92 protein-coding genes, 1 tRNA gene, 1 pseudogene and 1 riboswitch (2 of these 95 running past the window's edge) are annotated in these 115,343 nt (G+C 62.8%); of the genes and pseudogenes, 53 read left to right on the forward strand and 41 right to left on the reverse strand.

Annotated features, from left to right (window positions below):
- Window positions 1–112: the 5' end (the start) of a DeoR/GlpR family DNA-binding transcription regulator gene (locus ACZ2GY_RS04455; RefSeq protein ID WP_471673116.1), read on the reverse strand. Its footprint begins 674 nt before the window's first position; only the first 112 of its 786 coding nucleotides appear in the window; the start codon lies at window positions 110–112; the stop codon falls past the left edge of the window.
- A gap of 117 nt (window positions 113–229) precedes the next feature.
- Between ACZ2GY_RS04455 and ACZ2GY_RS04460 the strand changes: the two genes are divergently transcribed.
- From ACZ2GY_RS04460 to ACZ2GY_RS04470, 3 genes are read left to right on the forward strand one after another with little or no spacing between them, the layout of a single operon-like run.
- Window positions 230–1,462 carry an AI-2E family transporter gene (locus tag ACZ2GY_RS04460; RefSeq protein ID WP_471673117.1) on the forward strand — a complete coding sequence of 411 codons (1,233 nt, stop codon included), beginning with the start codon at window positions 230–232 and terminating at the stop codon, window positions 1,460–1,462.
- A gap of 56 nt (window positions 1,463–1,518) precedes the next feature.
- Entirely contained in the window at window positions 1,519–2,715 is a 1,197-nt protein-coding gene (ilvA, locus tag ACZ2GY_RS04465) for a threonine ammonia-lyase (protein ID WP_277359527.1), read from the forward strand.
- A gap of 1 nt (window position 2,716) precedes the next feature.
- Complete coding sequence (locus tag ACZ2GY_RS04470) at window positions 2,717–3,304, forward strand: rhomboid family intramembrane serine protease (protein WP_471673118.1); 588 nt, start codon at window positions 2,717–2,719, stop codon at window positions 3,302–3,304.
- A gap of 9 nt (window positions 3,305–3,313) precedes the next feature.
- Here the strand turns inward: ACZ2GY_RS04470 and greA are convergent, their stop codons facing one another.
- Window positions 3,314–3,808 carry a transcription elongation factor GreA gene (gene greA, locus ACZ2GY_RS04475; RefSeq protein ID WP_056548871.1) on the reverse strand — a complete coding sequence of 165 codons (495 nt, stop codon included), beginning with the start codon at window positions 3,806–3,808 and terminating at the stop codon, window positions 3,314–3,316.
- A gap of 216 nt (window positions 3,809–4,024) precedes the next feature.
- Window positions 4,025–4,471, reverse strand: a complete 447-nt coding sequence (locus tag ACZ2GY_RS04480) for a DUF4307 domain-containing protein (protein ID WP_277359517.1) — start codon at window positions 4,469–4,471, stop codon at window positions 4,025–4,027.
- Window positions 4,472–4,599: 128 nt separating this feature from the next.
- Between ACZ2GY_RS04480 and mca the strand changes: the two genes are divergently transcribed.
- Together mca and ACZ2GY_RS04490 are read left to right on the forward strand one after the other, a co-directional pair.
- Complete coding sequence (mca, locus tag ACZ2GY_RS04485; RefSeq protein ID WP_471673548.1) at window positions 4,600–5,517, forward strand: mycothiol conjugate amidase Mca; 918 nt, start codon at window positions 4,600–4,602, stop codon at window positions 5,515–5,517.
- A gap of 61 nt (window positions 5,518–5,578) precedes the next feature.
- Window positions 5,579–5,953 (forward strand): hypothetical protein, encoded by a 375-nt coding sequence (locus ACZ2GY_RS04490; RefSeq protein WP_277358842.1) that lies wholly within the window; start codon window positions 5,579–5,581, stop codon window positions 5,951–5,953.
- Between the two features lie 46 nt (window positions 5,954–5,999).
- Here the strand turns inward: ACZ2GY_RS04490 and trhA are convergent, their stop codons facing one another.
- Entirely contained in the window at window positions 6,000–6,752 is a 753-nt protein-coding gene (gene trhA / locus ACZ2GY_RS04495; RefSeq protein WP_277358843.1) for a PAQR family membrane homeostasis protein TrhA, read from the reverse strand.
- A gap of 133 nt (window positions 6,753–6,885) precedes the next feature.
- Between trhA and ACZ2GY_RS04500 the strand changes: the two genes are divergently transcribed.
- Both ACZ2GY_RS04500 and ACZ2GY_RS04505 read left to right on the forward strand, forming a co-directional pair.
- Complete coding sequence (locus ACZ2GY_RS04500) at window positions 6,886–7,647, forward strand: isoprenyl transferase (RefSeq protein WP_327019700.1); 762 nt, start codon at window positions 6,886–6,888, stop codon at window positions 7,645–7,647.
- 257 nt (window positions 7,648–7,904) lie between these two features.
- A complete protein-coding gene (locus ACZ2GY_RS04505) occupies window positions 7,905–9,317 on the forward strand; it encodes a PhoH family protein (RefSeq protein WP_404800731.1) in 1,413 nt (470 codons plus the stop codon).
- 20 nt (window positions 9,318–9,337) lie between these two features.
- On the opposite strand, the gene ACZ2GY_RS04510 is transcribed toward ACZ2GY_RS04505, so the two are convergent.
- A complete protein-coding gene (locus ACZ2GY_RS04510) occupies window positions 9,338–9,991 on the reverse strand; it encodes a hypothetical protein (RefSeq protein WP_471673119.1) in 654 nt (217 codons plus the stop codon).
- A 149-nt stretch (window positions 9,992–10,140) separates the two neighbouring features.
- Between ACZ2GY_RS04510 and ACZ2GY_RS04515 the strand changes: the two genes are divergently transcribed.
- The 3 genes from ACZ2GY_RS04515 (at window position 10,141) to ACZ2GY_RS04525 (ending at window position 16,933) form a co-directional block, all read left to right on the forward strand.
- Window positions 10,141–10,644, forward strand: a complete 504-nt coding sequence (locus ACZ2GY_RS04515) for a prepilin peptidase (protein ID WP_277358845.1) — start codon at window positions 10,141–10,143, stop codon at window positions 10,642–10,644.
- Between the two features lie 5 nt (window positions 10,645–10,649).
- Window positions 10,650–11,120: an NUDIX hydrolase gene (locus ACZ2GY_RS04520; RefSeq protein ID WP_471673120.1), complete on the forward strand. Its 471-nt coding sequence runs from the start codon at window positions 10,650–10,652 to the stop codon at window positions 11,118–11,120.
- Window positions 11,121–11,458: 338 nt separating this feature from the next.
- Window positions 11,459–16,933, forward strand: coding sequence for a rhamnogalacturonan lyase family protein (locus tag ACZ2GY_RS04525; RefSeq protein ID WP_471673121.1), 5,475 nt, complete (start codon window positions 11,459–11,461; stop codon window positions 16,931–16,933).
- A 104-nt stretch (window positions 16,934–17,037) separates the two neighbouring features.
- Here ACZ2GY_RS04525 and ACZ2GY_RS04530 read toward each other — a convergent pair whose 3' ends face one another.
- The 3 genes from ACZ2GY_RS04530 to ACZ2GY_RS04540 are packed head-to-tail and all read right to left on the reverse strand — an operon-like array spanning window position 17,038 to window position 19,780.
- Complete coding sequence (locus ACZ2GY_RS04530) at window positions 17,038–18,465, reverse strand: class II fumarate hydratase (protein ID WP_346028458.1); 1,428 nt, start codon at window positions 18,463–18,465, stop codon at window positions 17,038–17,040.
- 36 nt (window positions 18,466–18,501) lie between these two features.
- Window positions 18,502–19,116 carry a carbonic anhydrase gene (locus ACZ2GY_RS04535; protein WP_056548856.1) on the reverse strand — a complete coding sequence of 205 codons (615 nt, stop codon included), beginning with the start codon at window positions 19,114–19,116 and terminating at the stop codon, window positions 18,502–18,504.
- A 58-nt stretch (window positions 19,117–19,174) separates the two neighbouring features.
- Entirely contained in the window at window positions 19,175–19,780 is a 606-nt protein-coding gene (locus tag ACZ2GY_RS04540; protein ID WP_471673122.1) for a DUF4245 domain-containing protein, read from the reverse strand.
- 85 nt (window positions 19,781–19,865) lie between these two features.
- Here ACZ2GY_RS04540 and glpX point away from each other — a divergent pair, with 85 nt between their 5' ends.
- The 3 genes from glpX to ACZ2GY_RS04555 all read left to right on the forward strand — a co-directional run bounded on the left by glpX (window position 19,866) and on the right by ACZ2GY_RS04555 (window position 23,375).
- The gene (glpX, locus tag ACZ2GY_RS04545; protein WP_056548853.1) at window positions 19,866–20,903 is read left to right on the forward strand and encodes a class II fructose-bisphosphatase; all 1,038 of its coding nucleotides are present in this window, start codon (window positions 19,866–19,868) and stop codon (window positions 20,901–20,903) included.
- Between the two features lie 262 nt (window positions 20,904–21,165).
- Complete coding sequence (locus ACZ2GY_RS04550) at window positions 21,166–22,122, forward strand: hypothetical protein (RefSeq protein WP_471673123.1); 957 nt, start codon at window positions 21,166–21,168, stop codon at window positions 22,120–22,122.
- 140 nt (window positions 22,123–22,262) lie between these two features.
- On the forward strand, window positions 22,263–23,375 hold the full coding sequence (locus ACZ2GY_RS04555) for a lipid II:glycine glycyltransferase FemX (protein WP_471673124.1): 1,113 nt from the start codon (window positions 22,263–22,265) through the stop codon (window positions 23,373–23,375).
- On the opposite strand, the gene manA is transcribed toward ACZ2GY_RS04555, so the two are convergent.
- The 4 genes from manA to ACZ2GY_RS04575 are packed head-to-tail and all read right to left on the reverse strand — an operon-like array spanning window position 23,320 to window position 27,973.
- A complete protein-coding gene (gene manA, locus ACZ2GY_RS04560; RefSeq protein WP_471673125.1) occupies window positions 23,320–24,678 on the reverse strand; it encodes a mannose-6-phosphate isomerase, class I in 1,359 nt (452 codons plus the stop codon). The two genes, ACZ2GY_RS04555 and manA, sit on opposite strands and share 56 nt — an antisense overlap.
- A gap of 15 nt (window positions 24,679–24,693) precedes the next feature.
- Window positions 24,694–26,304, reverse strand: coding sequence for an LCP family protein (locus ACZ2GY_RS04565; protein WP_471673126.1), 1,611 nt, complete (start codon window positions 26,302–26,304; stop codon window positions 24,694–24,696).
- A complete protein-coding gene (gene purE / locus ACZ2GY_RS04570) occupies window positions 26,301–26,813 on the reverse strand; it encodes a 5-(carboxyamino)imidazole ribonucleotide mutase (protein ID WP_277358865.1) in 513 nt (170 codons plus the stop codon). The genes ACZ2GY_RS04565 and purE overlap by 4 nt, the downstream gene beginning before the upstream one ends.
- A 35-nt stretch (window positions 26,814–26,848) precedes the next feature.
- Window positions 26,849–27,973 (reverse strand): 5-(carboxyamino)imidazole ribonucleotide synthase, encoded by a 1,125-nt coding sequence (locus tag ACZ2GY_RS04575; protein WP_471673549.1) that lies wholly within the window; start codon window positions 27,971–27,973, stop codon window positions 26,849–26,851.
- Window positions 27,974–28,296: 323 nt separating this feature from the next.
- On the opposite strand from ACZ2GY_RS04575, the pseudogene ACZ2GY_RS04580 reads away from it, so the two are divergent.
- A pseudogene (locus tag ACZ2GY_RS04580) lies at window positions 28,297–28,848 on the forward strand (GtrA family protein); the annotation flags it as partial.
- Between the two features lie 124 nt (window positions 28,849–28,972).
- On the opposite strand, the gene ACZ2GY_RS04585 reads toward ACZ2GY_RS04580, so the two are convergent.
- Window positions 28,973–29,731, reverse strand: a complete 759-nt coding sequence (locus ACZ2GY_RS04585; RefSeq protein ID WP_471673127.1) for a TIGR03089 family protein — start codon at window positions 29,729–29,731, stop codon at window positions 28,973–28,975.
- 266 nt (window positions 29,732–29,997) lie between these two features.
- Here ACZ2GY_RS04585 and ACZ2GY_RS04590 point away from each other — a divergent pair, with 266 nt between their 5' ends.
- Genes ACZ2GY_RS04590 through ACZ2GY_RS04600 form a run of 3 tightly spaced genes read left to right on the forward strand, consistent with a single transcriptional unit; the run spans window position 29,998 to window position 35,722 of the window.
- Window positions 29,998–30,546: a WhiB family transcriptional regulator gene (locus ACZ2GY_RS04590; protein ID WP_277358856.1), complete on the forward strand. Its 549-nt coding sequence runs from the start codon at window positions 29,998–30,000 to the stop codon at window positions 30,544–30,546.
- The gene (locus tag ACZ2GY_RS04595; RefSeq protein ID WP_471673550.1) at window positions 30,546–34,079 is read left to right on the forward strand and encodes a glycosyltransferase family 2 protein; all 3,534 of its coding nucleotides are present in this window, start codon (window positions 30,546–30,548) and stop codon (window positions 34,077–34,079) included. The genes ACZ2GY_RS04590 and ACZ2GY_RS04595 overlap by 1 nt, the downstream gene beginning before the upstream one ends.
- 2 nt (window positions 34,080–34,081) lie before the next feature.
- Window positions 34,082–35,722, forward strand: a complete 1,641-nt coding sequence (locus ACZ2GY_RS04600) for a DUF5719 family protein (protein ID WP_471673128.1) — start codon at window positions 34,082–34,084, stop codon at window positions 35,720–35,722.
- 37 nt (window positions 35,723–35,759) lie between these two features.
- Here the strand turns inward: ACZ2GY_RS04600 and ACZ2GY_RS04605 are convergent, their stop codons facing one another.
- Window positions 35,760–36,248: a metallopeptidase family protein gene (locus ACZ2GY_RS04605; RefSeq protein WP_346028451.1), complete on the reverse strand. Its 489-nt coding sequence runs from the start codon at window positions 36,246–36,248 to the stop codon at window positions 35,760–35,762.
- 67 nt (window positions 36,249–36,315) lie between these two features.
- Between ACZ2GY_RS04605 and ACZ2GY_RS04610 the strand changes: the two genes are divergently transcribed.
- The 4 genes from ACZ2GY_RS04610 (at window position 36,316) to ACZ2GY_RS04625 (ending at window position 40,052) form a co-directional block, all read left to right on the forward strand.
- Window positions 36,316–36,696, forward strand: coding sequence for a DUF3499 domain-containing protein (locus ACZ2GY_RS04610; protein WP_082566093.1), 381 nt, complete (start codon window positions 36,316–36,318; stop codon window positions 36,694–36,696).
- Window positions 36,697–36,906: 210 nt separating this feature from the next.
- Complete coding sequence (locus tag ACZ2GY_RS04615) at window positions 36,907–37,101, forward strand: hypothetical protein (protein ID WP_327019694.1); 195 nt, start codon at window positions 36,907–36,909, stop codon at window positions 37,099–37,101.
- Complete coding sequence (gene ahcY, locus ACZ2GY_RS04620) at window positions 37,098–38,576, forward strand: adenosylhomocysteinase (RefSeq protein WP_471673129.1); 1,479 nt, start codon at window positions 37,098–37,100, stop codon at window positions 38,574–38,576. Before ACZ2GY_RS04615 ends, ahcY begins: the two co-directional genes overlap by 4 nt.
- A gap of 192 nt (window positions 38,577–38,768) precedes the next feature.
- A complete protein-coding gene (locus tag ACZ2GY_RS04625) occupies window positions 38,769–40,052 on the forward strand; it encodes a L,D-transpeptidase (protein WP_471673130.1) in 1,284 nt (427 codons plus the stop codon).
- A 45-nt stretch (window positions 40,053–40,097) separates the two neighbouring features.
- On the opposite strand, the gene ACZ2GY_RS04630 is transcribed toward ACZ2GY_RS04625, so the two are convergent.
- On the reverse strand, window positions 40,098–40,901 hold the full coding sequence (locus tag ACZ2GY_RS04630; protein WP_056548834.1) for an RDD family protein: 804 nt from the start codon (window positions 40,899–40,901) through the stop codon (window positions 40,098–40,100).
- A 73-nt stretch (window positions 40,902–40,974) separates the two neighbouring features.
- Between ACZ2GY_RS04630 and ACZ2GY_RS04635 the strand changes: the two genes are divergently transcribed.
- Window positions 40,975–41,967, forward strand: coding sequence for a stage II sporulation protein M (locus ACZ2GY_RS04635; protein ID WP_471673131.1), 993 nt, complete (start codon window positions 40,975–40,977; stop codon window positions 41,965–41,967).
- Window positions 41,968–42,110: 143 nt separating this feature from the next.
- Here ACZ2GY_RS04635 and ACZ2GY_RS04640 read toward each other — a convergent pair whose 3' ends face one another.
- Entirely contained in the window at window positions 42,111–43,532 is a 1,422-nt protein-coding gene (locus ACZ2GY_RS04640) for an HNH endonuclease signature motif containing protein (RefSeq protein WP_471673132.1), read from the reverse strand.
- 462 nt (window positions 43,533–43,994) lie between these two features.
- Here ACZ2GY_RS04640 and ACZ2GY_RS04645 point away from each other — a divergent pair, with 462 nt between their 5' ends.
- Window positions 43,995–45,413, forward strand: a complete 1,419-nt coding sequence (locus ACZ2GY_RS04645; RefSeq protein WP_471673133.1) for a DUF1461 domain-containing protein — start codon at window positions 43,995–43,997, stop codon at window positions 45,411–45,413.
- Window positions 45,414–45,539: 126 nt separating this feature from the next.
- Here ACZ2GY_RS04645 and ACZ2GY_RS04650 read toward each other — a convergent pair whose 3' ends face one another.
- Window positions 45,540–47,363 (reverse strand): AMP-dependent synthetase/ligase, encoded by a 1,824-nt coding sequence (locus ACZ2GY_RS04650; protein WP_471673134.1) that lies wholly within the window; start codon window positions 47,361–47,363, stop codon window positions 45,540–45,542.
- A 75-nt stretch (window positions 47,364–47,438) separates the two neighbouring features.
- Window positions 47,439–49,064, reverse strand: a complete 1,626-nt coding sequence (locus ACZ2GY_RS04655) for a dolichyl-phosphate-mannose--protein mannosyltransferase (protein ID WP_471673135.1) — start codon at window positions 49,062–49,064, stop codon at window positions 47,439–47,441.
- A gap of 197 nt (window positions 49,065–49,261) precedes the next feature.
- Between ACZ2GY_RS04655 and rsmI the strand changes: the two genes are divergently transcribed.
- The gene (gene rsmI, locus ACZ2GY_RS04660) at window positions 49,262–50,056 is read left to right on the forward strand and encodes a 16S rRNA (cytidine(1402)-2'-O)-methyltransferase (protein WP_471673551.1); all 795 of its coding nucleotides are present in this window, start codon (window positions 49,262–49,264) and stop codon (window positions 50,054–50,056) included.
- 158 nt (window positions 50,057–50,214) lie between these two features.
- Complete coding sequence (locus ACZ2GY_RS04665; protein ID WP_471673136.1) at window positions 50,215–51,696, forward strand: NAD-dependent succinate-semialdehyde dehydrogenase; 1,482 nt, start codon at window positions 50,215–50,217, stop codon at window positions 51,694–51,696.
- 144 nt (window positions 51,697–51,840) lie between these two features.
- Here ACZ2GY_RS04665 and ACZ2GY_RS04670 read toward each other — a convergent pair whose 3' ends face one another.
- Genes ACZ2GY_RS04670 through ACZ2GY_RS04680 form a run of 3 tightly spaced genes read right to left on the reverse strand, consistent with a single transcriptional unit; the run spans window position 51,841 to window position 56,781 of the window.
- The gene (locus tag ACZ2GY_RS04670; protein WP_471673137.1) at window positions 51,841–54,228 is read right to left on the reverse strand and encodes a transglutaminase TgpA family protein; all 2,388 of its coding nucleotides are present in this window, start codon (window positions 54,226–54,228) and stop codon (window positions 51,841–51,843) included.
- The gene (locus ACZ2GY_RS04675; protein ID WP_471673138.1) at window positions 54,225–55,718 is read right to left on the reverse strand and encodes a DUF58 domain-containing protein; all 1,494 of its coding nucleotides are present in this window, start codon (window positions 55,716–55,718) and stop codon (window positions 54,225–54,227) included. The genes ACZ2GY_RS04670 and ACZ2GY_RS04675 overlap by 4 nt, the downstream gene beginning before the upstream one ends.
- A 4-nt stretch (window positions 55,719–55,722) precedes the next feature.
- Window positions 55,723–56,781, reverse strand: a complete 1,059-nt coding sequence (locus tag ACZ2GY_RS04680) for an AAA family ATPase (protein WP_277359063.1) — start codon at window positions 56,779–56,781, stop codon at window positions 55,723–55,725.
- A gap of 200 nt (window positions 56,782–56,981) precedes the next feature.
- On the opposite strand from ACZ2GY_RS04680, the gene ACZ2GY_RS04685 reads away from it, so the two are divergent.
- The 6 genes from ACZ2GY_RS04685 (at window position 56,982) to ACZ2GY_RS04710 (ending at window position 63,008) form a co-directional block, all read left to right on the forward strand.
- Entirely contained in the window at window positions 56,982–57,926 is a 945-nt protein-coding gene (locus ACZ2GY_RS04685) for a TatD family hydrolase (protein ID WP_471673139.1), read from the forward strand.
- Between the two features lie 155 nt (window positions 57,927–58,081).
- The gene (locus ACZ2GY_RS04690) at window positions 58,082–59,689 is read left to right on the forward strand and encodes a peptide chain release factor 3 (protein WP_471673140.1); all 1,608 of its coding nucleotides are present in this window, start codon (window positions 58,082–58,084) and stop codon (window positions 59,687–59,689) included.
- 317 nt (window positions 59,690–60,006) lie between these two features.
- On the forward strand, window positions 60,007–61,251 hold the full coding sequence (locus ACZ2GY_RS04695; RefSeq protein WP_471673141.1) for a transglycosylase family protein: 1,245 nt from the start codon (window positions 60,007–60,009) through the stop codon (window positions 61,249–61,251).
- Window positions 61,252–61,360: 109 nt separating this feature from the next.
- Window positions 61,361–62,239 carry a 16S rRNA (adenine(1518)-N(6)/adenine(1519)-N(6))-dimethyltransferase RsmA gene (rsmA, locus tag ACZ2GY_RS04700; RefSeq protein ID WP_082566090.1) on the forward strand — a complete coding sequence of 293 codons (879 nt, stop codon included), beginning with the start codon at window positions 61,361–61,363 and terminating at the stop codon, window positions 62,237–62,239.
- An 81-nt stretch (window positions 62,240–62,320) separates the two neighbouring features.
- The gene (locus ACZ2GY_RS04705) at window positions 62,321–62,542 is read left to right on the forward strand and encodes a hypothetical protein (protein ID WP_056548815.1); all 222 of its coding nucleotides are present in this window, start codon (window positions 62,321–62,323) and stop codon (window positions 62,540–62,542) included.
- A gap of 25 nt (window positions 62,543–62,567) precedes the next feature.
- Window positions 62,568–63,008: a DUF2975 domain-containing protein gene (locus ACZ2GY_RS04710; protein ID WP_471673142.1), complete on the forward strand. Its 441-nt coding sequence runs from the start codon at window positions 62,568–62,570 to the stop codon at window positions 63,006–63,008.
- 49 nt (window positions 63,009–63,057) lie between these two features.
- Here the strand turns inward: ACZ2GY_RS04710 and ACZ2GY_RS04715 are convergent, their stop codons facing one another.
- Entirely contained in the window at window positions 63,058–63,951 is an 894-nt protein-coding gene (locus ACZ2GY_RS04715) for an SRPBCC family protein (RefSeq protein ID WP_056548812.1), read from the reverse strand.
- Window positions 63,952–64,362: 411 nt separating this feature from the next.
- On the opposite strand from ACZ2GY_RS04715, the gene ACZ2GY_RS04720 reads away from it, so the two are divergent.
- The 5 genes from ACZ2GY_RS04720 to ACZ2GY_RS04740 all read left to right on the forward strand — a co-directional run bounded on the left by ACZ2GY_RS04720 (window position 64,363) and on the right by ACZ2GY_RS04740 (window position 71,305).
- The gene (locus ACZ2GY_RS04720) at window positions 64,363–64,830 is read left to right on the forward strand and encodes a hypothetical protein (protein ID WP_471673143.1); all 468 of its coding nucleotides are present in this window, start codon (window positions 64,363–64,365) and stop codon (window positions 64,828–64,830) included.
- A gap of 164 nt (window positions 64,831–64,994) precedes the next feature.
- Window positions 64,995–65,735 (forward strand): GAF and ANTAR domain-containing protein, encoded by a 741-nt coding sequence (locus ACZ2GY_RS04725; protein WP_471673144.1) that lies wholly within the window; start codon window positions 64,995–64,997, stop codon window positions 65,733–65,735.
- A 166-nt stretch (window positions 65,736–65,901) separates the two neighbouring features.
- Window positions 65,902–66,612 carry a hypothetical protein gene (locus tag ACZ2GY_RS04730; protein ID WP_471673145.1) on the forward strand — a complete coding sequence of 237 codons (711 nt, stop codon included), beginning with the start codon at window positions 65,902–65,904 and terminating at the stop codon, window positions 66,610–66,612.
- A gap of 267 nt (window positions 66,613–66,879) precedes the next feature.
- Window positions 66,880–69,756, forward strand: a complete 2,877-nt coding sequence (locus ACZ2GY_RS04735) for a putative bifunctional diguanylate cyclase/phosphodiesterase (protein ID WP_471673146.1) — start codon at window positions 66,880–66,882, stop codon at window positions 69,754–69,756.
- 574 nt (window positions 69,757–70,330) lie between these two features.
- Window positions 70,331–71,305: a 4-(cytidine 5'-diphospho)-2-C-methyl-D-erythritol kinase gene (locus ACZ2GY_RS04740; protein WP_056548804.1), complete on the forward strand. Its 975-nt coding sequence runs from the start codon at window positions 70,331–70,333 to the stop codon at window positions 71,303–71,305.
- Between the two features lie 60 nt (window positions 71,306–71,365).
- Here the strand turns inward: ACZ2GY_RS04740 and ACZ2GY_RS04745 are convergent, their stop codons facing one another.
- Entirely contained in the window at window positions 71,366–71,605 is a 240-nt protein-coding gene (locus tag ACZ2GY_RS04745) for a hypothetical protein (RefSeq protein ID WP_056548801.1), read from the reverse strand.
- 410 nt (window positions 71,606–72,015) lie between these two features.
- On the opposite strand from ACZ2GY_RS04745, the gene ACZ2GY_RS04750 reads away from it, so the two are divergent.
- Both ACZ2GY_RS04750 and ACZ2GY_RS04755 read left to right on the forward strand, forming a co-directional pair.
- On the forward strand, window positions 72,016–73,845 hold the full coding sequence (locus ACZ2GY_RS04750; protein ID WP_471673147.1) for an ABC-F family ATP-binding cassette domain-containing protein: 1,830 nt from the start codon (window positions 72,016–72,018) through the stop codon (window positions 73,843–73,845).
- A 45-nt stretch (window positions 73,846–73,890) separates the two neighbouring features.
- Complete coding sequence (locus ACZ2GY_RS04755; protein ID WP_471673148.1) at window positions 73,891–75,027, forward strand: VanZ family protein; 1,137 nt, start codon at window positions 73,891–73,893, stop codon at window positions 75,025–75,027.
- Between the two features lie 60 nt (window positions 75,028–75,087).
- On the opposite strand, the gene ACZ2GY_RS04760 is transcribed toward ACZ2GY_RS04755, so the two are convergent.
- From ACZ2GY_RS04760 to rfbB, 3 genes are all read right to left on the reverse strand, one after another.
- Window positions 75,088–75,255 carry a hypothetical protein gene (locus ACZ2GY_RS04760; protein WP_471673149.1) on the reverse strand — a complete coding sequence of 56 codons (168 nt, stop codon included), beginning with the start codon at window positions 75,253–75,255 and terminating at the stop codon, window positions 75,088–75,090.
- A 295-nt stretch (window positions 75,256–75,550) separates the two neighbouring features.
- Window positions 75,551–76,966 carry a sugar nucleotide-binding protein gene (locus ACZ2GY_RS04765; RefSeq protein WP_471673150.1) on the reverse strand — a complete coding sequence of 472 codons (1,416 nt, stop codon included), beginning with the start codon at window positions 76,964–76,966 and terminating at the stop codon, window positions 75,551–75,553.
- A gap of 9 nt (window positions 76,967–76,975) precedes the next feature.
- Window positions 76,976–77,974 carry a dTDP-glucose 4,6-dehydratase gene (gene rfbB / locus ACZ2GY_RS04770; RefSeq protein ID WP_471673151.1) on the reverse strand — a complete coding sequence of 333 codons (999 nt, stop codon included), beginning with the start codon at window positions 77,972–77,974 and terminating at the stop codon, window positions 76,976–76,978.
- A 68-nt stretch (window positions 77,975–78,042) separates the two neighbouring features.
- Between rfbB and rfbA the strand changes: the two genes are divergently transcribed.
- The 4 genes from rfbA to ACZ2GY_RS04790 all read left to right on the forward strand — a co-directional run bounded on the left by rfbA (window position 78,043) and on the right by ACZ2GY_RS04790 (window position 81,576).
- Complete coding sequence (gene rfbA / locus ACZ2GY_RS04775) at window positions 78,043–78,906, forward strand: glucose-1-phosphate thymidylyltransferase RfbA (RefSeq protein WP_471673152.1); 864 nt, start codon at window positions 78,043–78,045, stop codon at window positions 78,904–78,906.
- Between the two features lie 85 nt (window positions 78,907–78,991).
- Window positions 78,992–79,063: transfer RNA gene (locus ACZ2GY_RS04780), tRNA-Gln, on the forward strand.
- A gap of 126 nt (window positions 79,064–79,189) precedes the next feature.
- A complete protein-coding gene (glmU, locus tag ACZ2GY_RS04785) occupies window positions 79,190–80,599 on the forward strand; it encodes a bifunctional UDP-N-acetylglucosamine diphosphorylase/glucosamine-1-phosphate N-acetyltransferase GlmU (protein WP_471673552.1) in 1,410 nt (469 codons plus the stop codon).
- A complete protein-coding gene (locus tag ACZ2GY_RS04790) occupies window positions 80,596–81,576 on the forward strand; it encodes a ribose-phosphate diphosphokinase (protein WP_471673153.1) in 981 nt (326 codons plus the stop codon). The genes glmU and ACZ2GY_RS04790 overlap by 4 nt, the downstream gene beginning before the upstream one ends.
- 332 nt (window positions 81,577–81,908) lie before the next feature.
- Here the strand turns inward: ACZ2GY_RS04790 and ACZ2GY_RS04795 are convergent, their stop codons facing one another.
- The 5 genes from ACZ2GY_RS04795 to ACZ2GY_RS04815 all read right to left on the reverse strand — a co-directional run bounded on the left by ACZ2GY_RS04795 (window position 81,909) and on the right by ACZ2GY_RS04815 (window position 88,209).
- Entirely contained in the window at window positions 81,909–82,037 is a 129-nt protein-coding gene (locus tag ACZ2GY_RS04795; protein ID WP_471673154.1) for a hypothetical protein, read from the reverse strand.
- Window positions 82,038–82,039: 2 nt separating this feature from the next.
- Window positions 82,040–83,383, reverse strand: coding sequence for a UDP-N-acetylglucosamine 1-carboxyvinyltransferase (murA, locus tag ACZ2GY_RS04800; RefSeq protein ID WP_056548381.1), 1,344 nt, complete (start codon window positions 83,381–83,383; stop codon window positions 82,040–82,042).
- A 640-nt stretch (window positions 83,384–84,023) separates the two neighbouring features.
- Entirely contained in the window at window positions 84,024–84,638 is a 615-nt protein-coding gene (locus ACZ2GY_RS04805; RefSeq protein ID WP_471673155.1) for an LPXTG cell wall anchor domain-containing protein, read from the reverse strand.
- Window positions 84,639–84,882: 244 nt separating this feature from the next.
- A complete protein-coding gene (locus tag ACZ2GY_RS04810; RefSeq protein ID WP_471673156.1) occupies window positions 84,883–86,364 on the reverse strand; it encodes a DUF4012 domain-containing protein in 1,482 nt (493 codons plus the stop codon).
- A gap of 549 nt (window positions 86,365–86,913) precedes the next feature.
- On the reverse strand, window positions 86,914–88,209 hold the full coding sequence (locus ACZ2GY_RS04815) for an O-antigen ligase family protein (protein WP_471673157.1): 1,296 nt from the start codon (window positions 88,207–88,209) through the stop codon (window positions 86,914–86,916).
- Window positions 88,210–88,507: 298 nt separating this feature from the next.
- Here ACZ2GY_RS04815 and ACZ2GY_RS04820 point away from each other — a divergent pair, with 298 nt between their 5' ends.
- A complete protein-coding gene (locus ACZ2GY_RS04820) occupies window positions 88,508–89,071 on the forward strand; it encodes a WecB/TagA/CpsF family glycosyltransferase (protein WP_471673158.1) in 564 nt (187 codons plus the stop codon).
- On the opposite strand, the gene ACZ2GY_RS04825 is transcribed toward ACZ2GY_RS04820, so the two are convergent.
- A complete protein-coding gene (locus ACZ2GY_RS04825) occupies window positions 89,033–90,112 on the reverse strand; it encodes a glycosyltransferase family protein (protein ID WP_471673159.1) in 1,080 nt (359 codons plus the stop codon). The two genes, ACZ2GY_RS04820 and ACZ2GY_RS04825, sit on opposite strands and share 39 nt — an antisense overlap.
- On the reverse strand, window positions 90,109–91,065 hold the full coding sequence (locus ACZ2GY_RS04830; RefSeq protein WP_471673160.1) for a glycosyltransferase family 2 protein: 957 nt from the start codon (window positions 91,063–91,065) through the stop codon (window positions 90,109–90,111). Before ACZ2GY_RS04830 ends, ACZ2GY_RS04825 begins: the two co-directional genes overlap by 4 nt.
- Window positions 91,066–91,500: 435 nt before the next feature.
- Here ACZ2GY_RS04830 and ACZ2GY_RS04835 point away from each other — a divergent pair, with 435 nt between their 5' ends.
- Together ACZ2GY_RS04835 and ACZ2GY_RS04840 are read left to right on the forward strand one after the other, a co-directional pair.
- The gene (locus tag ACZ2GY_RS04835) at window positions 91,501–92,175 is read left to right on the forward strand and encodes a glycosyltransferase (RefSeq protein WP_471673161.1); all 675 of its coding nucleotides are present in this window, start codon (window positions 91,501–91,503) and stop codon (window positions 92,173–92,175) included.
- Window positions 92,176–92,220: 45 nt separating this feature from the next.
- Entirely contained in the window at window positions 92,221–93,420 is a 1,200-nt protein-coding gene (locus ACZ2GY_RS04840) for an MATE family efflux transporter (RefSeq protein WP_471673162.1), read from the forward strand.
- Window positions 93,421–94,120: 700 nt separating this feature from the next.
- On the opposite strand, the gene ACZ2GY_RS04845 is transcribed toward ACZ2GY_RS04840, so the two are convergent.
- The 4 genes from ACZ2GY_RS04845 to ACZ2GY_RS04860 form a co-directional block, all read right to left on the reverse strand.
- The gene (locus ACZ2GY_RS04845; protein ID WP_471673163.1) at window positions 94,121–95,605 is read right to left on the reverse strand and encodes a sugar transferase; all 1,485 of its coding nucleotides are present in this window, start codon (window positions 95,603–95,605) and stop codon (window positions 94,121–94,123) included.
- Window positions 95,606–97,072, reverse strand: a complete 1,467-nt coding sequence (locus ACZ2GY_RS04850; RefSeq protein ID WP_471673164.1) for a tyrosine-protein kinase domain-containing protein — start codon at window positions 97,070–97,072, stop codon at window positions 95,606–95,608.
- A 216-nt stretch (window positions 97,073–97,288) separates the two neighbouring features.
- Complete coding sequence (locus tag ACZ2GY_RS04855) at window positions 97,289–97,723, reverse strand: VanZ family protein (protein ID WP_471673165.1); 435 nt, start codon at window positions 97,721–97,723, stop codon at window positions 97,289–97,291.
- A gap of 14 nt (window positions 97,724–97,737) precedes the next feature.
- Entirely contained in the window at window positions 97,738–98,313 is a 576-nt protein-coding gene (locus ACZ2GY_RS04860; protein ID WP_471673166.1) for an arsenate reductase/protein-tyrosine-phosphatase family protein, read from the reverse strand.
- Between the two features lie 297 nt (window positions 98,314–98,610).
- Between ACZ2GY_RS04860 and ACZ2GY_RS04865 the strand changes: the two genes are divergently transcribed.
- The 5 genes from ACZ2GY_RS04865 (at window position 98,611) to ACZ2GY_RS04885 (ending at window position 108,545) form a co-directional block, all read left to right on the forward strand.
- The gene (locus ACZ2GY_RS04865; RefSeq protein ID WP_056548757.1) at window positions 98,611–99,255 is read left to right on the forward strand and encodes a 50S ribosomal protein L25/general stress protein Ctc; all 645 of its coding nucleotides are present in this window, start codon (window positions 98,611–98,613) and stop codon (window positions 99,253–99,255) included.
- A gap of 10 nt (window positions 99,256–99,265) precedes the next feature.
- On the forward strand, window positions 99,266–99,853 hold the full coding sequence (pth, locus tag ACZ2GY_RS04870; RefSeq protein ID WP_471673167.1) for an aminoacyl-tRNA hydrolase: 588 nt from the start codon (window positions 99,266–99,268) through the stop codon (window positions 99,851–99,853).
- Between the two features lie 297 nt (window positions 99,854–100,150).
- A complete protein-coding gene (locus ACZ2GY_RS04875; protein ID WP_471673168.1) occupies window positions 100,151–102,820 on the forward strand; it encodes a helix-turn-helix transcriptional regulator in 2,670 nt (889 codons plus the stop codon).
- A 7-nt stretch (window positions 102,821–102,827) separates the two neighbouring features.
- Window positions 102,828–105,527, forward strand: a complete 2,700-nt coding sequence (locus ACZ2GY_RS04880) for a LuxR C-terminal-related transcriptional regulator (protein WP_471673169.1) — start codon at window positions 102,828–102,830, stop codon at window positions 105,525–105,527.
- A 369-nt stretch (window positions 105,528–105,896) separates the two neighbouring features.
- The gene (locus ACZ2GY_RS04885; protein WP_471673170.1) at window positions 105,897–108,545 is read left to right on the forward strand and encodes a LuxR C-terminal-related transcriptional regulator; all 2,649 of its coding nucleotides are present in this window, start codon (window positions 105,897–105,899) and stop codon (window positions 108,543–108,545) included.
- Here the strand turns inward: ACZ2GY_RS04885 and ACZ2GY_RS04890 are convergent.
- The 4 genes from ACZ2GY_RS04890 to ACZ2GY_RS04905 form a co-directional block, all read right to left on the reverse strand.
- Entirely contained in the window at window positions 108,542–108,922 is a 381-nt protein-coding gene (locus tag ACZ2GY_RS04890; protein ID WP_056548748.1) for an Hpt domain-containing protein, read from the reverse strand. The genes ACZ2GY_RS04885 and ACZ2GY_RS04890 overlap by 4 nt on opposite strands.
- A 112-nt stretch (window positions 108,923–109,034) precedes the next feature.
- Window positions 109,035–109,223, reverse strand: coding sequence for a hypothetical protein (locus ACZ2GY_RS04895; RefSeq protein ID WP_056548746.1), 189 nt, complete (start codon window positions 109,221–109,223; stop codon window positions 109,035–109,037).
- Window positions 109,224–109,225: 2 nt separating this feature from the next.
- Entirely contained in the window at window positions 109,226–110,362 is a 1,137-nt protein-coding gene (locus ACZ2GY_RS04900) for a glycosyltransferase family 2 protein (RefSeq protein ID WP_471673171.1), read from the reverse strand.
- A 173-nt stretch (window positions 110,363–110,535) separates the two neighbouring features.
- Complete coding sequence (locus ACZ2GY_RS04905) at window positions 110,536–112,245, reverse strand: FG-GAP-like repeat-containing protein (RefSeq protein ID WP_082566082.1); 1,710 nt, start codon at window positions 112,243–112,245, stop codon at window positions 110,536–110,538.
- 18 nt (window positions 112,246–112,263) lie between these two features.
- Window positions 112,264–112,338: riboswitch (cyclic di-GMP riboswitch) on the reverse strand.
- A 250-nt stretch (window positions 112,339–112,588) separates the two neighbouring features.
- On the opposite strand from ACZ2GY_RS04905, the gene ACZ2GY_RS04910 reads away from it, so the two are divergent.
- From ACZ2GY_RS04910 to sufU, 3 genes are all read left to right on the forward strand, one after another.
- Window positions 112,589–113,491 (forward strand): F510_1955 family glycosylhydrolase, encoded by a 903-nt coding sequence (locus ACZ2GY_RS04910; protein ID WP_471673172.1) that lies wholly within the window; start codon window positions 112,589–112,591, stop codon window positions 113,489–113,491.
- A 64-nt stretch (window positions 113,492–113,555) separates the two neighbouring features.
- Window positions 113,556–114,872, forward strand: a complete 1,317-nt coding sequence (locus tag ACZ2GY_RS04915) for an aminotransferase class V-fold PLP-dependent enzyme (RefSeq protein WP_471673173.1) — start codon at window positions 113,556–113,558, stop codon at window positions 114,870–114,872.
- On the forward strand, window positions 114,869–115,343 hold the 5' portion of the coding sequence (gene sufU / locus ACZ2GY_RS04920; protein ID WP_346028787.1) for a Fe-S cluster assembly sulfur transfer protein SufU. It continues 32 nt past the right edge of the window; only the first 475 of its 507 coding nucleotides appear in the window; the start codon lies at window positions 114,869–114,871; its stop codon lies off the right edge, out of view. Before ACZ2GY_RS04915 ends, sufU begins: the two co-directional genes overlap by 4 nt.

Below are 115,343 nucleotides of genomic sequence, written 5' to 3' on the forward strand. Positions count from 1 at the left end.
GCCGGATGGTCATTTCCGAGACCCCCAAGGCCTCGGCCAGCTCGCCGACGCGGACCGTCCGCCGCACGCCGAGCTTCGCAAGAATGGCAGCATGCCGGTCGGCAGCGAGCATCAGCGGACTCCGTAGGTTGGCGGAAGAAAAGACACTTAACAAAATACAACGGTTTCGAACAAATTCAAACAGTTGGCCGAAAATGGTTCTGTCAGACGGTTGTGAAAAGATTGAGGCATGACGCGTCCTTCGCGGCGGAAAACGCAGCAGTCCTTCTCGAACGGCCTTGTTGCGCCCTCGGGCCGGTCTGCCGGCGAGGATGTCCCCTATGCGTTGAGGATCGGGGCGGCCTGGGCGTGGCGCGTCGGCCTGATTCTTGTGGTGTCTGCTGCGGTGCTGTGGCTGATGAGCCAGATTTCACTGCTGGTCATTCCCCTGATGATTGCGGGCCTCCTTTCGAGTCTCCTGCTGCCGGCGGTGACCTTCCTGCGCGCACGCAAAGTGCCGGGGGGAATCGCCGTTTCCGTCATCGTTCTCGGATTCCTGCTCGCCGTGGCCGCCACCCTTTCCCTGGTCGGGCAGCAGCTCGCCGTGGGGTTCGCTTCACTCTGGGACGAGGCGCTGGCGGGGATCGAGCAGGTGCAGGAGTGGCTCTCCGACGGTCCACTGGACCTCACCTCGTCACAGATTGACGGCTTCATCGAGGAAGTCGCCAATGCTGTGGACAACAACAGCGGGGTGATTGTCAGCGGAGCGCTTTCCTTCGGATCCGGTGCCGGCTACTTCCTGGCCGGACTGCTGCTCACGGTGTTTGCGCTGATCTTCTTCCTGCACGACGGCGACACCATCTGGCGCTTCATCGCCGGCCTCGCACCGCGGCGCGCCCGGGCGGCGATCGCGGGTGCCGGCCGCCAGGGCTGGACCTCGATGGCCAACTACGTCCGGGTGCAGATTCTCGTTGCTTTCATTGACGCTGTCGGAATCGGTCTGGGAGCCGCCATCATTGGCGTGCCGCTCGTTCTTCCGTTGACGGTTTTGGTCTTCCTGGGTTCGTTCATACCCATTCTCGGCGCGCTCTTCACCGGCATGGTGGCTGTCCTGCTGGCCCTGGTGGCCAATGGATGGGTCAACGCACTGGTGATGCTCGCCATCGTGCTGCTGGTGCAGCAGGTGGAAGGGCATATCCTGCAGCCGTTCGTCATGGGCCGCGCCGTCTCGCTGCACCCCCTCGCAGTGGTGCTGGCGGTTGCGGGCGGTTCCCTCGTTGCCGGCGTTGCCGGCGCCTTGTTTTCCGTACCGCTGTTGGCGATCCTCAACACGGTTGTTCGTTATATAGCGGGCCGCACCTGGGAGACGGATCCTGCCCTCGGTGCGCCCGCGGGACACCCCGGCCCGGGCTCTGTCCCTGCACCCTACTCATCCGGTGAACCACTTGGGCCGGAACCCTCCACGAAAGAAGCGTCAACGTGACCACGGATCTCGCCCAGCTGGCAGTGACCCTCGAGGACGTCCTCGAAGCTCAGAAAATGCTCGACGGCGTCATTGCGTACACGCCGATCGAAGACTCCCGCGCACTTGGCAGGCTGACCGGTGCCAGGGTTTCGCTCAAATGCGAGAACCTGCAGCGCGCAGGTTCCTTCAAGGTGCGCGGCGCCTACACGCGGATGGCCAGGCTTTCCGCGGAGGAGCGGGCACGCGGCGTGGTCGCAGCCTCGGCCGGCAACCATGCCCAGGGCGTGGCTGTGGCAGCCGCCCGGCTTGGCATCAAGGCACGCATTTACATGCCTCTCGGTGTGGCGCTGCCGAAGCTCGCGGCAACCCGCGGGCATGGTGCGGAGGTGGTGCTCCACGGGCACAACGTGGATGAAGCACTGACCGAGGCAAAACGGTACGCGGATGAGCACGGTGCTGTCTTTGTCCACCCGTTCGACAACGTGGACGTGGTGGCCGGGCAGGGGACAATCGGCCTCGAAATCCTCGAGCAGGTTCCGGACGTTGACACCATCCTCATGGGGGTTGGCGGCGGCGGGCTGCTGGCAGGTGTCTCAGTTGCCGTCAAGGCCCGTGCCAGGGAGCTGGGCCGGGAGATCCGCGTGATCGGCGTGCAGGCGGAGAACGCAGCCGCCTATCCGCCGTCGCTCGCAGCGGACGCCCTCGTGCCGCTGCAGAAGGTTTCCACGATTGCGGATGGCATTGCCGTGGGCCGGCCGGGGCAGCTTCCGTTCTCGATCATCCGCGAACTCGTCGACGACGTTGTCACGGTGAGCGAGGATTCCCTTGCCCGCGCGCTGATCTTCCTGCTGGAGCGCTCCAAGATGGTGGTGGAGCCGGCCGGCGCGGTGGGCGTCGCGGCACTGTTGGATGGAAAACTGACGGAAAACGGGGCCAACCCGGGGAACACCGTCGTCGTGCTTTCCGGCGGCAACATTGACCCCATGCTGATGCTCAAGGTCATCCAGCGCGGCCTCGCTGCTGCAGGCAGGTATCTGGTGGTGCGGATGCTGCTCGATGACCGGCCCGGTTCGCTGGCCACCATTTCCCGCATCATTGCGGAGTCTGACGCCAACGTGACCGGTGTGGATCACACGCGGGTGGGTGGCTCGATCAGCATGGGGGACGTGGCGATCACCATCAACATGGAGACGAAGGGCGAGGAACACTGCGAGCAGGTGCTGAACAACCTGCGCGCAGAGGGCTTCCAACCCGTCGTCATCCAGGGCTGACATGCTGGCGAAGCGGGCGCGGGGTGCGTTAACGACTGTCGTCGGCTTCGCTGCCCTGCTGTGGATTGTGCATCTGGTCAACACGGCCACCGGTTTCTTCCTGATCCGGCTGCTGGGCATTGTGCCGCGGGAAGTGGAGGGGCTGGACGGCGTGCTGTTCGCGCCGCTGCTGCACGCGGATGCCGGACACCTGTTCAGCAATACGCTGCCGCTGCTGGTCCTGGGGTTTCTGGCGTTCCTGGAGGGCGCCCGGCGTTTCGCCGTGGCAGTCGGGGCAAGCTGGCTGGCCTCCGGGCTGGGCGTGTGGATCTTCGGCGGCGGAGTGACCATCGGTGCGTCCGGGCTGGTCTTCGGCCTGTTTGCCTACCTGCTGGTCCGCGGCTTCTACAACCGGGACTGGAAGCAGATCCTGCTCGCTGGGCTGCTCTTCCTGATGTACGGCTCGCTGCTCTGGGGCGTGCTGCCGCAGTTCGGCTCGAACCTCTCCTGGCAGGCCCACCTCTTCGGGGCTCTCGGCGGAGTCCTGGCTGCGCTGATACTGAAGCGGCGGCCGGCCCCGTCAGGGACCGACCGCCTCAGCGCTAGTTGAGAAGTACAGCTAGCCCGCGTAGGGCTTAGCCGACAGGACCTCGACGGTGATTTCCTTGCCGTTGGGCGCGGTGTACTTCACGGTGTCTCCGGCCTTGTGACCCTGGATCGCTGCGCCCAGCGGGGACCTCTCGCTGTAGACGTTGAGATCCGTGTCCCCGGCTACTTCCCGGCTGCCCAGGAGGAAGGTCTCCTTGTCTCCGGCGATGTTCGCCTCGACCAGCATGCCCGGCTCAACAATGCCGTCATCTGCCGGGGACTCGCCCACGTGTGCGTTGTTCAGCAGTTCGGTCAGCTGCCGGATGCGGGCCTCGGCCTTGCCCTGCTCTTCCTTGGCTGCGTGGTAGCCGCCGTTCTCCTTGAGGTCACCCTCAGAGCGGGCCTGCTCAATGCGGGAAACGATCTCGGTGCGGCCTGGGCCGGACAGGTGGTCCAGCTCAGCCTTAAGGCGGTCGTAGGACTCCTTGGTGAGCCAGGCGACGGATGCGCTGTTGGTGGACACGATATCTCCTTAGGTACGTCGAAGCCCTCAAGCGGGATTCGGCTGCGGCCTTTGCCGTGATGCGCGCATCTACAAGCAAAGACCCCGCCTGCGTGATGGCCTCTTCTCCTGAAGTACTTCAGTAGGAACCAACCGCGGGGCGGGGCGGAACGTATCAGTCCATTATAGACAGCAAGCTTCAAATACCCAATAACCGGGCGGATTCTGGATCAGTGACAATCAGGATTCCTCAAGGAGCCAGCAGGCGTTGACGCCGCCGCTGACCCCCTGAGACTCGGTGCGGACCGTGGTGCTGTGGGACGAGGTGCCACCGTCAACGGATTGGGAGTTGGTGGGCGGGATGGTCACCACGGTCCAGCCCACGATGGCGTAGGACTGGTTCAGTACCTGCACAGCGCACTGCGCCGTGGCGCCCGGATCCTTGGTGACCTCATAGTCCACGCGGGCCACGGCGGGGCCTTCAATGCTGAAGCCTACGTCCTTTGATGAAACCTCCGGCGTACCGGCGAAGATACTGAAAACACCCGTGGCAACCACCGCTGAAGCCAGGGCGAACCAGATCAGCCAGCGCTTGTGCCGGCGAGCAAGCCCGGTGGCGGGCCGCTGCGGCTTGGGGGCGCCGTAGCGATTGGCTACTCTTGGTACTGGCGCGTGGTCGGTGCTCATCGGTTCCAAGTTTACCAACCGGTGCGTAGGTGAATTTCCGTCATTTTCCAGCCGGCGCCCTGACCGGGGCCGCTTGCCTAGTCACACCAGGAAAGATTCAGGAGCATTCAGTGCCCAGCCCGGAGCAAATTCCAGCTACTCCTTCAGGAAATCCAGAGAACGACGGCGGCTACCGCCTTCTCGCGGTGCATGCGCACCCCGATGACGAGTCGAGCAAGGGCGCGGCCACCATGGCCAGCTACGTCGCAGCCGGAGTGTCCGTGATGGTGGCCACCTGCACCGGCGGCGAGCGCGGCGACATCCTGAATGCGCAGATGGCCGACGTGCCGCATGCGGCCCGCGACCTCGCGGGCCTGCGGCGCCTGGAGATGGCTGAGGCAGCAGCGGCGCTCGGAGTGGAACACCGCTGGCTAGGATTCGTTGACTCGGGACTGCCGGAGGGGGACCCGCTTCCGCCGCTGCCGCCCGGTTGCTTCGCGCTGCAGCCTCTCGAGCGGGCAGCCGCGCCGCTGGTGAAGCTGGTCCGGGAGTATCGGCCGCACGTGATCCTGAGTTATGACGAGAACGGCGGGTACCCGCACCCGGACCACATCATGGCGCACCGGGTAGCGGTTGAGGCGTACGAGGCCGCGGGGGACCCGTCCCGCTATGCCGGTCTTGGCGAGCCGTGGAATCCGCTGAAGCTCTACTATGACCGCGCGTTCAATCCGGAGCGGTTCCGTGCCCTGCACTTCGCGCTGGAGGAGGCCGGCCTGCAGTCGCCCTACGCAGAACGGATCGCGGCCTGGCTGGAGGCGGACGCCGAAGGCCACCAGCCCGCGCGGCCAACGCATCCCACCACGACGCAGATCGACTGCGGCGATTTCTTCGAACACCGGGAACGCGCACTGCTCGCTCACCGCACGCAGGTGGACCCGGCGGGCTTCTTCTTTGCGGTCTCCTCTGAGCTGCAGCGCAAGGTCTGGCCGTGGGAGGACTACTCGCTGATCTCCTCCCGTGTGCCGCAGGAATTGCCTGAAACGGACTTCTTCGCGGGCATAGAATAATTTTGTGGCCGTCTGCCTGTGGCATCGATGCCATGTCTCCTCGTGAAAGTGGTGCTCTGGAGTGTTCTCCCTGCTGAATCTGGCCGCAACCGTGACCCCGGCGCCCGGTGATGAACCCTCACTGCGCCCCGGTCTTGATCCGGCCGATGTAACCCCCGGATTGCTCGGGTTCCTGGCAACTCTCTTCCTGGTGATCGCAGTGATCTTCCTGATCCGTGACATGACCCGCAGGATCCGCCGTGTGCGCTACCGGGAGATGGCACTCCTTGAGGAAGAGGAAGCCCGGCAGGCGGAAGAGATTCGGCAGAGTCGGCCGCTCGAGCATCGCGGGGAAGCGCGCCGGGCGGAGGCCGCGGACGAGCCGTCCCGGACACCGCCCACAGGTCCTGCTGAACGCGGTACTCCCGGCGGCAAGTATGGGCCGGACGCGCCCTAAACCTTGGCTGGCCTGCTCCGCTTCGACGCTTCGCTGAGCGGCCCGCTCAGCGAAGCGGGTTGAGCACCGCGATCAGGATGGCGATGAAGTGGGCGGCGAACGCTGCGACGGTGAACGCGTGGAACAGTTCGTGGAAGCCGAACCAGTGCGGACTGGGGTTGGGCCGCTTGAGCCCATAGATCACCGCACCGGCAATGTAGAACACTCCGCCGACCAGGATGAGCACGGTGGCCGGCACGCTCGCGGCGAGGAAGTCCGGCAGGAACAGCAGTGCCGCAAGGCCGAGGGCGATGTAGATGGGCACGTAGAGCCAGCGCGGCGCATTGACCCACAGCACGCGGAACAGCACGCCCGCAATGGCTCCGCACCAGATCAGCCAGAGCAGGAAGGTGGCTTTGTCCTGCGGCAGCAGCGCCCAGGAAAGCGGCGTATAGCTGCCAGCGATGACCAGCATGATGTTGGTGTGGTCCAGACGTTTGAGCACCGCCTTGGTGCGGGGCTGCCAGTTGCCGCGGTGGTAGACGGCGCTCACGCCGAAGAGCAGGACACCGGTGAACGCGTAGATCGCGGAGGTGACTTTTCCTGCCGGAGTGGGTGCCAGGACAACAAGCACGATCCCGGCGGCGATAGCCAGGGGAGTGGCTCCGAGGTGGATCCATCCCCGCCACTTCGGCTTGATGTTCAGCGCGTCTGCAGCGCGTTCGACGGCGTATTCCACGGGGCCGTCAACGGGTGCCGATTCGTCCGGTTGCCGGCGAGGATTGGGTGCACCGGCTGGAGGAGAAACGCGTCGGCTCATGACCCGAATTCTATCTGACCGGCTCATAAGTTACTAACGGGTAACAACCGCCGCACCCCACACAGCGGGGCTCGTGCCGGTACGGTAGGAACTGAATCTCACTAGCTGATCGGAAGGACGGGTGGGCGCTGCCGTGATGTTTCCCTCGTTTGCCTACAACTTCTACGAGCGCAAACTCCAGCGGTCACTGGCAGCCGACCGCATCCCCCACCACATCGGCGTCATGGTGGACGGCAACCGCCGCTGGGCTAAGCTCGCCGGCGCACCGACGCAGCACGGCCATCAGGCCGGCGCGGACAAGATCCTCGAGTTCCTCGGCTGGTGCCGGGAGCTCGGCGTCGAAATGGTCACGCTCTACATGCTGTCCACGGACAACATGAGCCGCTCGGCGGAGGAAATCGAGCAGCTTCTGGACATCATCGGGAACACCCTCGACCGCCTGGGTGAAACGCGGGCAGTTCGCGTCCAGCCGGTCGGCGCTCTCGATCTCCTTCCGGAACACCTCGCGGTCAAGGTCACTGAGCTCGCCGAACGCACCGCGTGCATTGAAGGGCTGCACGTCAATGTCGCAGTCGGTTACGGCGGGCGCCGTGAGATTGTCGACGCCGTCAAGGAACTGCTGATGCACGCGGACTCCGAGGGCGCATCGCTGGCCGATGTCGCCGGGAACCTGTCGGTCGGACAGATTTCCGAGTACCTGTATACGCGCGGCCAGCCGGACCCGGACCTCGTGATCCGCACCTCGGGCGAGCTGCGGCTTTCCGGCTTCCTCATGTGGCAGAGCGCGTACAGCGAGTTCTACTTCTGCGAGGCGCTCTGGCCGGACTTCCGGCGGGTCGATTTCCTTCGCGCGCTGCGCGATTACGGACGCCGGCAGCGCCGATTCGGCGGGTAGCATTCCTTCCGCATTTCGTCACCCAAAATTCACGCGACACGCACGCATTGCCGGTGCCGCCGTCGTCGTTCGCGGGCGTAATGTCTGTTGCAACAGCAGGCACCCGCCGGCTGTTCGGGGAGGCCACCTATGCAGGCACCGTGCTCACCAGCACCGGTTCTGAAAAGGGGAGGCCGTGCGCGGCCTTCTGGCCGGCCCGCCTCACCCAAGCCCTAGATTATTCTCGGGCGTTCCTCGCCCGGGGAAGTGGAGTTGAAGTGGCCACATCTCGCACAACCCAGCGATCCGCAACCGATACGCCCAGCAACACCAAGGCCCGCCCGGCCGCGCAGGACGAACAAGTCCTCGCAGCGGCGGGCCTTTCTGCTGTCGAGAGTCTCGGCAGCCGCAGCTACGTCCTGGATACCTCGGTACTGCTGTCGGATCCGCGGGCCATCACACGCTTCGCGGAACATGAGGTGATCCTGCCGATCGTGGTGATCACCGAACTCGAAGGCAAACGCCACGATCCCGAGCTGGGCTTCTTCGCACGCAAGGCCCTGCGGCTCCTGGATGAGCTGAGGGTGCAGCACAACGGGCTGAATCAAGCTATTCCGCTGGGAACCGAGGGCGGAACGCTCCGGGTGGAACTCAATCACGTGTCCACCGAGGTGCTGCCGGTCGGCTTCCGCAGCGGCGACAATGACTCCCGGATCCTTGCCGTGGCCAAGAACCTTTCGGACGAGGGCCGCAACGTCACGGTGGTGTCCAAGGACCTGCCGATGCGCGTGAAGGCTTCCGCGATGGGGCTGCAGGCGGATGAGTACCGCAATGAGCTCGTCAAGGATTCCGGCTGGACGGGAGTTGCGGAGCTGGACACCCTGGACGACGACGTCGACACCCTCTATGCGCATGAGCCCGTCTTCCTGCCGGACGCCGCGGAACTGCCCGCAAACACCGGGGTCATCCTCCACTCCGGGAAGGGTTCAGCCCTTGGCCGGGTGGGCGCCGACAAGCAGGTGCGGCTGGTCCGGGGGGACCGCGACGTCTTCGGGCTGCATGGCCGGTCCGCCGAACAGCGGCTCGCCATTGACCTGCTGATGGATCCCGAGGTGGGCATCGTGTCCCTCGGTGGGCGTGCAGGCACCGGAAAGTCAGCACTGGCGCTGTGTGCCGGTCTCGAAGCTGTCCTTGAGCGGCAGGAGCACCGCAAGGTGGTGGTGTTCCGGCCGCTGTACGCCGTGGGCGGCCAGGAGCTGGGCTACCTGCCGGGCGGCGAGAGCGAGAAAATGAACCCCTGGGCGCAGGCGGTCTTCGACACCCTCGGGGCGCTGGTCTCGCAGGAGGTGGTGGAGGAAGTCATGGACCGCGGCATGCTGGAGGTCCTGCCGCTCACCCATATCCGCGGCCGGTCCCTCCATGATTCCTTTGTGATCGTGGACGAGGCGCAGTCGCTCGAGAAGAACGTGCTCCTCACGGTGATGAGCCGGATCGGGCAGAACTCCAAGATTGTCCTCACTCACGACGTAGCGCAGCGGGACAATCTGCGGGTGGGCCGGCATGACGGCATTGCCGCCGTCGTCGAGACGCTCAAGGGGCATCCGTTGTTCGGTCACATCACGCTGACGCGTTCCGAGCGCTCGCCGATCGCCGCACTGGTGACGGACCTGCTGGAGGGTGCCGAAATCTAGGGCTTGCGTTCCGTGGCGGGTCAGCCGACCTGCCACGGAATGTGGTCGCGTACGTCGGTGAGCGTGGGTGGGGCGTCGGTGAACAAATCATCAACCATGTACTCATCCACTCCACTGATGGCCAGCCGGTGGCCGCAGCCTGCGAGTTCGCCGTCGAGCGCTGTTGTTGAGACGCAGATTGCTGTGGCGACGTCCACCAGCACCCGGGTTCGGCCTGTTCCAATGAGCGGGCGGCCCGGCGTGAATGGCTGGTAGGAGATGTTCGGGGTGGCGGTGGCGGCGAGAACACGGCGGCCCTCGTGGACGTCTTCGCTGATGTCCTCGAGTTCAACGCGGTTCGCGAACGGCGTCTCATACGGCACCGGAGCATCCCCCGCGAGTTCCACGGGGTCAAGCATGGCGGACCAACGCGGGTCACCGAACGCCGGTTCCCCGTAGGCGGCTTTGGGGCGGCGGTGGACGTACCCGGTTTCGTTGTAGACCGGGCTGACGAGGTTCGGGGCGACGAGCCAGGAACTCTTGCTCGCACTGACGTAGAACGAGTCTCGGGAATGCTCGTTGCCGGTGCTGCTGTGGAGGAGGGCTCCCTCAGCTGTCTCAACCCTCAGTGCCTGCGGCCGGCGCACCCAGGCGCGCAGCGGATCCGACTCCCCGTCGGTGCTGATCCAGGACACGGAGAACCGTACCGTTTCCCAGCGCCACGGCGAGGAACGGCAGAGGGATCGGAAGAGGCTCGCCGGGTTCAAACCGCTTGAGGCGGACATATCCACAGTGTAAGCCAGGCGTTTCAGTTCCCGGCGCCGGATTCGGTTACGGTAGGCAGATGCTGGCGCTGATGGGGGAGTACTGGGACACCGCGCCCGTTGCGTTCTGGCTGTGCGCCCTTGCGCTGGCGCTGCTCGCGGTGATCGGGATCTGGCTCAGCGTCATCGATATCCGAACCCACCGGCTGCCTAACCGGATCATCTTTCCCTCCTATCCGGCGGCCGGTGTACTGCTCATAGCTGCGGCGCTCGCGGCACAGGACTGGGGCCGGCTGGTGTCCCTTGCCGGCGGGGCGGCTGTGCTGTGGGTGTTCTACTTCATCCTGCGCCTGATCTACCCGGCCGGTATGGGCTTCGGTGATGTGAAGCTTGCCGGGGTGCTGGGCCTGTATCTCGGCTTTGTGGGTTGGTCCTTCCTGCTGTGGGGCACTTTCGCGGCCTTCCTCCTCGGCGGACTGTGGGGTGTTCTCCTCATCATCAGCCGGAGAGGTAACGCCAAGACGGCCATCCCGTTCGGGCCGTTCATGATCGTCGGGGCAGGACTGGTCCTCGCACTAGGCTGAGGAATATGCCTACCCCCGAGTTCGTCCAGGACCTGCGTTCCAAGATCGGCCATGATCCGCTGTGGCTTCCCGGAGCAGCGGCGGTGGTGTATGACGACGACGGCCGCGTCCTGCTCGGACGTCGAGCCGACACCGGCCAGTGGACCCTCATCACCGGGATGATTGAGCCGGGCGAAGAGCCCGCCCCGGCCATTGTCCGTGAGGTGCAGGAGGAGACCGGCGTGTCAGTCGAGGTTGAGCACCTGGTGAGTGTCGACGTCGTCGGGCCGGTGATTTTCCCGAATTCCGACGTCTGCAGGTTCCTGAGCCTGGTGTTCCGGTGCCGGTACCTTTCCGGTGAGGCGCGCGTGAATGACGACGAGTCCATGGACGTGCGGTGGTTCTCACTCGATGACCTTCCGGAGCTGAACCCGTTGCACCGCAAGCACGCCGAGAATGCACGCTACTCGACGGGTGTTCCCGACTTCGTGCGCTGACGCGGCGGGTTGCCTGCCGCCCGTGGGCCGGAAGAGACGAAGCGCGCTACTGAACTTGCGATAGCGCTTCGGCCATCCGATAGCGGTTGAACGGTATCGGGTGGCGGGAGGGCTATCGGGTGGCAGGAAAGGTATCGCCACTGTCGAAGCGTCACATTGGGGAAACGCTTTCCTGAATTTTGCCTGACTGCTTGAATGTGACCGCTCTCACGGCTAGGCTGATTTTCGTTGGTCTCCGTGAATCGTTTCATTGCCCGTGCCTTTGTAGTGCGCCGGGCACCTCTCGGGTGGCCCGAGAACCACCGATATTTCACTGTCGAACTAAAAGGTGTGATGCCATGACCCTCGAAAATTCGCGTCCGCATTCAGCGCGCGCCCTGATAGCAGGGGCCGCGATCGTCGGCCTCTGTACGGCGACGACGCCGGCGCTGGCGGCCGAGGAGCCGCTGACCCGTTCCTTCGACTTCGGTACCAGCGAAAGCCCGGTGGCGGACGGCTGGACCGGTATTGACGAGACCAACCAGTACTCGGCGGAAGCCGGCTATGGGATCGTGCCGGTCAACGGAGTCAGCCCCATCTCACGGCTTCGGACCCCAGCTGTCCCGGACCCGGTCGCGAATGACTTTGTGCTCGCAACCGCCTGGGGCTTCGTCGCCGATGTCCCGAACGGCTCCTACAGTGTTCGGGTCATCTCAGGCGATCAGCTCGTCAACGGCGGCACCACCAATACAACTGTCGCGCTCGAGGGCACGGCAGCCGGAACCATCCAGGCGCGCCGCTCCGTAGCTGAGCAAACGTGGCAGACCACCGTTGAAGATGGTCAGCTCACCATGGATTTCACCGGCGAAGGAGCCGGCGCCTACGTCAACGGCGTCGTCATCACGGAGGTTGAAGCAACACCGGAGCCTGAGCCGGAACCCGAACCCGAAGAGCCGGTCTCCACCCTGGCCGCGCCGCAGTCCGTGCGAATGTCCCATGTAACCTCCGAGGCCGTGACCCTGCGCTGGAATGAAGTCAGCGGAGCCACGGCCTACGTTGTCTCCCGGGCTGACGCAGTGGACGGTCCCTACACGAAGGTTGCGGAAACCGGTGAGCGGACTGTCTACCTGACCGACCCCGTCGACACGACGAAGGTCCGCTACTACAAGGTGCAGGCGCGCGGCGCTGACGGTCTCTCGCCGTCGTCGGCCGCGGCTGCCTCCAGTCTGAGCACTGACGCGCCCGCGCTTCCTGAGAATGGCGTGCTGTCGCTCGATCTGGGTAACGGAGAAACCGCGCCGGGCGCCGTCCGGATCGATGAAAAGACGGCCTACACCGCAGAGAACCGCGCAGGCTTCGTAGACGTGTCCCAGGTTTCCGCCACCGACCGCGGTACGGAGGACGCCACGCGCTCCGACTTCGTCACCGTCGGCGACACCGAACTTGTGGTTGACCTGCCGAACGGCAACTACACGGCCAACCTGATTGCCGGTGACGCCGAGGGCGCAACGGATATCGCGATCACGGCCGAGCAGATGGCCAAGGTGCAGCCGACCGCGAAGGCGGCCGGCGAGTACCTCGAAATGGCCTTCGACATCGCAGTGGTGGATGGCCAGCTGAACCTCGAGTTCGCAGGGACCGCAGCGAACCTGAATTCGCTGGTGTTGACCCAGCAGACTCCACTGGAGGCCGGCCCGCAGCCGACCGCCTGGATCACCGGCGACTCCACCGTCCAGACCTACACCTCCGGTTACGCGCCACAGGCCGGTTGGGGCCAGATGATCGACCGCTTCCTCTCGGATGAGGTGACGGTCGAGAACAAGGCCATCGGCGGGCGCAGCTCCAAGAACTTCATCAGCCAGGGCCGCCTCGACGAGGTGCTGCTCAACATCAAGCCGGGCGACTACCTCTTCGTCCAGTTTGGCCATAACGACAACAGCTACGGCGTGGATGACCGCTGGGCCGCTCCGGGCGACTACTACGAGTACCTGCGTACTTTCGTGGACGGAGCCACCCAGCGCGGTGCAACGCCGGTCATCGTGACGCCGGTCTCCCGCCGTTCCTACAACACCGAGACGGGCGAGGCCAACGTGTCCTTCCCCGAGTACGTGGACGCAGCAACGCGTATCGCGGCGGACACCGGAACCCCGCTGGTTGACCTCTCCGCCTCGAGCCGGGCCTACTTGACCGAGATCGGTCCGGAAGCGGCGAAGTCGGTGTTCCTGCACGTTCCGGCCGGTGTCTACCCGGGCCGGCCGAACGGGACCACTGATGACACGCACTTCCAGGAGTACGGGGCCATCCAGATGGCCCGGCTGGTTGCGTCCGACGTCGCCAAGCTGGACATCCCGCTCGCCGCCGAGGTGGAAGCGGCGGAGCCGCCCGCCGAAGTTCCTGCAGCCCCGGCGGGGCTGGTTGCCGGCAGCATCTCGAACGCCGGTGCACAGCTCACCTGGGATGCGGTCGAGGGCGCTGACATCTACAAGGTCTTTGCGAAAAAGGCCGACGCCGGAGATGATGCGTACGCTCTGGTCACCACCTCCACAGTCCCGCTTGCCAACGTAACGGGCCTTGAGGAAGGGGTGTCTTACGACCTCCGTGTTGCCGCAGTGAACGGGAGAGGTGACTCGCCGCCGTCGGACGCTGTCCGCATCACCACCAAGGCACCGCTGTACAAGTTCGATCTGCAGCTCGCCGGCAATCCCGTCATGGATGGCTATACCGCGCTGGACAATACGAGCCTCTACACACCGGAAATCGGCTACGGCTTCCTGTCTACTGAGGGTCTCAGCGGTCGCGATCGCGGTACCGGGTTCGATCCCGTACCCACCGCGCTCCAGCGGGACTTCCTGCTGCCGGATGCCGCCAAGCACGAGCTCGTCATCGATGTTCCCAACGGCTCCTACGCGCTCAAGGCGTACTACGGTGACCCGCTTGGTAGCGGACGGTTGGCAATTCAGTCGGAGGGCAAGGACTACGGTTCCTCCAACGCCGGTCGCGGCACCATTGCGGACAGGATTCTGCAGCCCGTACTGGTGACGGACGGCCAGATCAACATCAAGGCCGGAGGCTGGTTCAACGGTCTGGAAATCACGCCGCTGCTGCTGGCGCCAAATGACTTGGCGGCCGACGACGTTCAGATCGATGGCAGCGACGTTGCCGTCTCGCTCAGCTGGACAGGGAACGACGACGCCGCAGGCTACCGTGTGTACCGCCAGTCCGCTGGAGCTACTGAAGCGGAAGCGCTCGGCGATCTCGATGGAACGTCCTTCGTGGACACCACCGCTGATATCGGCCTCGAGTACACCTACACCGTTGTTGCGCTGGATGCTGCGGGAGCAGAGTCGGTTCCGTCCAACGCGCTCGAGCTCACTACGGTGGACCCGGACGTAGCAAAGGCGCCGGTTCCCACCGGACTGGCGCTCGGTGACGTGAACAAGAACGACGTCACGCTCAACTGGGAGCCCTCTGAAGGCGCTCTCTTCTACCAGGTGTTCCGTGCCGATCCGCTGGCAGACGGTTCTGTTGGTGAGCTTGAACTTGTCGGTCGGGCTGACAAGCCCACCTACACGGACACCGACGTTCTGACCACTGTTGAGTACGTCTATGCAGTGGCAGCCGTCAATGCCGGCGGCGTGTCGGAAAAGTCCGAGACCGTCACCTCCCCGGCTAAGACCACGCTGGTACGGCAGGCAGAGCGCCTTGACCGTTCGCCGGTAGCCGTTGCTTCCGAAGAGGGGGTCTACGTTGGGTGGCGCATGCTCGGCCTGGATCCCGAGGAAATCGGATTCCACGTCTACCGCGACGGTGAGCGGATCACCACCGAACCGGTCGTCTCCAGCACCAACCTGCTCGACGCCGAGGGTGCTGCTGATGCGACCTACCGCATCAGCACCGTGGTGAACGGCACCGAGCGCTGGGCCACGGAGGACTTCACGGTGTGGGATTCCCAGACCCTGGACATTCCGCTGGACAAGCCGGCCGATGCCTACACCAAGGACGGCCAGCCCTACAGCTACCGTGCCAACGACGCATCGATCGGTGACCTGGACGGTGACGGCCAGTACGAGATCGTGCTCAAGTGGGATCCGACCAACTCCCAGGACAACTCGAAGGGCGGCTACACGGGCAACGTCTATGTGGATGCCTATGAGCTGGACGGCACACGCCTCTGGCGCATCGACCTCGGCAAGAACATCCGTGCCGGCGCCCACTACACGCAGTTCCAGGTCTTTGACCTCGACGGCGACGGCACAGCCGAAGTCACGCTGAAGACTGCTGACGGAACGGTCGACGGCACGGGTGCAGTCATTGGCGATGCCCGTGCCGACTACCGTAACTCCGGCGGGTATGTGCTGGATGGTCCCGAATTCCTGACGGTGTTCTCCGGGGCAACGGGTGCGGCCATCGACACTGCGGACTACATCCCTGCACGTGGAGATGTAGGTGCGTGGGGCGACGGCTACGGTAACCGCGTTGACCGTTTCCTGGCCGGAGTGGCCTACCTGGACGGCGAAAAGCCAAGCCTGGTCTTCAGCCGCGGCTACTACACGCGCACGGTGATAGCAGCCTATGACTTCGATGGCGCCACGCTGACACCACGCTGGACCTTCGACTCGAACGAGTCGGGCGACGAGTACAGGGGTCAGGGCAACCACCAATTCTCGGTGGCGGACGTCGACAATGACCAGAAGGACGAGATCATCTTCGGGTCCATGACCATCGACGACGACGGCACGGCGCTCTACAACACCGGCCTCGGCCACGGCGATTCACTCCACGTTTCGGACTTCGATCCGGCGCGGGAGGGACTTGAGGTCTTCGCGGCACACGAGGACATGGGTGCGTCCGGCAACAATGGTGCTACCTTCCGAGACGCCGCGACCGGTGAGGTGATCTGGTCCATCCCGGCAACCCGGGACACCGGACGAGCTGCCATGGCGGACATCGACCCGCGGCACCCAGGTGCTGAAGGTTGGGCTGTCGGCGGCGACGCTGCCTGGAACTCACCGGTGGGTCAGCTGCGCGCAAGCGACGGCGAACTGATCGCCGAGCAGATTCCGGCAGCGAACTTCCTCACCTGGTGGGACGGAGACCTCCTGCGGGAAATCACCGACCACGACTGGATCGAGGAAACCCGGACCGGCGTGCCCACCATCTCGAAGTGGAACGTCGAAACCAGTTCCGAGGACGTGCTCTACCGTGCTGAGGGAACGTTGACGAACAACGACACCAAGGGCACGCCGGCTCTCCAGGCGGACCTGTTCGGTGACTGGCGCGAGGAGATCGTCACCCGTACCGACGATTCGACCGCCCTGCGCATCGCCACCACCGTGAACGTCACGGACCACCGGCTGCGCACCCTGCAGTCCGATCCGGTCTACCGCCTTGGGGTTGCCTGGCAGAACACCGCCTACAACCAGCCTCCGCACACCTCGTACTTCCTGGGCGAGGGTATGGAGCAGCCGAAGGCGCCGAGCATCGAGTACACCGGTGAGGAGCCGGCTCCCGGTGAATTCGTCAAGCCGTCCTTCACGCCGGACGCTCCGGTGAAGGACTCGCTGACCGACGAAAACCAGCTGGACCTGGGCCTGGCGAAGCAAAAGTTCCCCCGTGGAGCTTCAGAGGTTGTGCTTTCAAACCTGGCTGCGGAGGGATGGGTGCACGTCTACCTCGGTGAGGTTTCGCTTGGCTGGCACCTGGTCAACGACGGCGCAGTCACCGTGACGACGCCGGAAAACACCCGGCCGGGAGACAACCGTCTGGTGGTGCACACCTCAGGGGATGAGCTGCTGGGTTGGGATCGCCTCAAGGTGGTGGGCCCGCCCCGCTAACCCCTCACGGGTGTTTGGGAACCTGAAAAGCGAGGGTCCCTTATGGATTTGCATCCATAAGGGACCCTCGCTTTTTTATGCTGGGTACTTTGGGGCGCGCGTGCTTACTGCGGCGGGCGCGTCATGGACAGCACGTCGAGCGCTTCGTCCAGCTGTGCTTCCGTCAGTTCACCGCGATCCACATACCCGAGCGCGACGACGGCCTCCCGGACCGTGAGTCCCTCGGCCACGGCCTTCTTGGCAATTTTCGCCGCGTTCTCATAGCCGATGTACTTGTTCAGCGGCGTGACGATCGACGGCGATGCTTCCGCGAGGAAACGTGCACGTTCTTCATTGGCGGTGAGCCCGTCGATCATCTTGTCCGCCATCACCCGGCTGGTGTTGGCGAGCAGGCGGATGGACTCGAGCAGGTTGGCGGCCATCACGGGAATGCCGACGTTGAGCTCAAACGCACCGTTGGTCGAGGACAGCGCAATGGTGGTGTCATTGCCGATGACCTGGGCTGCGACCATGATGGCTGCCTCGCAGATCACCGGGTTGACCTTGCCCGGCATGATGGAGGAGCCCGGCTGCAGGTCGGGGATGGCAATTTCGCCGAGCCCGGTGTTCGGTCCCGAGCCCATCCAGCGCAAATCATTGTTGATCTTCATGAACGAGTACGCGATGTTCCGCAGCTGACCGGACGCCTCCACGAGCCCGTCCCGGTTGGCCTGCGCCTCGAAGTGGTTGCGCGCTTCGGTGAGCGGCAAGCCGGTGTCCTGGGCGAGCAGTTCGATCACACGGGCAGAGAAACCGGCCGGGGTATTGATGCCGGTTCCGACGGCGGTGCCTCCCAGGGGCACCTCGGCAACCCGGGGGAGCGAAGCGTTGATGCGTTCGACGCCGTAGCGGACCTGCGCGGCGTAGCCTCCGAATTCCTGTCCGAGCGTGACCGGCGTGGCGTCCATAAGGTGGGTGCGGCCCGACTTCACGACGCCCTTGAACTCCTCCGCCTTCCGCTCAAGCGACTCCGCCAGGTACTCAAGCGCCGGGATCAGGTCATTGATCAGCGCCGAGGTTGCAGCGACGTGGACGGAGGTCGGGAAGACGTCGTTGGAGGACTGTGACGCGTTCACGTGGTCATTGGGGTGCACCACCTTGTCGCTTCCGCTGTCCTTCAACGCGCGGGTTGCGAGTTCGGCCAGTACCTCGTTGGTATTCATGTTCGACGAGGTGCCGGATCCGGTCTGGAACACATCGATGGGGAAGTCGCCGTCGTACTTTCCTGATGCAACCTGGTCCGCTGCGGCTTCGATGGCGCGTGCGAGCTCGTCATCGAGCACACCCAGCTCGGCATTGGCAGTTGCTGCTGCCTTCTTGATCCGTGCCAGGGCTTCGATGTGCGTCCGCTCCAGCGTCTTGCCGGAGATCGGGAAGTTCTCTACGGCACGCTGCGTCTGCGCGCGGTAGAGGGCGTTGGCAGGAACCCGAACCTCGCCCATGGTGTCGTGTTCAATGCGGTAATCGACGTTGTCCTGGGAATCAATTGTCATGCGCCAATTCTCGCCTGTGGCGCTGAGCCCCACAAATCAGAGGGCGCCCAGTTCCGACACGAGGTCGGCCTTGCCTTCATCCAGATGGTAGGTAACACCGACGACGGCGGTAGACCCCTTTTCGACGGCGCTCGCGATGACGCGCGACGAGTCAACCAGGCGCTGTGCGGTTTGCCGGATATGTTCTTCCACGGCGTCGTTGATCTCGTGATCTCCGTTGCGCCGTGAGGTGAGCACCGAGGGAGTGATGCGTTCAACGAGGTCGCGGAGGAAGCCTACGGGCATGGTGCCGGAGTCAATGGCGTTGGCCGTTGCGGTGACAGCGCCGCAGGAGTCATGTCCAAGGACAACAATCAGCGGCACATTGAGGACGCCCACACCGTATTCAAGCGAGCCGAGGACGGCGTCGTCGATCACCTGTCCTGCCGTCCGGACCACAAAAATGTCACCGAGTCCGACGTCGAAAATGATCTCGGCAGCCAGGCGGGAATCCGAGCAGCCGAAGATGACGGCAAAGGGATCCTGGGTGTTCACCAGCGACGTGCGGCGGGAGGCGTCCTGGTTGGGGTGGGAGGACGAGGAGGAAATGAACCGCGCATTCCCATCACGCAGTTTCTGCCAGGCTTCAGCGGGAGTCAGTTGCTTGGTCACGGCTCTCACTCTACTGCTATCGCACTTCGGCACCCGGTTGGTGACTTCACGTTGAGGGCTAGCTCAGGTCCTCAAGCACTGCGCTGCCGAGAACATCGAACTGCGCCAGGTCCGCGGTCCCGTTCAGGATGAGCGTGAAGCCGTCCTGTTCGGTAGTGAGGAACACATCGCCGGAGGTGCTGTCCAGCAGCTCCCAGGTGACGCCGTCGATCACGCGTTGTCCCGAAGGCTGCGCGTCCTCAAGGCGCTGGGAGAACCAGGTGGGGTTGGAGTTGTTCGTCTGTGTGACCTGGATGAACTCGCGGTCGGGGGTGAGGTAGCCCACTTCCCAGAAAGCGACGCCGTCGGATGCGGATCCCGTCCAACGTGCGTAGTTGGAGGTCCAACCGTCCGGGAGAACAGCGGCGGCCGGCTCGTAACCGGCGGCGTCTTCCGCCTGGGAGGCTACGGTAGCGACGTCGATGTCCCGCGTGTAGGTCTCGGCCGTGTGCGTTGGGTTGAGCAGGACCACGAAGAGCACCAGTGCAAGGGTGACGGCGGTGGCGATGAACATGCCGATGGATGACGCGTTGGCGCGCTTTGCCTGCTTGGCCGTGAGTACCGGGGTTGCCGGTGCCTCCTGCTGGTTTTCCTGGGTATTGCTCACTCCTCCATTGTCCCTCACGCTGCATCCGTCACGAAAATGGCCGCAGCGCAGAGCCGCACTATGATTGCCGAAGAGGAACCGCTAATTCAACGATGAGGTAAACGTGTCCGACACCGCAAAGAACGCGCAGTATTCCACCCTTTCCCCGGCTCTTGCCGTGGGGGATGACGAGCCGGACCGCAACCTCGCCCTTGAGCTGGTGCGCGTCACCGAGGCCGCAGCCATTGCCGGCGGACACTGGGTCGGTTTCGGCGACAAGAACAAGGCTGACGGCGCTGCCGTTGACGCCATGCGCTCGCTCCTCTCGACCGTCCACTTCAACGGCGTTGTGGTTATTGGTGAGGGCGAAAAGGACGAAGCGCCGATGCTCTACAACGGTGAGCGGGTCGGTGACGGAAGTGGTCCGGAGTGCGATGTCGCGGTGGACCCGATCGACGGCACCCGCTTGACGGCGCTGGGCATCAACAATGCGCTCGCCGTTCTGGCAGTGGCTGAGCGCGGCACCATGTTTGATCCCTCGGCCGTCTTCTACATGGAGAAGCTGGTCACCGGTCCCGAAGCTGCGGACATGGTTGACCTTCGCCTGCCCGTGAAACAGAACCTGCACCTGATTGCCAAGGCCAAGGGCAAAAAGGTCAACCAGATCAACGTCATGATCCTCGACCGCGACCGTCACCGTCCGCTGGTCCAGGAGATCCGCGACGCCGGTGCCCGCACCCGGTTCCTGATGGACGGCGACGTCGCTGGAGCCATCGCGGCTGCCCGTGAAGGCACTGACATCGACGCGCTCATGGGCATTGGCGGCACGCCGGAGGGCATCGTTGCTGCGTGTGCCATCAAGTCCCTTGGCGGTGTGATCCAGGGCCGGTTGTGGCCCACCAGCGATGAAGAGAAGCAGAAAGCGCTCGACGCCGGCCACGACCTTGAGCGCGTTCTCTCCACCAATGACCTGGTCACCAGCGACAACTGCTACTTTGCAGCGACCGGCATCACCGACGGCGACCTGGTGCGGGGCGTCCGCTACTCCGGCGGCAAGGTGCTTACCCAGTCGATCGTGATGCGCTCGAAGTCGGGCACCATCCGTGTGGTTGACGGTGAGCACCAGGCTCACAAGTGGGAGAGCTACGCCCGCCTGAGCTAGCACTTGCGGCGTGCCGGGTGGCGCTTTTCCTCCCGGGTTGCCGCGCAGTCGTCGCGCCACGCTCGCGATAGCGATTCGGCCAAGCGATAGCGGTTAACCTGTACCGCCTGGCCGGTCTGCTATCCGACGGCACAAACGCTATCGAGGAGTACGATGGCGTTGGCCTATGATCGCCGCGTGGCCTGTCCGCTGGCTGCCGGTTATCCACATGTGCCGCCTTTGCCGTGGCGCAGCTCATGCCCCACCCGGCAGGGTAAGGGGTGTGAACCTTCCAGCAATCCAGAGTGCGGCAGACCGTTCCCTTGACGAGGACTGGCCGCGCCGGCTGGCCAGGGGTGCGCGGCGCGGAACCCTGGTCCGCATCCGCCAGGGCTGCTACGTCGATGCCGTCCAGTGGAAGGCCCTGGACGCCAACCAGCAATACCGGTTGACCCTTCAGGCGGTGCTTCGGACGTCAACCAACGCGCCCCTCTTCGCCGAGGAATCGGCCGCGTTCCTGTGGGGCTTGCCGCTACCTGAAACGCCGACCATGGTGGACACCCTTGTGCCGCAGGGCTCCGGCAGGCGGACCGGCAACGGTGTTCGCCGCATCGTCAGGCCTGCGGTCGGTCCTTGCGTTCAGATTGGCGGTTTCACTGTGACGGGAAAGATCCAGACAGCGGTCGAGCTGGCCTTGCGTTATGACCTTCCCTGGGCCGTCGCAGTGATGGACAGGGCGTTGAATGCGGTGCGGCTTCCGGCCGAGCGCCGTGCCAACCCCGTCGGCAAACCCGAAATCGCAACCTATATAGAATCCTTGCCCACTGCTCGTGCCCGGCGAAAAGCTACGCGGGTGCTCGATTTCGCCAACGGACTCGCCATGCTGCCCGGTGAGTCCCTGAGCAGGGTTCACATGGCGGCTCGCGGTTTCGAGGCGCCTGAACTGCAATACGAGGTTCACGATTCCGATGTCCATGCCGCAACTGTGGACTTCTACTGGAAGGCCTCCGGTATCGTCGGCGAGTTCGACGGCCTTACCAAGTACCTCAAACCCGAGTACCTCCAGGGCCGAACCGCATCTCAGGTGGTCATCGACGAGAAGATCCGGGAAGACCGCATTCGCAGCACAGGTCGGCACGTAGTGCGCTGGCTTTGGGAGGCTGCGGTCTCCCCAGCTGCGTTGGAGAGGTGCCTCCGGGCGGCCGGCGTGCCGCAGAACGCGACGCCGCTGGTCTTCTGATAGCAGATTTGCCATACGAGAGGGGTTAACCGCTATCCGATGGCCTAAGCGCTATCCCGAGACGAGAAAGCTATCGCGAGTCGGCCCCCCAGCGCCCGCTGGCGCTCGGCGCAGGTCCCTCGGCCAGTAGGCTTAGCACCATGAACCTCGTCATTGCTCCGTGTTGGAACGCGCCCGAATGGGACGCAGCGGTCAACCGCCTGAATGGTCACCCGCAGCAGCTGTGGGGGTGGGGGCAGACGAAGGCCGACCACGGTTGGCGGACCGATCGGCTTCTGCTGAACAGGGACGGCGAGACCATTGCGTGCGCCCAGATCCTGATCCGACGGCTGCCCCTGCCGTTCCGCGCGCTCGTCTACATTCCGCGTGGTCCGGTGTGCAGGGCAGGGGACGCACAGGAAGTCCTCGAGGCGCTCGGCAATTACGCGCGGGACGCCTATGCCGGGACCGTGCTCAGCATTGAGCCGGACTGGGACGCGGACTCGGATTTCGCGGGAGCAGTTCGCGCTGCCGGCTTCCGTGCCACCGAGAACACCATCCTTATCCCGCGTACGCTCATCCTCGACTTGTTGCTCAGCGAGGATGAACTGCTGGCCGAGATGTCGAAGAAGCACCGCCAGTACATCCGCAAGTCCGCGCGGGAAGGCCTCGAATTCCGTGAGGTAACGCCGGGGGAGATCGCCGACTGCCTCAAGGTCTACAGGGAAACGGCGGAGCGTGCCGGTTTCGGCATCCACGAGGACCGCTACTACCTCGACATCCACAAGAACCTCGGGTCGGCGTCACCCGTATATGCAGCCTTCCAAGGCACCACCATGGTTGCGTTCCTCTGGCTGTCGGCCAGCAAACACACGGCCTTCGAGCTGTACGGCGGCATGACGGAGGAGGGCGAGCGGCTGCGCGCGAACTACGCCCTCAAATGGCTTGCCATCCGGGAGATGAAGGCGCGCGGGGTTGAACGCTACGACTTCAATGGCCTCCTGAATGACGGCGTGTCGAAGTTCAAGATGGGCTGGGCCAAGCACGAGAACCTGCTCATGGGCACCTGGGACAAGCCGCTGTCGCCGCTTTACCCGGTCTACGCGACGGCGATGCCGCTGGCGCGCAAGGGGCTCTCCGCATCACGCGGCGCGGTGGGCGCACTGAGGATCAAGGCCCTGCCGGCACTGAAGACGAAAGTCCTGCCGGCCCTCAGGGCTAAGGCTGAGTCTCTTCGCGGCCGCCGCGGACAGGCCCCAACCCGCCAGGATTAGAATCTCCGGCGGCACCCACGGTGACGGCGAAGGCGACGGCGGTGCTGTCGCCGTCGTCGTCTGTGGTGTCTGTGTTGTCCGACGCGAGGCGTGCCATCACCGGCGACTCGTTGGCAGGGATGAAGGCGCTCTGCCCGCGGTGCAGGATGAGGTCGCCCTTGGGGGAGTCGAGCACAACCGTTCCGGACACCACCAGCACCACCGTGGGTCCGTTCTGAGCGATCGGGATGTCGGCTGATGCGGCGTCATCCCCGAAGGAAACGGGAAGTTCAAGGCGCTGTAGCTGGAACTCGTCAAACGGTGGGCAGTACAGCTCCTGTCCCAGCGGGGTGGATTCCGGGTCAAGCAGTGGCAGCGCGAGCGGCGCAAACTCGACGGTCTTCAGCAGCTCGCCGGTATCAACGTGTTTGGTGGTCAATCCGCCGCGCAGGACGTTGTCCGAGGACGCCATCACTTCAATACCGAGGCCTTCCAGGTAGGCGTGCACGTTTCCCGCCGGTAGGTAGAGCGCCTGTCCGGGCTGCAGGGTAACCCTGTTGAGGAGGAGTGCAACCAACACGCCCGGATCGCTCTCGTGGTGTCCGTTGAGCTGCAGGACGGTTGCGGCCGCTGCAGCCACAAACGGGTCCGCGGAGTCGGGAAGTCCCTTGTCCAACGCCTCGACCACCCGCTCAACGGCCGTCCGTGTCTCCGCACCGCCGGTCAGCAGCCGGGTGAAGGCTTCGCGCAGAGCTGCCGCCTCATCCGGAATGCCGAGGTCGGCGACGACGGCGCTCAGGATGGCAGGCGCCGAGCCCTGCTGCTTCTCGAGCAGGTCCACGAGACCCGTGAAGATCCGTGCCGCTTCGGTCGGCGCACGGAATCCGCACAGCGCATCGAAGTCGGTGAGCGCGAAGATCAGCTCGGGCTTGGAGAACGCGTCGCGGTAGTTCCGGTGCGGAGCGTCCTGCGGGACCGATGCGGCGTTCTCCCGGTCGAACCCCTCCTGCGCCTGCTCCGGACTGGGGTGGACCTGCAGCGAGAGCGGCGCCGCCGCAGCGAGCACCTTCATCAGGAACGGCAGCCGGTCACCGAACGCCTCACGCGTCGGAGCGCCGAGGGTGCGGTCAGGGTCGGAATCGATCAGGGCGTCCAGCGAGGTACCAGTGTCCCCATGTCCCAGCACTGTGGAGGGCGAGTCAGGGTGGGCGCCGATCCACAGCTCGGCCTCAGGGCCGCCGGATGGTGTGCGACCGAGCAGTTCCGCAATGGCCGTGGTGGATCCCCAGGTGTAGGGACGCAACGGGTTGTCCAGCTGGTACATCGGGATATCCGTTCCTTAGGCGGGGGTGCATTCCCCGTTATCGGCCAAGAGAGATTCGAGCGTGGTCCAATCCTGATTCACCGCGAGCTGATGAAGGTAGTCGACGGTGATCTCGCCGGTGACGTTCTGAGCCGGCAGCTGCCCCGGCAGAGTCGTGGACGCATGCACCGGCAGAGCCTCAACCAGCCCCGCCCGGTCCACCGTGAGTTCCCCCAGCGCTGCGGCGGAAGCCTCTCCGGAAGCAGCCTCCAGCGTCTCCTGCACCCGCTCATGAACCAGCGGGATGTCCGGGTAGGTCGAGAACAGGTCGCCCGCGTCACCGAAGTCCGGCGCGCCGATGGTGAGGCGCCCGACGTCGTGATTCTTCGCCTTGATCGCCAGGTCTACGAAGCTGCCCAGCTGGTCACGAGGGAGGTCGGTCTCGACGATTTGCGTACCGGCGGCGGCGATGTCCTGGAAACGGGTCACCACGGTTGCGGGATCAAGCTGGGCGATCATCGCCGCCTGGACACACTGCTGGCGCTGGATTCGTGCGTAGTCGGTGGCGTACTCACGGGAGCGGGCATACCACAATGCTTCATAACCGTTGAGGGTCTGGATGCCTGGCTCGATCCAGGCCGACGGCGGGTAGTACCGCTTGGGGCTGGTGCCCGGGATCTCTTCGGATGTGATGGGAACCCAGCCGCCCGCGTTGATCGTGATACCGCCCATCGCGTCGATGAGCTGCTCAAACCCGGCCATATCGACGAGGATGTAGGCCTGGACCTCGATGCCGAGAATTCCGCTTGCCGCGTCCATCATGGCTTCGGCGCCGGGGTCCTGAGACTCCGGATACAGGTCGGCGTAGTTCTGGGCAACCACCGGGTAGAGGCTGTTGATGATGCACTCGTTACCGCAGTTGTAGCCGTCCGGCCAGACTTCCCAGAGCGGAGAGTCCTCGGAGAACGGCGCGTTCTGGAAATCGCGGGGAATGCTGAAGGTGACGGTGGCTCCGGTGTCAGCATCGACGCTGACCACGGAAATGCTGTCCGGACGGCGTCCCAGCCTGTCCTCACCGGCATCGCCGCCCATGAGGAGGAAGTTGTAGCGCCCGTCCACCGGGTCAAAGGCGGGGCCGGCCTGGAAGATGTTGCCGAACGTGTTCCGGCCGACGTTGAGCAGGTACGCGCCGTAGCCCAGCCCGCCGCTGGTCACGATCATCAGCACGGCGAGCGTTGCCGCAACGGCCGGGCGCATCCCTCGGTCCAGCAGCGGCGGGCGGATGATCCGCAGGGTGTTGATGAAGAGCAGTGCCCAGCCGACTGCCAGCGCCACGAGCACCGCAATGAGAAGCAGCGAGAACACCTCGTTGGCGAGCAGGCTCACCACCAGCTGGCGGTTAACCAGCGCAAGAACGACGGCGGTAATCACCAGGAGCCACACGGTGAAAGTGACGCGGAGCGCCCGTCGGCCGAGCCTGCGGTCTCCGGCAACCACCTGGGCGGCGCCCGGGATCAGCAGCGTGAGCGCCAGGAGCAGGAACGCGCGCCTGGTGCGGATGCCGGACGGAGCCGATTCCGGGTAGCGCACAGGATCGGTAAGCATGGTCCGTTCGGAAGGCCGGCCGGTGTGAACCGCCCGGCTCATGCGCCGCCTTCGCTGTCGGCAGTGCGCATACCAGCGTGTTTGCGCAGTTTCGCGCCCTTGTCGAGGGCGGTCTGCCGCAGTTCCTGTGCGAACCTCGTGAGGTTGCCGGAGAGCTCCTGAGCATGCTGCCCCTCACCGGAGGCCAGGATACGGACGGCGAGGAGCCCTGCGTTGCGCGCGCCGCCGACGGAGACGGTAGCCACCGGAATGCCTGCAGGCATCTGGACGATGGAGAGAAGGGAATCCATTCCATCGAGGTGTTTGAGGGGCACCGGAACGCCGATGACGGGCAGCGAGGTGAGCGATGCCAGCATTCCGGGCAGGTGGGCGGCGCCGCCGGCACCGGCGATGATGACCCGCAGTCCGCGGCCTGCGGCCTCACGCCCGTACGCGACCATGTCTTCGGGCATGCGGTGTGCGGAAACGACGTCAGCCTCATACGGGATGCCGAATTCCTCTAGCGCCAGAGCGGCAGCCTCCATGACCGGCCAGTCCGAGTCGGAGCCCATAACCAGGCCCACGAGGGCGCCGGCGGGGGAGTTGTTCACGATGTTTCCTTCCGGGGATCGCGGCCGTCCCGCAGGATTGCCGCGGCACGCTCGGCGCGCTCCCTGACCTGTGCCATTGTGTCACCGGGTAGGGCAATGGCGTTGACATGGCCGATCTTCCGGCCCGGCCGTACGCTCTTGCCGTAGGTGTGGATCTTGGCGGCGGGCTCTGCCTGCAACGCCATCGGATAGGCACTATACAGCTCTGCGTTGTCTCCGCCGAGGATGTTCTTCATCACCACAACGCCCGAGGCAAGGGATGTGTCCCCGAGGGGGAGGTCGAGAACGGCGCGCAGATGCTGTTCAAACTGGCCGGTCACCGCTCCGTCCATGGTCCAATGACCCGAGTTGTGGGGCCGCATGGCGAGCTCATTGATGAGGAATCCGGCGCTGCTGCCGGGAACTTCGAACATCTCCACGGCCATGACACCGGTGACACCGAGCTCGTCGGCGATGCGGAGGGCAGCTTCCGCGGCGGCGCGGGCCAGCCCTGCCGGCAGGTCCTGTGCGGGAGCAATGACTTCATCGCAGACGCCGTTGACCTGGATTGAATGGACCACCGGCCATGCGCGGGCCTCGCCACGGGGTGAGCGGGCAACCAGGGCTGACAGCTCACGAGTGAAGGGCACCTTTTCTTCGGCGAGCAGTTCGGAACCGGTGAACCAGTCGGCTGCCTGTGCGGCGTCGTCGTACGAATTGATGATCCGGACGCCCTTGCCGTCGTAGCCGCCACGCGGCGTCTTCAACACCACAGGCCAGCCCGTTTCGTCACCGAACTTCCGCAGTTCCTCTACTGAAGAGACGGCCTTCCAGCGCGGATTGGGCAGCCCCAGCCGGTCCACTGCTGCCCGCATGACCAGCTTGTCCTGGGCATGGCGCAGCGCGTCGGGGTGCGGCTGGACATTGATTCCGGAATCCACCAGGGCGCGGAGGTGCCGTTCCGGCACATGTTCGTGGTCGAAGGTGAGAACGTCCACGCCCTCGGCGAAGGCGGTCAGATCCTCCAGGTCGGTGTAGTTCCCCACTGCTGAATGTGCCACGGCGGCCACCGCTGAAACGTCGGGTCCCTCCGCCAGCACTCGAAGTTCAAAGCCAAGTTCGACGGCGGGAGGAGCCATCATGCGCGCCAGTTGGCCGCCGCCCACGACGCCGATTACGGGAAAAGTCACCCCTTCAGGGTACCTATTGCCGGAGGGGTCCTTGGATGTGACCTGTTCGCAACCCCCGCTTCCTAGGAAAGTCCCAATCTTGAACGGTAAAATGGACGCTCAGTTGTTGTGCTGATCATCAGATGCTGATTTTCAGTTTGTCCGCCAGGCAGGCGTAGGGTTCTCCGGAACGTCGTACGCGGACAGCTTCGGTGCTGCGCCCGCGGCGCCTCAGCTGAATGACTTCGCTTCGGCGCGGTCCTGCTACGGCGAAATGTCCTAGAGACCGGAGGGTCATGATCACCACAGTTGTTGACCGGACCCGGGCCCTCGCCTCCCTCTTCTGGCGTGAGCTGGCCAAGTTCGGTGCCGTGGGCGGTGTGGCGTTTGTCATAGACAAGGGACTGTTCTGGATCCTGATCCACGGTCCGATGGAGGACAGCGAGGTCAAGGCCCAGGTGGTGTCCGCCGCTATTGCCACGGTGTTCGCCTGGATTGCCAACCGATACTGGACCTTCCGCCACCGCCGCCAGGCCAACGTCCTGCGCGAACTGATGATGTTCCTGCTGATCAATGCGATCGGCCTGGGCATCGCGGCCGGCTTTGTGTGGCTCGCCAAGTACCCGCTCGACATCTCCGACCGCACGGGGCTGTTCGTTGCCGGAATTGTGGGTACCGTGCTGGCAACGGCCGTTCGTTTTGTTGCCTACCGCTTCTGGGTCTTCAACGAGGAACTCGATGCGGAGCCTGCGTTCGCTCATGACCATGAACTGATCCACCCCCGCTCCCGTGCAACTGCCGGTGCAGGTGCCGGCGCCGGATCATCCGTGCCGGTGGCCACCGGTCCGGTTCCGGCTGACGCTGCCGCATCAGCCCACCCGTCGCCCCAGCCGATGGTGCACCCTCCGGCGCACCAGTCACCCCAGTCGGTGGCATACCCTCCGGCGAACCAGTCAGTGGTGCATCCGTCAGCTAAACAGCCAACCGAGCAGTAACGCGTTCACCCTCCATCAGGCGGTCGGTCACCTCGACCTCCGGGTGCACCAGCACCACGGTTCCACCGGCCGCCCAGATACGGACGGCAGCCGGCAGGACGGTCAGCAGGGGCAGGGAGGCCGGGACCAGCCAGATGCCTTCTGCGGGCTGGTCCGCTCCGTCCAGCAGGTCGTTGAACGTGAAACTCTTTCCGCCGGCCCGGATCAGTTCGGCGCTGCTGTCAGCGGGATCCTCGAGATGCACATCGCCGAACGCGCGGACGGTCGCTGCGTAGTCCACGGCACCGCTGGGAAGCGTTCCGGGCCAGCGCATGTCCAGTGCGCCCGGCGCCACCAGCACGAGCAACTCATCCTCACGTCCCCCTCCCCGCCCAACGGGCGCTTCCGGCGCGGCATCCATGGTGAGCCGAACATCTACCGGAGCACCGTCGCCGGGCGCTGTCCCTTCGTTGCGCACCGTCTCGTCGCGGAGCACTGTCACCGCACCGACCTGCCAGCTTGCCAGCGCCCACACAAGGCTCTTCCAGTGCGGCGGCATTCCAACCGCGACGACGGTGCCCGCCACCGCGTCGAGCTCCTCCACCAGCATGTTGGATGTCTTCGCAACCCAGTTTTCGAGCACCCTGCCGGAGAGTTCCACCCGTTCGGAGCCGGGCCCGTACCAAATGAGCCGGGGTGCTCCGGACGCGGACCGGAGGGACTCACATAATTCTGCAACGGACTTCAGTGGTGCCACTGGGTGCCTGCCTTTCATTGGGTAAGCGTGCTGACCTGCGGGTTCAGTTGCACAATTGTGAGGTGCACTTCGCGTGGCGTGCCCGCCATTTGGGAAATTCACTCTATAAGATTCCCTTCGCCGCTTGACTCGATGCTACTTACACGCGTGTAATTAGGTCATCGGATTTGCTTCGGCAGACGGGATTTCGGGGTTTCTCAGCGGCTTGCTGGAGGCACATCTCCCACACTAGTTTCTGTCCGAAGCTGCTACACCGGGAGGCTGGTATGGGGCAAGCAGAGCACATTCAGGACCGCACGTCCATCGCGGCCCAGGCGTCTGCGCGCTACGGATCGCGCGGCGTTCCGCAGGACTGGTACGTCGATCCGGCAGATCCGGACGCTGCTGAGCGGTACAGGCAACAGACTTCGTCGCTTGAAAATGAGGCAACCGCCTTCCTGGCGGCCCATGAGGCATTGACCGAGGGTGCCGGCGTCGAGAATTTCCTCGATGCCGAGCCCGCAGCGGCACCACGCCGTCAGGCTGTCCCGGAGCGGGTTGACCAGGCGGTATGGATTGGCCTTCCGGGCATCGGCTCCGACTTCGATGATGAAGGCGAGCTGGGCTGGCAGGCTGACGCACTGTGCGCTCAAACGGACCCGGAGGCGTTCTTCCCTGAAAAGGGCGGCTCCACGCGGGATGCCAAGAAGGTCTGCGGCTCCTGCAACGTCAAGTCCCAGTGCCTGGAGTATGCGCTGGAAAATGATGAGCGGTTTGGTATCTGGGGCGGACTGTCCGAGCGTGAGCGCCGCCGTTTACGAAAGCGAGCGGTCTGATTCATCCGCAACAAAGGGTCACAGCTGTTGTCGTAGCCCACAACGGCGCCGAGTACCTTCCGGACACACTCAAGGCACTCGGTCAGCAGACCCGACCCCCGGACTTTCACGTAGGAGTCGACGCCGGTTCATCTGATGAATCGGCGTCTCTTCTGCAACTGCAGCTTCCGGTGGGTTCGCCCGTAGTAGGCGCCTCCGGGCGCGGCGGCTTCGGTGCTGCCGTCCGTACAGGGCTTGCCGAGATTCCTTCCAGCCGCCGATCGGAACCTGACAGTTCCGATCCCGCCAGCGGGGTTCACGACTGGATCTGGCTTCTGCATGATGATTCCGCTCCCGAACCGACGGCGCTTGAGCAGCTCCTTCGAGCAGTCGAGCTGGCGCCGTCCGTGACCGTTGCCGGTGCCAAGCAGGTTGAGTGGGAGCATCGGCGCAAGCTGGTGGATGTTGGGCTGTCCATAAGCCGGTGGGCTGAGCGGCTCACCCTGATCGACGTCGACGAACTGGACCAGGGCCAGTATGACGTCCGCAGTGACATGTTTGCCGTCAACTCGGCAGGCATGCTGATCCGCCGTGATGTGTGGGACAAGCTGGGTGGTTTTGACCCAGCCCTTCCCGGTACCGGAGACGACGTCGACTTCTGCTGGCGCAACCGCCTGGCCGGTCACCGTGTAGTGGTGGCTCCGGGTGCGGTTTTGCGCCATGCCGGCTCACGGGACAACCACGCGGCAACGCTCGGTGCTGCGCGGCGTGCCGAAGTGTATCTGCGCCTCAAGCACGCAACGCTGTGGAAGGTGCCCTTCCTGGCGGTCGGTGCCGTGTTGGGCGGCTTCGCCCGCCTGATTCTCGGTTTGCTGGCAAAGGACCCGGGGTACGGCGTCGGCCAGCTCAGCGCCAGCATCGCTGCCGTGCTGAAGCCCTTCGATTTGTACCGGTCCCGTCGATCAGCCGCCCGGACCAGGCGGCTGCCGCGGTCAGTGGTGCGTGCGTTGCGGACCGATCGCAGGGAGGTGTGGTCACACCGGAAGTCAGTGGTGGAGGCCTTTTCAGCACGCGGACTCGAAGACGAGTCCTACGCCCAGAGCACTGCTGTGGACGTACCCTCGGGCGATGCGAACGACGACTTCGCAGCACTGGAAGGTCCCTCCCGGATCTGGGCGGGTTGGGGTGCCATTGCCGCGGCGATAGTGCTGCTCGGTGTTTCACTGGTCGCGCTGCACCGTTTCATCGGTGCCTCAGCGCTGGCGGGCGGTTCCCTCCTGCCGCTGTCAACAGATCTTGCCGAGATCTGGGCCAATGGATCGCGCTGGTGGATTGATCTCGGTGCAGGATTCGCCGGGCACGGAGATCCATTCAGCTATGTGTTGTGGCTGCTATCGGTACTGGGATTCGGCAACGGCAACGTGGCCGTCGTCGTGCTGATGCTGTGTGCTGCGCCGTTGGCTGGATTGAGTGCCTGGTTTGGATCGGGTGCTTTTGTGCGCAGCCGTTCGCTTCGGCTGTGGGCTGCGTTCTTCTGGGGATCGCTGCCGGTCCTTCAGGTTGCAACCGGTAGCGGAAGGCTCGGCGCACTCCTGGTGCACCTCGTGTTGCCGCTGGTTGCGCTGGCGCTCATCCGCGCAGTGGGGCAGGCTCCCGGTAGGCCCGGATCACAGACCAACGACGCCGTTGACTCCTCCAGGCGCCAGCGTTCACTACAGTTGATGCTCAAGCCGGGCATCAACGGTGTTCCAAGCTGGACGGCGGCTGCTGCGGCGGGCCTGATGCTTGCCGTGGTGACTGCGTCTGCTCCGTCGCTGCTGCTGTTTTTTGTGCTGGCTGTTGTGCTGATCACCCTGGTTGCGCGACGCCGTGCCAAGACACTCTGGTGGGCGCTGCTGCCGCCGCTGGCCCTGTTCATTCCGTTTGCGGCGTCCACACTCGACCGTCCCTGGGCGGTCTTTGGGGACCCCGGCCTTCCGATGCCGTTCAACGCTGCGCCCCTGTGGCAGCAACTGTTGGGCTATCCGGTAGCTTTTCCCTCATTCGGCGGGCTTGCTGCGTTTCCGGACCTGTTCGAGGGACCGTGGCCGCTTGTTGTTTCGCTGATCGTTGGGCTGCCGGTGCTGCTGCTTGCCGCAACGGCGCTTTTCCTGCCCGGCAAGGCAAAGGCCGCTGCGCGCGTGCTGTGGCTGCTGGCGTTGCTGGCACTGCTCGGCAGCGTAGCGAGTTCTCTGGTGGTGACCGGCGTCGGCTCATCATCCCTGATCACACCGTTCACCGGACCGTGGGTCTCGATTGTCTCGCTGGCGCTTCTGGCAGCTGCGCTGCTGGGCGGCGAATGGCTGCAGCAGCGTCTGCGTGCCGGTAGGTCCGGGCGTTCCGGCAGGCCGGTTCGAGGTGCCCGGGCCTGGTTGACCGCCGCTGCCCTGGTGCTGGCGCTGGGCCCGGCAACGAGCCTGACCGTCTGGCTGATTCCGCAGCTGCGTACCCCGGATCCTGCGGTGGAAGCGACCAGTTTCGGAACCGAGCAGGCAGTGGTGCCGAGTGCAGCCCGTACACTTCCGGCGACCGCCGCTGACCGCGGTACCAGCGGGCAGCACAGCACCACGCTGGTGATGAATGTCGACGGCGACAGTAATGTCAGTGCCGCGCTCATGCGGGGCGGCGGCACCACGCTCGATGCTCTCTCCCAGATCTACTCTGCCCGTCAGCTTCACGGTTCACTGCTGAACGCCAAACTGCGTGAGGATGACGACGCCGCAGCCGACGTGCGGCGTACCGTGGCCACCCTGGTGGCCGGCACCGGTGTGGACCCGCGCGAGGAACTGGAGCGGCTTGGGGTGGGTTTTGTTGTGCTGCAGCAGTCGGGTTCAGCGGCTGAAGTCCTCGCTAGCCAGATCGATTCTGTTCCCGGACTTGTGTCGGTGGGCAACACGGAGGCCGGTTGGTTGTGGCGGGTAGAGATGTCCGCTTCCGGTAATTCGGCAGCCGAGGCACAGGTGGGCAGACTTCGCATTGTCGATGAAGCGGGCTCCACCCTGAGCGTGCTCGACTCCGGCGCCACTACCGCTTCGGGCACAATTCCGGCAGGCCCTGAGGGCAGAATGCTGGTCCTGAATGAGCGGTCCGAGCCCGGCTGGGAAGCGACCCTCAACGGTGAACGGCTGGAACCGGCGTCTACCGGGTGGAATCAGGCGTTTGCACTGCCTGCTGCCGGAGGCGATCTTGAGGTGCACTACGTCACGGCATGGGAACCGTGGGCCGGCATTGCGCAGGCAATTGTGTTCAGCTTGACTGTTCTGCTGGCCGTTCCGATTCCTGCGCGCCCCCGCTTTGTCCACGTGCCGCAGGGCCGTAACCGTACGGCAGCGGTTCCGGTGTCGTCGAGCGGGCGGCGGGCGGCGGAACCTGATGTGCCCGTGACTTCTGCGGCTGTGCCTGTGACTGCTGACTCGTCCGGCGCGACTGGCGCGTCCGGCGCGGCTGACTTGTCCGACCCGATTGACCCGCCTGAACGCGAATCTGCCCTGAGCAGCGGAAGGGCCGGCAGCTGACAATGAGCGCAACCAAGAAGGTTAGCGAGACGGCGGTGCCTGCCAAACGAAACGGCACCTGGGTGCGCGGTGCAGCGGGGGTTGCTGCCGGCGTCGTACTGGTTTCTGCAACAGGCGTGCTGGCCGGGGCGAGCATTGTGCAGAACATTGAGGGCGCGGCAGTAACGTTCCCGGTGCCGACGGCGGCGGTGCCGGCGGGGGAGTATTCGGCCGTATGTCCGGAACCGTTGCGGCTGCTCGAGGGCACTGTGGACGGCGGCGATCCGGAGTTCAGTCCGGTGTCTGAGACCGCCCGAAACCGCGTCAGCGCCATGACTTTGAGCGATTTAGGCGGCACTGTTCCGGGCTCGTCGATCACTCCGTTGGGCGGTGGCGATCCGCTGGCGGTTCTTGCCGAGCAGGTGCCCGAGTCCGAGCAGGAGGACCCGCAGGTCAGCAATGAGGACGGCCTGACCAACCGAGTAGCGGGTGTTGTCTCCGGGCAGGCAGTCGAGGGTGCGGCCGTGTTGCGTGCCCAGGCTCTGGGGGAGCAGCGTGCTACTGCCGGTGCCGGGTTTACCTATACCGCGACGGATGGTGATCTTTCGGGCCTGGCAGTAGCGCACTGTCAGGTTCCGTCGAACGATTTCTGGCTGGTCGGAGCGGTGACCACGGTGGGTGCAACGGCGGTGCTGAACCTGCACAATCCGTCGCAGTCGCCTGCAACCGTCAACCTGGACCTGTATGGGTCCGAGGGGGTGGTTGACGCTCCGGGCAGCCGGGGGATCCTCATTGCTCCCGGTGAGTCGGAGTCGATAGTGGTTGCCGGCCTTGCAGCCAATGAGGAGAACGTTGCCATTCGCGTGCGCAGTGAAGGCGGGCGGGTCAGCGGATTTATCCAGCAGAGCATGTTGCGCGGACTAACTCCCGGCGGGGTGGAACTGATCCAGGCCTCGGCGCCGAGCGCTTCATCGCAGGTTGTTCCGGGCATCCAGATTCAGGCGCCGGATGTGATGGACCCGATCATCGCGCAGGAGGGCTATGCCGGTGCCGGTCCGTCGCTGCAGGTTGCGGTGCCGGGTGGAACGGATGCTGTGTTGGATGTCCGTGTGTTCGGACCAAACGGTGAGGTGGAGTTGCCCGGCGGTGGCGTTGTTACGGCGGCGGCTGGTTCGGTCACCTCGATCCCGCTCGAGTCGCTGCCCGAGGGGAACTATTCGGCTGTCATCAGTTCCGACGTACTGATTACCGCATCGGCCAGGGTTGTCCGCGGTACTGAACCGGAAGAGCCGGTCGACCTGGCACAGGTCCCGTCTGCTGTGCGCCTCGGAAGCCAGCACGTGTCGACGTTACCTACCGGAGCGGACGCAGCCTATGTCTTCAGTGCGCCCACCGGCCGGGCGGAGGTTCGCCTTCTGCCGGTCACTGCGGAGGGCGCCCTGGGCGAAGAGCAAGTGTTCGACGTCGCAGGCGGCACCACCCTGACGGTGCCTGCTGCTGATCTCGGCAAGGAGACGGTTGCTGTGCTGATCGGCGTCTCCGGTGACCCTGCCTATGGTGCGCAGGTGACAACGCTCGACGGCGATACTCCCGGAATTTCCGTAGCTCCCATTCCTGCGGGCAGTGCAGGCCAGCAGAGCGTTTCGGTGAATATCGGGTTCTAGCCGGATTCTTTCGCCGCTGGGTTGTGCAGCTCGCCTTTCAGGCCCGGGAGCGGCCGTAGGCGGGGTCTACCGCTTCGGGTGCCATGCCCAACAGTTCGGCCATCTGCTCGACCACCACGTCATGCACCAGTTCGTTGGCGGGGACGTAGCCCTTCGCGGTCATTTCGATGGGGTGGCGGAACACCGTAATGGTGGCAGGCTGCCTGTCAGCGGCGGGAGTGGAGGTGCCCAGTAGCCCGCGGACGGTTTCAGGGGCCATCTGCTCCAGGCCGTCAGGGATTTCGAGGACGAGGATCTGGACGTCCTGGATCCTGTCGCCCCACAACCGTTCCAGACGCTGTGCGGATTCCAGGACCCAGTCCTCGAACCGTTCGGAGCGGGTGCGGGACCCGGGCAGGTGTGACGGGATGAGCTCACCGCGCAGGCCTCTGCCGTGGCGATCACGCCGCCGGCGGGCGTACCGGGACTGTTCGCCGACAGGCCCTTCCGGTACTGCCGGACGAATGGAAAAGGAGCTATCCCGCATGCTGAAACTCTAGTCCGAACCCGTTCCTGCTGCATCACTGGCACGGGACACGGTAGGCTGATCAGTCGTGGGATCGATCCGGCAATGTTCGCGTTCAGCGTGCCAGCGTGCTGCTGTGGCAACGCTTACCTACGTGTATGCCGATTCCACTGCTGTGCTAGGTCCGCTAGCCACCTACGCGGAGCCGCACTCCTATGATTTGTGCGCACCCCATGCCGAGAACCTCACGGTTCCGCGTGGGTGGGAAGTACTTCGGCTTGCACTCCCATCCGGACCGCCGGAACCCAGCCCGGATGACCTGTTGGCTTTGGTGAATGCTGTTCGTGAAGCTGCGGTTGACCGCAGTGTTCCTGAACCGGCTGCTCCCGGATCGAAGTCTCCGCTGACGCCGCCGCCCGGCGAGCCAGGTGCACGTCGCGGCCATCTGAGAGTTTTACGCGACCGCTGAGCACTGAGCACTGAGCACTGGGCACGGGGCACTGTCAGTTGTGAGCACTATCCACACGGATTCCCGGTGCTGATGCACTGCGCGATACCCTTGTAGTACCGCACCACGTGTCACAGCTGTTGCTGCCCCGCACGCCATCCGGAATCTTCGAAAGGCTGCATCCCGTTGCCCAATATCTCTTCTGATCTGTTGGCTATCCTTCGGTGCCCCGTGACCGGATCCGCACTGGTGCAGGAGGGGGAGGCGCTGCGCTCGTCAGCTCCGGATGCAGCAGGCAACTATGTGGAATACCCCATCGACGAATCCATCCCCGTGCTGCTTCGTCCCGAACTCAGGGCAGCGGAGAACGTTTCCGCACCTACTCCGACGCCCGCTTCTCCAGCAGAGGAATCCCCATCACTATGACGTTTGACTTCAAGGTAGCCGACCTCTCCCTAGCAGAAGCCGGTCGTCACCAGATCCGGCTTGCAGAGCACGAGATGCCCGGGCTGATGGCACTGCGGCGTGAGTTCGGCGAGAGCCAGCCGCTCAAGGGGGCCCGCATTGCCGGTTCCCTGCACATGACAGTCCAGACGGCGGTCTTGATCGAGACGCTGACGGCTCTCGGTGCGGAAGTCCGGTGGGCGTCCTGCAACATCTTCTCAACGCAGGATGAAGCGGCAGCGGCCATCGTCGTCGGGCGTGGAACGGTTGAAGAGCCGGCCGGTGTGCCGGTCTTCGCCTGGAAGAACGAGTCTCTGGAGGAGTACTGGTGGGCAACCACGCAGATCCTGCAGTGGCCTGACGCCGAGCCCAACATGATTCTCGACGACGGCGGCGACGCCACGATGCTCGTGCACAAGGGTGTGGAGTTTGAGGCAGCCGGAGCGGTACCCGCTGCGCCGGCCGAAGATGACGTCGATTACTCGCACGAGTACGTCGTCTTCCTCGATGTTCTGCGTTCCTCCCTGGCCGAGGATCCCCAGCGCTGGACGCGCATTGGCGCATCCATCCAGGGTGTCACCGAGGAAACTACCACCGGTGTTCACCGCCTGTACCAGCTGGCCGAGCAGGGCAAGCTCCTGTTTCCGGCGATCAACGTCAATGATTCCGTGACAAAGTCGAAGTTCGACAACAAGTACGGTATTCGCCACTCGCTGCCGGACGGCCTGAACCGTGCCACCGATGTCCTCATTGGTGGGAAGGTCGCCGTCGTCTGTGGTTATGGCGATGTCGGCAAGGGTGCGGCTGAGGCACTTCGCGGCCAGGGTGCGCGTGTGATCGTGACCGAAATCGATCCGATCTGTGCACTGCAGGCAGTGATGGACGGCTACCAGGTGGCCAAGCTTGAATCGGTGCTTTCGGTGGGTGACATCTTCATCACCACCACAGGCAACAAGGACGTCATCATGGCGCACCACATGCAGGCCATGAGGCATCAGGCAATCGTGGGAAACATCGGTCACTTCGACAATGAGATCGACATTGCGGGCCTGGCTCGCGTGCCGGGCGTCGCCAAGGTGGAAATCAAGCCTCAGGTTCACGAGTGGGTATTCGATCAGGGGACTGACAAGCAGCGCAGCATCATCATGCTGTCGGAGGGGCGCCTGCTCAACCTGGGCAACGCTACCGGTCACCCGTCGTTTGTCATGAGCAACTCGTTTGCGAATCAGACCATCGCGCAGATCGAGCTTTTCAGCAAGCACGGTCAGGTGCGGGAAGACGGATCGCCGGAGTACGACAAGCAGGTGTACGTGCTGCCCAAAATTCTTGATGAGAAGGTTGCCAGGCTGCACCTTGACGCCTTGGGTGTTGAGCTGACTGAGCTGTCCAAGGGTCAGGCCGAGTACCTCGATGTTGATGTGGCCGGGCCGTACAAATCGGATCACTACCGCTACTGAGCGCAGTCTTACTGACGTTGCGGCGTCTTGCTGACGCTACGGCGAGCAACAGGTTACGGACGTTGCCGGCAACCAGGCACAGTGGCGTACGGCCGGGAATCGTAACCGGACCGAAGTGTGTCCAGCCGGAGCTGCCGGGTACTCGCGCGTAAAATGGCAACTGGACAGCAACTAGCAGGCAGGGTATAGAGCATGTCGAATCTCTCCGACGGGAACCAGTCGCGGCGGCGCGGCTGGAAAATCGGTGCGCTGATTGTCGGTGGGCTGCTGGTTGTCGGTGGCGGTGCTGTGGGTGCCATTACTGCGCCGAGTTGGGCTAACTTCGGCAATGAGCAGGCGGCAGCGCCGTCGTCCGCTCCGTCTTCCGCCGCTTCCTCTTCCGGGGAACCGGAAGCTGAGCAAACGGCGGTTGCTGAGGAATTCACGTTCGGTGTGACGCCGACGGACGGTGCGGTAGCGGTGAACCCGGTCACGCTTCCGGAGATCCGGGTGGAGGAGGCGACCATTCAGGATGTGTCGCTTGAACCTGTGGACGGCGGCGAGCCGGTTGCAGGAACGGTGTCGGAGGATGGCTCCTCCTGGAAGGCCGACGGGCCGCTCTCGTTTGCCACGGAGTATGCGTTCGAGTTCGTTCTTGTCGATACGGCCGGCGGAGAGCACCGGCAGGAGCAGACGTTCACCACCGTTCAGCCGGAGAATGAGGCCAATGCATGGATGTATCCGGCTCCAGGGTCCACTGTTGGGACCGGCCAGACGATCGAGATCACGTTCAGCGAGCCGGTGATCAACAAGGATGCGGTCGAAAAGGCCATCACGATCACCAGCACGTCCGGCCAGGAGGGGGCGTTCTATTGGCTGAACGATTCAGAGGTGCGCTACCGGGCTCAGGAGTACTGGGATCCGAACAGCACCATCACCGTTGATGTGCAGTTGTTCGGTGTTGATTTCGGCAACGGGATGATCGGCAACTTCAACGACACGTGGTCTTTCTCCACCCACAATGACCGCCTGGCTGTGGTGGACAATGCCACCAAGCAGATGCAGGTCTTCATCGACGGCAAGCTGGAGAAAACCTTCCCCGTGACGCTCGGCACTGAGGAATGGCCATCCTTCTTCGGGTTCTACACCGTGATGGAACAGTACGAGCGGACCAAGTTCACTGCGGAGTCCATTGGTTTGAAGCCGGGGGATCCTGCCTACTACGAGCCGACCGAAGTGAACTACGCAAGCCGCATCTCAAACGGTGGCGCGTTTGTTCATGAGGCGCTTCCGGCCGCTCTACCGATTCTGGGTGAGCTGAACGTTTCGCACGGTTGTGTGGGCATGAGTCCAGAAGGTGCCAAGTACTTCTATGACATGTTCGGCCCGGGCGACATGCTTGAGATCCGCAATACGGACACCGGTCCCGTGCAGGTCTGGGACGGCTTTGGCGACTGGAACCTGACCTGGGCAGAGTGGACCTCGCAGCAGGCGTGATTGTCTGCTTGATCTGCCGTGTTCCTTGCCCTTGAGCTTTCCGGCTCAGGAACTGAACGGCAGCTTGTGAAGCTGTTCGGCGGTGCGTGAGGTTCGTTCGCGCTGTTTCATGAGCCGGGCGTAGTCGCGGTCGCGCCGTTCGGATACGACTGCGTTCAGGAAGTCTTCCGGTGGTGTTCCTGCAGGTGGTGTCGGGAACACGAAAGCTGATGCTTCTGTGGCCAGTTCAATTGCGAGGGCAGCGCGTGCAGGCGGGGTGAGCCGGTTTGCCTGACCGATGAACTGCGAAATCCGGCGGGTTAGCGCGTCAGGTAACTGGGCGACGTCGGCAGTTGCAATCCACTCCTGTAACTGCGGCGGCAACACGGCGCGTGTGCGGGACTTGACCACGACGCGCTCGTGCATTGAATAGGTGCCCGCAAGCAGATCGCCCAGCCGTTTGGAGCGTTCGTTGAACACTGCAACGAGGAAAGCGAGCGAGCCGACCAGAAGGTAGATTTCCAGTACGGCAAGCATTCCGCGGATGAAGGCATGCCGGAAGCGGATGGAACCGCCGTCGTCGCGCACGATGCGCAGTCCCATCACCAGGCGGCCGAGTGACTTTCCTCTGGTCACCGTTTCGATTGTCACCGGAATGATCACCAGGACAAGAACCACGAGCACCAGAACGAGTGCCTGGGTCAGTGCAGGGTCGAACGAACCGCCAACGGTGTTTCCGACGGCGACGATGACCCCGATGATCACCAGAATTTGTGCGAGCACGTCGATCATCAGGCTTACGGCACGGGCGCCGAAGGATGCCGGGCGCAGTTCAAGAACGACTGCTTCGCCTGTGATGACCGAGCTCATTGGATGTCCTCCCCTTGGATGAAATCAGCTTAGCTGCCGTTGGCGTGTGGGCTTCGGCGGCTAAGCTGATCGGGTGGATCTGGACGCATTCGAGGAAGTTAACCGCGGTGACTGGAACCGGCTGGATTCGCTCACGCGGCAGCGCCGGTTGCGTGGCCGTGAAGCCGATGAGTTGCTCAGCCTGTATCAGCGCACCTCCACCCACCTGTCGATGATCCGTTCCGTTGCGCCTGAGAGTGCGCTGTCCAACGAACTGTCGATGCGCTTGTCACGGGCCCGGACCAAGTTTACCGGTGCACGCTCGAACGTACTCGAAGATATTGCGAGGTTCTTTGTGATCTCGCTGCCGGCTGCTTTCTACCGGATCCGCTGGCTCACTGTGGTGGTGGGTGTGGTTTTTGTGGGTGTTGCCTGGCTGTTCGGTGCCTGGGTTGTGAATACGCCCGGAGTCATTGCGGCTCTTGGCAGTGACGAGGAGATTCGGCGGTATGTCGAAGAGGACTTCGTCAACTACTACTCGGAGAACCCTGCTGCGTCCTTTGCGGGCCTGGTGTGGACCAACAATGCATGGATTGCGGTTCAGGCGGTCGCTTTTGGGATTACCGGTATCTGGGGGCCATTCATCCTCTATCAGAATGCCCAGGGCGTTGGGATGGCCGGGGGAATGATGGCCTCCTACGACAAACTCGATGTGTTCTTCATCTACATCCTGCCGCACGGTTTCATGGAGCTGACGGCAATCTTCATTGCGACGGCGGCAGGGTTGCGGATCTTTTGGGCGTGGGTTTCGCCTGGAGCACGAACGCGGTCGCAAGCGCTTGCCGAGGAGGGGCGGTCACTCATTACGGTTGCGCTGGGGTTGGTGCTGGTGCTGTTCGTGTCCGGGCTCGTAGAAGGGTTTGTGACGCCGAGTCCGCTTCCGGTGTGGCTGCGGATCGGAATCGGTTTTCTGGTGTTCGCGCTCTATTGGGTCTACACGCTGGTTCTTGGCAGGCGTGCAGTTAGGGCTGGGTACACCGGCGATCTTGCGGATGAGGACCGTGGGGCTTCGGTGCTGACTGCCTGAACGTGAGCGAGGCTGGGTGCGGTGCCGCGCCGACCGTGCCGTGCGTGCCGCGCCGACCGCGCCGTGCGTGCCGCCCCGACCGCGCCGTGCGTGCCGCCCCGACCGCGCCGCGCCGTGCCGGTTCCCCGCACCCCCGGCGGGTGCTAAAAGGGTGGCGGTCTGGTGGTGTAGGTTTTGCCCGCTGGTGAGATGGCGATGATGGTCCCCGGTTCGGGCTGCGTGTAGTCCCAATGCTCGTGTGTCTTGAACATGTGGTGTTTGGCGCACAGGCAGGAAAGGTTGTCGTGGTCCGTGAGCCCGCCCTTTTGCCAAGGGACGGTGTGATCGATCTCCGTGGCCTTTGCTATCCGGTTGCAGCCGGGATGTCTGCAGGTCTTGTCCCGGGCTCGGACCCAGTCCTGGAGGTGTTTCGGTGGCCGATAGGAGGCCCGGCCGATGGACAGCGCCGCCCCGGTTTCGGAGTGCGTCAGGATCCGGGTGAATGAGGGTGCGTGTCCTGCGAGACGTGCTGCCGTCTCTGCATCGATCGGGCCGTAGCCTTCCAGGACGGCGTAGCCGGGCTGGCTTCGCCTTGTACCGGAACCGGTGTTGCTATCACCGTCTGGCAGACCGTAACCGGTCGAGGTGCCATGTTCGTCTGCGTTCCCGCCGTCCAGCGGGTTCCAGCCACCATCCGCTACGCCGTCTTTCTCAGCATTCCCGGCTCCTGCGTCAGCCATGAAGCCTAGCGATCCGCCATCTGCTCCTCGTCCACCACCGCCCCCTGGCGTTTGGTCCAGAAGGGTGAGGGCTGGCACGGTGATGTGGACGGTTGCCCCGATGCCACGGAACCCGGTGCCCGTGCTGATGTCTCCGGAACAGGTGTGGGTGAGCAGATCAGTAAAGACGTCGGCACGGAGTTGGGTGAGCGTGCGCCACTCGTCCGGTGCCTGGAGTCCGCGGGCTCCGGCGTCGAGCCGGTTGTAAATTCCACACGCCTGTTCCGCCGGCAGGTAGGCGCTCAGCCATGCCATCCCGTCGGTACCCGGCTCGACGATCACCCGCCGTTCGGCAGCGGAACGGGCTTTGCGGATCGGTGCAGCTTCGGGGTGCAGGATCTCCCGCAGTCCACGGGCTCGCCGAGTCAGCTTCGCGACCGTGGACTGCTCAGCCACCTCGACAAGGTCCTGCTCAAACCGGACCGCCGAATCAGCGGACACACCGACGCATTCCTCCACGATCGTGGTCGCATGCCGCCATGACATCCTGCCCGCTTCCATGCTGGTCAGCGTGCGCTCATGGTGGTTGACCAGCAAGCGGCTCTGCGCCACGAGATTCTTGGCAGACCCGGACGGCATTCGCAGCAGTGCGCCGACTTCTTCGGCTGCGAGCGACAACACAAACTCGTCCTGATCGGCTTGCGCCTGAGCGCTGGCCTGGTCCTCGTTTGCCGGCTGCACTTCGCGTTCGTACAGCTCACGGATGCGGTCCACTAGCCGGGCCTTTTGCGCATCGGCCCAGCACTGCAGCTGGTTCAACCGTTCCAGCGTGTCCACTGCGTCGGTCAGCGATTCCAACGCCCTCATAGGGGACAGCTCAACAACACCCCATGGACCCGATGGTGCGGGTTCGTCTGTTCCTTCCCATATCTGGCCTTCGAACGCCCCGCTGAACGGAACGTCGGTCCAATCCTGAGGTTCAGTCCAGGAAGGCTCCTTCTGGGAGGAGCCTGTGCGGCTGGAATCGGGGTCCGATAGTCCTGACCAGGAGGCGCCGTCGCCAGCGGAGCCTACACGGGAGGCACCGGCAGTGCTGGCAGCATTACTACCAGCACCTGGCGTGAACTCCTCGGAAAACCTCATGAGCCCACTCCATCACCCCCCACTGACAAAACCGGATCGTCCGAGCAGCCCTCAATTATGCCCACAGCGAACGCCCATGGAATGCGGACAGGAATGCCGAGGGAGGCCCTGCGGCGTGGCCGACATCAGCGCTGTCAGTCCACGCGGGTACTGTCTTAAGTAGGAATTCCATGCAAGGAGATAGTCGTGGCTGACAGAGCTGAGAACGAGAATCAGAGCGGAACTGCAGGGAGCGAGCGCCGCGCAGCACTGCGCTCGGACCAGCCCGGCGGTGGTTCAACCCGCGTTCGCGAGAGCGGCTTCCCCATGCGGAAGGCCAGTACCCTCCCCGACGTTTCGGCTTACACGCGGGCTTCCCAGAGCGGGACCGAAAACAAGAACGGGACCGAGGCCGAGGCCGAGGCCAAGGTCGAAGCCGAGACCGAAGACAAGAACGAGACCGACACTTCCGTTACTCCGGCCCCGGTTGGAACCCACGTTTCAACAACGTCGCCTGGAAGCGGTGATTCTCATGGAGTTGCTGAACCCGAAATCACATCGACCGGACAAGAAAATCCCATCACCATCGGGTCCGGCTACGGGGGAGGGGTCTACTCGCCACCGGACCACCCCACAGCCGATCCGTCATCGCCCGCGACACAACAAATCGCCGCAATCCCGGTGGGAAGAACCTCAGGCGGGTCCACCGGTGCAGCAACTGCCGAGGACGCAACCCGCGACGACGCAACCAGAGACGCAACCCGCGACGACACAACCAGAGACGCAACCCGCGACGACACAACCAGAGACGCAACCAACGACGACGCCGCCCCTGACACTTCATCGCTCGCCATTCGCCCTCCCGAAGAGGAGGTCAACCGGCGGGCAAATCAGCGTGATGAGGCCGCTGCCGCCAAACCGTTGCTGCCACGCATCCTGCAGGTGGCAGTTGCAGTGTTCTTCCCGATCATCCTTCTTGCCGCAGCGGTTCGTGCTGTCACCACCCCGCTGTTCCTCTGGGTCGAATACCACCGCCCGGGTTTCCCTGCCGACAGCTACGGATTCAGCACGGAAGATCGGATGACCTATGGCTCGTACGCCATGGACTACATCCTCAACTGGGCTCCCGCCCGCTACCTCGGCGACCTCGTCAACACCGACGGCGACCAACTATTCCTCGACAGCGAAGTCGGCCACATGGCTGACGTGAAGGGCGTCCTGTCGACCGGCTTTGTCGTCGCGACCGTCCTCGCCATCCTCACGATCATTGCGTGCATCTATCTGGCACGCCGTTACCCCGGCGGCATCCGTCGCGGCCTGTTCGCAGGGGCCGTCGCAACGCTCGTTCTCGCAATAGCCCTCGCCGTTGCCGGGATTCTGGCCTGGGAAACCTTCTTCACACAGGTTCACGCACTCCTGTTCGCCGACGGCACCTGGACCTTCCGCCTCGACGACACCCTCATCCGACTTTTCCCAGCCCAGTTCTGGATCGACGCCGCGGCAACCGTTGGCGCCATCGTACTGATCGGTGCTGTACTGACCCTCGTCCTCACCTGGCCCACCAAAGCCCGCCGGGAAAAGTCCGCCGACGCCTACGCAGCACGGCGGGCCAACAACGGCATCTAAAGCACGACGACGACGGCAAGACCCGACGACGGCAGCAGGACGACGGCAGCAGGACGACGGCAGGACGCGGCGGGGCCCGCACAACGCGAGTGCGCCGGCAAGACTCAATCAGCCGGTAAGGCTGAATCAGGAGTAGAGCTTCTCCACAGCCTCTCGGTAGTCGGTCAACACTGCCGCTTTCTTCAGTTTCAGGGTGGGCGTGAGGTAGCCGGAATCGACGGTGAATTCGGTATCGAGAATGTCGAACTTCCGGATCTGTTCGGCACGTGACACCAGTTCGTTTGCAGCATCGACAGCCGTCTGCAGTTCCGCTCGCAAGGCAGCAGACGACAAAACCCCACCCGACGACCCTGCCGACGACGCCCCGCTAGCATCGGCCCCGTTCGCCTTCACCCAGTTATCCAAAGCATCGCCATCGAGCGTCACCAGAGCAGCCACAAACGGCCGGTTGTCGCCCACAACCAGTGCGTGCGCCACCAGCGGGTGTTCCCGGAGTTTCTCCTCCAGCGGCGCCGGCGCAACGTTCTTCCCGCCGGCCGTCACCAGAAGGTCCTTCTTTCGGCCGGTGATCCGCAGGAAACCGTCCTCGTCCAGTGATCCAAGGTCACCGGTACGGAAGAACCCGTCCTCAGTGAATGACTCTTCATTGGCGACATCATTGTTGTGATACCCCTTGAACACCCCGACGCCGTTGACTTGTATCTCGCCCTCGTCATCGACACGGATGGTGGTCCCGGGCATCGGAATGCCCACAGAACCGACCCGCGTCAACGACACCGTGTTCGCTGTACAGGGAGCCGTGCTCTCGGTCAGACCGTAGCCCTCCAACACGTTGATCCCGGCACCACGGAAGAAGTGCGTGAGATGCTCGCTGAGCGGCGAAGCGCCCGACACCGTATGCACCACCTCACCACCGAAAACTCCCCGCAGCTTTGGGTACAGCACCCGGTCAAACAGGGCATGACGGGCCCGCAACAGCAGCGACGGACCGCTTCCACCCCGCGCCGCAGCATCCAGAGCCTTCGAGTATGCAACCGCAGTGGCATCCGCTGCCCGGAAAATCCTGCCCTTCCCGGCCGCCTCAGCCTTCTGCGAAGCGGTGCTGTAGATCTTCTCGAAGATGCGCGGCACCACCAGCAGGAACGTGGGCTTGTACGCAGCGAGATCGTCAAGCAGTTCGGCGGCATTGGACGTGTGGCCAAGCTTCACGCCGGCACCAAGACAGACCAGCTGAACCGCACGCGCCAGCACATGGGCCAACGGCAGGAACATCAGGGTCCGTGCATTCTCCTGCTTGAGCAGCTCCGGCAGGAACTCGATGGTGTTCACAGCAAACAGTGCAAAGTTGCCGTGCGTGATCTCGCACCCCTTGGGATGCCCGGTAGTACCCGACGTGTACACCAGCGACGCCACATCCTCGAGCACCCGGCTGCTCCGCGCAGACTCGAGCACATCGTCGCTGACGGACTCGCCGTCAGACGCCAACGATGCAAAGGAGGCAGCGCCGTCGTCGTAATTCATCAGCACGAGCTGCGCTTCCGGCGCAGCCTGGCGCACCACCGCCGCTTTCTCCTCGTTCTCAACGAGCACGACGACGGCAGCAGAGTCCTTCAGAATGAAGCTCACCTGGTGCGCCGAGGATGTCTCGTAAATGGGCACCGTGACGGCTCCGGTGAACCAGATGGCAAGGTCAGCGAGGGTCCACTCGTAGCGGGTCTTCGACATGACCGCCACCGAATCACCCGGCTGAACGCCTCGTGCAAGAAGTCCCTTTGCAAGCGCACGCACCTGTTCCAGGAAGGAATCGGCACTGACGTCCTTCCAGATGCCATCCGTCTTCACCGCATACAGCGGGGCCTTCGGAGCGCGTTTGTGCTGGGTGAGGAGGAGGTCGGTGACGTTGGACTGGGCCGGCAGATCGGCCATGAGTTCGGTGGAGGATTCCCGCATAGCGTGCAACTCGCTTTCCCTCGGTGGTGACTGGCGAACGGAGAACTGACGCTTGGACTGACAATCTATGCCGCGTCAGATCCAGCTCGGCATCCACATCCGCAGACGCCACTGGTTGTAGGGGATGGTTTCAGCCGTCCAGATGGGCAGGAAGAACGCGGATACCAGCACTGCGAGCACAACGAATCCCCCCACGAGCAGAATACCGTTCCGGCGCCGCCACGGCGGATCGCTGGCACGGCCCAGAATCAGCCCCAGCACACAGACCAGTGCCAGGACGAGGAACGGCTCAAACACGATCGCATAGAAGAAAAACATGGTGCGGTCCGGAAACAGGAACCACGGTAGATACCCGGCAGCGAAACCGGCGAGGATGGCACCTGCCCGCCAATCCCGCCGGCCAACCCAAAGTAAGAGCACCACCAGCAGCGACAGCGCAGCGCCCCACCAGATCAGCGGGTTGCCCACCACACTGACGGCCTGCGAACAGTCGGACGCACCACACGTCAGCCCGTCCGACTGGTAGTGAAAGGACGTCGGCCGCCCCATCACCAGCCACGACCACGCCGTTGCCTCATACGGATGCTCAGAACTGAGCCCCTCATGGAACGTGTACGCGCTGCGGTGGTACTCGGCCAGCGAGCGCAGGGGAGCGGGGACCCAGTCCCACAGCGGGTCGGGATTGTCCGCCGCCCACTGCCGGTCATACGCATCAGAGGAGAGGAACCAGCCGGTCCACGTTGCCAGATAGGTCAGCAGCGCCACCGGCACAATTGAGACAAACGCCTGCAGACCATCACGGACGACGGCGCCACGCACCCAACGCCGAACCCCCACCGTGCGCCTGGCGGCCATATCCCACAGCACGGTCATCAGGCCGAACACCGCAATGTACGGCAGCGCCGACCACTTGGTACCCAGCGCCAACCCCAACGCGACTCCAGCGGCAATCCGCCACGGACGCAATCCCAGCCACGGCCCGTACAGCAACTGCTTCCGCGTGGGTTGGCCACGCTCACGCGCCAGAGAGGCCATCAGCACCGCCAACCGGCGCCGCGCCCAGTTCCGGTCAAGCACCAGCAGCGCAAACGCAACCAGTACCCAGAACATGAGGAAAACATCCAGCAGCGATGTCCGTGAATGGACCAGATGATGCCCGTCGACCGCCAACAGCAACCCGGCAATACCGCCCAACACCACCGACCCGAATAGCCGCTGCGCCACCAGAGCCAGGACGAGGATGGACAGCGTACCGACCACCGCCGCCGTAAACCGCCAGCCAAATGGATTGGACGGCCCGAACAGCAACATCCCGAACGCGATCATCCACTTGCCGACCGGCGGATGCACCACATAATCCGCCGTCTCCAGGATAACCCCGGGATTGCCGGCGTTGAAGGACTCATCCGCCTCCTCCGGCCACTCGCGCTCATACCCGGACTGCAGGTAGGAGTAGGCGTCTTTGACGTAGTAGGTTTCGTCGAAGACCAGAGTGCCGGGCTCACCCAGCCGGACAAACCGCAGCACACCACCGATCAGCGCCACCACCACTGGAATCAGCCAGCCCCACACGCCGAACGGAAGCTGCTCACCCAGCAGACGGCGCCGCAGCACCGGCTCGGAAAACGCCGTACGCGCCGAAACGACCCACTGCCGCCCAGACCCCTCGGGAAGGGCTGCGGCAGTGGTGGTTTGGCTCACCCAATCATCGTACCGAGCAGCCCTGACAGTTCCGGGACAGCTAGGCTGAACCAGTGACAGAACCTACGGACAAGACGGAACATTCCGACGACGACGCCCCGCTCCTTCCGGAAAACCTCACCTCCCCAGATGCGGGCTCCCGGACGCTCATCCCTGGAAACGGCAGCATTGTCCTGGCTGCCACACCGATCGGAAACATGGGCGACGCTACGTTCCGGCTGGTGTCGCTCCTTGAATCCGCCGATGTCATCGCCGCCGAAGACACCCGGCGCCTGCAGCGGCTCATCCGTTCCCTCGAGGTAAGCCCACGCGGCAGGACCCTGAGCTACCACGAGCACAACGAAGCCTCACGCACCCCCGAACTGCTGGACCTCGTTGACTCCGGTGCAACCCTCCTGCTCGTGACTGACGCCGGTATGCCCTCCGTCTCCGACCCCGGTTTCCGCCTCGTCGAAGCCGCCGCCGAACGGAACATCACGGTCACCGTTGCCCCCGGACCCTCCGCCGTCCTCACGGCACTCGCGCTCTCCGGCCTCCCCACCGACCGCTTCTGCTTCGAGGGGTTCCTGCCCCGCAAGACCGGCGAACGCGCCGCCCGCCTGGCCGACCTGCGCACCGAACGCCGCACCATGGTGTTCTTTGAAGCGCCCCACCGGCTCGAAGCGATGATCCGCGCACTGCACTCCGAATTCGGGCCGGACCGGCAGGCCTGCGTTACACGCGAACTCACCAAACGCTATGAAGAAGTGATCCGCGGACCGCTGCAACACCTGCTCGAGTGGGTGGAAGGCAACGAGATCCGGGGGGAGATCGCCGTCGTCGTCGGCGGTGCACCGGAAGATGCGCCGACCGAACCGGAAGACCACGTCCATGCCGTCAACGAGCTGATGAGCCAGGGGCTTCGGCTCAAGGATGCCGTTGCCGCCGTTGCCGAAGACCGGCGGGTCAGCAAGCGGGAGCTGTATGCCGCGGTGGTGGCCGCGAGGACGTAACCTTCAACGGGAGGCGAGCTGCTGTGCAGTACAACAGCAGATCCGGGACTACGTGGTGCAGGTTTGTATGGACAGGGCCCAAAACGCAGGGCTAGCGTGAAGGCCAAGATGCAAGAACGGCTCCTGCACACACCATCGTCGATCGTAAAGGCTTCCGGATGACTATCACCGCCCAGCGCGAACAAGAACTTCTGTCCTCGGTCCCCACCGGCCTGCTGATCGGCGGCCAGTGGCGTGACGCCTCGAACGGCAAGACGTTCGACGTCGAGGACCCGGCCACCGGCAAGACGCTCCTCACCATTGCGGACGCGAGTCCCGAAGACGGCAAGGCGGCACTGGATGCCGCCGTCGAGGCACAGGACAGCTGGGCCAGAACGGCGCCGCGCGAGCGAGGCGAGATCCTGCGCCGCGCCTTCGAACTCGTCACCGAACGCGCCGACGACTTCGCACTCCTCATGACCCTGGAAATGGGCAAACCCCTCGCCGAAGCCCGCGGTGAAGTAACCTACGGCGCCGAGTTCCTCCGCTGGTTCTCCGAGGAAGCCGTCCGCATGTCCGGCCGCTACTCCACAGCACCGGACGGCAAGTCCCGCATCCTCGTCAACAAGAAGCCCGTAGGCCCATGCCTGTTGATCACCCCGTGGAATTTCCCGCTGGCCATGGCAACGCGCAAGATCGCACCCGCAGTCGCCGCCGGCTGCACCATGGTGCTGAAGCCCGCCAACCTGACCCCGCTGACGTCGTCGTTGTTTGCCAAGGTCCTCGAAGAGGCCGGCCTGCCCGCCGGTGTGCTTAACATCGTCCACACCTCTGACGCCGGCGGCGTTACCGGACCCCTCATCAAGGACAGCCGCCTGCGCAAGCTCTCCTTCACCGGTTCGACGCCGGTTGGCCGTCGATTGCTGGCCGACGCCTCCGAGAACGTCCTGCGCACCTCGATGGAGCTCGGCGGAAACGCACCGTTCCTGGTCTTTGAGGATGCTGACCTGGACAAGGCAGTCGAGGGTGCCATGGCCGCCAAGCTGCGCAACATGGGCGAGGCCTGCACGGCAGCCAACCGGTTCATTGTGCACGAGTCCGTCGCCGCCGACTTCGCCGACAGGCTCGCCGCCCGCATGAAGGACGTCACCCCGGGCCGCGGAACCGAGGCCAGTTCGAAGCTTGGCCCGCTGATCGACGGCAAGAGCCGCGACAACGTGCATTCCCTGGTGCAGGAAGCGGTCGACGACGGCGCGCAGGTCCTCTCCGGCGGCTCACCCATGGATGGTCCCGGCTACTTCTACCCGGCGACGGTGCTCACGGATGTACAGTCCGGCTCCCGGATCCTGCAGGAGGAGATCTTCGGTCCCGTTGCGCCGATCGTCACCTTCTCCACCGAAGACGACGCCGTTCGGCTGGCCAACAATACCGAGTACGGACTCGTGGCGTACGTTTTCACCCGCGACCTGAACCGTGGGCTTCGGATGGGCGAGCGGTTGGACACCGGCATGCTCGGCCTCAACGCGGGCGTCATCTCCAACGCAGCGGCTCCGTTCGGCGGCGTGAAGCAGTCGGGCTTGGGACGTGAAGGCGGCTACGAGGGCATCGAAGAATACCTCTACACGCAGTACGTGGGCATCGCGGACCCGACCGCGAGCTGAACCCCGCGGGCTAAGCCGCTACGGTTTCCGGTTCACGCCCGGGCCGGATTCCCCACCTTCTGGCCTGTGAAGCCGCAGAACGACGGCGTGTCACCCCCGACACGCCGTCGGTGCGTTCAGAAGGTGGGCAGGACGGCCCGCGACTCAGCGCGAAGCGGCAGCGGCAGCAGCAGCAATAACCACTTCGCTCCGCTGCGCCCCGAACGGCTGCGACAGCGAGCGGGGCCAGAACCGGGCCCGCAGCCGTGCCGCAGGAGTCGCAGATTGATGAAGCGCGTCGGTGACGGCCTGGACGTCATCCCAACTGTTCGCCGTCCGTGGCTGCGCACCTGAGGCGGCGAATTCCGCATACTCTTCTTCCTCATAGGCGCGCCGCAGCCGGGCCAGCGCCGCAGCCGGAGCTTCATCGAATCCGGCCCGCAACCGTTGCTCGAACGTCCGCGGTGTGTCGGTGGGCATGGTAGGGAATCCGTAGTCGGCGGCCAGCTCCACGGTTTCCGCCCACGCCACTGTTGCTGACCCCACTCCTTCAGTATTGGCAGTGACAGAACGACGACGGCGCCGGGTCCGCATCCGCCGCAAGGCCATCGGCGTCAACGCCAGCAGTACGAGCACTCCACCGAGGATCACCCCGAGCGCGGAACTGCGCTCGGCACTCTCCCGCACCGCCTGCGGCGACTCCTCCTCCACAGCCGGTGGGGAGGGCGTCGCGGTGGACGGCGTCCCCGGCAGTGCATTCGGATTCAGATTGCCTTCGTTCGGTACGGGACCGGTAGGCACCACGGTTGAGAACGCGTACTCGGGCACCGAACCGCGTGACGGAGTGGGCTCAAACCGCACCCAGCCGACACCTTCGAAGTACAGCTCCGGCCAGGCATGCGCATCCTTGGAGTTGACCGAAAACTCGACGAACCGTTCGTCGTTGGGTCCACGCGAAACGTCACCGGTCGGCGTTCCGGGCGAGTAGCCCACGGCCACCCGGCTCGGGATCCCTGCCTGCCGGGCCATCACTGCCATGGTTCCGGCATAGTGCACGCAGTACCCGGATTTCGATTCGAGGAAACGCGCCATTACGTCCAGGCTGTTGCCGTCATACCCGCCGTCCACGGGCGCATCCACCGAGTACACAAAGGACGGTCCGCGCAGGAACTGCTGGATGGCGATCGCCTGGTCATACGGGTTGCTGATTCCATCCACTACCGCTGCCGTGGTCTCGCCGATGATGCCGGGCACTGAATCGGGAAGCGCGAGGAACTGCTCGGGTACAGACTGGGGATCAGCCGGCGGGATGGCCTGGAGCCGCTCGCGAGTCAGCACCGGCTCGGCACTGCGGATCAGGTATTCCTGCTGCGCCGTTGAGCCGCCGTCAATTGCAAGGATGCTGAGGTTCGCCGGATCATAGGCCCACCGCCCATTGAGGCCCTCGACGGACACCGGGGCATACGGCGCCAACAGCCACGGGCTGGTGAAGCTGTCCGTACTGACCCGCGTGAGCGTGGTCGCCGCAAAAGGCTGGTTCTCGGAGAACAGTTCGTCCACACCGGCCACCCGCTGGCCCAGACGCTGATCAGGCTCCCACCGCTGACCGCTGAAATCCTCCAGCGTGACCGACCTCAGATACAGCGGGTCATCCGACGTAGTGGAGTACTCGATCCGCCCGAACCCATTGGGATTGCGCAGGTCATTGCCGAGCGTGACAATCGGATTCAGCCCCGTCGCCGCACCCCACAGGTTCACCCGCGCGCCCTGTGGAAACGCCCCCGAGTTGAAGCCGGGAATGGCCAGCGGAAGCACGACGGCGATGCCCAGTGCCAGCGCCCCGATTGTCACTCCCCGGGTCAGGTGGGCGCCGGACAACTCGCCCGACGACGCCGATTCCCACCGCGATTCACGCCAGTGCGCACAGCCCAGGAGCAGCAGGAACCCTGCCACCGCAGCAATGAACGCCGGCACGCCAACGCTGTTGATACGTACGACGGCGGGAACCACCAGCACTGCCAGCAGCGCCAGTCCGGCGGTGGCCGGCATACGCAACGATGTGGCGAGGGTGTCCACGAGGACGGCAATGAGCCCCATGCCGGCACAGACCACCAGGAAGAGCCCGGCTGTTGGCAACACCGGCGCGACCTGGGACACCACGGTGTTCTCGGCGTGCCCCAGCAGGATGGTCAACCGGCCAACGAACCCGTCACCCGGAAAAAAGCCAAAGGTGCTCTGTGACGGGAAGAACTGCCAGATCAACGAACCCGCCAGGGCAAGGATGCCCACCAGGGGAGCGACATAGGAGGGAAGACGCGAAACACGGGTCAGCGCCATGAAGAACAGCACCGTTCCCACCGTCACCAGGACGGGCGTGAACCAGGTCCAGCCGAAGATCACCCCGGACAGGCTCATGGACGTCAGCATCACAGCCCCGAACGACGCCGCCGTGACCAGCAGGTGCCAATGGCTCCGGCGGGTAGCGGCCGGCCGGTTGGGAAGAACACGTTGTGCCTGTCCGTCGGCTGGAGGCCGGAAGAGAGTGGCGGTCATGAGGAAGCTCCTGAGCGGAGAGTAGTTTTCGCTGTGGAGGAGGTCACGGTGGCGGGCGGTGTGTCCAGATGCGCCCAGGCGGTAGCGACGGACGCGTTCGGCGTCACAGCCACCACGTGCCAGCCGGCACTGCGGAGGATGTCCATGACCGAGTGGAGGTCCCGTGGGCGCTCGCTGACCAGGATGGCGAGGGACTGCGAGCCGTACTCGGCTGCCTGGCCCAGATCACGTGCCTCATCCTCGGTAATTGCACCGAGCAGGGCAATCAGCGGCCCCCGGTTCTTCAGCCCCGCAAGCTTGTCCAGCATCGGATCGCCAAACGGCACAGCGACGGACCGCGCAGCAACTGACCGCGCAGCAACCGACCGCGCAGAAACAGACCGGGCCGAAACAGATCTCGCAGAAACCGACCGGTCAGCAACCGACCGCCGCTTCTGCGACGACGTGGACCGCTTCGCAGGATCCGGCAACAGCTCCAGCGCGGCCAACCCCTGCGCGATTCCATGCAGCCCGGCCGGCCCGGAGAACTCCTCATCTCCGGGCCACGGCGCTGACACCGATCGCTGCAGAGCCGGCGCACCCGTCTCGTCGACAAACCGCAGCGCGTAGCTGCGCTCGAGCAGGTGCGCTGAAATGGAGACAGCAGCAACCACCGCCCACTCGAACGTGGGTGAGGACAGCATGCTGGAATCGGTGTCCGGATCCCCACCGAACGCGGACAGGAAACCCGACCCGTAACTGGCCTGCCGCTGATCGAGGATCAGGGTGGCCTCGGGCGTAGTGACCGATTCCTCCTGCCGCACCATGAGCTCGTTGTGCCGGGCCGTCGCCGCCCAGTGCACCCGGCGCATGGGATCGCCGTGGCGGTATTCGCGGGTCATGACGTCGTCGTCGCTGGGGTTGGCGTTCCGGCGGGTCACGGCATTGCCGTCCGTCCCACGGACACCGGTCAGCGGAGAATGGGGCAGATCGAGCGGGCTCGGCGTGACCACCAGCCGGTCGGTTCCACCGAGGGTGTGGCGGGAGATGCCCAGACCAAAGGGGTCGGTGAAGCCGGCGGTGACAGGGCCGACGTCGTACACTCCACGCGCTGCCGAGCGCAGCCGGTACTCATACAGGCTCACACCGCTGGGAGTGGGGTGGCGGGCGGGGAAGTGGAATTCGGGGGCGTCGCCGAAGCGCTGCGGCAGTTGTTCGCGCATGACCACCGAACCGCCCAACGGTCCGTCGGAGGCAACTGACAGCGTCACCGTGGTGGTGAATCCCGTTTCCATGCTCTGCGGTGCAAAGGTCCGGTGCACGGTGAACCGCGGCTTGACGAGGTGAAGCACCAGCACGGACGCCAGCGGCAGGAGAACCAGGAGGATGCCTAAGTACAGCAGGTCCCGCCGGCCGAGGAACTGGGCAAAGAGGAGCGACAGCACACCGGCCGCAGCCAGGCCCCAACCGCGGGCCGTCAGGACCCGGGGCAGCCGCTCGACCAGGGACATGGTCCTAGCCGTTTCGGGAGGAGGCGCTCGCAGCGTCACGTGCCACCGGCACGCGGGCGAGGATGCCGGCAATGATTGACGACGGCGTCTCACCGGAGCTGAGTGCCTTACGGTCCAGGATGAGCCGGTGTGCCAGAACGGCTTCGGCGACGGCAGCGACGTCGTCGGGCAGAACGAAGTCCCGGCCCTCCAGTGCTGCACCGGCCTTCGCCGCCCGCAGCAGCTGCAGCAGGCCGCGCGGACTGGCGCCGAGGCGGAGCTGGGCGTGCTGGCGGGTGGCATGGCCAATCCCGACCGTGTATTCCTTCACCGCGGGGGAGACGTACACCTGCCGGACCTGGCGGATCATCGCCGCAACATCCTCAACACCGGCAACCGGCTGGATGGAACGCAACGGCGAGACGGACTGGTGGGTCTCCAGCATGTCCATCTCAGAGCTCATGTCCGGGTAGCCCATGGAGATGCGGGCCATGAAGCGATCGCGCTGGGCTTCGGGCAGGGGATAGGTGCCCTCCATTTCGATCGGGTTCTGCGTGGCGATGACCATGAACGGCTCGGCCAGCCGGTGGGTGGAGCCATCCACCGTGACCTGGTGTTCCTCCATGCATTCGAGTAGGGAGGACTGCGTCTTGGCGGACGCCCGGTTGATCTCATCCCCGATCACGATGTTCGCGAACACCGGCCCACGCCGGAACTCGAACCGGTGGGAATCCTGGTTGTAGATGGATACGCCGGTCACGTCGGAGGGCAGCAGGTCCGGAGTGAACTGGATGCGGTTGACGCTGCAGTCGATGGTCCGTGCCAGAGTCTTGGCCAGCATGGTCTTGCCGACGCCCGGCACGTCCTCCAACAGCAGATGTCCCTCGGCGAGCAGCACCGTCAAAGCCAACCGGGCGGCGTCGGGCTTGCCGTCAATCACGGTGTTGATGGACTGCAGGATGCGCGTGCTGGTGTCATGGAACGTCTCGCCCGTCATCGGCGGGCGGGCGGCCTCCGCACTTGTTCCTGTGGAAGCGCTGGGCGCCGTGCCGTTCGGAGTGGCGTACTGGTTGTGGGCGTCCATCGATACCTTCCGTCAGACGCTGCCGGGAACGTAGGCACCACCTCGGTGTGGAGATACGTCAGTGAAACACGCGCGGGGCAACGGTTGCTAACTAGCTCAAGACTACTAGGACAACTGGGGTTCGTGGCGGAAAGTTCCTTTGATCAGGAGGGAGCACCGGAGCTCCGCTGGGTTTTGCAAGGAAAGTCTAGGGTTGGACCATGTGCACCAGTTCGATCCCCGTTCAGTACCGCCCTGTTGAGACGCCCGTTGAGACCTCAGCGGAAGATTCTTCCAGCAGGTCACGTGCTCCCGAGGCCGGCGGCCGCAGCCGGAAACTCGACTATCCGCCGGCACCGGAGCCGCTTCCGTTCCCGGTGATGGACAACCACACGCACCTTGATTTCCGTGACGGGCAGGTTGCCGTCAGCGCGACGGACGCCATGGACGCGGCGGAGGCCGTCGGCGTCGGTTTCGCGGTGCAGGTGGGCACGGATGTGGAGTCCTCCCGCTTCACCGTCGACGCCGTTAACCGTGATTCCCGCCTGCTGGGCGCCGTGGCGATCCACCCCAATGAAGCACCCGTCCTTGCAGAGGCGGGCACGCTTGAGGATGCGCTCGCCGAGATCGAACACCTCGCGGAGCACCCCCGCATCCGGGCGATCGGCGAGACCGGACTGGACTACTTCCGCACCGGTGAGGACGGCCGCGAACGGCAGGAGTACTCCTTCCGGCGGCACCTGGACATTGCCCGCCGGCTTGACCTCGCCCTGCAGATCCATGACCGGGACGCGCACGACGACGTCGTGAAGGTCCTGCGCTCGGAGGAACCTCCCGCGCGGGTCGTCTTCCACTGCTTCTCCGGTGACGCCGACCTGGCGCGGATCTGCAATGACAACGGCTGGTTCATGTCCTTTTCCGGCACGGTTACCTTCAAGAACTCCCGCGGTTTGAGGGACGCGCTGGACGTGGCGGATCCCTCGCTGATCCTGACCGAAACCGATGCACCGTTCCTCACCCCGCATCCGTTCCGTGGCCAGCCGAACGCGAGCTACGCCGTTGCCTACACGGTGCGGTTCATGGCCGACCATCTGGGTACCGACCTCGAGGAGCTGTGCCGGACCATCAACGCCAACAGCCGCCGTGCGTACGGTGAGTGGGAGTGAGATCCCAAACCGATCGATGATGTCGATGCCCGCTGAACGCGAGATGATGGTTGAGAACCTTCTTCGCACGGGCACGTCTATTGCACGGCCGAAGAAGCACTAAGTCGAGTTATTTCGGGGTCTGTTGGAGTCCTCAGAGGTAGAAAGAGGAACCCATGACAAGCACATCCACCATCTCGGAGGCGATACGCCCTGCCACCATCGCTGAGCAGGCGCGCAGGCGGCGCACCTTCGCTGTCATCTCCCACCCGGATGCGGGTAAATCCACGCTCACCGAGGCGCTGGCTCTGTACGCGAGCGCCATCCAGGACGCTGGGGTCACCCACGGCAAGTCCAGCCGTCATGGCACGGTCTCGGACTGGATGGGCATGGAGCGCGAGCGCGGCATCTCCATCAGCTCGGCGGCACTTCAGCTCGAGTATCGCGATACCGTGCTGAACCTGGTGGACACTCCCGGTCACGCGGATTTCTCCGAGGATACGTACCGCGTCCTCGCCGCGGTCGATTGCGCCGTGATGCTGATCGACGCCGCCAAGGGCTTCGAGCCGCAGACCGTGAAGCTGCTCGAGGTCTGCAAGCAGCGTGGGCTTCCCATTGTGACTGTGGTTAACAAGTGGGACCGGCCCGGCCTGGACGCGCTGGGGCTGATTGACCAGATCGGCGAGCGCACCGACATGGTTCCGGTCCCGTTGACCTGGCCCGCAGGCATTGCTGGCGAATTTGAGGGACTGCTCGACGTGCGCACCGCCAGCTCGATCGCGCTGGAAGCAGTCGAGGGAGGCGCACAGCCGGCACGGGAAACGACCATCGATCCCGCCGACCTCGATCCACACTCCGCACAGGTGTGGGACGTCGCGAGCGAAGAGTTGGGCCTGGTGGCGTCCTCCAATGGAGACTTCGACACTGAAGCGTTTGCCGCAGCTCAGCAGACTCCGGTCCTGTTCGCTGCGGCCGCTCGGAACTTCGGCGTACGCCAGCTGGTGGACCTGCTGGTGGACGTGGGGTCAGCGCCAACGCCCCGGGTTACGGCGGATGGTGCCCATCGCCCCCTGGAAGCGGGGTTTTCCGGCTTCGTGTTCAAGGTCCAGGCCGGCGCAAACACCGCCCACCGTGACCACATCGCCTATCTCAGAATCTGCTCCGGCGTATTCGAGCGGGGGATGGTCATCACCAATTCCCGGACCGGCAGGCCCTTCGCCACGAAGTATGCGCACCGCGTTCTGGGGCGGGAGCGGGAAGCCGTGGAGCAGGCCTGGCCAGGAGACGTCGTCGGGCTGGTGAACGCGACGAGCCTCCGGGTAGGGGACAGCCTCTACCAGGATGAGCCGGTGACCTTCCCGGAGATCCCGCACTTTTCGCCCGAACTGTTTGTCACCGTGCGCGCCAAGGACCCCGGACGGTACAAACAGTTCCGGCGCGGCATTGAGCAGCTCGATCATGAGGGCGTCATCCAGGTGCTGCGCTCCGAGCTGCGGGGTGACCAGGCACCGGTGCTGGCCGCCGTCGGGCAGCTCCAGTTCGAGGTGGCGGAACAGCGCATGCGGACCGAGTTCAACGCGCCGGTTGCCCTGGAGCAGCTGTCCTATACCCTTGCCCGCCGCATCCCGGCTGCACCGAGTTCCCTTCCCGATTCCTTCCGGGGTGGGGAGATACTGCGGCGGTCGGACGGCGAATGCATCGCGATCTTCGGCGACCGGTGGAAACTGGGCCACTTCGCCGATGCCTTTCCTGATGTCACTCTTGAGCTCATCGGGGCTGCCTGAGCCCCCAACCTCTGGGCTCTGGGCCCCGGCTTGCCCTATTATCACGGTTGGATTACGGTGAACTCTTATTAGCCGGGGTCGGGGAAGGCTTTCGGACTGATGCCGTCCGCTGCGGACGGGTTCCTTGTGTATTACCGCTGGTGTTGAGCCGTGCCTGAATGAGGCAGGTCAGGTGGCTCAGCTCAACGTCAGCGGTGCGCTTGAGGGGCCCTCCGCCGTCGTTCATTTGCCTGTGCACTTTGCGCTGCCCCTTCAAACGGGCCGGCTCCAGAGCGCTCTTTCCCCGTGCCCGGATACTGCGGGGAATGTGGGACGTTGTGGCAAAAAGAGTGGCGAAGCGCGTAGCCAGGCGGGATGCAAAGGGCTGGGCTGTCCTGACCGGACAAGGCGTGGTCATGCTGTCTCTGGTGGTTGGACTGGTGGCCTTCGTGGGCAACGGCAAGAGCGTGCAGGTGGTGGTTGACGGACAGGCACAGACCGTCCAGACCTTCGGCGGCACCGTGGCCGAGGTCCTGCGGACCGCAGAGGTGACAGTCACCGCGAACGACGACGTGTACCCGGCTCTTGCAACCCCCGTTGACGACGGCGCTGCCATCCAGGTCAACAAGGCCACCGCCGTGGACGTCCGGCTCAATGGAGCCGAAACAATTGTCCACACCACGGGAGAGACCGTGGGCGAGCTCGTCAATGATCTCGGCGTGGCCAGCGACTCGGACATCTCCGCACCGGCCGAAACCAGGCTGGTCACCCTCAGCTCCACCCTCAGCATTTCGACGCCGAAGAACGTCACCCTCGCTGTTGACGGCAAGAGCACCCGCATCGAAACCACCATGAACACCGTGGCTGACCTTCTCGCAGAAGCGAAGGTCACGCTCGGCAAGGAAGACCGCGTCTCGGTTCCGGTGAACAGCTCGCTGGTCACCGGCATGGGGCTCAAGGTCACCCGAGTTGAGACCGGCAAGAAGATCACCGAGACCGAGACGATCGACTTCACCTCCACCGAAAAGGAAACCGAGGAGCTGCTCGTCGGCGAACGCGAAGTGGTCCAGGCCGGGGTTGCAGGCGAGCGCACCCGCGTCTTCACCGTGACCGTCATTGACGGCAAGGAGAGTAAGAGGGAGAACGTGAGCGATAAGGTCACCCGCGAGCCCGTCGAGGAAATTATCGCCGTCGGCACCCGGGAGGAAGAGCCGGAGCCGACGCCCGAGCCGGAAGAGGATAAGGCGCCTGAGGCCGAAGTTGAGGCTGCAGCCGAGGCCGCCGCTCCGGCGGAGATCGAAACGCCCGCACACGCTCCGGCAGCAGTGGTATCCGGCGGCGCCGCCTGGGATGCCCTCGCCGAGTGCGAGTCCGGTGGCAACTGGTCCATCAACACCGGCAACGGTTACTACGGCGGCCTGCAGTTCAGCCAGTCCAGCTGGCTTGGTGCCGGCGGCGGCCAGTACGCACCGCTGCCGCACCAGGCATCGCGCGCCGAGCAGATCGCTACTGCCGAGGTGCTCAAGCAGAACGGCGGCTGGGGCCACTGGCCTTCCTGCTCTTCGAAGCTCGGCCTGCGGTAAGCGACTCCTTCCGCGGCTTTCCCAGCGCCCCTGCCGATTCCGGCAGGGGCGCTGCTGCGTTCCGGCCTCGGCTGCCGGCCTCCGGCGCAGGTCCCGTTACGATGTCTAGGTGAATGACAAGGCGAGCTCATCCCCGGCACAGGCCCTGCTGGGCGCGAGCGAAATCCGCCGACTGGCCGAGGAACTGGGGATCCGTCCCACCAAGACGCTCGGCCAGAACTTTGTCATTGACGGCAACACCATCCGCAGGATCGTTTCGGTTGCCGCCGTTGATCCCGCGGAAACGGTGCTCGAGGTTGGCCCCGGGCTCGGGTCACTGACCCTTGGCCTGCTGGACGCCGCGCAGCGCGTGGTGGCCGTGGAAATCGATCCGGTCCTGGCTGCACGCCTGCCGCAGACCATTGCGCGGTGGCGCCCGGAACGGGCCGCGTTCTGCGACGTGGTGGAGGGCGACGCCATGCGCATCACCGAACTTCCCGCCGAACCCACCGCCCTGGTGGCCAACCTTCCCTACAACGTGGCCGTCCCCGTGGTGCTGCATCTGCTGGCACATTTCCCGTCGCTGCGCCATGGACTGGTGATGGTTCAGGACGAGGTTGCGGACCGACTCGCCGCCCCGCCCGGCTCCAAGGTCTACGGCGTGCCGTCGGTGAAGGCCCAGTGGTACGGCAAGATGCGCAAAGCCGGAGTGATCGGCATGAACGTCTTCTGGCCGGCGCCGAAGATCGCCTCCGGGCTGGTTGCGTTCGAACGGCATGAACAGCCCCGCACAACGGCCTCCCGCGAAGAGGTGTTCGCCGTCATCGACGCCGCTTTCGCACAGCGACGAAAAACCCTCCGTGCCGCCCTGGCCGGTTGGGCCGGAAGCGGCGTGCTTGCGGGTGAGGCGTTGGCCCGGGCCGGCGTGGACCCCTCCGCCCGCGGTGAAGTGCTCGACATTCATGCTTTTGCCCGCATCGCTGAGGCGAAGAAGCCTCCGCTCGTCTAGCGACGGTCCTGCGGGTCCCGGTCCAGACCCTCCGCTAGGCTCGAGGCGTTATGCCTGATGGTCTCTCATGGGGGTGGAGCGATGGATGAGTACGTGAGCTCGAGTTTCTTCTGGTTCACACTGGCCCTGATCAACGCGGGTCTTGCGGAACAGAAGAATCGTTCGCGGGGCGTGTGGTTCCTGGTCTCGCTTGTGGTGGGTCCACTGGCCACGGCCCTGATCGTCATCTGGAGGGCACCCGAGCCTGCGGTGCCGTCAATGTCCCACCGCGGCGGGTGGAAGGACCCTGATGAGGGACAGTGAAGCTGGCTGGGACGATGATCGAAGCATGACCAGACACCACATTGCACTCGCCCGAATCCTCATCGGCGCTCTGGCAGTTGGCTCCTTGCTGGCTCAGTTCGTGGTTGTTCCGCAGATTGCCGCTGACGCTGCTGAGCGCTACCCCGAGGTTGCGTACCTGGAGATTCCGTATCTCACTGCAGTTGTGGTTGCGCTCGCTTTCTTCGAGCTTGCCTTGCTGGCAGCATGGCGACTTACGGCCAGGAGAAGGCGACAGAGTCTAACCGATGGCTCACAGCGGTGGATCGATGTGATGACAGCGTCGCTGTGTCTGTCGGCATTGACGGTCGCTGGCATCTGCGTGCACGCGGGGTCCATCGAAAACATTGGCGGGCCCGCGATGTTATTGGGACTGGTCGCCGCCCTCGCCCTGATAGCCGCCGTGGTTGTTCTGAGAAGCAAAGCACCTCGAATACAGGCACCTTAAACGCCACACGGCGGCCTCCCGAAGGAAGCCGCCGTGATGGGTGTGAGAGTTACGGTGCGCCGGGGCGGCTGCCCGGAGGCATGTAGCCGTCGGCCGTCCGATCATCCTCGTCACGCTCGACTGCACTGCGGGTGTCGCTGGCAGCGAGACCGTCGGAGTCGCCGGTTGTGTCGGTAAGTCCGTTGGTCTGGTCGAAGGGCTCACCGAGGGGCCGCTCGGATGCGGTCTCGGGTGCCACGTCCACAGGAGCGCCGCCGACAACAGGGGTGACATCCGGGGGAGTGGTGTCCTCAACCGGAACCACCGGTACATCAACAGTGGTCGCCTCCGTATCGGTGCTCTTCTTGCTTCCCGCTGCTGCCGCGACACCGGCGGCGGCTGCGGCGGCCACGCCAACACCTGCGGCTGCTGCCTTGCCCGAGATACCGGCCTTGCCGCTATCCCCGCGTGAGGCGGCGGCGTCGGTGACGGTTGGGGAACCCATGGTGTCACCGGCGACGGACCCGCGCCAGGCGCCCGTGGCATAGCCCTCGTCCTCGATGAATTCCTTGAAGCGCTTGAGGTCACCCTCGGCTTCCTTCTCGACGACGTTGAGCTTGTCACCGATCTTCTCGATCATGCCTTCGGGCTCGTACTCAAGCTCGAGGCGGATGGTGGTCTGGCCTCCGCCGACGTCCTCAAACGTGACGGCTCCGGCGTTGGTGGCGCCCTCGGTGGCTGCCCAGGCGACGCGGCGGTCAGGCTCCTGAGCAACGATCTTCGCTTCCCACTCGCGCTTCACGCCACCGATTTCGGCAACCCACTGCAGGCGGTCGTCGGTCAGCTGCTCAACCTTCTTCACCCCGCTCATGAAGTGGGGAAATTCTTCGAATTGTGTCCACTGGTTGTAGGCCACGCTCACTGGAACGTTGACCATAATCTGCTTCTCGATCCTCGTGCTCATAGCGTCTCCTTAGGATTGGAACATCAGATGAACGATCAATTCATCAGTATGCTTACCATGCCCATCGACGGTACATCTGACCATGGCTGGGCACAAGAACGACGACGGCGGCGGACGCGGGTGCGTAGACTTCGCCGGTCGGTTGGCGACCATACGGGACGTCCTTGGGGGATTGCGTGAGAAAAGTAGCGGGTTGGCTGTGTATCGGCATCATCCTCGCCTGGGCGGGCGCGTTCCTGGTGATGAAGGTGCGGACAGCATGCTCGTGTTGAACGTGAAGCCTGCGCGTCCGGCGCCCGACGGCGGGTGAACGGGTCCAAGCGCAAACCTATCGTTTAGGTCACGACGCTTCCCGCACCACCCGCGCCCTCTATATGCTCGACAAAACTTCGATCGGTCTCGGGGGAAATCATGCGGAAACTGGCCATTCGGCTGTGTCTCATCATGATGCTCGTCTGGGCCGGCGCCTTTTTCTTCGTCAAGACGCACCACGATTCGGTAGCTGTGCAGCTGGGAGCCGTGGCCGATCAGTTGAAAATCCCTCATGGCTGGACCGTGGTGTCCCAGCACGTCGAGCGGGAACGGTTCATCTGTTTCAACAACAAGTCCTGCCCCACCCTCAGCCGCACGTGGCAGGCTGACCGGGTGCTGGAAGCCGAAGACGTACTGCGCTTGACGGAGGCTTCCGGCTGGGAGTTCGAGCTCAAAGGAACCTGCGAGAGAGGCCCCGAATCCATCGGCCTGAGCAGCGTCTGTTCTGCGCTCGCGAGCTACGAAGGCCACCAGATCCAGCTGAGCGTGGACAGCCTTGAAGCCGGCGCGCCGAGCCTGATCCGGCTGCAGCTGAAGGCCCGTGGGGCCGAGGAAGCCACGGAATGACGACGGCGTGAGGGTCCGGAGAAACATTCCCCCACGGTTGACCTCGTGACCCTCCCCGGGACAGCGCGCTGCTTGACCGCTCTGAGAAGAGCACAACCCACGTGTGCCCCGTAATGAGCGCCGGGAGAAGACCGTGCCGCGCTCACAAAGACAATAATGAGGTGATGAGTATTTCGCAGGAGAACCGGGACCGGGAGTTCGAAGATGCACCAGGTTCGGTGCACGGTGATTTGGCCGAACAGATGCGAGACCTTGCCCGTTCGCTACACACCAAGGACGGCCAGGAAGCTGTTCTTGCGCACATGGTCCGCGCTGCTATCGAGATGATCCCGGGAGCCGAAGAAGCGTCGATCAGCGTGGTCACTGGGCGGTCGAAGATTGAGTCGCATGCCGCTTCGGACGACTTGCCCCGCCTGATTGATGCCCTGCAGGAGTCACTGCAGCAGGGGCCGTGTATCGAGTCCGCTTTCGACCACACCACCGTGCTCGTGACGGACCTTCGGAAGGAGAAGCGCTGGCCGGAATTCAGCCGGGGGGCCGCGGACCTCGGAGCGGCAAGCATGCTGTCATTTCAACTGTTCGTAGAAGGCGACAATCTGGGTGCACTCAATCTGCTGAGCCGCAGCCCCGACGTGTTCGATGAGGAATCCGAACATATTGGTCTTCTCGTCGCGGCCCATGCAGCCATGGCGTTCTCCGATACCCAGAAAATCGACCAACTGCATGACGCCCTCGCGTCACGGGATCTGATCGGACAGGCCAAGGGAATACTGATGGAGCGCTACAAGATCACAGCGCAGCAAGCGTTCATTGTGCTGTCGAAGGTCAGCTCTACCACGAACGTCAGGTTGACCACGGTGGCTGAACGGCTGGCCGCCACCGGAGATTTCCCGTCGGGTGCATGAACGCGACACCAGCCGCCGCATAACGGTTTGCTCACGTGATGATTCCGTGCTGTTGGGCAGGCATCCGGGGCAGTAAAGTCCGTCAGTGGGGATGCAGCACTGCAGGGTTTCTTGCCTGGCGATTCCATGCCACCTCTTATTTACTTCGTTCCGAAAGTACGGTCTCTTGTCCAAGCTCCCAGCAGTCCTCGCCCTCACTGTCACCACCACGCTCCTTCTTGTGGGCTGCACAAACGCAACCGGTGAACCCGAAGCCCGCACCACCACCGCTTCCGCCTCTCCATCGCCGTCCGCAACTCCCACCCCGGAGGAGACCGCCACAGAGGAACCCGCAGAGACCCCTGAGCCGAGCACCGAGCCGTCTCCGGAGCCCAGCGACGAGCCAAGCACTCCGCCCGCCACAGAAGCTCCCGCGGAACCTGCACCGCCCCTCGAGCCGCTCCCCACTGCTCCGGGCGATCCCTTCGTTCCGCCGCCGCACGGCGAGCCAAACCCGGGCACGCCGTTCGTGCCGCCACCCCACGGTGAGCCCAACCCCTTCGCGGGAACGCCCAACACGGTGACGCCTGGCCCCGTCTGGGGTTCTGTGCAGACCGTCGTCCAGGCTGGAACAGCGTTCACCATCACCGGCAGCGGCTACCAGCCGGGCCAGCGGATCACCGTCTTTTTCGGGCCTTCACGCACGGACTACTCGATCATCGGCGAGCAGTCCGCCTACGCAGGCCCTTCCGGGAACTACAGCTTCACCATCACCTTGTCACCGGACATCGCGCCCGGAACCTACGGCGTGCTGACGGCCACTCCGGACGGATTGCCCACCGGACAGACGATTGACGAGACCCGGCGCTGGGCCACCATCGAAGTCGTCGCACCGTAGGGGCAGATGCGAAAGCCGATGACGCCGTAACGGACGACGACGGCGCCCGCCTCCCGCACGGCCAACCGCAGCGACGACGGCGCCCGCCTCCCGCACGCGCTTCCGCAACCACCCGATCCAGCGCAGGAATGACACCGTTCCAGGCGGCTTTGCCGCAGGATTTCCCTAACGCGAGCGAAACGGATGAAGCTCCTTGGTACGGTTCAAGGGTTGTGCGGGCACTGCGTTGTGCCCGGGGGAGTTCCGTTATAGGCAGGAAGAAGTGCTGTGGAAGAACTGGATGGCGCCGCTACAGGAGGAGAAACCTCTACAGCGACCACACGGCTCTTACTACAGGTGGTCGCGGACCAACTCGGGCCATCAGGCACGGAGCGCGTCTTGCGGCGGGCCGGCCTGCAGGCTCAAAAAGCAAAGCTGAGCGGCGTGACCGGGAGGATTCCCCATGCCACTACCGTGCGGCTGTTTGACGCCGCCACCGCTGAAACCTCCAACCCCCGCATCGGTTTGCTGCTCGGCCCCGCCGCCCTGAAGGACCGCGGCCTCGCGCCGCTACGAACCCTTGCCAGAGCGCACGGCTCCACCTCGGTACTGCTGGGCAGCGCATCCCGGCTCTCGACCCGCCTGGACACGGGCTCCGTCATCCGCGCTGATGAGGTGACGGACGGAAAGGCGGTGCTCAGGTGGTGGGTGCTGCCTCCGCACACTCTCCACCAGGTCGACTGCGACTACACCTTCAGCCTGTTGGCCCAGGCCCCCGCCTTGTTTGGTCTGTCGCCGGGGCAGGTCTCCCACGATCTGTGCCAGTTGGATGGCGCAGACGAATGCCGCTATGAGGTGACGTGGAAGGAGAAACCGTTCCGACGCTTCCGCAGGGGCCGAGCGGACCGCCGGAAGAAGAGCGCACCGGTTGAGCTGGAATCAGCCGAACGCCGGCTCAACGCGCTGCAGGGAGCAGCCAACGACTTGACCAGTGGAGAGTCGCTGGCAGAGGTCCTCGAACGAATCGCCAGCAGGGCGAACGTCGCAGTGCATGCACCCGGCCATCTCCTGGCAGTAACCCTTCCTGATGGCAGCCGCCATATCAGCTGCCGCGGCACAGGCACCCTGCTGACCGGGGCGTTGGGCTCCGGTACGGAGCTCAACCTGAAACATCCCAGCATTGCCGGTCTGCCGATAGTCACCTCCCCGGTCATCTCCGCAGACAACTCCTACGGGGTACTGGCAGCCGTTGCGTATCCGGGCCAGGAATTCTTTCCTGAGGACGAGGCCACGCTGAGCGCCTACGCCCACCACGCCGCCGTCGGCCTCGATATTGCGCGGATGTTTATCGAGACCCGGGAACAGGGCGAAACCGCCCAACTGCTCCTGGAGGTGGCGCGCTCGCTGAACCAGCGGTCCACCGTCGAAGCGGTTGCCCAGACAGTCGCCGACGCCGTTCCCGCCCTCTCCGGCGCGGACCGCTCCGCTGTGGCCCTGTGGGATGACGACGCCGGTGAGGTGCGGATCGGCGCGATGATGGGGTGGACGGGCGCCCTGGCGGACAAGCTGGCGAATTACATGACTACGGCTGCAGAGAGCCCGGAACTGGCCGAGATGCTCTCCAACAATCTCCCGCAACTGGCGGACCGGAACGGATCGGCGTGGGCACAGCGCACTGTCGAGGAATTCGAAGTTCAGGCCTTCGCCGGCACACCCATCACCACCGACGGAAAACTGGTGGGAATCATCCTGGCTCACTGGGCTGACGGGCCGGCGCCAACAAGCATCGAGGGTGTGATGACGGAGCGGTTGGCGGGGCTTGCCGGTCTGGCCGGCGTCGCGCTGGACAATGCACGGCTGCTGGAGGAGACCCAGCGGCAGGCGCTCCACGATCCGCTCACCGGGCTGCCCAACCGGGTGAAGCTGGAGAGCAGCATCGAAGCCGCATTGGTGAGGGCTGCCTGGACGGAAGGGCGGGTGGGGCTGCTGTTCTGCGACCTCAACCGCTTCAAGCGCATCAATGACAGCCTCGGGCATAGCGCGGGGGATCTCGTCCTCCAACAGGTAGCGGCCCGGATCACCAATGCAGTACGCGAGGATGATCTGGTGTCCCGCTACAGCGGAGACGAGTTCATCGTTCTCCTCGAGAACCTTCACGCCGATACTGAAGCGGAAGTGCAGGCCGAGGTTGAGGGCATCGCGGCCAGGATCCGGCTCATCCTCGGTGAACCGTTCGAGGTGAACGGAAGGAAGCTGTTCCTTGACGCCGCAATCGGCACCGCGCTCAGCGACACGCTGACAGCCGGCTCACCGGATAACGTCACCCTGGCCGCTCGGAAACTGATTGAACAGGCGGACCTCGCCATGTACCGGTCGAAGGCACGGACCCGCGGGCATGCCCTCGGCAGAATGCACTCTCCGTACCGGCTCCAACTCGAAACAGATCTTCGTGGGGCAGCCGCCAGGGGTGAGTTGCAGGTACTTTTCCAGCCGCAGGTCAATGTGGAAACCCGCAAGGTCGCCGCAGCCGAGGCCCTGTTGCGATGGCGGCACCCGGAGCTGGGCCTGATTTCGCCTACCGAGTTCATCCCGCTCGCCGAGGAGAGCAACCTCATGGGTGAAATCGGCACATTTGTCCTTGCCGAAGCCTGCCGGGCGGGAGCCGCCTGGCACAGCCTCGGCCATCCCATCGAAGTGGCCGTCAACATCTCCGCAGCGCAGCTCAACACCGCCTGCTTTGCCAATTCGGTCACACAAACCCTGGATCAGTCAGGATTCCCAGCCACAGCCCTCATCCTCGAAATCACTGAAACCCAGGTAATTTCGGAAAACGCGGACGTCAGCAGCCTCTGGAATCTGAAGGAACTGGGAGTCGGTATCTCGATCGATGACTTCGGCACCGGGTACTCGTCCATGACTCAACTTCACCGTCTCCCCGTGAGCGAGATCAAGATCGACAAGTCCTTCATCAGCACGTTGGGACCGGACGGCTCCGATGCCTTCGTGGCAGGCATTGTGGGGCTGGCGCGCGGCCTGGGCCTCCGGGTTGTCGCCGAAGGTGTGGAGAACACCCAACAGCTTGCCGCCCTCCACGCACTGGGGTGCGAACGCGCGCAGGGCTATTTCCTTGGCCACCCGGTTGACTTCCGGCTCTTCCAGCCGTAGCTCAACGTCCAGCACCATCTTCAACGGCGGGATTGAAGATGTGCAGACCCCGTTCACGCCGAAGGCCTGACAAGCGCAACCAGATTGTCACCATCACGCCGAGCGGCCAGCAACTGCTGAAGGAAAGCAAATCTATCGAGGAGAAGCTGAAGCTTCCTGAAGCACTACGCCGCACCTCACTCAGGGACCACGCCCGCAGTGTGATCCAGACCTTCGAGCGGAAGAGGTGACATCCAAGCACGGGCAGCCAGCGTCCTCTGACTACTCACCGGCGCCCGATTTGGGAACCGGCCCCCTAACGCATACGTTGTTACTGGATGAGGCGTCCGTAGAAAACGAAAGCATGGTGCAATCGGTTTGGAACTCATCGACCTGTTTATTGGTATGGCTATTCTCACCGCCCCCGTCCTGTTCCTCGCTTTGGCCGCCAAGGTAATCCTTGATCGCCGGGCCAGCGCACAGCGTCTTCGGCCCCTCCCTGTCGAAGTAACGGCTGACAACCAGCGCCGCTAAACCCGCAGGCACAGCACCTGGCAGTTTCTCCTCAGCCCTGACGTGATCTAAGTTGGACAGCATGGTGGCTGGGAGAACGGCAGGGATGCGCGCAGCGGGTCCGCGCGCAGTACGGGTGAAGGCGCCGGGCAAAATCAACGTCTCCCTCCGGGTGGGTCCTCCCCGCGAGGACGGCTACCACAGCGTCGCCAGCGTCTACCTCGCCGTCTCCCTGTATGAGGAGATCACCGCTACAGCTACGGACGACGGCGCCATCACCGTTACGGTGGACGGCCAGGGCAGCCTCAACCTCCCGATGGAGGAAATTCCCCTCGACGCCAGCAACCTCGCCGCCCGCGCGGCCGCACAGCTGGCTGAGCTGAGCGAGAAGTCCACCGGCGTTCACCTCAACATCACCAAACGGGTTCCCATTGCCGGCGGTATGGGCGGCGGCTCAGCTGACGCCGCAGCGGCCCTTCTCGCCTGCGACGCTCTCTGGAACAGCGGCTTCTCCCGGGACGAGCTCGCCAAGATCGCCATCGACCTCGGCGCGGACGTACCATTCGCGCTCATCGGAGGCACCGCCGTCGGAGTCGGGGTGGGGGAGCAGCTCACACCCGCCATCTCGAAGACGCCGCTGCACTGGGTGCTGGTGCCTTCGGCGTTCGGGTTGTCCACGCCGGAGGTGTACCGGACGCTCGATGACCTCCGCCTCGCCGGCGGCGAGCAGCCTCCGGAAATTCCCGAGATCGACCCGCAGATCCTCAGTGCCATGCGTTCCGGCGACGCGCACACCCTCGCCGACCTGCTCCACAATGACCTGCAGGCTGCGGCTTTGGAATTGGCGCCGGAACTGAAGGACGTACTCGCGGCCGGTAGGGAAGCGGGTGCGCTCGCCGGTATTGTCTCCGGGTCCGGGCCAACGGTCGCGTTCCTTGCCGAGTCCGAGGACCACGCCGCCACCCTGGACGCCCTCCTGGCCGCAGCCGGGCTCACCACCGAACTGGTGCATGGGCCGGCGCACGGTGCGAGGGTTGTCAGCGACTACATCGCATAGCCCGCTTTCACCAAGCAGCTCCCGGAAACAAGCTCTCCGAAGAATCCGCCGGAGTCCGTACTAGTTTGCGATCCGCAGCGCCGGGTAGGGGCCGGCAGTTGTCGATTCCTCCCGCCGAGAAATTTCCTCGCGGAGTTCTTCCTTCCGGAATTCGGTCTCCATCTCCGGGGTACCGAGCAGATATTCCGCATCCTGGGCGCGGTGAATCTTGCTGTTCAGCACGTGCAGGGCACGGTCAGGCAGAGTGCGCAGGCTTTCAGGAAAAGGCTGCGTGGAGGTGATTTTGCTGTTGAAACTCATGGTTGGTTCTCCTTACGTGACCCGGGAGCTGTCACGGGAACGGGCAGCTGGCAGGAGGGGTGATCCGCGAGAAATACGGGTCAGGCGCTCCAGCCGGGTGCCGGTGGGGTGGAGGATAAGGTCTGGAGCGCTGCTCCAGGGAAGGAAGCGGCTGTGTGGCTTCCGGGTGGTGATGTGTAACCACAGCCAGGCATCGCGGGAACGCGGTGCGGGCGGTAACCGATCCTGTGTACTCAAGATCCGTCGAGGGGACGTGTATCAATGACTCCTCCCTCACCGTACAGCATGCACAGAGGGAACGGTGCTTCTGGAGGGCACTATCTCAGCCACTTACTGCACGGGTGTTTCTCCGTGCGCCCCGGAGTGTTCTAAGTTGGACACTGATCCCCATAACGAAAGCAGTATCTACGTTGGCTCATCTCCTCGGTGCTGAGAACATCAGCGTCACCTTTGCCACCCGCACCATCCTGGACGGCGTCACCCTCGGACTGGAGGAGGGCGACCGTATCGGTATGGTCGGCCGCAACGGTGACGGCAAGTCGACCCTGATGCGCCTGCTCGCGCAGCGCACCACGCCCGACGACGGCCGCGTGACCAAACGCCGCGACGTCACCGTGGGCTACCTCAACCAGAACGACGTGCTCGACGGCGACCTCGACGTCGGCGCCGCCATCGTGGGCGACCAGGCCGACCACGAGTGGGCGTCCAACCCGAAGATCCGCGACGTCATGGGCGGTCTCGTGGCCGAGGTGGACTGGCACGCCCGCGTGGACTCCCTCTCCGGCGGGCAGAAGCGCCGCGTGGCACTGGCGAAGCTGTTAATAGGGGACGACGACGTCATCATGCTCGACGAGCCCACCAACCACCTCGACGTGGAGGGCGTGGCCTGGCTCGCGGAGCACCTCAAGCAGCGCTGGCGTCCCAGCGAGGGCGGGCTGCTGGTGGTCACCCACGACCGCTGGTTCCTCGACGAAATCTCGACCCGCACCTGGGAAGTCCACAACGGCATTGTGGACGGGTTCGACGGCGGATATGCCGCCTACGTCCTCGCCCGCGCCGAACGGGACCGCATGGCCAACGTGATTGAGGGCAAGCGCCAGCAGCTGGTGAAGAAGGAACTCGCCTGGCTGCGCCGCGGTGCCCCGGCACGGACCGCCAAGCCGAAGTTCCGCATCGAGGCGGCCAACGCGCTCATCGCGGACGTTCCGGAGCCGCGGGACTCGCTCGCCCTCAGCAAGCTGGCCACCGCCCGGCTGGGCAAGGACGTCCTTGACCTCGAGAACGTCTCGCTGGAGCTGGGCGACAAGCAGCTGTTCAAGGGGATCACCCTGCGGTTGGCGCCGGGGCAGCGGCTCGGGATCGTCGGGGTCAACGGTGCCGGCAAGACCACGCTGCTGCGGCTGCTGAACGGAGAGATGACTCCGACGTCCGGCAGGTTGAAGCGCGGCAAGACGGTGCAGACGGCGATCCTTTCGCAGGACGTACGCGAGCTGGACGATTCCAATCACCTGCGCGTCACCGAGCTGATCGAGCGGGAGAAGCGGGTGCTGTCCGTCGGCGGCAAGGAAGTATCGGCGAGCCAGCTGGTGGAGCAGCTCGGTTTCACGAACGAGCGGCAGTGGACGCCCGTCGGTGACCTGTCCGGTGGTGAGCGGCGGCGTCTGCAGCTGTTGCGTCTGCTGGTGGGGGAGCCGAACGTGCTGATGCTCGATGAGCCCACCAATGATCTGGATACCGATACCCTCGCCGCAGTTGAGGATGTGCTGGACGGCTGGCCGGGTACGCTGATTGTGGTTTCTCACGACAGGTACCTGCTCGAACGCGTGACCGATACCCAGCTGGCGCTGCTGGGTGACGGGAAGATCCGCGACCTGCCCGGCGGTGTGGACCAGTACCTGCAACTCCGCCGGGGAGCGGCAGTATCCGGCGACAAGCTAGCCGGCACCCCTATGGGCTCGGACAGCGGCAACGGCACGACGGCGGCGGCACCCGGGTCCGCGGGCCCGTCACCGGAGGAGACCCGCCAGGCGAAGAAGGACCTGACCCGCATCGAGCGGCAAATGACGAAGACCAGCTCGCAGATCGAGAAGATCAACCAGCAGATGAGCGACGCCGGCAGCAAGGCAACGGTCGACTTCGAAAAGATGTCCGGCCTCGACGCCAAGCTGCGCGAACTGCAGGCCGAGCAGGAGTCTCTCGAGGAGCAGTGGCTGGCGGCTGCCGAAGTATTGGGGGAATAGCTGCTGGGGGAGTAGCGCGCGGGAGTAGTACCGAACGGAGGAATCATGGGGGCGTGGACGTGGCCGGCCATCGTCGGTGTTCTCTTCGGTACGGCTGCCTTCCTCGTGATCCTGGTGCCGGTGCTGGCGTATCAGTACCGGCGGTACGGACGTTTTACAGCGCGCCGTGCGCTCGGCGTGGCAGCGGTAAGCGTGTACGGAGCTGCCGTAGTGGCGTACACGCAGCTGCCGCTGCCTGACAGCCGCGGGAGCCGGTGCCCGACGCCGGGTTTGAGCCCGCAATGGCAGCCGTTCTCGTTCGTATCGGACATCGCTGAGGTGGCGTCGGCATCCGGCACACTGGGCCTGCTCACCAGCCGCACCGTTTTGCAGGTGTTCTTCAACGTGCTGTTGTTCGTGCCGTGGGGAGTCATCCTGCGCGGCTTCGCTGGGCGATCCGTCCTGGTGGCCACGCTGACCGGGCTTGCTGCGTCACTGGGGATCGAGGCGACGCAGGCTACCGGGCTGTGGGGCTTCTACGAGTGTCCCTACCGGCTGGGTGATGTCGATGACCTGATCCTGAATACTTCCGGAGCGTTGCTCGGTGCCTTGGTGGCTCCGGTGGTGCTGTGGTGGATGCCCCGTCCGCAGACGTTCCGCGCGAGCCAACAGTTGCCACGACCGGTGACCAACCTGCGGCGCTGGGTGGGTATGGCGGTGGATGTGGCGGCCTTTCACCTGGTGGGTTTCGCGCTGGTGGTCATGTATCGGCTGTTGCTGCCGCAAGGGCTGGTGCTACCGGATGAGCTCACTCTCGTCGAAGCGATCCTGCTCACGCTGGTGCCGGCACTTGTCGTGTTTTTCCTTCCCGCCTGGCGTGGTACCGGAGCGTCAATCGGTCAACACGCGATGCGGCTGACCCCGGTGTGGAAGGGAAAACCTTCGTGGGGTCGCAGGACATGGCGTGCCGCGTCAGTGGGTGGAACGTATGCGCTGTTGCTGTTCTGCTCGCACTTGCCGGGCGGCGCGGCGTGGACGGACGCCGCTGGAGTACTTGCTTGGTTCCTGTTGCTAGCTGCGTTCGTGGCAGTTCCACTGACCGGTCAGCGCGGATTGTCGGGAGTGGTCAGCGGAGCGAGTCTGCGGGACGAGCGCCTGGCGAACATACCGGCGCTTCAATCGGGGGCGCCGGAACGGTCGTGACGAAGACGAGTTCGCACAGTCGACTGACATGTCGCGGAGGTTCGGCATCTGCGCCGGTGATCACCGGCGGGACTGCGCGAGCTGGCGCCTGCTGCACTGGTTAGCCGTTACCCAGGCACGCCGTCCCTCGGATTGCTCAACCCACTGGATGTACACCAGTTCGCTGGTCCAGGCCTGAGCGAAGGCGGGATAGGTTTCGCGGCGACCGGAGGGCCAATTCAGTTCCACCCAACAGGGAACCCCTTTCGGCGGTCGCGTAATGCCCGCTGCAGGCTCCGCCCATTGTGTCGGGGGACTGCAGCCATCTCGATGGGGTGGCGGTGCGGCCTCATGCGGCGTCCAGCTTGTCTGCTGTGGCCTCGGCAGTGGTGGTACTTATTGCAGTCGACTCGAGGCCGATTTGAGGAGTTACGGCTCCTTATCAAACCCATCACGCGGAAGTCGCTAAACGCTCGTACATCATGCGCGGGCACTTGCTCGTTCGTCGTACTGCTGACTCCGCGCGTATCGGGGAAACGTTAGCTCAAGAACGCAGAGCGTCCACGTACTCCCTTAGCCGTTGCGACATGGGCGGTGGTTCAAAACCACTGGAGATTGTCTTGGATAGGTCCAGGGTGCTATTGAGCGGTCTGGGGGCCGAATGCGCCCTATCAGCGAAATAGTCGGCTGTGCTCACCCCGCTAACATCGCTACGGCTTCGTCCACATATCTGGAAAACCTCTGCGGCGATGTCAGCCCATGTTTGCGGTTCTCCCGAATTACTGACGTTGTATGTTCCGGGTGCTGCATCCGATGCGAGAAGGTGAAGAATGGCCGCCGCGAGATCTTCGGCAAAGGTCAGACGCCCAGTCTGATCGTTGACCACTGAGGGGCGTATTCCTCTCTCTGCCAACTGGACCATGGTCCGGACAAAATTCGCCCCTTCTCCTACGACCCAGCTCGTTCGGAGGATATAGTGCTTTGGGACGTTGGCAACAACAGTGTCCCCCGCAGCCTTAGTTTGCCCGTACACGCCGAGCGGACTGAAAGGCTCATCTTCCGTGTGAATTTTTCGTGCGCCGTCGAAGACATAATCGCTCGACACGTGCACCAGCGTGATTCGATGTTCCGTTGCAATGCGAGCGAGTGTGGATACGCCGGCAACGTTCGCTGACCAAGCCTCCAACCGTCCTTCATCCGTCTCGGCGGCGTCGACAGCGGTGTAGGCGGCAGCGTTTATGATCGTGGAGTATCTTGCCCAGTCACGCGATATGGCAATATCCGCTCTACTTAGGTCGATTTGAGCGCGCGTAGCTAACTCCACGTTAGGCGAATCTACTAAAGCGTCTTTCAGCGCAGCACCGAGCTGCCCGCCCGCCCCCAGCACCAATATCTTTTTAGGTTCAATGGGGGTGACATCCGCAAGCTGCGGGTGCGCCTCATCCTTCGCTGAAAGCTCCGCATGAGCGAGAGGGATGGGCCAAGGAATACGCACGGTGTCGTCCGCCAGATTGAGAAACGCGTACTCGCCTTGAGCTTCCGCGGACCAATGGTCATTCACGAGATAGGTGTAAGCAGTGTTGTGCTCAAGAGTTTGAAAGGCGTTGCCGACGCCTCGTGGAACGAATATGGCGCGAGAAGCGTCCAGCTCGGCGGTGAAGACCGACCCAAATGTGGACCCCTGTCGTAGGTCCACCCACGCTCCAAAGATCCGCCCGGTCGCAACTGAAATGAACTTGTCCCACGGTTCAGCGTGAACCCCCCGAGTGGTCCCGGCCAGTGCATTGTACGAAATGTTGTTCTGGACGGGTCCGAAGTCGGGTAGACCAGCCGCGATCATCTTTTCTCGTTGCCAGTTTTCCTTAAACCAACCGCGGTTGTCCCCGTGGACTGGCAGGTCAAATAAAACTAGCCCCGGAATGGTCGTTTCAGATGCCGCAAGTGGCTGTGACATTCGCATGATCGTGTACTACTGCCCCAACTCGACGTACTTCTGTTCCGTGGCAGCTTTCTGGGGTCGCCACCAAGCCTCGTTGCCCTGGTACCACTGAATCGTATCTGCAATGCCCTGCTCAAAGTTCGAATACTTCGGTGTCCAGTCGAGTTCTAAGCGCAGTTTTGACGAATCAATCGCGTAGCGAAGGTCGTGACCAACGCGGTCTACCACCTGATCGTAGGCATCGGATGGCTGGCCCATCGACGACAGAATGAGTTCCACGACCTCCCTGTTCGACTTCTCACCATCGGCACCGATCAAATAGGTCTCCCCAATCCGGCCCCTATGCAAGATCGTCCATACAGCGTCCGAGTGATCATTGGCATGAATCCAATCCCGCACGTTCTCTCCTGCCCCATACAACTTCGGCCGGATTCCATCGATGACGTTGGTGATCTGACGAGGGATGAACTTTTCAACGTGCTGATAGGGGCCGTAATTATTCGAGCAATTGCTGATGGTGGCTGCCACACCGAAGGATCGCACCCATGCCCGAACGAGGAGGTCAGACGCTGCCTTGGTTGATGAATAGGGACTCGACGGGTTGTAGGGCGTAGCTTCGGTGAATCTAGCGGGATCGTCGAGCTCAAGGTCGCCGTAAACCTCGTCTGTACTGACGTGATGGTAGCGCTTCTCGTACTTTCTGACCGACTCCAACAAGGTATAAGTGCCCACGATGTTTGTGTCCAGGAACGGTCTTGGGTCATGGAGGGAGTTGTCGTTGTGCGATTCAGCCGCGTAATGGACTACAGCATCTGCTTCCCGAACTAGCGGGTCTACCGTATCAGGATCGGCTATATCGCCCACCACCAGGCGACATCTCGCATCGGACAACCCTGCTAAGGAGTCCCGGTTGCCTGCATAGGTCAGCTTATCCAGCACCGTCACGCTGCAGTCGGTGGTTGCAAGAACAAAATGCACAAAATTCGACCCGATGAAGCCGGCACCGCCGGTTATTAGGAGATTCCTCACCCCTGCACATTACCGTCTAGAAGCTATCGAGATTGCTTCACTTCATACTTCCCCTATATACAGGGGTAATGAGGGGAATCATTCTTGCTGGTGGCACTGGCTCACGACTCCATCCGATCACCCATGGAATAAGCAAGCAGTTGGTTCCGGTATACGACAAGCCGATGATCTACTACCCCCTGTCCACTTTGATGCTCGCGGGCATTAAGGACGTCCTCATCATCACTACTCCGTCTGATCAGGACCAGTTTCAGCGACTGCTCAGGGACGGCTCTCAGTTCGGTATGAACCTGTCTTACAAAGCGCAGCCTTCGCCGGATGGCCTTGCACAAGCATTCCTCATTGGTGAGCAACACCTGGCTGGTGAAAACGCGGCCCTCGTTCTGGGAGATAACATCTTCTATGGACCGGGTTTGGGCACTCAGCTTGGTCGTCTGACGGATATCAACGGCGGTGCTGTTTTCGCCTACCAGGTTTCCAATCCTCAGGACTACGGCGTGGTCGAGTTTGACTCTATGAATCGCGCGATCTCCTTGGAGGAGAAACCGGCTAATCCCCGAAGCAACTTCGCGGTGCCGGGGCTGTACTTCTACGATTCGCGAGTCGTAGAGATCGCTCGTAGTTTGAAGCCTTCGCCCAGGGGAGAGCTTGAGATCACGGACATCAACAGGGTCTATATGGAAAGTGGAGATCTTCAGGTTTCCATCCTCCCGAGAGGTACCGCCTGGTTGGACACCGGCACGTTTGATTCCCTGAATGATGCTTCGAATTACATCCGAACTATTGAGGCACGCCAGGGAACCAAGATTGGTGCGCCCGAGGAGATCGCATGGCGCCAAGGATTCATCACTGACGACGAGCTTAGGGCGACTGCGACACCGCTCGCTAAGAGTGGGTACGGGGCGTACCTCCTGAACCTGTTAGATGGCTAGCGGGTGGTGAAGTCGCAGGATGCCTCTCGGGCATGGCAAACTAGGTAGTCGCGTGAGCTGATCCGCTTCGGCTGATGTCACGCGGTCCGCCCTGGTGTAACGGCAGCACCCCAGCCTTTGGAGCTGTGGAGTATAGGTTCGAATCCTATGGGCGGAACGGCAGGCCAGCAGGCGTCAGAGACAGGCAAGGAGCGGCCTCTTAGTGAGCCACGAGAACCAGTCCAATCAGGCGGAGTCAACGCCTGCGGCAGTGATAGTTCTGGCAGCCGGAGCCGGGACCCGGATGAAGTCCCGCACACCTAAAATTCTTCACCGTATAGGCGGGACATCCATGGTGGGCCACGCGCTTGCCGCAGCTCGTGGTCTCGCACCCCAGGAGCTCGCGGTGGTTGTCCGCCACGAACGGGACCTTGTCGCCGCACATATCGCGGAACTTGATGCCGGAGCGCTCATCGTGGATCAGGATGATCTTCCTGGCACGGGTCGCGCCGTGCAGATCGCGCTCGACGCACTGGATGCGCAATCGGTTGTCCAGGGAACCGTCGTCGTGACCTACGGTGACGTCCCACTGCTCGACACAGCAACGCTGCAGGAGCTGGTGCGCACTCATGAACAGGAATCCAACGCTGTAACTATCCTCACGGCTGTCCTCGAGGACGCAGCCGGGTACGGACGCATCGTTCGGGCTGAGGACGGCACTGTGACCGGCATTGTGGAACACAAGGACGCCACCGAAGAGCAGCGCGCCATCAAGGAAATCAATTCGGGTATCTACGCGTTCGATGCCTCAGTGCTTCGCGAAAGCCTTACCAGCGTTGACTCGAACAATGCTCAGGGCGAGATGTACCTGACGGACGTCCCATCGGTCGCACGAAAGGCAGGCGGCCGCGTAGCCGCAGTCGTTTCATCTGACCGCTGGCAGGTCGAGGGAGCGAACGACCGCGTGCAGCTTGCCGCGCTCGGCGCAGAACTCAACCGGCGCACACTCGAGCGGTGGATGCGGGCGGGCGTAACGATCGTCGACACCAACAGCACTTGGATTGACGTAGACGTCCAGCTTGACGAGGACGTCACCATCCTCCCGGGAACGCTCCTTCACGGAGCAACTCAGGTTGCCCGCGATGCAATCGTTGGTCCATATTGCACCCTCACTGATGTGGTGATCGAAGAGGGTGCGACGGTAACCCGGACGCACGGCAGCGGTGCGCGCATCGGCCCAGGCGCCTCAGTGGGTCCGTTCACCTACCTGCGCCCAGGAACCGTGCTGGGGGAGTCTGGCAAGATCGGCGCTTTCTACGAGACGAAGAACGTGACGATTGGCCGCGGTTCCAAACTCTCCCACCTCGGCTACGCCGGCGATGCGGAGATCGGCGAAAACACTAATATCGGATGCGGCAACATCACTGCCAACTACGACGGCGTGAACAAGCACCGCACCATCATAGGCAGCGACGTCAGGACTGGTTCCAACACCGTCTTCGTGGCGCCTGTGTCGATCGGAGACGGTGCTTACACGGGCGCGGGGGCGATAGTTCGAAAGGACGTCCCCGCCGGCGCACTGACCATTGCCGCCGCCCCGCAGCGTAATTTGGACGGTTGGGTCGAGCAGAACCGCGCCGGTACTGCAGCTGCTACGTCAGCTGCCAAAGCTTCCACTTCACATTCATCCACGGAAGAAAGCGATCCTTCATGAGCGAGATCACGGCACGCGGGGAAAAGAAACTGGTCCTCGCCTCGGGGCGGGCCCATCCAGAACTGGCCGAAGAGATCGCGCGGGTTCTGGACACAGAACTTCTGCCCATCTCGGCCTACGATTTCGCGAACGGGGAGATCTACGTCCGATCCGGAGAAAGCGTTCGCGGCACTGATGTATTCGTTATTCAGGCCCATCCCGCGCCGTTGAACAACTGGCTCATGGAGCAGCTGATCATGGTGGACTCTTTGAAGCGTGCTTCTGCCAAGCGCATCACCGTCGTCTCCCCTTTTTACCCCTATGCCCGCCAGGACAAGAAGGGGCGTGGGCGCGAACCCATTTCGGCTCGCCTCGTCGCGGACCTTTACAGGACTGCGGGCGCTGATCGATTGATGTCGGTTGACCTTCACACCGCCCAGATCCAGGGCTTCTTCGATGGTCCGGTTGATCACCTCATGGCTATTCCGCTGCTCGCTGACTACATCAGAGGTCGCGTGGACGCTGACAACATCACCGTTGTGTCTCCGGACACCGGTCGTGTACGTGTGGCAGAGCAGTGGGCAGAGAGACTTGGGGGAGCGCCATTGGCATTCGTGCACAAGAGCCGTGACCTCACCGTCCCGAACCAGGCGATATCCAAAACCGTCGTGGGCCAGGTCGAAGGCCGCACCTGTGTGCTCATCGACGACATGATCGACACCGGGGGAACTATTTCCGGAGCCGTCGCAGTACTGAAGAATGCCGGAGCGAAAGACGTCATCATCGCGGCGACGCACGCAGTCTTCTCAGACCCGGCGGCGCGGCGCTTGGCGGAGTCAGGTGCACGGGAAGTAGTTGTGACCAACACACTGCCGATCGGCCCGGAGAAGCGCTTCCCGCAGCTGACGGTGTTGTCGATCGCACCGCTGATCGCTCGCGCGATTCGGGAAGTGTTCGATGACGGATCGGTAACTAGCCTTTTCGACGGGCACACCTAAGTCCCAGTATCAGACGAATCCTGTGACGCGCGGGAGCAACCCGCTTTCCTCTTTGCCCTACCGTGGGGTTACCACGAGCAGGAACGACGTGGCCCGAGCGTCCGGCGAATAGCATGGGATTGTGTAACATCCGTGGGTTACCAAGTTAGCAGCGTCTCGGCAGCGCTGCCGCTCCGTGAGGTTCGAGAATCTTTTCACCGTGTCAGTGATTACGTAGACGCTCGGATGTGCGAGGTGGTCGAGGTGTTCGAGGTGTTCGGATACGCGTACCGCGAAGAGACCTGCGCGACCCGATGGACACAACGGGCGCCCCGGTCTGAAGGGCGAGCCGTTCAGCGCCGGTGCTGCCCATCGGAGTAGATGATAATTCCGCCGCCGCCATCGATCGCCTCTCTGGCCACATCGAGCGAGTAGATGACTCCCGTCGTCGTCCGTTCCACCGGCACCTGGCGTGCGGCCACGCTTAGCGGCCGATTCCCGCGTCTGCCGTTTCGGCGACGTCAAAGTCAGCGCCGAGTCCCTCGAGCTTGTCCTGGAACCGCTCGTAACCGCGGTTGATGAGCTCGATACCGGTGACGCGGGAAGTTCCGTTCGCCGCCAATGCGGCGATGAGGTGGCTGAATCCGCCGCGGAGATCCGGCACGTCGATATCGGTTCCGTGCAGTTGCACAGGCCCGGAGATGACGGCTGAATGCAGGAAGTTCCGCTGGCCAAATCGGCAGGGGACGCTGCCGAGGCATTCGCGGTGCACCTGAATGTTGGCGCCCATGCGCACCAGGGCGTCAGTGAAGCCGAAGCGGTTCTCATACACGGTCTCGTGCACAATCGACACGCCCTCTGCCTGCGTGAGCGCAACCACCAGCGGTTGCTGCCAATCAGTCATGAAACCGGGGTGGACGTCCGTCTCCAGAACCAGAGGCGAGAGCTTACCGCCCGGGTGGTAGAAACGGATGCCGTCGTCATTCACATCGAAGGCACCGCCGATTTTGCGGTATGTGTTCAGGAAGGCGGTGAGGTCCAGCTGGCGGGCGCCTTCAACATAGATGTCGCCGCGCGTTACCAGAGCAGCAGAAGCCCACGACGCCGTCTCGTTGCGATCGGAGATGGCCTTGTGGTTGAAGCCGCCCAACTCGGCCACTCCCTCGATCCGGATTGTCCGGTCCGTCTGCACGGTGATGATGGCGCCCATCTTCTGCAGCACTGCGATGAGATCCATGATCTCCGGCTCAACGGCCGCGCCTTTGAGTTCGGTGATGCCCTCTGCGCGGGTGGCGGTCAGCAGCACCTGCTCGGTGGCACCCACACTCGGGTACGGCAGCTCGAGCTTTGCTCCGTGGAGGCCCTTGGGTGCGGAGATTGAGATTCCGCCGGGACGCTTGTCGACGACGGCGCCGAAATTCCGTAACACCTGCAGATGGTAGTCAATGGGGCGGTCGCCGATTTTGCATCCGCCGAGGTCCGGGATGAAGGCCTCGCCGATGCTGTGCATGAGCGGACCACAAAAGAGGATGGGAATGCGGGAATCACCGGCGTGCGCGTCGATGTCCTTCGAGGCTGCCATTTTGGCGTTGGCGGGATCCATGGTGAGGTCTCCGGTGACCGGATCCTTGCTCACCTCGACGCCATGCAGCTTCAAAAGGCTGGTGACGACCTCGACGTCCTTGATCTCAGGGACGTTCCTGAGAACCGACGGAGAGTTCCCCAGAAGCGCAGCGACCATCGCTTTCGGTACCAGATTCTTGGCACCGCGCACGGTCACCTTGCCTGCGAGAGGGACACCACCACGGATTGTCAGAACGCTACCCATGAACACCTATTTCCTTCAACGTGTAAGCCCCAACAGCAGATAAGACTCCTGCTAAGCATAGGAGCTACTGTTACCAGACTGGGATGCCGACGGCTTGTCAGCGGGACCGTGTTGATCCCTTCACGGAGTGCAACCAGCCCGGTCCAGCCCGAAATTCCGGTGCCGGAAGTGATTTTCCTTGCATGGGAGTGGCCCACTTAGCGGGCTGAGCGGCCCGGGTAGTCCCGTCCCCTTTTCCACAATCTCAGCCTTGCGGTACACACAAGCTGGTGCACGCCCGATGAAGTTTCAGTCGAGTTTTACCGCCGGCGTGGATCGGTCGGACATGACGGCGAGCTACTTCTTCTGTGTGGGCGTGCATTCGCTCATCCGAAGCGGGCTCCCAGACGATGCTGTGTTGCGGATCTCTACCGGAAGCAAGCTTTCTGCTATCCGACCATTTGGGCGGCCGCGCCCTCAGTTCCAGACCGGGCCGTTATGACGGAACCGATCCTTCGGCTCCGGCGTGCACTACGTCCGCCTGGATACTTCTTTGGTGAAACGGAACGGTCGTTGCAGCTCCCAGAATCTACGGGAGCTGCAACGACCGTGACAATCGGACAGACGCTTTCTACCGATTCTGTCTTGTTGCTCGACTCATTTATGCGGTGGCACTCGCGCGGCGACGTGCAACGAAGATGCTTCCTGCACCCAGACCGAGAGCACCGATGCCAGCCGCACCCCAAAGGAGCATAGCGGAATCGATGCCGGTGTTGGCGAGGCCGCCACTGGGAGTGGTGCCGGTGGATCCGGTAGTTCCCCCGCCCACAGTTGCTTCAGGGGCATCTACTGCGACGGTCGAGGTGACTGTCTGTCCTGACTCACGGCCAGTGGCGGTGAGAGTGTAGGTCCCCTCTTCCTTCAGCGTTACTGAGAAGGAGAAATTACCTTCTGCGTCTGCGGTCACAGTGTCCGTGAGGACTACTGCTAGGGGCAGAATCGGCCCTCCGAGAGCGGCGCCGACGCGACCGGCGCCAGCTGCAGCGCCGGAAGCCGCGGGCTCACCCGCCACGAAGTCAACAGTAACGTCGATGATCTCGCCCGGAGTGAAAAGACCTTGATTGCTGCTGAAGACCACAGCTTCACCGGGAGCAACGGTTCCGTCGCTAACTGTGCCCTGAGACGGGGTCGGAGTGTAAGTCAGAGCTTGCGCTGCGCCGGCTCCAACGAAGGTGAGTGAGCTGGCGATTGCGACAGCTGCGATAGCTTTTTTCATTAAGACTCCCCAATAAAGGTGTTTATGACAGACTTCTAGCGGTGATCGACCTGAAGATGTTTTCCCCCAGCCCCAACTACCTCACGAAAGACTCTACCAACGTCCGGTGCCCGTTCTGCTCACCCAACCCGCAGATCTTCGTCAGGGTTTCCGCAAGTGACACTACCCTATTACTCCTAGGAGTAATCAGGTACCTGTAACAAACAGTGAACTTTTAACCGAAAGTCCACCTGCGCTTTTCTGTTCAGCCACAGGTGCTGTCTCCCTGGAGAGGCAGAATGACCTCGTTCATCGGCTGAATGGTTGGTGTGACGTCCAGTACTGGCTGCGAGGTTTGGACAACGTTCGTGAAGTCTAATTCGACGGTCGCGGTCTGCCCGGGAGCAAGGCTTGTGGTGACGACGCCGACTGGACGGTCGCCGTGTTGGTGAGACCCAAGGGGTACTGAAACGCCATCAATCCGGGCTGTTTGGAGGCGCGATTGGCTCGGGCCATATCCGACGAAGTTCGTTTGCACAGTGCCAGGTGGGACTCCGAATGCTCCTCCACCCGTCACATAAGCGGGCAACGACTCAGCTGCGTCTACAGGTGCCCTGTTTGTCAGAGTTGCCGTCAACGTGTACTGGAGATAGCCATCCGACGTGCAGCTTCTCTGCAGTTGGACGGTGCGCCGCATATAGTAATCCATCTTGGCGCCGGTGCCGTCATTGAAGTAGGCACCGAAAGCCGCTCCCCCCGATCCCGCGCCGGTAACGCTTCCTGATAGGTTCGACGACTCGATGACCGCTTGCTCATCCGCGTGCGTCGACCAGATGTACAAACGTCCCTCGCCTGCACTCCGAACCAGAGACTGTATAAGGCCCGCGCTATCGGCGGTGCCGGAAGTCAACGCACTGAACACTTCTGAAGCGACCGCCGCAAAATATACGTCTTGCAGTTCTGGTTGCTCTATCTCCGCATAAACATTGGAGAGGAGTGTTTCCACAACGTTCTCTGCTGACAGTGAAGAAGGAAGGTCTGAAACGGCGAGGAGATCTCCTAATTGTGGATCTTCAAAGTCAAGCTCAACGGGGCCCGTAGCCTCCAGGATATGAGCGAGAGCGACCGGGTCGAGCGCAACTACGCCGTCTACGCTGGCGTCCCCGTCACTCGTTTCCCACATTTCGGCAGCCGTCTGAGCCGCCGTTGGGAAATCAGGAGTTAGGTTAACGCTTTGCATGAAGCGCCCCATTCGGGCGCTATAGATGGCGGCCTGTTCACGATCGGCAATCAGTGGAGGATCGAACCGCCCCATCTTAGTTGCACTCGATTGTTGTGCTAGCTCAATCTTCCCGCGCTCTGCATTGATCACTGCAAGTGCCCCAGGGATGCCGCCGGTCGCGCGTATCTCTGCGCTGTTCTGGATGAGCACCACATAATTGCGTTCCTCTTCGACTCCCAGCATCTCAGGGAGGATTCCCGCGGTTCCAGCTGCTGCAGACAACTGAGCCGATACCTCCCCCAAGTCGACCGTAAGTTTGGCTAGAGGGTCAGACACTTGGGGCAAGAGATCCGCTCTATCGATATTCACTAGGCGTTCATGTGACAGTTCAATGGTGGAAGCTGCTGAGGTCAAATTCGGTGCGATGTCCTGAATCGGTTGCAAGTCGACTCGTCCGTTCTCAGGCGCAAGGTTCTCCCATTCGAGGCTCCCCACAGCTTCAACGAGGGGCTCTGCTGCAGTCACTACATCGTTAGCGGAAACAGTTACGGCGGTAACAGCTGAGAAGTTTCCCCCCACCTGCGGGAGCAGGTGTGCGGTTCTCCACAGTGGATCGCTCGCGGCTGAATGGGCAGCTGAGATTTCCTTCTTGAGCTCGGCGAACGTCGATTCTAGTGCTTCCTCATTCCCGGGGGTCCATGTCGCTCGTAATTCCGTAACTGAGGAAGCCGCCGCAGACAGACTGTCACGGATTTGATTTGCCTTAAAGGCGAGCCAGCTCACTCCGAGCGCTACCGACAGCAATGTTATGGCTCCGACTACACCGATGAAGACCCATGGTGAAGGTCGCTTCTTTGCACCACGGACTAACTTAGAAATCACGATCTTTCTGACTCCCCCTACTTATTTGATGCAGAATCGGGTGTGGTGATTGACGCCGTATCCGCCTGTCAGGCCAGCGGCCTCGGATAGAGGCGCTGAGTTGGTCGATCGACAGCGCTTCCTGGATAAGGCTAGGGCAGAATGTACCCTCGTAAGCACGCAAGCCTTGTCCCGTTACAACAGTGCAACCGGCTAACGTCGATTCAGAAGCGCAGGTGGTTCAGGACGAAAGACGCCGGAAACGGTAAGCCCCGCCGGTCCTGCCATGTGGTCGGATCTAACGCTCTGCGCGACATGGTGAATCGCATATGTCAAGACAGCCCACGCTGGAAGAGCCTGCAAGAGATCGAGCGTGAAACCTAACACTGCAAGGCAGGTTACAGCGGAGGCAAGAATGGCACTCGTTCTTGCGGCCCGTGAATAGCCCACGTACAGAACCGCAACGGACAGCGCCAAAGCTAAAACCCCGCTTTCGGCGGCCACCAATAGATATGTGTTGAGAGGGTCAGTCTGAGGGAGGAAAGCAAGGTCCCCTTTAGCGTTCAAGGGCACGAGAGCATAGCCGATTGGAGCGAGGTGATCGGAGAGGGCGCCTAGACCGACACCGTTTATCCAGTTCTGCTGAAATATTTCGAAGGTGGCGGACTGCAGAGTCCAACGAGATTGCGTGCTGGCCTCGGCAGTGTCGAACCGGTTCATGATGGCACTGCCGATCGGGCTGAGAACCAGCGCCAGTCCACCGGCAGCTGCCGTGGCTCCAAACAAGAGGAAACGGGGGATTCCGCGGTCCCGCCTCTTAATCCATATGTAAACGATCAACCCTATTGCAGCAGCCAAGAAGGCTCCCCTAGAGAAAGTCAGCGTGAACGTGATCACGTACCCGATCGAAACAAGAACTGCTGCACTTCGGTTGAATCTTCCTGAGAGGAAAACGACGCCAGGCAAACAAGCGATCATGGTGGCGGCGAGGTAATTCGGATCACCGATAGTGGACGCAGCTCGTCGTATGCCTGCCACGTCGGCCGCTGACGGGTCTTTCCAATCGGTGTAGTTGACTGAGAAGTGGAACATGCTTTCCGCTAGACCAACTCCACCATGGACAATTCCGGCAACGCCCATGCCGACGAGCAGGGCAGCCGGGTTCCGTCGAGTGATTTGCAAAGCTAGAACACCAACCAGAACGGGTGTGGAAAGGGCAGCAACTCCGGCCAAGTTGTCGAACGAGATTAGTGAGATTAGTAGCGCTGCGCTGAACCATATCGGATAACCGGAGTTCAGCTTCGGCCCGCTGACCGGTCTACTGACCGATAAAAAGAACACGCAGACAGCGAGTGCCACATTCAGCAGAGAAACCCCGGCTACCTGCGGGATATTGAGCGAGCCGATAAGAAGGGTAGCCGTCATGACCGCTGAGCTGGTTGTCAAGGGGCTGTAAGCTAGGAGCGCCGCCAGCAGGATCGATCCACTCAGACCGGCAAGCACAGTCATCTCAAGAACAAGAGCGATGCCACCCGCAGCTGAGCAGACGGTTACGAATAATACGAGGAGCAAACCCGATGAACTACGAGAGTAATCTGGCATGGTAGTGACTCGCCCATACTCGACGCCTGACAGTTGGGATGGCAAAACGGTTCTCGTTTCTGACATAGCGGTAGCCGATGCTTCTCAGGACCAGATAGCTGACTGGATTGCCTCCCGGCGTCAAACTAGCCGACCACTAATAGCATATGCGCTTCACGTGGGCGGGCTTGTAGAGGCGAACCGCAGCGCCAGCCATATAAGCACGATGAACACAGCCGCCCTAACCTACGCAGACGGGGTAGCCGTCGTTCTAGTGGGTCGCAAAAATGGAGCACGGCTTATGAAGCGGTCGCCAACAACGGATCTCGCTCCACAAGTGCTCGCTCACTGGCAGTCGAACGGAACGCCGGCTCGAATTGCTCTTATAGGCGGCGAGTCGGGCATTGCGGAACGAGCGGCTTCTCGGCTTGAAGCGTTACAGCTCGGTGAAGTGGTGTACACATCTCACGGGTTCCGGTCATCGTGGGACCACGAACTGACTGAGCTCAGGTCATCACTTCCGGATATCCTATTCGTAGGAATGGGCTCTCCTATGGAAATGGAATGGTGCAAGTCTCACCTTGCGCAACTGCCTGCATGCGTTGTGATGACTTGCGGTGGCTGGTTCGGTTTCCTCGCGGGTGAGGAGGCACGCGCTCCGCAATGGGCAAGAAAAATCGGCGCAGAATGGGTCTTTCGGCTGCTGCAGGATCCGAAGCGACTGGCGAGAAGGTATGCCTCAGGTGCCCGTCTACTGTCGGTCGAGCTCATACGCCCGAGAAAGAATTGAGTTGGCTAGACCGCGCGCATTGGCGCGAACATCGAATTCCCTCATTGCGTTGGAGCGCATTCCTGCGTCACGACTAGAGCTTTTTACCTCCTTCATCATTCGTATGAGTTCGCTTCTCCACATACCAGGCGCACACCGTCGAACGTTCGTATAACGGTCCGCGAGATCGCTGTTCATGCCGACAGGCGATAGCAGGACCCGCATGCCGGCGCAAATATATAGAATTGCCTTATAACCCGATTTGCCTTGTTCCCAAGCGGTGTCCGGGATAGGCATGAGACCAATTGCGGCTCGCGAGAGTAGCTCCAGTTCTCGAGCTTCAGACCACTTCTCGGCGACCAGTCGAGGATGATACGCCAACTCTCGAATGTTGTCGCCGCCCAAAACATACAAAGTGGCGCCCTCGTCCTCACATGCGTCTAAAACTTCTGGGAGAACTTCTTGAAGACTTGCTAGAGTGCTTTGGCTCCCCGTCCACAAAACAGTCACCGGCTCTGAATAATCTCCAGTAATGTCCCAAACGGCAGCTGGCGGGCATGTTGGAGCCTTCGCTACGTAAGCTCGGTGTCCGCTGAACGCGGATTGCAAGGTGGGGCTCCCGCAAAGAATGAGATCAAAGATCTGCGCGAACTCGAGGGCGCGCGCGGGGTCGCGTAACCAACGACGCCAATCCTTCGTGTGAGTTGGCTGCACATAGACTGCATCGTCGACATCCAGCACGGACAGCGTGCGCCGCCGTCTGGCCGCGAATCGTTCAACCCAAGGCGTGAAAAAGGGCGAAGCTTCTCGATGAACAATCAACACATCATATGGCGTTGCCAAAACAAAGAAGCGCTGTACGAGCCGTGCCAGCAGGACAAGGGCGGAATATGCGCGTTGTACTTTGCTCCCGTTTTTACGGGAGAATGCCCGTGCACTAAGCAGCTCGTGTACGCGCACGCTCTGACCGTCCTGGACAAGAGCGTCGACAAGGGGGTCGATTCGAAGGCGGCGGCTCGCATCTAATGCCGGGTAAGTAGTCAAGACCAATATTCTCTTCACTTCGCCATCATTCGATCACGCCAATAATCGTCTGAGCCCCAGACATAAGAAAGTAATGCCAAAGAGTACCCGCGAGCCTTTGCGCGATAATTCGCTCGAGTATCTAAGCTACCCATTAGTGTCTTCGCAGCGCAGGCTGTCATATGGGTGAAGCAGCTCAATGCACTGACAGCGAGAACTAAGATGCCGCTAGCACCCGCGAGATGCTTCTTATAGTATCGCTTACGACTGTTTTCGGTCCAGAATGTAGTTTCAGCACGGTACTTTTTAGCAGTGCCCTCCCCGTCGTGCAGTACTTCTTGATTAGTGAGAACCAGAATCGATCCATGATCTGCCAAACGTTTGCAAAGGTCTACATCTTCGAAATACATCGGGAAGGTTTCATCGAAACCGTCAATTTCCTTCAACAGGCTCGTGCGGCATCCCATCAAGGCGCCTGCCGGTTGTTCAACCACGGCCTCACTTCGCGAAGTGTCGACGGTGACGAGTGTCGAGAATATTGATTCAGGGAACCGGTCCAACCCGAAGATACGTCCAATTTCAGTCGATATTGACGGTAACCTTCTAACGGAATGCTGCGGGCGCCCATCCGGATAGACGAGGAGCGGAGCCACGGCGGCGACATTCTGTCGCTGCAACGTTCGAATTATAGAATCGAACGCGGAGCGCGTCAAATCCGCGTCGGGGTTGATGAGTAAGAAGTGATCATATTTCGCCCTGGCGAGGTTGGCATTATTGCCAGCGCCGAACCCGACATTCTCCTGGCTGGTGTGTACTTTCACTTCGGCAGGTAGAGCGGTTGGGGCACCCGCGTCTGATCCATTGTCATGAACCAGAACCTCGATCGGGAAATCATCGCAACTCTTGAGAGCCGCCTCGATACAGCGTTTAGTTCGATCCCAGGTGTTGTAGGTGACGATGCTGATTGAGACCCCGTGTTCTAAGATTGCCATATGTCTCTGCGCTCTCCTCGCCCCTTGGTAGTAATTGGCATGAACGCGTTTAGGCCGGGAGGTTCTCAGTCTTACGCGTTCACCCTTGCAAGAATGCTACAGGAGCGGGGGTATTCAACAATTTTAGTGGGAAAGTCGGGCTCTTGGCTGCCTCGCGCGAGATCCGTCTCTGAAGCTAGGAGCGTATTTTGGCAGGAGGGCTCTGCTTCCCCGAATCAGCCGTGGTATAAGCGTTTGCTACTCGGAGTTGGTGAGCGTGCTAGTGCCAGGTTGCTGCGGAAGGTCATCGCCGACGCTGATCTCATAGTCACATCTCAACCTGGTCCAACGTCATTCTTCTCTAGGTGGAGTACATTTTGGCCAGCGGCGACACGTGTGGCCCTGGTCCACGGTACGAGCGAAGTGGAGTGGCCTCTCCGTAACCATGAAAGTACGATGCAGGGCTTGAGCGCGGTTTTCACCGCTACGGCAGAGGCATTCAGTTTGGTAACACGCAGTCATCCTCTAGCAAGAGTAGAGTACCTCGGTAATCTCTATCGAGCAGATCTTTTCTGGGGCAGGGATTACGGTGACGTTATCGCTGCGTACGATAAGGATGGACCGATCGTCTTTTTGAATACATTGACTTCAAATAAGACGCCGCCCCTATATGCGTTGCTCGACGCGATGCAATCGACAAAGGGTAGATTGATTGTTGTTGGCGGCGGTCCAGAGTCTGAAAACGTTGCAGCGACGGTCTCATCTTTGGGTCTTTCTTCACGCGTGGTCATGGTGGGCGCTACAGACAATCCACGCCCATGGATTTCCTCTTCGAGCGTCGTCGTGACAGCTGGGCGGGGTGCTCTCGAGGCGATGTCGGTTGGACGCCCTGTGATTATAGCCACCTCTAATGGCTGCCACGGAGTGGCTAAATCGGAGGACATGGAATTGCTGCGATCGTACAACTTCACAGGGCGCACTCCGAGAAGTCTGGCAAATACGGCTGGAGCGTTGGGGGCCGCGATTGCTGAGGCAAGAAGTTTAGTGAACGAGGAACGCCTAGCTTTAGCGAAATCAACGGAGGCAATAGGATCCATTGACACGCTTTGTGCACTAGTTGAGCGGGCATAAATGCGCTTCGGGAGATATCTCCTAACTGTAGGAAGCCGTCTAGCTGTGATAGCTTTGACCGCCCTATTCGGCATAGTGTCAGCAAGGCTCTTAGGTCCGGAAGCGAAAGGGAGCTATTCGATAATTACGCTTCTCCCTGCCGCTGTGAGCACTGTCGCGATGTTGGCCGGACCACAGTTGGTGATCCTAGACATCAATTTATCTGCTGGAATTACGCGGAGGGTGCGGTCGCTTTTCAGATACTCCCACATCTTTGCTGCAGGTGCCGCGGTCGGTGCGGTGCTAATTTACTGGACCATCGAACAAAATATCGCCTTCCTCCAACTGGGCTTGCTAGGTTGCTTGGTATGGTTCGGAGCAGCTTCCCTAGTCACCACTGAATATGTGGCAGCGTTCCTTCAGGCGAGCCAAAGGTTTGCCCTGCTGGCAGGGGTCCGGGTACTGCAAGTCCTGATTCCGGGCCTAACAATGCTCGTGGGTGCCATTGAATTCGGTCTGATTGGCGCAGTCGGAGGGTTCTTCGTGGGTAGCATCGGTATAGGGATCCTCAGTTGGCAGTACTGGCGGTCCTTCTCCTATGCCGAAACAAATTCAGCGGGGGAATCGGCTATAAGTTGGCCGTATGTCGCGAGCACAAGCGTAAGCATCGTTCTCCTGTTCCTTGCGTATCGAGCAGATGTGCTCGTGCTAGGCGGGGTGAGTACTGCTTCGCAAGTCGGTTTGTATACGGCTGCTGTCGCTTTGGCCGAGCTTGCCCTTATTGGCTCTTTATCTGTGATAGTCGTCAGAACACCATCGTACGTAGCGAGTTCGAAAATCAGGTTCAAAGACCTAGCGCTTGTGCTGGTTTCAGCAGTAGTAGTAGGTGTCGTGATCTTCTTTTCGGCTGACCTTCTGGTATCCCTTCTGTTTGGGCTCGAGTTTATCGGCGCTATCTTTGCAGTGGAGATTCTAATTCCTGGTGTGGTGTTACTCGCGATATACAGGTTTCTAAGCGCAGTCGAGCTAATCCAGCAGCATAAATACGGGGTGTTAATATCATGTTTTCTCATGATTAGCACCGACTTTGCACTATTGATTCTTCTAGGGCCAAGCCTAGGTGCAACAGGAGCAGCGATAGCTGCCTCTGCGTCCTATCTTCTTGGATTGGTTTACCTGGTCAGCCATCGCTTCATTCGCGGTTATGGTCGAGTGTTGAAGGGTGATGCTCCGGGACCAGGAGCCGTTGCTGCGCGGATCGTTTAGAGCGGTGTTTTCTGTGGAAAGCTAATACCTGGTTGTCGGGGTCCTAATGTTGCCGCACCTGTAGTCTGATGCTTGTATCTGACGTGTAGGAACTGCAACGGATGGTTGCGTTCGATATTCTTGAGCCGACTCTCCTGCCGAGAGAATTCTCGGCGCCGACGGCATTAAGTTTTTCGATCAGGGTGGTGAATGTCGCTATAGGCTTGCCGAATGTGTTAGTTCAGCCAGTCTTTCTGGAACCGGACGAAGAACGATCCATGCGAAATATCATGCGGGAGCGGAACTGCTACTACGGGTCTGTGAGGACGATGGACCCGACTGGCTACTGAGTGTACGGCTCGATGGTGTGTTCTGGGCGGCGGAGGCGTTTGTCTGTCGACGAATTGGCCCATGACCCGGTCCGAATACAAGTCGTTAATATAGCTCAGGTCGAGCTTGCCCTGCGGTGGGCTGTTCGGTGACTTTGGTACCCATCATCTTATCCGCTGCCGCTGTGGTGACCCGTGAAGTAGTCGTAATAAACTGGCAGCTGGCCGTCCCACTGGTCCATCTTCGGTGGATCGGGCAGGGGAAGCGTCAGCTGAGCGGCGCTATCAATTTGCTGCCATAGAGCCCTGGAGCCATTGTCTAGTTGAGTTCGTCGGCAATGAATTGATCTTCAATGGCGGATCATTGGCACGCGCAGAAGATTTTTTCGGCACTAGTAAGCCCCCTCACCCCGAAAGACGGCGCGAAATGTGCGCAAGAGAATGGCCACATCGCCCGCCAAGGACCAGTTTTCGACATAATACAAGTCTAGACGCACCGTATCTTCCCACGAAAGCAGGGATCGTCCGCTCACCTGCCACAAGCCCGTCAATCCCGGGCGGACCATGAGGCGCCTTCGTACGTGACCCTCGTATTGTTCAACCTCGGATGGTAGAGGTGGACGTGGTCCGACCAAGCTCATTGAACCACCAATCACGTTGAACAGTTGGGGGAGTTCATCCAAACTATAACGACGGATGAAGCGTCCCGCCGTGGTTATTCGCGGATCGCTTTTCGCTTTGAAGAGCACAGCATTCCCCTCGTTCAGAAGCGATACATCCTGTAATCGCGCCTCGGCATCCGCCACCATTGACCTGAACTTCAACATGGTGAACGGCTCCCCACCTGCACCAATTCTGTGCTGTTTGAAGATCACCGGGCCTCGGGAATCGACTATGACCCAAAATGCGACGACGAGAAGAATCGGGAATAAGAGCAGCACTATGGTGGTGGCGCCGATGACATCTGAAACGCGTTTCAGTACCCGTTGGCCTTTTTCAAGATTCGGGGTCGAAACGTGAATCAGGGGGAGGCCTGCGACTGGTTGCGTATGGATCCGGGGTCCCGCCACGTCTGTAAGTGCGGGCGCCATGATGAGCCGGATGTTCATGTCATTCAGAGCCCATCCGAGTTTGCGGATAGCTTCTGGGGGTAAATGCGCATTGCTCGAAAGCGCTATGGCATCCGGTCGGATTTGCTTGATCACTCGAATTAGAACGTCGACATTTAGATCAGTGCCGAGGACGGTCAAGTCGTAGTCGCGGTAGATCTCCTCCCGAGAGCCGCCCCCTGGAAAGTAGAACCCAATAGGTAGGTAGCCAGCCGAGGGCTGGCTTATTAGCGATGACGCCAGATGGTCAGCACTGCTTGGACTGCCGACGATGAGCACGCTGGCACTACTTTTCCCGATTCGGCGCTCGATCTGTAGCACTCTTCGAACGGTCAGTCGTGCCAACGATAGGAATAGAAGGCCAGCCGGCAGCGCCAAGGCTACATAGCCTCGAGCGGTATCAAAACTGAGCGTGTAAGACACGATCGCGATGAGCCCGAAGAGCCACAGCGAGGCACTAACGACACGCTTGAGTTCTTCTACACCATGGCCAAGGATTTTCGCGTCTCTAGTTCCCCAAAGCCCTAGCATGGACCACCAAGCGATCGCGACCGCCAAGGATATGAAAATATACAAGAGATTGGAATCGCCACTCGGAGGAGTCGGCCCCGCAGTCACCCCGAAACGCCCGATGTAGGCACCCGAAGCTGCCCATGTGACGGCGAACGCGTCCACAATGGCTAGCCATCGAGAATAGCGCACACGCCAATCTTGCTCCGTGCGCTGTGTCGCAACTTCAGCTGCGGCTTTATGCTCGTCCAACGGCATTCAGGGTTTACCCTTACTTTGCATGTCGCTAGCGTTAACCTTGACCCTCCATCCCGCCCCTTGGCGATTGCGCATATGTGATGCGCTGCTCGAGACCTCCCTACTTTCATCGGCGTCTGAGTCGTACGAATAGTAGCCGGGAGAGTAGGAATCGGGGCCTTTAGCGGGCAAAAGATTCATCACTACTCCGAGCAAATCTGCCTTTACCATCTCTAATGAAGCGAGAGATTTCTCCAGATGAACGGTTCGGGCGCGCGCCGCACCTATCACTAACACGACGCCCCCAACCTGTTGAGAAAGGACGGCCGCGTCTGTAACCGGCAGCAGGGGAGGAGCATCAACGATGACGGCATCGAAGGTACTCTCCAGACGAGTGATCAGTTTCTTCATCGCGGATGAACCCAACAGCTCGCTCGGATTGGGCGGAATTTGACCAGATGTCAGAACATAGAGGTCGTCTTCACCCCAAGGCTGAAGTAAATCGTTCACTTCAGCTCTTCCAATCAGCGCGGTTGTAAGACCGGCGCTGCCTTCCAGGCCGAGATACTCGTGCACGCGGGGCCTACGGAGGTCAGCATCCACGAGCACCACGGACTGACCGGCCTGCGCCATGGCGATCGCCAGGTTGGTAGCCGTAGTACTTTTGCCTTCACCAGGTAATGATGAAGTGACTAGAATTGCTTTGGTTTCGTGGCTGACATGGGCAAACTGTAAGTTCGTGCGAATTTGGCGGAATGACTCGGCGCGTGGGCTTTGCGGCGGAGCTTGGGTGAGAAGGGGCTTCCTTGTGGCATCAGCGTCGAAAACGATCCCGCCCAAGAGGGGAGCATCAGAATAACGACGCAGGTCCGATTCACTGCGGATCTTCGTGTCGAGCTTTGTGTATAGCAGGGCTGTGCCCAGTCCGGCGGCCAGCCCAAGCAACAACCCCAACAGCACGTTCATCCGGAGATTTGGACTGGACGGATCAGCAGGCGCTACCGCAGGAGTAACGATCGAAAGCTTGACGGGAGAGGTGCCACCTTCTGACGGACTTTCCAATCGCTCGACCGCGTCGATAAGACTGTCTCCGGTTGCTTGCGCGATCGCCGCCGATTGAGCGGGTGAACCGGCTGTCGCGGAAATCGTGATGATAACGGTGTTCAAATCGGAGCTTGCTGTGATGGCTTCGGCAAGCGTCTTGGGAGACACTTCGAGCCCAAGACTATCTATCACGGGCTGGAGGACTGCAGGGGTACTCACCGTCTGTACATAGGATTGCACCCGCGCTTGACTGAATGCGTTCCCTTGCTGGAGGTCTGATATGGACCCGGAGCTTTGGATCGCGACAAAGAGTTGAGTCTGAGCCGTATAAGTTGGCTTCACTATCAGCGATGCTGCTGCGGCGACGATACCGCCTAGAATCGTCAGCGTTGTGATAAGTAGCCAATGTCGACGCAGGACACGGAAGTAATCACTGAGCTCCATTCTTGTAGCCTCCCCTTGGAATTGAGCCGCCGCGATCTGCTGGCGCCCCGCGTGCGTTATTACTATATGTCTATGCGTAAATCGAAACCGTCGAAGCGACAGTGAGCCTCCTTGTCCCTCAGCGAGGTCATCTTTCAGTCTTGCTTAGGGACCATGCTGTCCGCCGTGGGAACTAGTCAATACTGACGATACCGGGAGCACTTGCGTGAAGACGATTCAGCGCCGTTCTGGGTCCTCGTCACAGCGATGCGCCGACCCGTACACGATCACCGTGCCAATTGCCGCACCGAGTGCGTTGGCAAGCACGTCCCGTGGAGTCGCTACCCGTTCCGGACGGAAGAGCTCCTGGCCCAACTCGATGCACATCGACGCGAGGATCCCTGCCGGCAGCGCGAACCACGCGCCCCGCAACGGCAGAAACGCAGCGACCAGGATTCCGAACGGGATGAAGAGCAGCACATTGGCGCCGGACTCGATCAGGCTGTAGTCGAACCAGCCCGGCACGCCTATTCGGTGCAACGTACGAAGCGCGCGAGAAATGAAGCCCGACGCCCCCTCGTCAACCGGCGACGGCCAAAACGCAATCAGCGACAGGACCAGCAGGTAACCGGTCAGCAGCGCGGCAAGGAAGCGCCGTCGTTGTAATGACATCGGGAATGCCGCCGTCACCGGTGGTTGTATTCCCAGTCCACGAGTGTCTTCACTGCCGGCACCAGCTCACGGACCATCTGCTGGTACACCTCGTCAGCGCGGCGGTAGGGGTCCACCACGTCATCATCGCTCGGATCAGATGGGTGAACGGTGCGGGCACGCACCACCTTCGGCATGATTGCGCGCCAGCGGTGCGGGCCGTCCAGGGACGGGTCGCCGTCCAGGGTGGTGATGAGGCGGGCGAACTCGCGCAGTGTGAAGGTCTTGCGCAGCAGCGATGGCGCCATCTCGATCACGCGGCCGCGGTGGTCACGCGTCAGGGTCAGCACGAGGTCCTTGCCCTCCAGGATGCGTTCCTCAAGCTGGCGGGCGCGGAAGTTTTCGGAGTCGCCGTCGAACACGCGGACAAAGCCGGCCACTTGCGCGTCAATGGGGTAGTCCACCATCGCTCCCGTGCCAGCACTGGAGATCTCGAACTCGCCGGGCGCAATCCGGGCGAACGCGCTCTGCAGCAGGCGCTCCACCATGGGGGAGCGGCAGATGTTGCCGGTGCACACGGCAAGAATGCGAAACGGAGTATCCGTTGTCATGGCCCCAATTCCTGACAGGTCCTTACCGGGCGCGGAGAGTCGCCGGCAGCAGCGTACGAGACTGCGTACTGAGCCTACCTGCCGCCGGTCCCGGAACTGTCTATGTGTCTGCATACGGTAGGATGGTCTGCGATGCCTAGGCGAGGGAGAGGCTGGTAATTCCAGAATCCTCTCCGTGATCGACGGTGGCTAGCGGCTTTCCTGAAGTACGCGCACATGCTGCGCACGGATGGTCCTGGGCTTTCGTCAACTCATCGCACGGTACGCCCAGAAGACCATAAACACTCAGGAGACATTATGTCCGAGCAGAAGCTCGTCGCAGAACTGCGCACCGATTTCGGTAAGGGCGCTGCCCGCCAGGCACGCCGCGCCAACAAGATCCCCGCCGTCATCTACGGCCACGGCGCCGACCCCATCCATGTGCTGCTGCCCGCCAAGGCAACCACCCTGGCGGTCCGCCACGCCAACGCCCTGCTCAGCATCGACGTAGACGGCGAAGCACACCTGGCCCTCGCCAAGGACGTGCAGCGCAACACCCTCAAGCGCATCGTCGAGCACCTTGACCTGCTGACCGTCCGCCGCGGCGAGAAGGTCCAGGTTGAGGTCAGCATCCACGTTGAGGGCGAGCCCAAGCCCGGCGTTGTCACCAACCTCGAGCAGACCACCGTCACCGTCGAGGCCGAGGCAACGCACCTGCCCGAGTCCCTGACCGTCAACCTCGACGGCCACGGCGTGGGCGACCACGTCTATGCCTCGGATATCCGCCTCCCCAAGGGCGTTACTCTCCTCACCGAAGCAGAGACGCTGATCATCAACGTTTCCTCGCCGGTTGTTGAAGACCTCGGCGAGACCGCCACCGAGACCGGCGTTGACTCCGACGGCGGCGACGCCTCCGCTGAGGAAGCCACCGGCGATGTGGTTCCGGCCACCGAAGAGTCCTAAGCACCCACCAGTGTCTGACAACACCTGGCTGATAGCCGGGCTCGGGAATCCCGGGCCCGGCTATTCCGGCAACCGGCACAATGTGGGCCAGATGGTCCTCGACGTGCTGGGTGCGCGGCTGGGTGGCAAGTTCGGCACCTCCAAGGCACGCGCCGTCGTGCTCGAAGGCAGGTTGGGAATAGGCGGGCCGAAGCTGATCCTTGCCAAGCCGCTCACCTACATGAACCTCACCGGCGGGCCTGTGTCGCAGCTGGCGAAGTTCTACGGGATCGAGCCGGACCACGTGGTGGCCGTCCATGATGAGATCGACATCCCCTTCAACACGATCAAGCTCAAGATCGGCGGGGGAGAAGGCGGCCACAACGGCCTGCGGGATATGAGCAAGGCTCTCGGCACCAAGGACTACCTGCGGATCCGCGTCGGCGTGGGCCGTCCTCCGGGCCGGCAGGAAGCCGCGGACTACGTGCTCCGCGACTTCAGCTCCACGGAAAAGAAGGACCTTCCAATCCTTTTGGAAGAGGCGGCTGACGCCGTCGAAAGCGTTGTACTGGAGGGTTTGCTGACCACTCAGCAGAAGTTTCATTCTGCGGGAAAATAGCGGTAAACTGGATCTGCAGTTCCGAACAGGACTGCATGGCCTGATGGCCCCAAAAGCGGGGGCCGACGTTGGGCGGCCTCTGAGACTGGGCCACCCCCATCCCAACGTCGGCCCCTTTTTTGTGCGCGCCACCGGGTTGCTACACATGGTTGATAAATCAAGGAAATAATGGGTGCCTTCTGTCCTGATCCGGCGTAGTCTATTGGCCTAGCGCATGACGTGTTGGGGCGGACTTATGAATGATCTAGCAATGTCCGGTGCAGACAATGAACTGTCGGCACCGTTGATCGATACCGTATGGCCACCAGGCGAAAGGTTCCGGAGCACCGGGGGCCCGCGATGTTGAACGTCCACGGCGAGTGGCCGCTTATAGGCCGTGACGCGGAACTGGAGGACGTCCGGGACGCCCTGCTGGACAGCAGTTGCCGCGGAGTGATCATCACCGGCCCCTCCGGGGTGGGAAAGACCGCGCTGGCGCAGCGCATGGCACGCCAGCTCGATGACTCGTTCGAACTCGTGTACGTCCGCGGCTCGGCACTCGCATCAAAAATGCCCTACGGAGCCCTCAGCTTTGTCCTCAGCGATCTCGACGACGCGATTGTGGACAACCCCCTGATGCTGCTGCGCGGACTGCAGGAACTCTACGCACGGCGGGACGACGGCCGGCAGACCCTCATCCTCGCTGACAATCTCGAGGAACTCGACTCCTCCTCCGCCATGGCACTGGCCCACCTGGTGCGCGTAGACGCGGTCAAGCTGATTGCCATCTGCCAGTCGATCGACGCCTCACCCGAGGAATTCTGCGACCTCTGGAAGGACGGGGCGCTCCGGCGGATCGACCTCGAGCCGCTGGACCTCGCCTCCACCACGCGGCTGCTCTCGGCCGCCCTCGATGCACCGGTATCCCGGGCCGCTGCCGCCAGCATGTGGCACATCACCGGCGGAAACCCGCTATTCCTCCAGGCGCTCACCCGCGAGCAGGTGGATTCCGGCGAAATGCTGGAGCGCGACGGCGTGTGGGTGGCCAAGCCACTGTCCGCACCGAAGACGCGGCGGTCAATGACGGACTGGATCATGGTCCGCCTGCGCCGGTTGCCCCCGGAGCAGCGCGAGGCGATCGAGCTGATCTCCGTAGTGGGAGCGATTCCATTGGACCTCCTGCTCCGCTTTGTCCCCTCCTCAGCCGTTGACGCCTTGCAGATCACACGGGCCATCCGCGTTGAGCGGACGGATGTGCCGCTGGTGAGGATTGCAAATGGCCTTGTCAGCGAGGTGGTCCGCACCCAGGTTCCGCTGGGCCGCGGCCGTGAATTGATGCGCGCGCTCGCAGTTGAAGCGCAGGAGTGGGACATCCCCGCGCTTGCCCGCATGACCTTCGCCTCCTGGTGCATCGAATCCGGGGCTGACATCCCGGCAGAAAACCTGATCAACGCCGCCCGCCTCGCCAACCGGCACCGCCAGGGAGTACTGGCGCTACGCTTCATCCACGCCATCCCCAATTACTCCGCGCTATCCCAGGCGGTGATCGAGGAAGCCAGGGCGATGGGCGTCGAGGCCGACTTCGCCGGCGGCCTGACCGTCCTTGACCAGTTCCTCGAGACCCACGCCGAACCCCACTTTGAGGATTGGCTGGACATCAGGCTGCTGCAGTGCCGCCTGCTCATGAAAAATCCTAGCCGGTATGCCGAAGCCGAACCCCTCCTCGGGGAGGTCCGGCAACGGCTTGCAGCCGAGGCGGTCTCTGCGGACCTGAACGGCCTCATTCGGGATGTGGACGAACTCGAAGCCGAACTCGCCGGCTACAGCGGCAGATACGCGGAGTTGCTGGAAAGCTTCGGCTACCTGCTCACCGACCACACCGCTGAACAGCAGAACCCGACCCTGCTGGGCTGGCTGGCCGAGGCGCTGGCCATGACCGGACGCCAGGACGACGCCATTCGCCTCGCCTCCACGGTCATGGCGCGGCTGATGGACACCAGCCCCGACTCACTGCTGCAGGAAGCCGCCATGGCGCGGGTTTTCAAGCTCCTCGTGCTATCCGGACGCTGGAACGAATGCATTGACATGGCCGCCTCCCCGTCGAACCACGGCAAGGAAAGCGCCTATGACGGTTCCGCCTCCGAGTTCGCCGAAGGCTGCCTGCTCGCGTATGCGGGCCGCGGCTCTGAAGCACTCGACAAGCTGCTTCCCGCGCTCAGCCAGATGCGGGTCCACGACCGGCAGCACACGCTTCCCGTGGCCGAGGCAACCGCCGCCTACGCGTACGCACTGGTGGGTGAGGCCCGCGCCTCCCTCGAACATCTGGAGCGGGCGGAACACCGGCCGGAACGGTTGTCCTGGCACACGTCACGCGCTGCTGAGTACTTCGCAGCGCTGGCCACCACCGCCACGCAGGCTCCGGCAGAGGTAGCCGAACGGATGCTGCAGCTCGCCGATGAAGACCGCGCACTGGGCAATCACGGCCACGAGCTCCTGTTCCTGTGCCAAAGTGTCCAGCTCGGGCTCGATTCAGTAGCGGACAGGCTAGTGTCTTCCGCACTGGCCTCGCAGGGACCGTTCGCTGAAGTGTGCGCCTTGTATGGGAAGGGGATCGCCTCGAAGGACACCCACCAGTTGCTGCTCGCCGCGCAGAAAGCTGCTGAGCTCGGGAACTGCCGGCTGGCCGCCGATGCAGCGAGGCTGGCGGCCGAGCTGGCCCAGGAAAGCGGCGACCAGGTCACTGTGGCCGCCGCCGGAAAGGTGCTTCGCGACGTCGGCGCCCCCGGGGTCGCCGGCAGGCGGGGTGCACTCGAATCCCTCACGGACCGCGAACGTAGCATTGCAGTACTGGTAGCGCAGGGCCGGACCAACCGTGATATAGCTCAAGTTATGTGCGTTTCCGTACGGACCATTGAAGGCCACGTCTATCGGCTCTACTCGAAACTCGGAGTGTCATCGCGTAGCCAGCTGGCTCTGCTCCTGGAATAGGCGGCTGATGGGGGAATCCACTGACGGCAGCCAGGATCTCATTGGCCGCGAAGACCTTGTCGAGGAAATCGCCTCTGTGCTGTCCGGATCCCAGTACCTGGGAGCCATTCTCGTTGGCGAGGCCGGCGTGGGGAAGACAGCGCTGGCGCGGACCGTAGCGAAGGAACTGGACGGCAGCGTAGCCGTGCTTCCCATCTCTGCCAGTCCCTCACTGCGGAAAGTGCCCTTCGGAGCGCTCTCACCGTACCTCCACTCACTGTCCATCAGCGACGTCGGCTCCTCCGTAGCCGTGTACCGCAGCATCATGGCGCACCTGGAATCAAGCAGCAACGGCCAGAAGAAGAAAATGCCGCTGTTCCTCGTGGACGATTCCCACGAACTCGATGACAACACCAGCGTGCTGCTCTCCCAGCTCATCGCAGGCCGGCGGGCACGTGTGCTGGCGCTGGCACGCACGGCGCCCAATCCGTCGTCGGAATTTGGTTCCCTGCACCAGGACGGGCTGCTGCGCCGGTACGAGGTCAGGCCGCTCGGTGCCCCGGAGGTACATGAGCTCTGCCGGCGTGAACTGGGCGGCGACGTGCTGTCCAGCGTCAGCGCCACCCTCGCCCAGACCTCCGGCGGAAATCCCATGTTCCTGCTGGCCCTGCTGCGCCAGGGAAAACGCTCAGGCTACCTGGGCGTGCGCAACAAGGTGTGGCGCCTCGTGGGTCCGGCGCCACCGCTGGACGTGAGCCTCGTGGACCTGATCAAGGTCCGCTTCCGGCGCCGGACGCCGGAAGAGCTGTCCGTGCTGGAGACGCTGGCGCTCGCCGAACCCATGCCGTTGGACGCGCTGGTCCACTGCACGGACCGGCCGGCTGTGACCGCGCTGCAGGAGGACGGGCTCATCGCCGTCGAAGGGGGCAGAGACCGGCTGGTCACCCTCAGCCACCCGCTCTACGGTGAAGTGATCCGCCAGGACGTGCCCGCCGGCCGAAGCCTGACCATCCGGCGGAAAGTGCTCCAGGTCCTGGACCATGATTCCAGTACGGCTGACGGCTTCCTGCGCTTTGTTGCTTGGGGCCTGGACTGCGGGCTACCGCCCGATGACAAGACGCTGCTGCGGGCGGCGGTGGTGGCCAACCGCCTGCACGATTCCGAGTTCGCCCTGCGCGCTGCCCGGGCCGTGCACGCACCGAAGCTCCGCGGCAACGCGATGGTGGAAATTGCACGGGCACAGACCACGCGGGGGAACCTCCCGTATGCCCGCGAGATTGTCGATGAGGTGCTCGATCAGTGCGAGAGTTTTGCCCTCGCCAAGGAGGCATCGATGCTGTCAGTGGCGCTTCGGGTACGCGGTCCCAACGCGGCCGAGCGAATCCGGGAGGATGTAGCGCGCTGGAAACGCATCACTGACCGGATCGCGTCAGTGATGGAGCCTCCGGATGATCCGCAGGTGGCAATCGGGCTGGGCGTATCCGCCAACGGTCACCGTATCCTGGAGAGCTTCGCCCTGAACTACGAAGGCAGGTTCAAGGAGTCTGCGGCGATTCTCCGGGTGGTCCTCGCGGACCAGTACTGCACCGACGAGGTTCGGCTCGCTGCCCTCAGCCTGCTCGGGGAGGCTCTCGGGTCCATCGGTAAGTCGATCGAGGGCACCGAGGCCACGAAGGAAGCCCTGCAGATCATCGCGGCCCATGGGCATAAGTTCCTGGGGCACTCGGAATTTGTCATCACCCGCCACTTTGTCTCGATGGCCCACGCCGGGCTTTGGGATGAGATCGAGGAGCTCCTGGACACACTGGTGCGGAGCAAGGCCAGCGGTCCCTCCTCCTTCACCGGCATCACGGAGCTCTCCGAGGGGCTCATCGCGCTGCGCAAGGGCCTCATGGGAAGTGCCCGGACCGCGCTGATCCTCGGCGTGGAGGGCCTCCGCGAGTCCGACTCCAACCAGCTCATGCCGATGGCGCTGGGACTGGCGGCGTTCGCGTGCACCATGGTGGGGGACACCACCCGCGCCAAGGTGTACGCCACTGAGTTCGAGGCCGGCGCAAGTATCGGCACCCGGCAGGCGCAGCTCCTTGGCAAGGTGCACGTGGTCGCGGCGAACGCGCTGTTCCAGGGCGCTGCCCGGAGCATCGAGGAACTGCATGTGCTGGCGAAGCAGGCGGTGACTGACGGCATGACCGTGCTGGCCGCCGTCGCCTATGAACTGGCAGGACGGCTGGGGGATGAGCGGTGCTTTGAACCGCTGGCCCAGCTCACCGAGTCCTTCGAGGGGCCCGAAGGCGCTGTGATGACGGCGATGGCGAAGGCGGCGATGCGGAAGGACCCGAACGCGCTGATCGACGCAGCCGAGCTGGCCCAGACCTCCGGCTATCTGCTGGTGGCCGCCGAGTGCCTGGGCAAGGCCGTTCGGTACCTCTCACTGCGCGGAGAAGAGCATAAGTCGCGGACGGTCCAGCAGAAGCTCAATACAATCATCGGGCAGCTCGAAGGGCTGCAGAGCCCGCAGTTCGAGGCGGTGCGTTCCACATCGAAGCTCACCCAGCGCGAGCTGGACATCGCACGGCTGGCCGGCCAGGGCTATTCCAACAGGGATATCGCCGAAGCCCAGGGCGTATCCGTGCGCACCGTTGAAGGCCATCTCTACCGCATCTTCGCCAAGCTCGGGATCACCAGCCGTGATGAGCTGCCGGGAGCTGATCCAGCGAGTATGGGCTGAGTACCCTACGCGCTACGCGGGAGGGAAAATCGGGTACCTACTACTCGTGTTTGAAGTGGGTAGTTTTCCTACAGTGATGAGTGGAGCCGGCGACGTCGAAGCCTTCCCCAGACTAAGGCTCGTCCCCAGCCGTCGTCGGCTCCTTTTACGCGGGGCAGCGCGTGCGGGATTGCGCTCCAGTCAACCGATCCGTTTGATCCTCCGTTCCGAATCTGTTAGTCGGAGCTGGAGATTAACCCATCGTCGCTTCACATGTCTTATTATTCGGTTGAGGCTGCTATGAGGCCAGCAGATCCTTGATCGCTCGCTCGTCCGCGAATCCGCCCACAAGGCGGTGCAGTGAACCGTCTGGAATGGGGGTGCGTAGGCATGATTTCACCATGGGTGGCCAGCGCTGCGCCTCCTGTAGCGGACCGGCAGCAGGCCGTCTCCGAGGTATCGCGGTCACTGACCTCTGCATACCTCTTCGGCTCGGTGATTGTCGGAAAGCCGGGCGTCGGGAAGTCGAATCTCCTGCACGAGGTGCTTGACGGGACGGAATCGATTGGCCGGGTCATCTACCTGCGCGGGACCGCGCTGTCTTCCGGCAAGCCGCTGAACGCACTAGCCTTCCTGCTCAAGGAGTTCGGCCTGAGCGCCGAGCAAGAGCCGCAGATGCTCGTCGAGGCGTTGGCGCACCATCTCGGGAACGTGCCGAATCAGGGCACGGTAGTCATCGCCGTGGACAATGCGGACAGCTTGGATGCGGTGTCTGCCGACGTTATTGCCCAACTCGCGTTGAATCTCTCAGTGAAGCTGCTCATTGCCTGCAGGGATCTCACGGACTGCCCGTCAAGCCTCATGACCTTGTGGTTGGAGGGCGCACTGCTCCGCATTGATCTCAACGAACTGTCGCAGTCAGAGGCCCATGAGTTGCTGGCCCAGACGCTCAAAGGACCCCTGTCGAGAAGTGCTGTTCATGCCTTATGGGGATACGCAGCCGGGAACGCCCGGCTGATGAAGCTGCTGGTCCATGACTTTGTCAGCTGCGGAAAGATCCTGCGCCAGGGGGATGTCTGGGTCCTTGGCCGAGCCCACATGCAAGTTTCGCACCCCACCGCCGACGCGGTGATGGCACACCTGGGTCCGCTGACCGCCCAGCAGGCCGAGCTACTCGAAACGCTCGCCCTGGCCGGGCACCTTTCGATGGGGATGGTCTCAGCTTTGGGGTCCGTACAGGATCTGGACCATCTGCAGGATATTGGAGCCATCCATCTTGCCCGCGACACTTCCCAGCTTGTGGTCACCGATCATCTCGTGGCTGTTGTCATCCGGGAACGTGTGGGCTCCTTCAGGCGCCTTCAGCTACTGACGCGGGTCAGGCAACTTCAGGCCAAGAGCACAGTGCCGGCGATTCATCCGGTGCGCTACGCAGAGTGGATGATGGAGTGCGGTTTGTCGCTGGACGAGGAGTCTGGACTGCGTGCTCTGGCGTATGCCAATGACCATGATGATCCGACGTCAGCCCTTATGGTTGCCGCGTGCCTGGGCGAGCATGGAAGTACCCACCCGGCGCTGCGCCTGGAAACGGCGCGGGCTCATCTGGCTGCTGATGATGAGGGATCAGCTGTCGAAGCAATGGAAATGTTCGTGGTCGCGGCGCGCTACTGCCTCTCAGCAGAGGATGAGAGGCGCCTCCGGAAACCCGAGCATCGCTCAGTGCGAGTCCAGATCGAGGTGGCGCGCTCCATCCTGGCCGGGCACGGCTGTGCTCCGGGAAGGGCACCGTCCCCCGCTTTCGTCGATGTCTCCGGGAACGATGAAATTCTCCTGGCGCAAGCCGAACGGGCCGCATCAGAGGGTCGCTACGAACTGATCAGGCCAATGCTCGACGGAAAGCAAGGGGAGTCCGGCGCTCCCGTTTCTGAAATCGGGATCCAGCTCACCTGCCTGCTCGCCCTGGCCGATGCAATCAGGGACAGGCAGCAGGAGGCCCTGGCCCTTGCCGCTGAAGTCACAGCCGGATTGCAGCACCTCCGGTTAGCCCACCGGATCCGTGCACGATTGATGTTTCGTGTCCAGCTGATCTGCCTCATCACCGGTCAGAAGGCCGACGCCGGCTGGACCGGCATCACGCCCGAGCTTCACCTGACGTCCGGAGACGGCACAGCGGGTGAATTCATGGATGGGATTTCGCTCGCTCGGCTTGGACGGCCCGGGGAAGCGCTCGCAGCGCTGGTTCCCGCGCTTGCCCAGTTGCAGGTCTGGGATCCCGGTGGGCTGCGGTGCGTATGCTCGGCGGCAACGGCTTTCTGTCACGCGCTACAGGGTGATTTCGGCAAGGTGCGGCCGCTGATGTTGCCGCTGGAAGACAGCGAGCGAGTGACACCGGCAGGGCTGCCGCTCTTTACGCTCCGCTACTTCCGGGCGATGACGCTGGCCTTACTGGGATCATCCGATCAAGCGGTTTCGATGTTGGAGGAACAGGCCGGCGAGGAGTTCTCGGCAGGGAACTTCGGGCTGGAGTTGATTGCCCGTGCCGCGGCGCTGCGGCTGGGAACCAAATCGACCGCCCGTGCGCTCCTTGAAACAGCCAGCCGCACCCAGGGACCGTTCTCCGATTTTTGTTCCTTCTTTGGTGAAGGACTCACCATGAAGAAACCGGAACTGTTGCTCGAGGCCGTCCACATGGCAGAGGACCTGGGTAATCATCTGTTTGCGGCAAAGGTCAGGGAGTCCGCCCGGTCCATGGCCGTAGCATCGGGCGACCGGAACGTCACCCGACAGGTGCAGCGCGTCATCGTCAATAGCGGGTTGCAGTTGAATGATGCAGACGCCGACGAGCAGTTGAACTTGCTAACTCCGCGCGAACGGGAAGCGGCACAGCTGGTGAAGTCAGGTTTGATCAATCGGCAGATTGCCCAGCAGATGCACGTTTCTGTCCGGACCGTGGAGGGCTACCTGTACCAGATCTACGTCAAGCTCGGAGTGAGCAACAGGGCCGACTTGATTGCGGCTCTTGAGGGGGAAGCGTCCTAACCGTACAGGGATGTCCGGTGGAGATATTCTCGGCTGAGCTGGTGGATTGTCTGGGTGCCGCATTCAGCCAGGGCGTCCAGCAAGCTTTCCGTTACCTCAGCGGTACCCCCGCGCAGTTCTGCCTCAATGTTTCCAGCGACGTATCTGAGTTGTTTGGCGCCGATCATTACGGATGAAACCTTGATCCCCAACAGCACGTTGACGGCGGTAGGGTGATCTCCGTCTGCCAGGGCGCTCCGCAGCCGCATGAGGCGGTCGTTCCAGATGAGGATGAAGTCCTCGACGAACCGATGGACAGGTTCAGGACTGGGGAAATCTGACTCCATAGCCCACAACTGAGTCAGGTCCAGAAGCGGTGGAAGATCGTGTGCGGCCACCCAGCACCTCCTCAGGTCATCTTGGCTGCTCAGTTGAGTGTTCGACGAGCGTCTTGTTGCGCAGGCCGGCGGCGGCAGGACGGGCGTTTCAACGCCCGCCCTGCCGTCGTCGCTAGTTGCCGCTGCTGTCCGGAACCTCGGCGACCGCCTCGGAGCGGGGTACCATCCGGGCGATGGCCATGCCGGTAGCTAGAAGTGCAAACCCGGCCAGGCCGACCCAGAAGATGTCTCCGGCGCCTGTGTAGGCCAAGGCCCCGGATCCCAGTCCGGCTGCCATGGGTGAGCTTGGATTGTTGTACATAATTACCACTTTCTTTCGGATCGCCGCATCACATCGAAATATGCGCGGGCATGAACTATTTGGAGGAAAAAGTCATAGGGGAGTTCGTACAGCGTGGTCGCAAGAATGCGGTGGCTCCAGCCCTTGTCCTTGAGCGTGACAAACCGCTCAAGAACGAATATTCCGGTAATGGCGAGCCAGAACGGATGAATACTGATGCTGCCAATGGCGATGAGACTCCAGATCAGGGACCCGAGGTAGGCAAGCGTCACCAAAATGCCTGCCAGGCTCAAGAGCTGGCGCCCCCAATAGCCGGCGGTGACACGGGTAAAGCCGTACTGGAAACAGTTTTCAACAGCTCCGCGCTTCCACCGCAGCCGCTGCAGCCAGAGCTCGCGACACGTTTTCATGGCGTCGGTGACGAGCAGGCAATCGCGGGGTGCCAGGAGTTTCATGCCGACCGTCATGACAGCAAAACTCAGCTCGTTGTCCTCGGTGAGGACTGTGGTGTCGTAGATTCCACCCGATCCGTCTCCTGCGGGCAGCTCGCCCCTCAGGCGTGACTGGGAAATCCGCCGGAGAGTGCTCGTTCGGAACATCGCTGCAGTTCCAGTCACCACCAGGCATTTGCCTTTCAGGCGGCGGACGTCCCGGGCGTACCGTGCGTATTCGTTGTCCTGTAGGTGGATGAGAAAGCGTTCTGAGCGTGGAGCCCCAGGTTCGGCCCGGACGGCGCGGAACGTGCCGCCGACTGCGCCCAAAGTGGGGTCGGCTTTGATGTGCCGCTGGGCACTGGAGATGAAACCGGCGTCAAGGATGGAATCGGCGTCCTGCACCAGCACCGTGTCATCATCGGAAAGTTCCGGCAGCAGTTCTGCCAGGGCCTGGTTGAGGGCGCCGGCCTTCTTCGCTGAGTTCCCGGTGGTCTCGAAGACAGAGACAGAGGGTAGCTGTGCGTCCCGCAGAAGTTCAACGGTGCGGTCCGTGCAATTATCTGCAACGACGATGATTTCGTTTGGGCGGTAGGTCTGCTGCAGAAGACCTTGTACCGCCTGGATAATGAGTTCTTCCTCATTATGCGCCGGGATAAGCGCAATCACCCGAGTTTTCTTCGCGCGTGGCACAGTGACGGCATGCTCCCGAGCCAGAGCAGTAGGCATTCATTCCCCCTGAGCAATTAGTAATTGCTCAGAAGGTTATTTGTTTCTTGAGAGGAGGGCACAAGTAATTGCTACGCAAAAGGCACGCGAGAATTACGTTACTTTTCCCCGCACGCCCGGGTTATTACGTGGAGCCTACGTGGGCTTACTTACTTGGGCTCACTTACTTGGCCTCAGGAGATGCTGGTCATAACGTTCCATCCGGAGCCGACTTTCGCACGGGGCTGCCATCCACCGGTTCCGTTGCCCGGGTACAGGTGCAGCGCGCCGTATTTGTCCCGTGCCATGACATCGACGTTTCCGTCACCGTTGAAGTCACCGGGGCCGAGGATGGCGGTGAAGCCCTGCCAGCCTGATCCGACTTTCGCACGGGGCTGCCATCCACCGGTTCCGTTGCCCGGGTACAGGTACAGGGCGCCGTATTTGTCCCGTGCCATGACATCGACGTTTCCGTCACCGTTGAAGTCACCGGGGCCGAGGATGGTACTGAAGCCCTGCCAGCCTGATCCGATCTTCACCGGCGACTTCCATCCACCGGTTCCGTTGCCCGGGTAGAGGAACAGGGCGCCGTACTTGTCGCGTGCCATGACATCGACGTTTCCATCACCGTTGAAGTCTCCCGGCGCGAGGAGGCTCGTAAATTCACTCCAGCCCCAGCCGATTTTGACTCCGGAGCGCACGCCACCCGAATCGTCCCCCGCATAGAGCCACAACGCTCCAGCCCCGTCACGGGCAAGCACGTCGGGATTTTCGTCGCCGTCGAAATCACCCGGAGTGAGAATGCTGTTGAAACCCTGCCAGCCGTGGCCAAGCTGGGTGCGCCCGAGCCAACCGCCTGTACCATCACCGGCATACAGCCACAGTGCCCCCGAGCTGTCCCGGGCTACGACGTCCGCCGTGCCGTCACCGTTGAAGCCGGTAGTGCTGTTCGCTGGTGCTACCGGCGGTGCCACTGGCGTCGGCTCCACTGGGGCTGGTGCTACTGGCTCTACTGGCGCTGCAACAGGAGGTGCTACCGGAGGTGCCGGTGTGAAGGAGAAGTCGCGGATCACAACCTTCTCGGGTTTCACGACGGACGGTTTACCTCCTCCGCCGCCGGTCACCCACAGATTGAAGTGGATTGCCTCCTTGGCGGGAACCGGAACCGTTGATCCTTCGAGCACGGTGCGTTTGAGCAGCTTCCCGGAATAGCCTTCTCCTGCGAAGGTCTCGAACGTGATCTTCCGGGGCTCCCAGACCATCCGATGCGTGAGTACCGCGTCGCTGGTTGCGCCGAAGGTAATCGTGTTGTTTCCCTGGCCCGGTGGTTTTGTCGCGTCAAACCAGTAGCCGTGCCCCTGCGTGACCGGCCAGGATTCGCCATACGCAGCGCCGCCGCCCCAGGCCGATGCCTCGCACAGATCAATTTCGTTGTAGCCCGGCGCTGCAGCCGGATCATAGGTGAACAGGCACCCCCACACGACTTCCTTCTGCAGCAGTCCGATGTTCTTCTCAACGGTTGTGCTGTAAGTGCCGTAGCCAAATCCCTGGCGGGTGGACTGGAACTCAGCAGCGACCGGTGCTTTCCCTGTCGGGTTGGAGAGCGTGAGCGTGACATGCCCGTTGGCGTCCGGGTCACTCACGTTCGCCGCGTCATAATCCTTGGTGTAGTGCGGTGCTCCATCCCAGAACCGCTTTTCCCAGTTGTACCCTTTCCAGGAGAAATCACCGGCGGGACCTGGATCAGTAGCCATGGAGGTGCTTTCGGTTGCCTGCGCCGGGTGAATGGCAGACGCCATGAGAACGCTCGAAACCAGCAGCACAGCGAGTGCGGTGAGCTTCCGATGCAGCGGCACGGACTGGAGGGACCGGTTGCTTCCGGACGTACGGTAAACGTCAAACATAGCTGAGGCTCCACGCTGTTCGGTAGCCCGGCTGACCCCTGGGGCCCCGTGGCTTTGCGACCCCGGCTTGCACCGGGTGTGCCGTTATCGATGAGCTGTTGACCCATGCGCTCTACCGCTGGAATCAGCGGCTCTTCGATTATGGAAGGTCAATCGCAGGGAAGGATGCCGATAAAAGCCAGCTATCCCGCAGGAAAATCACAAGTTCTGCCAAGGGGAGCCGGCGGTATCGATAGGCATCGCAAGTGCTGCCGGCGCTGAATTGGAGGAGGGCGGCGGACGTTCGTACGATGGGAACCGGAAACGAAGACCAAAAAGGGTGGGCGGCAACATCAGAGTCAGAATGCGTCTTGGGTTCCCACACGCCGTCGTCAGCTCCCACTCACATGCACCGCGCTCGCGGTGGGCATCGGGCTCGGCTGCTATCGCCGTCGTACTGCTTGTGCTCACTGGCTGTGCCGGGGCCGGCCCCTCAGAGAATGCGACTGCCGGTGCGTCTGACTATCCCGCGGCGCACATCCACGGGATGAGCGTGGACCCGGCCACCAACCGGGTGCTCCTGGCTACCCACGACGGATTGTTTGATGTCTCCGCTTCGCCGGCGGTGAAGATCGGGCCCACTATTGACCTGATGGGTTTCACTGCTGCGGCCACCGACGAGTTCTATGCGTCCGGCCATCCCGGCCCAGGCTCCGGCCTGCCGGACCCTGTGGGATTGATCCGATCCACCGATGGTGGCCGCACCTGGGAACCGCTGTCCCTGCAGGGGGAATCCGATTTCCATGCGCTCGCCGCGACCCACGGCGGAATCGTGGGGTTCGACGGCGAACTCAAGGTCACCGAAGACGGCACTGAATGGCAGGCTGCGGATGGCCAGTTCCCCACCCATCATCTCGCCGGATCGCCGCGGGGCAGCATTGTCCTCGCCACCACGGAGAAGGGCCTCCAGCGTTCCGCAGACGGCGGCGCAACGTGGGCCACTGTTGGTCATGCCCCTCTGCTGGTGTTCACGGCACTGTCTGAGGAGAAGGCGGCCGGAATCGGACCCGACGGCCGCGTCTACACGAGCAGTGACGGCGGTGTGAGCTGGGTGGCGCAGGGGAGCGTTGAGGGCGAGGCGTCAGCCATTGCCACGCAGGTCATCGACGGCTCGACCCAGCGCATCTGGGTTGCAACCCATGACAGCGTGCAGGTATCCAACGACAACGGACAGACCTTCACCGCCCTCAGGTCGAGCCGGCAATGAACGGGTCCACACCAACCCGCCGGCAGTAGACTGAATAGCGCACATTCGCCGTCGAGGGAGTTCCATGCCCATTCTGTCAGCTCCATCCCATCCGCTCTCGGATGAGGAAGTGGGCCGCATCCGCAATGACTTCCCGCTACTGGCCAATGAACTCAACGGCCGGCCGCTGATCTACCTCGATTCCGGAGCCACCTCCCAAAACCCCATCAGCGTGATGGAGGCCGAGCAGGAGTACTACGAACAGCGCAACGCCGCCGTGCACCGCGGCGCTCATTCACTCGCGGTGGAAGCGACCGACGCGTACGAGTTCGCCCGCACCACCGTTGCATCCTTCATTGGCGCCTCACCCGATGAAATCGTCTTCACGTCCAACGCCACGGAGGCCCTGAACTTAATTGCGTACAGCCTGTCGAACGCTTCGCTGGGCCTCGGCGGGGACGCCGCACGCCCGTATGCGCTTGGCCCGGGGGACTCCATTGTGGTCACCGAGATGGAACACCACGCCAACCTGATCCCGTGGCAGGAACTTGCCGCGCGTACCGGTGCTTCCCTGCGCTACATTCCAGTCGACGACGACGGCGCCCTCCGCCTTGAGGAAGCCGCCTCGGTGATCGACGGCAGCACCAAGCTGCTCGCGTTCACGCATGTGTCCAACGTGCTGGGCATCATCAACCCGGTGGCTGAGCTGGTGTCCCTCGCCCGCGGCGTGGGAGCCCTGACCGTTCTGGATGCCTGCCAGTCGGTGCCGCACCTGCCGCTCGATGTTGCGGCGCTGGACGTGGACTTTGTTGCGTTCTCCGGGCACAAGATGCTCGGGCCCACGGGAATCGGCGCCTTGTACGGCAGGGCGAAGCACCTGCACGCGATGCCGCCGTTCCTCACGGGCGGCTCAATGATTACCACCGTCACCATGGAGCGTGCCGAGTACCTTCCGCCGCCGGCCAGGTTCGAGGCCGGCACCCAGCGGATCTCGCAGGCGGTTGCGCTGGGCTCGGCCGTGAACTACCTGGCCGAGACGGGCATGGACCGGATCGAGGAATGGGAACGCCTGTTGGGGGAGCGGCTGGTGGTTGGCCTCGAGGCGATCGACGGAATCCGGGTGCTGGGCCCGCGTTCGGGTCAGCCCCGAATCGGGCTGGCGGCGTTCGATGTTGACGGCGTCCACGCCCATGATGTGGGGCAGTACCTCGATTCCCGCGGCATCGCCGTGCGGGTGGGCCATCACTGCGCGCAGCCGCTGCACCGGAAGCTGGGGCTGACGGCGTCCACCCGGGCCAGCACCTACCTGTACAACACCACCGACGAGGTGGACGCGTTCCTCACCGCCGTTGCCGAAGTCCGTTCGTTCTTTGGAGCAGCGGCGTCCGGAGCCTCGGCATGAGCAGCGAACTCGAGAACCTCTACCAACAGATCATCCTTGACCACGCGAAACGGCGGGTGGGGCAGGGAAGCACGGATCCGGCGTCGGGCGCTGGTTCTGTGCCTGAGGAAGAGCCGGTTGCCGGCTCGCCGGCAACCGGCTCTCTGGCGACCGGCGCATCGCACCAGCTCAATCCCATCTGCGGCGACGAACTGACGTTGCGGGTGTGGATTGCTGATTCCCGCATCGAGCGGGTGGCGTGGGAGGGAGCGGGCTGCGCAATCTCCATGGCGTCGGCCTCGGTCCTCACCGAACTGGTCAGCGGAGAAACCCGCGACGACATGATGGAGCAGCTCGATCGTTTCCGTGAGCTCATGCGCTCGCGCGGGACCATCGTGCCGGATGAAGAGGTGCTGGGGGACGCAGCTGCGTTCGCCGGCGTTTCCCGCTTCCCGGCGCGAGTGAAGTGCGCCATGCTCGCGTGGGTGGCCC

The organism is Arthrobacter sp. KKT183, from assembly GCF_055657625.1.

Bases quoted from the DNA above. Each gene is read 5' to 3' on its own strand.
- ACZ2GY_RS04850 (WP_471673164.1), bottom strand. From the start codon at position 97,072: ATGGAGCTCAGTGATTACTTCCGTGTCCTGCGTCGACATTGGCTACTT.
- ilvA (WP_277359527.1), top strand. From the start codon at position 1,519: ATGCTCGACGGCGTCATTGCGTACACGCCGATCGAAGACTCCCGCGCA.
- ACZ2GY_RS04630 (WP_056548834.1), bottom strand. From the start codon at position 40,901: ATGAGCTCGGTCATCACAGGCGAAGCAGTCGTTCTTGAACTGCGCCCG.
- ACZ2GY_RS04685 (WP_471673139.1), top strand. From the start codon at position 56,982: ATGTGCACCAGTTCGATCCCCGTTCAGTACCGCCCTGTTGAGACGCCC.
- ACZ2GY_RS04830 (WP_471673160.1), bottom strand. From the start codon at position 91,065: ATGGCAATCTTAGAACACGGGGTCTCAATCAGCATCGTCACCTACAAC.
- ACZ2GY_RS04675 (WP_471673138.1), bottom strand. From the start codon at position 55,718: ATGTCCCTGGTCGAGCGGCTGCCCCGGGTCCTGACGGCCCGCGGTTGG.
- ACZ2GY_RS04885 (WP_471673170.1), top strand. From the start codon at position 105,897: ATGATTTCACCATGGGTGGCCAGCGCTGCGCCTCCTGTAGCGGACCGG.
- ACZ2GY_RS04915 (WP_471673173.1), top strand. From the start codon at position 113,556: ATGCCCATTCTGTCAGCTCCATCCCATCCGCTCTCGGATGAGGAAGTG.
- ACZ2GY_RS04820 (WP_471673158.1), top strand. From the start codon at position 88,508: ATGAACACAGCCGCCCTAACCTACGCAGACGGGGTAGCCGTCGTTCTA.
- ACZ2GY_RS04460 (WP_471673117.1), top strand. From the start codon at position 230: ATGACGCGTCCTTCGCGGCGGAAAACGCAGCAGTCCTTCTCGAACGGC.
- ACZ2GY_RS04905 (WP_082566082.1), bottom strand. From the start codon at position 112,245: ATGTTTGACGTTTACCGTACGTCCGGAAGCAACCGGTCCCTCCAGTCC.
- ACZ2GY_RS04860 (WP_471673166.1), bottom strand. From the start codon at position 98,313: ATGACAACGGATACTCCGTTTCGCATTCTTGCCGTGTGCACCGGCAAC.
- ACZ2GY_RS04855 (WP_471673165.1), bottom strand. From the start codon at position 97,723: ATGTCATTACAACGACGGCGCTTCCTTGCCGCGCTGCTGACCGGTTAC.
- ACZ2GY_RS04755 (WP_471673148.1), top strand. From the start codon at position 73,891: ATGGGGGCGTGGACGTGGCCGGCCATCGTCGGTGTTCTCTTCGGTACG.
- ACZ2GY_RS04680 (WP_277359063.1), bottom strand. From the start codon at position 56,781: ATGGACGCCCACAACCAGTACGCCACTCCGAACGGCACGGCGCCCAGC.
- ahcY (WP_471673129.1), top strand. From the start codon at position 37,098: ATGACGTTTGACTTCAAGGTAGCCGACCTCTCCCTAGCAGAAGCCGGT.
- ACZ2GY_RS04740 (WP_056548804.1), top strand. From the start codon at position 70,331: ATGGTGGCTGGGAGAACGGCAGGGATGCGCGCAGCGGGTCCGCGCGCA.
- ACZ2GY_RS04835 (WP_471673161.1), top strand. From the start codon at position 91,501: ATGCAGGGCTTGAGCGCGGTTTTCACCGCTACGGCAGAGGCATTCAGT.
- ACZ2GY_RS04650 (WP_471673134.1), bottom strand. From the start codon at position 47,363: ATGCGGGAATCCTCCACCGAACTCATGGCCGATCTGCCGGCCCAGTCC.
- ACZ2GY_RS04590 (WP_277358856.1), top strand. From the start codon at position 29,998: ATGGGGCAAGCAGAGCACATTCAGGACCGCACGTCCATCGCGGCCCAG.
- purE (WP_277358865.1), bottom strand. From the start codon at position 26,813: ATGGGCTCCGACTCGGACTGGCCGGTCATGGAGGCTGCCGCTCTGGCG.
- ACZ2GY_RS04670 (WP_471673137.1), bottom strand. From the start codon at position 54,228: ATGACCGCCACTCTCTTCCGGCCTCCAGCCGACGGACAGGCACAACGT.
- ACZ2GY_RS04665 (WP_471673136.1), top strand. From the start codon at position 50,215: ATGACTATCACCGCCCAGCGCGAACAAGAACTTCTGTCCTCGGTCCCC.
- murA (WP_056548381.1), bottom strand. From the start codon at position 83,383: ATGGGTAGCGTTCTGACAATCCGTGGTGGTGTCCCTCTCGCAGGCAAG.
- ACZ2GY_RS04575 (WP_471673549.1), bottom strand. From the start codon at position 27,973: ATGATGGCTCCTCCCGCCGTCGAACTTGGCTTTGAACTTCGAGTGCTG.
- ACZ2GY_RS04790 (WP_471673153.1), top strand. From the start codon at position 80,596: ATGAGCGAGATCACGGCACGCGGGGAAAAGAAACTGGTCCTCGCCTCG.
- ACZ2GY_RS04515 (WP_277358845.1), top strand. From the start codon at position 10,141: ATGCTGGCGCTGATGGGGGAGTACTGGGACACCGCGCCCGTTGCGTTC.
- ACZ2GY_RS04765 (WP_471673150.1), bottom strand. From the start codon at position 76,966: ATGCGAATGTCACAGCCACTTGCGGCATCTGAAACGACCATTCCGGGG.
- ACZ2GY_RS04480 (WP_277359517.1), bottom strand. From the start codon at position 4,471: ATGAGCACCGACCACGCGCCAGTACCAAGAGTAGCCAATCGCTACGGC.
- ACZ2GY_RS04875 (WP_471673168.1), top strand. From the start codon at position 100,151: ATGGCCACCAGGCGAAAGGTTCCGGAGCACCGGGGGCCCGCGATGTTG.
- glmU (WP_471673552.1), top strand. From the start codon at position 79,190: ATGAAGTCCCGCACACCTAAAATTCTTCACCGTATAGGCGGGACATCC.
- ACZ2GY_RS04725 (WP_471673144.1), top strand. From the start codon at position 64,995: ATGAGTATTTCGCAGGAGAACCGGGACCGGGAGTTCGAAGATGCACCA.
- trhA (WP_277358843.1), bottom strand. From the start codon at position 6,752: ATGAGCCGACGCGTTTCTCCTCCAGCCGGTGCACCCAATCCTCGCCGG.
- ACZ2GY_RS04520 (WP_471673120.1), top strand. From the start codon at position 10,650: ATGCCTACCCCCGAGTTCGTCCAGGACCTGCGTTCCAAGATCGGCCAT.
- ACZ2GY_RS04690 (WP_471673140.1), top strand. From the start codon at position 58,082: ATGACAAGCACATCCACCATCTCGGAGGCGATACGCCCTGCCACCATC.
- ACZ2GY_RS04745 (WP_056548801.1), bottom strand. From the start codon at position 71,605: ATGAGTTTCAACAGCAAAATCACCTCCACGCAGCCTTTTCCTGAAAGC.
- ACZ2GY_RS04895 (WP_056548746.1), bottom strand. From the start codon at position 109,223: ATGTACAACAATCCAAGCTCACCCATGGCAGCCGGACTGGGATCCGGG.
- ACZ2GY_RS04865 (WP_056548757.1), top strand. From the start codon at position 98,611: ATGTCCGAGCAGAAGCTCGTCGCAGAACTGCGCACCGATTTCGGTAAG.
- ACZ2GY_RS04555 (WP_471673124.1), top strand. From the start codon at position 22,263: ATGAACCTCGTCATTGCTCCGTGTTGGAACGCGCCCGAATGGGACGCA.
- rfbA (WP_471673152.1), top strand. From the start codon at position 78,043: ATGAGGGGAATCATTCTTGCTGGTGGCACTGGCTCACGACTCCATCCG.
- ACZ2GY_RS04845 (WP_471673163.1), bottom strand. From the start codon at position 95,605: ATGCCGTTGGACGAGCATAAAGCCGCAGCTGAAGTTGCGACACAGCGC.
- ACZ2GY_RS04530 (WP_346028458.1), bottom strand. From the start codon at position 18,465: ATGACAATTGATTCCCAGGACAACGTCGATTACCGCATTGAACACGAC.
- ACZ2GY_RS04805 (WP_471673155.1), bottom strand. From the start codon at position 84,638: ATGAAAAAAGCTATCGCAGCTGTCGCAATCGCCAGCTCACTCACCTTC.
- ACZ2GY_RS04525 (WP_471673121.1), top strand. From the start codon at position 11,459: ATGACCCTCGAAAATTCGCGTCCGCATTCAGCGCGCGCCCTGATAGCA.
- ACZ2GY_RS04715 (WP_056548812.1), bottom strand. From the start codon at position 63,951: ATGAGCACGAGGATCGAGAAGCAGATTATGGTCAACGTTCCAGTGAGC.
- ACZ2GY_RS04880 (WP_471673169.1), top strand. From the start codon at position 102,828: ATGGGGGAATCCACTGACGGCAGCCAGGATCTCATTGGCCGCGAAGAC.
- ACZ2GY_RS04600 (WP_471673128.1), top strand. From the start codon at position 34,082: ATGAGCGCAACCAAGAAGGTTAGCGAGACGGCGGTGCCTGCCAAACGA.
- ACZ2GY_RS04625 (WP_471673130.1), top strand. From the start codon at position 38,769: ATGTCGAATCTCTCCGACGGGAACCAGTCGCGGCGGCGCGGCTGGAAA.
- ACZ2GY_RS04470 (WP_471673118.1), top strand. From the start codon at position 2,717: ATGCTGGCGAAGCGGGCGCGGGGTGCGTTAACGACTGTCGTCGGCTTC.
- ACZ2GY_RS04605 (WP_346028451.1), bottom strand. From the start codon at position 36,248: ATGCGGGATAGCTCCTTTTCCATTCGTCCGGCAGTACCGGAAGGGCCT.
- ACZ2GY_RS04900 (WP_471673171.1), bottom strand. From the start codon at position 110,362: ATGCCTACTGCTCTGGCTCGGGAGCATGCCGTCACTGTGCCACGCGCG.
- ACZ2GY_RS04640 (WP_471673132.1), bottom strand. From the start codon at position 43,532: ATGAGGGCGTTGGAATCGCTGACCGACGCAGTGGACACGCTGGAACGG.
- ACZ2GY_RS04705 (WP_056548815.1), top strand. From the start codon at position 62,321: ATGGATGAGTACGTGAGCTCGAGTTTCTTCTGGTTCACACTGGCCCTG.
- manA (WP_471673125.1), bottom strand. From the start codon at position 24,678: ATGTACCAGCTGGACAACCCGTTGCGTCCCTACACCTGGGGATCCACC.
- ACZ2GY_RS04565 (WP_471673126.1), bottom strand. From the start codon at position 26,304: ATGAGCCGGGCGGTTCACACCGGCCGGCCTTCCGAACGGACCATGCTT.
- rsmI (WP_471673551.1), top strand. From the start codon at position 49,262: ATGGGCGACGCTACGTTCCGGCTGGTGTCGCTCCTTGAATCCGCCGAT.
- ACZ2GY_RS04910 (WP_471673172.1), top strand. From the start codon at position 112,589: ATGCGTCTTGGGTTCCCACACGCCGTCGTCAGCTCCCACTCACATGCA.
- ACZ2GY_RS04815 (WP_471673157.1), bottom strand. From the start codon at position 88,209: ATGACTGTGCTTGCCGGTCTGAGTGGATCGATCCTGCTGGCGGCGCTC.
- ACZ2GY_RS04720 (WP_471673143.1), top strand. From the start codon at position 64,363: ATGCGGAAACTGGCCATTCGGCTGTGTCTCATCATGATGCTCGTCTGG.
- ACZ2GY_RS04710 (WP_471673142.1), top strand. From the start codon at position 62,568: ATGACCAGACACCACATTGCACTCGCCCGAATCCTCATCGGCGCTCTG.